This window comes from Paenibacillus rhizophilus (assembly GCF_003854965.1).
Lineage (GTDB): Bacteria > Bacillota > Bacilli > Paenibacillales > Paenibacillaceae > Paenibacillus_AQ > Paenibacillus_AQ rhizophilus.
This window is the reverse complement of record NZ_RQPI01000013.1, coordinates 1-115,343: the sequence shown is the minus strand read 5'-3', so window position 1 is coordinate 115,343 and position 115,343 is coordinate 1. Positions and strand designations below refer to the sequence as shown.

The following is a 115,343-nucleotide window of genomic DNA, read 5'->3' as shown; positions in this document are numbered from 1 at the left end:
GGTCAGTTCGTTCATGTCGTTCCAAAAACCGTCCACGCCTTTGTCAAACAGCGCTTTATGGCTTAAAGCCCACCAATCGCGAACATCTTTCTTGACGAAGTTCGGGAAGGCGGATTCGCCAGGCCACACTTCGCCGATCAAGGTGCTGCCGTCAGCTTTTTTTACAAAAAGGTCGCCCTTGATTCCTTGCTGATAGAGCGGGAAATTCTCATCTTTTTTGACACCAGGGTCGGTGATCGCAACCTGATGGACATTCAGATTATTCAGATCTTCATTCAGTTTGTCAGGGTTTGGATACTTATAACCGCTTTTGTCCCATGAGAATACACGATATTCGTCCATCCAATCGATGTCCATATGCATCGTATCTAGCGGAATATTCTTTTCCCGGTAAGTTTTGGCCACTCTCACGATATCGTTTTGTAAATAGCCCCATTTGCTTTGATGGAATCCGAGCGACCATTCCGGCGGCAAATCCATCTTGCCGGTCAATTCTGTATAACGGTCAATGACGTCTTTGATTTCCGGACCATTGATGAAATAATACGTCAATTTTCCGCCATTGGCGTAGAAGTAATAGTAATCGTCGCTTTCATTCGCCATATTGTAGTATGAACGGTACGAATTATCGAAGAAAAGACCGTATGCATTTTGGTGTTTTAAACCGATAAAAAACGGAATGGAGGTATACAAATATCGATCGTTTTTATCATACGTGTACGCATCCGTGTTCCATAATCCGATATTGTAGCCACGTTTATTCAAGCCGCCGGTTTGCTCGCCAAATCCATAGAAAGCTTCGCTTTTGTCGGTTTTCTTGAACACATAAGGCTTGCCGTTCTCGTAGCCTACGCCTTGCTCCGCGTCTTCGTTGATGACATCCCCGTTTTTATCCAAATGTTTGATCCCGAACGGACTCTTGTTGATAGATACCGTTACGTCGTTAGTCTTTAAGACGATCTTCTTGTCATCTTCGGTCACTTTAAATTCAGGAGCAGCCCAATCCTTTTTTGCGATTGCCCCGGAGAAGAATTCTTCCTCGCCTTTATTTAAGATCGAAATCTTGGAAATTTGTGAAGAGAGTAAACGGATATAAGCTTCATGGTCTCCTAGATTAAGCTTAACACCGTTTTCCAGCTTCTCCATGCTTTGTACCGCCATGGGCTTCTGCAGATTGTTTTTTTCCAGAGGCGTATCAGGCTCAGGCTGCACGTTTGCTGCAGCAAATACCGGTTGGGCAAGATAGAATTGTGAAACCGCACTACCTGAGAATAAAACTGCAGTTGCAAAAAGCAATGGCGAGAATTTCTTCAATTTCTTCGTTAGCTTCATTTAAGTTTCTCTCCGTTTCTGAATGGAATGTGTTTACATGACCTGCTCGACTTAAGATAGACTAATGTTGTTCATATCTCATCTCTTTCCGTCTATGAATTCCCCCTAAATGCGGGGCTAATAAAAGGGTAGATGTTAAACTTAACCAAAACAATGGAGAGTTCGTACCAAAAAGCTTTGAAGAACATTGGAAGCGCTTACTTAAAATTTGTTTTGAATTGTGGGAGGTGGCGCAAATACATGCCTGGAGCCGATTTGTGTATTTTAGTGAAATATGGATATGCGACGAAAACATATATTTTCATTCTCATTTTTATGGAAATACATGGGATTTATAGTTCTTTGGAATGTAGGAAAATGGGGAATGGATGCTTCAAAAATTGGTTGCCACTTAACTATTTCAATATGATTTGAGTAATATTTTACATTGTGCCGGCAAAATCACTTTACTATACAATATAAACAGTAAAGTGCAAAAACCTCGCATGCCAAACCCAATATTGCAGTAGCTAAGGGGGAAGTGTAGTGTACCGAGTTCTAATCGTGGATGATGAGCCGATCACCCGCAACGGAATTGAAGCCTTCATCGATTGGGAAAAAGAGGGGTTGTCGGTCGAAGCCAGTTGTGCCAACGGGGCAGCGGCTCTAACTGTTCTAGAGAACCGTCCCATCGATATTCTTATAACGGATATCCAAATGCCTTTAATGAACGGCATTGAACTAATGAAGCAAGCGTTCCAGCTTTACCCTTGGCTTAAAGTGATCATGATCAGCAGTTACAGTGATTTCGAATATGTAAAAGAGGGTCTCAAACTGGGCGCCGTCGATTACTTGCTGAAGTCGGCATTGGAACCGGCAGAGCTTCTTGCTGTCGTTCATCGGTGTATCTCCATGCTGAAGGATGAACGCCGGAAGGAAGTGGAATTCCAAGAGGGGGCCATCTACCGAGAACGGAAATCTACCGAGCAGGACATCAAAAGGCTGATCGTTCAAGAACAGGAATTTCTTCCTTTAATTGATTGGGCACCCGCATGGTTCCAACAACGCTACGCTTGTGTCTATCTTATACTGGATGGAGCGGGGGAATTAAAGGGGAATTACGGACACCTATATGTACAATTACTATTAGAGGATTTGCAGGAGTTGTTTTATAGGCAGATAGATGAGGGAGCTGCAATGCTGATGGGGGAAAGCGGCATGTTTCTTGTATTTCCGGACAACGTCGGGGACGCGGAGCTTCGTATCCGCTATTGGAAGCAAACCGTGGAGATGGAATTGGAACTTTCCATTTCTGCCGGCTTCACTATTGAGCAAGGAATCTGCCGGCTTCTGAATGGATTAGCCGGCAGCCGCATGGCCTGCCAAAGAAGATTTTTGGAAGGCCTGGGCGGCATATATGTCTGGGAAGGATCAACAGAGAACAAGGGAACAGCACAAGTGTCGACGATTGAATCGGAACTGCCTGATTGGAAGTCTTTTTTTGAAATCATCCGCAACGGGGATCCGATTTCCTCTGCAATGGAAAATGCAATGCAACGTTGGAAAGGCATGTGGTTGAATCCGGAACAAGTAAAGCACGAGGCTAACGAACTTTTCACGGGCATTTATGAGCAGCAGGCAGTAACAGGACTACCCCTTTCCGAACTGCTTGATTTGCTTGAACGGACAGAGACGCTGGATCAAATCTTATCGATTCTGAAACACGGACTGGAGGATATCGGGAAGACTTTTATTCCGAGACTGGCCGATAAAGGAAACGGAGGGGAGCTCATCGCGAAGGCGTTGGAATACATAACTAATCATTATAGCGAGAACTTGACGCTGCAGATTGTAGCGGATACTGTGTATCTCAGTAAAAATTATTTCAGTCTCCTTTTCAAAAAACAAACGGGTCAAAACTTTATCGATTATCTGATTGAGCTGCGGATTCGGGAAGCAAAGCGCCTTTTGGCGGAGGAGGACGTCCGAATATCTGATATCTCCGAAATCGCAGGGTTCAATGATGTAAATTATTTCAGAAAACTTTTTAAAAAAATGACCGGTTTGACACCCTTGGAATACAGGGAAAGGCATCAGGGAGCGGGTTCGCAGTTGGAGCAGGTGACTAAACAATTTGGTGAACAGACCGCTGTGAATGAAGTGTCATTGGAAGTGAAGTAAACCAGATCAAACACGAATTCATGTAAACTCCAAGTCCACTTGTAGCAATCGGCAGCTTGGAGTTTTTTTGTCGTTTAGCGGAACGATGCACCTTGATGCTAAATACTTTCAAAATTCAGTAAAAGGTATTGATGTGAACGAATGGTGGAAATCATTGTCTATCCAGTGGTTTTTTTTATATGATTTTACTGTTGGATTTTTGAGGAAATAATACCATTTATTCTTTTGTATGTTTTCATTCCACCTTAAGGAGGAATGAATTTTGGGTAGTCAGCAACTTCAGGAATGGCAAGGGTGATTATGTGAAACTACTATTGGTAATTAATGGGTTCGGTGCAATCGTAAGCCAGCATCTAGGGAAGCAGGCCGACATCTTGAATGATACCGGGCTTGCGCTCGAAGGATCGCCGGGGCATCGGCCGGATTGTGGCGGTTACCGGCCACCGGGGCTGCGGGATTACGAGCACCGCCGTGAATGTGGCCAGTGAAGCCGGCAAGCGTGGTTTAAGCGCTCTAATCGTCGATATGAATATCGATTACCGGAGCGCGAACATGTACTGTAGACACCAGGAACGGTACCCAAATCGCTGCCTTTAGAGGCAGTGAGCCAATGGTTAAGGAATTGTACCGTAACGACTGGAAAAATAATGGAACAACTGCGTATGCCATAGAATCTGTACAGCAAGCTGAAGTACGGAAGTACATAGAGAATTTAAAACTGGAGGAAGGTCAGAAGCTGTACCTCACCGGACATTCCTCTAGCGGTAATCTCGCCATGTATTCATCTTTTATTTTGCCGGATAGCATGCGAAAACAGCTGGTTTCGGCCTCTACCTTTAATGCCCCCGGATTCAACGGCAGGGTTCTTGATAAGTATAAGCACACTATCGAAGAACTGAACGAGAACGGACAGATAAAAGAATTTAGGAACAAGCATGACCTTGTCCCTGCCCTATTCATGATTCCGTCAGACGGTATCTATATAGACACCACTTCCAAGGAGTATACGGGATTTTCCCATCATTCCATGTTTTCACTGAAAGCAGCAGACAATCAGGAGCAGTTTCAGCCAACCGATGCCGACACGAAGGATCATCAGGATCTTGTGGACGCAGTTATGGATTCCTTCCGGTATGAAACCGATCTGGTCTACATTAACAACAAGAAGATTTCGGTCAATCTTCGGAACGAACCGCTGAACAGACAGGGCAATACCATCGTCTCCAAACCGGCAGTTTTAAGTGTTAATGATGATAAAGGAGTAAATGCAGTGCCGCTGCTGACCGTAGTAGACCGTGGCGCCGACGACTCCAGGTATAAAAAGAAAGTAGAAGAAATTTATCACTCGCAAGACAAAGACAACACCGACAGCACCCATCCTTACTGGAAAAATATACTGGAGGGCTATACTCAGTCCAGCACGCTGGGAAGTTTCGACAATTATAAGTATCGCGAGTTTGTTAAAACCGGCCAGCATATGTACAAGATTACGGAAAAAACAACTGTAAGCATCATCGTCAATAAAGACAATGTGCCGCTCTACACCGATGCGCGTATGTCGGACGGCAAGTATTATGTCAAAGCTTGGATCGCGGATGTAGAACTTGAAGACAGCAGTAACGCTTACAACAAACTGGGTAAGCTGGTCGGCGTCAAGCCGCTGGATGAGATTGAAGTGACCGTGAAAGGTTCCATGTACGACGATTTGAATAACTGAGATTAGGCGTACATATTCAAAAGCAACAAGTAGATGAAGGAAGGGCCGCAATCACGAGTTGACAACAGGAGAGGTGACTTGTACAAAAAAAGAGGGGAACAAGCATGATACAAAAAGTGGATCTTGAGCGCCTGCTGGCGCTATCCGCTGGCATCCAGCGCATTCGCCGCAGCCTGGAGGGCAAGTTGTCTGAAATGAACCGGAGCACCGGCAGGCTGCTTGCGCAAACCGGAAGCGGGTACACGGAGCCGTATGTCCGCCGGAGTGTGCAGGAAGCGGAAGACCACCTACGTGAGGTAATGGCCGCCGGGGAGCGGGTGGACCGGATTTTGGGCCGGCATGCCCAGAGTCTGGAGTGGACAGTTGACCGTTACCGGGAGTCGGAACGCCGGGCTAAGGCGCTTGCGGATGCGTCGCTATTGCCGAGGTCGCCGGAATGGAAGACGTTTAGCGGTCTCGGAGGGCCGGTTGCCCGCTTTCCGGTGTTTCTTTTCCCGGGGGAGCGGCTGAAAGAGGGGCTGTCCGCCGGCGCTGATGCCGAGCTAGTCTATGGATTGGAGCCGATATGGACCGACGAAATCATCGCCGCGCTGATCCGCAAACTGCAGGAGGGTACGGAAATGGAACGTGTTTCCGCCCGGAAGCAGCTGCGGGAGATTCGGGAGCAGTTGAAGGAGCTGGCGCGCAGCCGGACGGCAGCGGAGGTCTACCGGGCCTTCGGCAACGCGGCTTACGAGAAGGAAGCGCTGCGGTATGCGAATACGCTGCGGACTTCGCTCGAGATGAAGGGGATTTCGGCAGCGGTGCTTGAAGCGACGGCGGTGATCCCCGGCGATGTCCCGTCTCCTCCGCTGACGGCCTGCCGGTACAATCCGCTGGCCGCGGATAGGTCGCCGCTGCCGGAGGAGAAGGAACTGCAGTTGGTGCTCACGGCCGCGATGGCCAATGCCACGTACCGCCAGTGGGTGCAATCCCATTATGAGGCGATTGCGTTATCGGTACGGCAGGCAGTGGCGGAGCAGCAGGAGCTGGAAGCTATCGCCGCGCTGTACGGGAAGCTGCCGGAAACGGAAGTAATGCTGCTGCGGAAAGCGCTAAAGGCACAGGGCTATGCGCTAGAGATGGACGAAGATACGTTCACGCCGGACCTGGTGTCTGCGCTGCTGCAATACGGAGCCGCGCGCGAGCCGGAGGCGGCCGTGGATCGCCGCACGGCGGTGTCTCGGGCGCTGGTGCTGCTGAGCGGGGATCTGCCGGCGGAGCGGATCAACAGTGATCTGCTGCAAATGCTGGTGATGCGGTATGCCCGGGAACAGAGAAGCCTTACGCTGAATGCCGACGGCCAATCGGAGAGTGATTTCCTGCGTTATGTGTGGAGTCAGGGCTACGATCCGGAAACATTCGACCTGGTGCCGCCATCTCTGCGGGAAGGGTTAGGTCTGAAATACAGTGAAGCCTACTTTGCGGTGCAGAAGGAGAAGGACTGGAGCCAGGCGGGGAAGGTGCCGCAGTGGATGAACGTGACGGCCTCGTTTCTGACGGGCTCGGTGAACGGAGCAGTGGACGGGGTCGTTGGTCTGGCAGAGGGAGCGTATCAGGTGCTCCGGCACCCGATCCAAACGGGCGAGGCGATTGGAAGCCTGATGGAGCAGGGAGCTAAGAAACTTCGTCACCCGGTGGAAAGTATGAAGGAACTGCAGGGGTGGGGTGAAGGAAAGATCGAAGCGTTCCGGGAGATGACGCCGGAGCAGCGGGCGTATGCGCTGGGACACGCAGCGGGGAATACCGCGACAAATGCAATCCCGGTGGGCAAAGCGCTGCAGGGTGTCAAATGGATGGTTAAGAGTGATGCCAAGGCGCTGAGGTTGCTGCTGCAGGAGAGGAAAACATCAGGCTCCCGCTCCAGGTGGGGGCTTCCGCCCAGGCTGGCGACACCGGAGGGCCTAACTGTACCGGGCTCGTCCCATCCCGACTTTACGGTGCATGAGGTACGGAAATCGGAGGGGTGGGGGATTGAGGGGACGGGTAAAGTTCCTGATAAGACTTTTGTTGATAATCCTATTGATGATACGGGGAAACTAATACCGAATGCGCAGTATAAAGCGGGTGAGCACCAATATGATTATGAAACAGACCATCTCGGTAGGATTGAAAAGTTTACCGCTGATGATCTAAAATTGACTACTAGAGAAGAGCGATTGCCACATGATTCAAATACACCAGGCAAAGAGCCCGGCGACCATGCAGGCCATCTGGCTGGGGATAGATTTGGTGGTTCACCAGAGATTGATAACCTTGTCTCCCAGTCAAGTAAAATTAATCTAAGCGAGTACAAAAAAATAGAAAATGAATGGGCAAAAGCGTTACAATCAAATCCGCCTAAGCATGTATCAGTTGAAGTAAAAGTAAATTACGAAGGGGATTCACTTAGACCGTCTAGTTTTAATGTGATCTATGAGATTGATGGCAAGATTAAGGTTGTTGATCTGGTCAATTAGGAGGTAATAATATGACAAAGGTATTTGAAGATTACTTCTCGGAACTACAGGCGGATATGGTTTCGATTTGTATGGAATACGTAAGTAATAAAGCAGAGATGATCTATATTTACGCTACAAATGAATTTGATCAATTTAGTTCTGATGTATTTTATAAAATAAACGGTCAGATTGTTGAAAAGCACAAATTAAATACTGCTGTCGAAACAGATGATCGTCATTCGCAGCCTATTTACAATGTGTCAAAAGAACGGCAGATCGCAGTGCTTAATATTTGCAATCAAAATTTACGTAAAATTAAGGACTTGTGTCAGAAATTCAACAGAGATATGCCTACGGAAATGAAACTGATTTATGATGTTTCAAGAAATAAATTGGAGGCTCAATATAGCTACGAAATTAAATACTCAAATGATCCAGTAAAAACAGCTGGGCATATTTTCGATGAGTGGTTTGAGGAAATGGGCGGGAAATTGTAGCCGCTGCAAGTTGGTTGCGCAAGCTGATCTACCAAAACGTAAAACGGCGTATTTTTCAATCCAATGTCATACAAACGCACCACGCAACACGTATTAAGCGGGCGGGAGATAACGAAGCCAAGTAAATTTGATTATTCTTCCCTGCGAAGATTAAACCGAATCGGAAATAGGATCCAAATAGTGCGGCAGGATGCGGCAATTTTATCGAATCCATTCGGGAGTTACCGTTAATATCTAGGCTGTCTTGTTATCCATGGATTATTCCGATGTGACAAATTCAAGATTCAAAAAGTACGGCTACACTGATTCCATCCCCCGTACCATCTTGAATGTCATGCTACAGTATGGCTATGATGAACAGGAAGCACAGCGGCAATATCTCTTATGGAGAATTGTCATTCCAGGCTTCGAGTCATTGCTAGTTAATGAACTTCCTCCAGACACAAACTCTGCAATCCTTATATATAACTATGAATATAATTGTGATTATAAAGAAGTTAAAAGAGACGGTTATAACTACGTTTTTATTGGTAGTGTGCAGTACGAGTAAATTATTGAGTGTAATAGTTGGTAGTATGGGTTATGGGCTGCCCAGTGCCGAATGAACCCAACATTCAACCAATAACACATATAACCCATATAATATCCGTATAAGGATTTTTCCAATTCGTTTGTACGCACATCAATGCTTGAATTTTATATCCTAAATAACGCTTTTCCGTTACATTAAACAGGTCGATTATGGTCAGATACCACCATGATTGACCTGTTTTTTATGTCTGCCCCCACCATTACGCATCACGCAACGTTGGTTGGGCTGGTGGGGAAGAACAGAGCTAGGCATACTCAGTTTTTCATGGATATTGCTTCAATTAGAGGATTGTCTCCATTATTAGACCTGTCAAACAGACCGCACGGACTTTAAAACTCCGCTTGGTTTGTTCGTCTCGTACCCTGAATGGGTAGATACATTAAGATTACGTTATCGGGGAGAGGATGACGGAAGTCAGTTTAAAAGCGTTTCGCGGATTAGCAAAAACGTGGTCGGAGGTGAATTATCAGGTACAGACCGAAGACTGGAAGCGTGGTAATGTGCTTCAAAAATGAAACGGATTGCCTAAAATCAACAAAAATAATTATTGACTAAACGATCCGGAAAGGTTAATATGAAATCACAAGGAGGTGGACTACAGGAACTGCAGGCACGGAAATTATAATACTTAATGCAAGGTTTTATTTTTTTACAGATTCCAGACCGAATGATCTAAATTAAAAGGAGGAAAACAAAATGAATACCAACGGACTTACAGCAGGAGCCATTCGCGAGCGGGCACAGGAGACATTTCGGAATCACTTGAAATATTTATCGGGCGGAGATATTGAAGCGTGGATTAGTCTTTGGCACGAAGATGGCGTTCTGGAATTCCCTTACGGCCCCGCAGGTTTTCCTGAATTCAAACAAGGGAAAGCTGATATATACGAATATATGCTGAACTTCCCGAAACACTTCGAGGTGCATTTTACAAATCTGGAGTTCCATCCGGCTGTCGATCCCGAGCTTGTAATCGCGGAGTTCAAATCCACCGGGAAGCACAGAGAAACGGGGAACCCATACAATCAGACGTATATCAGTGTCGTTGAAACGAAAGACGGCCTCATTACGCGCTATCGGGATTTCTGGAATCCGCTGGTCGCGATCGAATCGATTGGCAGCATGAACGAAGTTGTTCAATTTTCCGGGAACCAAAAATAATATTGACTGAATGATCTGGAAAGGATAAGATGAAGGTTGTTACAAGGGAGGAGTGCTCTTCAACCATGGCAAGAAGTAAGGAATTTGATACAACGCTAGCTCTGCACAAGGCTATGGAGGTATTCGGGCACTACGGCTACGAAGGAACTTCCCTGCAAAACTTGCTCTATGGGTTGGGCATAGCCCGCCAAAGCCTGTACGATACTTACGGGACCAAGCGTGATCTTTTCGTCAAGGCCGTAAAACATTATGTGAATGAGAAATCGGATGCGGTCATTTCATATTTGGAACGTCCAGGTTCGGTCAAGAAGGCGATCGCTGATATTTTCCATGAAATTGTGGCTGTTCTGCAAGATGGGGAGCGCCGGAAGGAATGCTTCATTATGCACAGCGCCATTGATCAGGTTCCTCATGATTCGGAAATCGCGGCGTTTTTTGAACGGGATATGACCCGTTTGGTCCAGGCCTTTTATGAAGCGCTGGTTCGCGCCCGCAATCAGGGTGAACTGAATGGAAATCGTGATTTGTTGGCTCTTGCGCGGTATTTATACCATGAGAGATATGCGCTGACCCAAGTGGCTAAATTAACCACCGATCCCAAAGTTTTGGACGATATTGCTGCGGTTACGCTTTCCAAGCTAGACAATTAATGGAGCGCAATGAGACGCTTCATTATATTTTTGGATGTTATAGATCGATTGGTCTGGAAATAATACGCTCTTACTGTGCTATGGAACTCGGGGATAGAGTCGGCTATGTTGGCCCTATTCCCGCTATAATACGCATCTATTTTTTAGACTGAACGGTCTGATAAAAAAAGGAGTAGATTTCATGAATTCAAATAGACACAAAGGATTGGCATTGACGATTTTGGCTTTATCCCAACTCATTTTGGCTCTCGATTACACGATTATTTTTGTAGCTCTGCCTTCCCTTGCAGCAGACTTGGGCTTTAGTGCGAACCAGCTGCAGTGGGTCATCAGCGCCTTTTCCCTTGCCTTTGGAGGATTCCTGCTTATCGGTGGAAGATTGTCCGATTTGCTGGGCAGACGGCGGATGTTCATCATAGCCATGGGGATCTTCGGTCTAGGCTCTCTGCTTGGCGGTATCGCAGACTCTCAGCTGTTCCTCATTATTGCAAGGGGACTCCAGGGTATTGGCGGAGCGCTGCTGTCACCGGCTACACTGTCACTGATCATGTCCAACTTTGAAGAAGGCCCGGAACGCAACCGTGCATTAGGCACTTGGGCGGCAATGGGTGGAGTGGGCATGTCCATTGGGTTATTGCTTGGCGGCGTGTTAACAAGCTTTATCGGCTGGGAAGCCACCTTTTTTGTAAATGTTCCCATAGCTATTTTTGTTATTATCCTCGCTCCGATCACGCTTGTGGAGAGCAAGGCAGCATCTTCAAAACGCCATTTTGACGCATTAGGCGCGATTTCCGTAACGGCCGGCATGATCTTGATTGTAAATTATCTTATTCAAGCCCCGGTCGTAGGCTGGCTTCATCCATCAGCTATTATTCCTGGAATTATCGGCGCTATTCTGCTTCTGTTATTCGTAGTCATTGAACGTCGCACGAAAGATCCTTTGATCCCCTTTAGACTGTTTCGGATACGGAGTTTGACTGGGGCCGCGATTACCGCAGCGTTGTTCTCCGCATCATTCGGTACGTTATACTATTTCCTCACGCTATATACGCAAGAGGTTCTGCATTACTCTGCCATTCAATCCGGATTAAGCTTTCTGCCGCTGACCATTAGCGCTTTTGCAGGCGCGAAGTTGATTAACAAAATGCTGGCAACTGTAGGCGCAGCCGGAACAATTGCAAGCGGCATGGGGCTTGGGGTGATTGGTTTTATGCTGCTTACCCAGCTCTCTGAGCACGGATCGGCATGGGGGATCATTCCGGGGACCGTTATCATCGGTATTGGTCAGGCCTTTATTTTTACAACGATGTTTATCGCGGCAAGTTCGGGAATTGATATGAAAGAACAGGGTGTTGCATCCGCTATCGTCTCTACCGGACAACAAATTGGCGGAGCGATCGGATTGGCTGTCATCATGGCCATTATCTCTGCAAGTCTCGGCACTAACGCTACTTTGGAAACGATGGAGCCCTCGGATTTAACCGGAGCGATTCACATGGCATTCATCATTGACGCTGTTATCGCGCTTCTGGGCATTCTCGTATCGTTCATAGCGCTTAAGCAAAAAAATGCCGCGGTTATGGAAGCAAAGTCGCTGCATGAATAAAAGGAGTGCTTAATGTCCTTATTATTTTAATGATCATAAAAGGCTATGAATGTCTGCGCGAGTAGAGTTCAAGGCCTTTTTCGGCGGAAGCCGGCAAGCGAAGGGAGCGATGGGCTTTCAGGTCAGCCCGCCACGCTCGTGCGAACACTTGACTTAGATCTTACTCTAGGACCTATAATTAAGATAACGTACCTGAATCAGAGATAAGATATTATGAAAAAGAAGGCATCCTGCCGTTCATCAAACGAAACGAGAGCGGCATACGCATGTATGAGGAAGAACATATCGACTGGCTTAAATTCATATGCTGCCTCCGCGATACGGGCATGTCCATTTCACAGCTGAAGGATTTTGTTGAACTTACCGTACAGGGTGACGGAACGACTGAACAGCGTATACAAATGCTTGAGCTGCAGAAGAAAACCGTTCAAGAGCAGGTCAACACCCTGATGTCACATATCGGGATGATTGACTTCAACGATCTTCCAAATAAACGGCAGGATTCCATAATGGATACTCCGGCTGCAGACGGCTGACTTGATCCAGACGGGACAGCTCTTCTTCGTTCAACACGATACCCGATGCTCCAAGATTGTCCCGAAGCTGGTCAGGCCGTTTGGCTCCGACAATAACGCTTGTGACGGCCGGTTGATTCAGCAGCCAGGCCAGCGCGATTCGGGCGACCGAGGTTTCCCGCGCTTTTGCGATCTCCTGCAAGACATCAATCAGGACATAGCCCTTCTCCCGGTCAACCGGTGGGAAATCGAATTTGTTGCGCCGGTCATCCGCTCCGCCTTGATTGTCCCGAGTATACTTGCCCGACAGAAATCCGCCGGCCAAAGGACTCCACACGAGCAAGCCCATTTTCTGATCCTGAAGGACGGGGATGATATCCCGCTCAATGTCGCGTCCGGCGAGCGAATAATAAGACTGGGCCGTCTGGAAGGCATGCAAGCCCAATTGCCGGGAAATGCCGCTTACCTTCATCATCTGCCAGCCTTGCAGGTTGGAGCAGCCGATATATCGAACCTTGCCGCTGCGGACGAGATCATCAAGCGCGCGCAAACTTTGTCAAAGTTAATCATGAAAGGAATGCATATGACACCATCAAAAAACGTTCTGGTCGTTAGCGTATCGATCCTGCGGGTATGAATAATATCACTTGGGGGACGGCTTATGAAGCAGGATAAGGACTGGTATTGGAAATCGGATGAGGAGGTTGGGCTGACTAGGTCCCGTGAGCGGTTTCGTGTCGGTATGCTTATTTTCATTATGACTGTGACTGCTGCCATTCTCGGTGGCTGGTTGCTCATCCAGGGTGTTAAATTAATAATAGTAAAAATAATCTGGCCGCTGCTGTATCATTTCCTGGATTATATTTCTGACCATCTTGTTTAGGCGTTCCCCGCACATGCGCAAAATCACATCATGATTTTCAGAAATACGATAAAATTTTCATAAAAATTGCTGGTTTTTGGTGGATTCCAAAATGGCGAATGATGAGGTTAACAGAGGAGGCATCTTGATGATTAATGCAGAGACGCTTGAAAGCTATTATGAGAAGAAGGGCAGATTGCAGCAAAATTTTCTGTCCAAACAGTTCCAGGCCGATCTTCCCAAATTTTCTACGCATGAAGAGGCAGCGAGCTGGTTCAAGGAGCTTTTCGGGGACGACTTCATCTTTGTAGAGAAGATGAAAGCGGCTAACGAAGCGGAATTCTACTACCTGTACGACATTATTCATGACCGCGAGAGATGGGAACGCAGAGAAAGAGATATTAGGGAGAAGGGCTTTGCGAACGGATTGGGTATGCTGCTGTGCGCACAGCGGGTCGATATTTATGAAGATGGCGCTGTAGAATTGGCATTTTAATAAATACTTGAAATAAGTTTTGGACAAGCGACCGGTCGATGCAGTCTAGTGCATGGCTGGTTTTTGTTTGTTTGCTAGTGATAAGATAGGATAAAAAAAGTAGGGGTCATTATCTATGAAATTACTTACAACCATGGCTGTTGTTGCGATCTTGCTCGCCTCCGCCGGATGCGGGAACGGGACAGCTTCAACCCCGGGACAAGGGGCAAAAGAGACCCCGGCTCTGGCGGCGGCAACGGCGGCTCCGTCAAGCGAGGCCTCCCTGCCGACAGCGGGTCCAAGCGGAGCGCCGGACGACGCCAGCCCGGCTGCAACTGGCGCGGCACCATCACCGGAGGCAAGCGTGTCGGCGGCTCCTGACAAATCGGCGTCAGGCGGGGCAAGCGGCTCTGCGGCTCATGAAGACAAAGAAGTTTGGGCTGCGGTCGACAAGGCGCTGGAGAGTGAGAACTACAGTTCCGTTGTAGAGATCTTTGAGAAAGTGCCTGATCCAAGCGAAGATCTTAAGGCGATGTATAACCTTGCCCTGTACAATATTTACGGACAGGACGGAGACGACGAGAAGTCGCTGGAATACTTATATAAGATTCCGGCGGGCTACAAGGGAAGACATGCGGACCTGGTATCGTATTGGAAATTTATTTATGAATCCTTCGCCCAGGGCCGAACGGATAACATTACTTTTGACGAGTACAAGCAGAAATATTATCAATCCGGCAAAAGCACGCACTAGCGCGCTCAGGAAGAGGGGATATTGGCTTTCTCATCCCCCTTTTTTAATACCTTTATCCCCACAGTTTTCTCTCCCATCCATTTATCAGGTTTAGCAAACATCCTTAAGTTTCAACTATTGACTTTTATTATGAAAGCCATTACAATCTCCTCGAACGAAACCCATTTCGATAAGGGGGTGAACAGCCTTGATTACCATTTATGACATCGCCAAACGGACGGGTTATTCTCCGACCACCGTGTCGAAGGTGTTCAATAATTACAACGACGTCAGCGTCAAGACCCGGGGTAAAATTTTGGATGCCGCAAAGGAAATGGGGTACTTGCCCAATTCGCATGCCCGGACATTGATGACCAAGAAGTCGTGGACGATCGGGATATTGTTCAACGAACCTTCCGGTGTGGGTATACGCCATCCGTTCTTCAACGGCGTCATTGACAGCTTCAAGAAGACAGCGGAGGCGGAAGGGTACGATCTGATGTTCATTTCCGACAATATTGGCGGCAAGAGCAGCAGCTATGTGGAGCATTGCAGATTCAGAAGCGTAGACGGCGTTATCGTTATTATGGCCGATCGCAAGGACCCGGGCCTGCAAGAGCTGCTGGAGAGCGGAATTCCCTGCTTCCTGCTCGATTTCGAGTCGTCGCAGGCGGGAACCATCTGCTCCGACAATATTAACGGCAGCTTCCTAGCGGTGCAGTACCTGTATGAGCTGGGGCACCGCCAAATCGCCCATATTTCAGGCGGCACGGATACGTTTGCGGGACAGCAGCGGCAGCTTGGCTACGAGATGGCAATCGACAGGCTGAAGCTAAAGAGGAGAGAAGAGTATATTACCGGGGGCGGAGGCTTTTTTTCGGTGGAAAGCGGGTATGAGGCGATGAACCGATTGCTCGATTTGGAGCAGCCACCAACGGCTGTGCTGGCTGCCGGAGATAATCTGGCCCTCGGAGCCGTCAAAGCGATTCGGAACCGAGGTTTGCAGGTTCCGGAGCATATTTCCGTGATCGGGTTCGACGATATTGAGGCAGCCGGACTGGTATACCCCGGGTTGACTACGATTCGCCAGAATGTGCAGGAGATGGGCAGCCGTGCGGCGCAGATGCTGATCCATTCGATTGAAACGGTCCGCGCTCCGGAATCGGTCGTTTTGCCTGTGGAACTGGTAATACGGGATTCGTGCCGGGCCATATAGCGTTGACCGTCATAGCGATTTAGGCTGTTAGGACATCCGAAGGATGTCTGCGCGGCTTTTTTCGAAACCTATTTCGCTGCTGATTTATCGATCTGGATAGGGCTCCAATGCAATTGTGACTGTGATTGCCGGGTACCGGGCCCGAGAGATGTAATGTAACGGTTCTTTCTTTTATCAGACGGTATAACGGATATCAGACGGTATAACGGAAAGAGAGGTTAAATTATGCCAGCTTATTATTATGAGGATCGGAATTTTGTCATTGAGGAGTTCGATAAGGCCAAGACGTTCGCAAGCTTTCTTCCCGGCTTGGCCGGACGGAAAGGGATTCCTTTATGGGCTTTCTATGTCAACCGCGGACAGGGAATTTCCAGCTTCGGCATCAGGGACAAAAACTCTCCGATCATGGAGTTCTCCCCGGCAAGCATCAGCTACAAGAACGTGGCGGTGAACGGATTCCGTACCTTCATTAAGCTCAAAGGAGCGTCTTCCGTATATGAGCCGTTTCAGGACATGACGGAGAGTGCTTCCCTCAAACGGACGATGAGAATCGGGCGCAACGAACTGACCGTTGAAGAAATCAACCGTACGTTAAATCTGCAGGTCAAAGTTGTGTATTACAACGTGCCGAACGACGGGTTTGCCGCGCTGGCCAGACATGTGGAGATTGTGAATTTGGCCGATTCGCCCCTTTCGCTGGAGATGCTGGACGGCCTTCCCGAAATTTTGCCTTACGGGGTGGATAATGCCGGGTACAAGGCGATGGGCAATCTGCTCCGTAGCTGGATGGAGGTCTACAATCTGGAGCATGCCATTCCTTTCTTCAAAATCCGTTCAAGCACCAAAGATGAAGCCGAGATCAGCGAGATTGCGGGCGGGCATTTCTATCTCTCGTTCAGCGATGAGGAACGGCTTATCTCCCCATTGGTCGATTATGAAACGATATTTGGCTATAATACTTCGCTTTCTTATCCTTCCGAATTCGCCAAAACTTCCTTGGCGGAGCTCATGAGCCGGCCGCAGATTACAGCGAACAAGGTTCCCTGCGGCTTTACCGGCAAGTCGGCGGAGCTGGCTCCGAGCCAAAGCTTGAACCTGTATACGCTGATCGGACATACGAGCGATATCGAGATGATGAACTCCCGGGCCGGGCGGCTCTGCTCGTCTGACTATTTCCGCAAGAAACGCGAAGAGGCCGCCGAGCTGGCGGAACGACTCACGGATGATATGCATACTTCCACTTCGTCGCCGCTGTTCGACGCTTACTGCAGACAGAGCTATCTGGACAATGTGCTGAGAGGCGGATACCCGATTCTGTTCGGCAAAGGCAAAGAGGCCAAGGTGTATCATTTGTTCTCCCGCAAGCACGGGGATTTGGAACGGGATTACAATTTCTTCTCCCTCGCTCCGGAATATTATTCCCAGGGCAACGGCAACTTCCGGGATATGAATCAGAACCGCAGAAACGATGTGTTTTTCAACCCGGATTCGGGGGCATTTAACGTCTATATGTTCTTCAGCCTGATTCAAGCAGACGGATACAATCCGCTGCAGGTAAAAGGAAGCACCTTCCAGGTGCCGGAAAAACGGCAGAAGGATCTGGCTGCGTGGCTGGAAAGCGCGGCGGGCAGTCACCGAAACGAGCTTGCAAAGCTTGTCGCGAGCCCCTACACTCCCGGGCGGGTCATCCATTTTATAGAAGACAACGGGGTTCGGCTGCAAGCCGGGGAAGAAGATTTTCTGGAGAAGCTGATCAGCCTGTCGGAACAGAACATCGAAGCGAATTTCGGCGAAGGTTATTGGATCGACCATTGGACCTACAATATGGATTTGGTGGAGAGCTACCGGGCTGTTTTTCCGGACAAAATGGAAGAGCTGCTGTTCTCGCCGGGCACCTGCCTTTTCTTTGACAGTCCTGTTAGGGTGCTGCCGCGCAGCGAAAAAACCGTGCTGAAGCACGGGAAGGTCCGTCAGTATGGAGCGGCCGTTCACGATGAGGAGAAGCTGGACCGCTTCGGAACCGGACTGGAAGAAACCCGCTGGCTGAAGGCCGGGAACGGGGGAGGAGAAGTATACCGGACGAATTTGTTCGTCAAAATGCTGTCGCTGGCCCTGATCAAAATGTCTACGTTGGATCCTTTCGGAATGGGGATTGAAATGGAGGGAAACAAGCCGGGGTGGAACGACGCCATGAACGGGCTTCCCGGGTTGTTCGGTTCGGGGATGGGAGAGACCTTTGAGCTGAAGCGGCTGGTCGATTTCATTTTGAAAGCGCTATCCGAAATGCGGAAGCATGAGGATTTTGCCGACCGCAGCGCCGCGCTCCCGGAGGAGATCTACAACTTGCTAATAAGGGTGTATGAAATCGTGTCCTTACGGATAAAAAACAGACTGACCGAATTCGAATGCTGGGATCAGGCCGCTTCGGCACGCGAACGGTACCGGGAGGCGATCCGCTTCGGAATTACCGGCCGGGAGAGACCAGTATCCTATTCAACACTTCTGACGATTTTCAAGGTGTTTCTTCAGAGACTGGATCAAGGCATCGCCAAGGCCGTGGAGCTGGGGGGCGGGCTTGTCCCCACCTATTTCCGGTATGAGGCGGAGGAATACGTCCCATTGGCGGATAATAACGGCAACCCCGTCATCGCCGGATGCGGTTTGCCCGTTGTAACCGTAAGCCGTTTCCGCGCCGAAGCGCTGCCAGCTTTTCTTGAAGGTCCGGTTCACATGCTGAAGACGGTGGGAAATCCCGAGCAGGCGGGAGCAATTTATCAGGTGGTGAAGACAAGCGGCCTCTACGATGAAAAGCTCAAGATGTACAAAACATCCGTCAGCCTTGACGGACAACCGCAGGAAATTGGCAGAATCCGGGCGTTCACGCCAGGATGGCTGGAGCGCGAATCGATCTTTTTGCATATGTCCTACAAATATTTGCTGGAGCTTCTGAAGACCGGCCTGACTGGACCGTTCTTTGAAGAATTCAGAAATACACTTATCCCGTTTCAGGACCCGGCCGTATACGGGCGCAGCACATTGGAGAATTCATCCTTCCTCGCAAGCGGAGCCAATCCCGACCCGAGCGTTCACGGCAGAGGGTACGTGGCCCGGTTAAGCGGGTCGACCGCCGAGTTTATAAGTCTTTGGCTGCTTATGATGGCGGGGAAACAGCCTTTCCGGCTGGGCAATAATGAAGAACTCATCCTTAGGCTTGAACCGGTTCTGCCCGGCTGGCTGTTTAATGAAGAGGGCAAATTGTCGTTCAGATTTCTCGGCTCGGCGGCTGTCACCTATCATAATGAACGGCGTGCCGATACGTTTGGGGACACAGGAGTGTTCGTCCGCAGCATAACGCTGAGGGATAAGGCGGGCAACAAGACCCGGGTGGAGGGCAGCGAGCTGGCGGGTGCCCTTGCGGAAGATGTGCGAAGCGGCTTATACCCGGAGCTGGAAGTTGTGCTGGGATAGCCGCGGGAGGCGAGGGACAACCGAATGGTCCCTCGCCGTCATGGCGCTAGCAGGTATTGCGGCGCGAGTGCCAACTTTCGAAACCGATTTCGAAATCAATCGGAAAGAAGGATGTTTATGTCGACCAACGTTCAAAAGTGGAAATTCTCCGGCACGGACGGCAATTTTATTTTACAAGATCCCCATCAAACGAGTTATTTGTATTTTCCGCTTGTCAACGAGGCGGGGATGATGTCTTCCATCACTCCCCTATTTCATGGAGATATAAAGGCGAACCATAACACCTTCCTGTCGGAGCCGGTGTCCGCCGAAAGTCTACACAACTCCCGGGCCTCCCGGAATTTCTGGGTATACGCGGAAGGGGCCGGACCCTGGTCCTGCGCGGGAAACTCGGCCATCCAGCACACCCGCCATTTTGCGGCGGCGGAACCGGCTGAACGGGAACAAGTCAAGCTGGAGGCGGGATTTCTCTGGCATAAGCTGACCCGCGAGAGCCCGCTTCTGTCCTTGAAGTCCGAGGTGGTCAGCTTCATTCCCGCGGGTCCGGACAAGGTGGAATTGATGAAGGTTACTCTGACCAACACCGGTGATCGGGCTATCACCGTGACGCCTACGGCGGCGATTCCGCTGTATGGCCGATCCGCCGACGATCTCAGGGATCACCGGCATGTGACCTCGCTGCTGCACCGGATCTATACTTCGGCCGGCGGGATTGAGGTGCAGCCCGCCTTGTCTTTCGATGAGCGGGGGCACCGGGTCAATACGGTAACCTATACCGTATTGGGGCGCGAAGGCGATGGCGGTAATCCGGCCGGATTCTTCCCGGCGGCGGAAGGCTTCATCGGAGAGGGCGGTTCCTATGAATGGCCGGAGGCGGTTGTCCTTAACTCCCCGCCGCAGGCCGGCCCCGGAGCGGTACTCGAAGGCTTGGAAGCAGCGGGCGCCATCCGGTTCAATGATGCCACGATACAACCGGGAGACTCGAAAGTTTATATCGTGGCGATGGCGATTACGGAAGACCGGATCGATGAGGAGTATTTTAAGCGGGAGTATATGTCGGAAGCGCAATTCGACCGCCTTTTGGAGAAGACGAAGGCTTATTGGCACGGGAAGGTAGACGCCGTTCAGTTTCATTCCGCGGACCAGGAGTTTGATCTGTGGATGAAATGGGTGACGCTTCAGCCGATTCTGCGCAGGCTGTACGGCAATTCCTTCATGCCCCATCATGACTATGGACGCGGCGGAAGAGGGTGGCGGGATTTATGGCAGGATTGTCTGGCTCTGATGATTATGGAACCGGAGGAAGTCCGGGGGCTGCTGTTCAACAACTTCGCCGGCGTGCGGATCGACGGAAGCAATGCGACCATTATCGGCAGGCTTCCCGGAGAATTTGTGGCCGACCGGAACAACATTCCCCGCGTCTGGATGGACCACGGCGCCTGGCCTTTCCTGACGACGCTGTTCTATCTGAATCAGAGCGGGGATTTGGATTTTCTGCTGCAGGAGCAAACCTATTTCAAGGACGCCTTTGTGAACCGCTGCAAGGGACGGGATGAATCCTGGACGCCGGAGAGCGGCAATCTGCTGAGAACGGCGGGAGGGGGAATCTACCGGGGGACCATACTGGAGCATATTCTGCTTCAGCATTTGACGCCTTTTTATTTGGCGGGAGAGCATAACCATATGAGGCTGGAAGGGGCGGACTGGAACGACGGGCTGGACATGGCCGCGGATCGCGGGGAAAGCGTGGCGTTTACGGCCTTTTATGCCGGCAATTTAAGGGAGCTCGGGGCCGTTCTGCGTGAACTGCGTCAGCGTACCGGCAGCGGCAAGGTGGATTTGGCCGAAGAAATGCTGGTGCTGTTCGACTCTTTGGATCATCCGGTCGATTACGACTCCGTCTCCGGGAAGCATGAGGTATTGAACCGGTATTACGGGCAGGTGGCAGGAACCGTCAGCGGCCGCAGGAAGGCCGTGGATATTTCCCTGATCGCGGGCGATCTGGAGCGCAAAGCGAGCTGGACCGAGAACCATCTTCGAAGCAAGGAATGGATTGCTTCCAAGGACGGAAGCGAGTGGTTCAACGGCTACTATAACAACGACGGTGACCGTGTGGAAGGAGATCACCCGGATGGCGTGCGGATGACCTTGACGGGACAGGTATTTCCGATTATGAGCGGCGTGGCGACGGAGGAACAGGTCGGTGCCGTCATTCAAGCTGTGAACCGCCATCTACTGGATTCTCGGATCGGCTACCGGCTTAATTCCCGGTTTGGCAGCATTCAGCAAAATTTGGGTCGGGCGTTCGGGTTCGCTTTCGGGCATAAAGAGAACGGAGCCATGTTCAGCCATATGACCGTTATGTATGCGAACGCTTTATACAAGCGCGGATTTGTCAAAGAAGGGAAGGCAGTGCTGGATTCCATCTACTCTCTATGCGCCGATTTTGGGCAGAGCCGGATTTATCCGGGAATTCCGGAATACATCAACGAGCAGGGCAGGGGGATGTATCACTATCTCACAGGCTCTGCGAGCTGGCTGCTGCTAACCCTGCTGATAGAAGTATACGGGGTCAAAGGAAGGATGGGCGACCTGCTGCTTGAACCGAAGCTTTCGTCCGAGCAATTCGACGCTGATGGAAAGGCCTCGGTGAAGGCTAGGTTTGCCGGCCGGCACTTTCACATCGTTTACCATAATCCCGCGCGGAAGGATTACGGCTCCTATCATATTGACTTATGCGTATTGAACGGCGAAGCCGCAAGCTATGAGGCGGTTTCCGGCGGCTGCGTGCTTTCCCGCAGTCTGCTGTCCGGTTTGCCGGATGACCGTTTGCATGTGCTGGAATTGCGATTAGAGTGAGTCCAAGGCAAGTGGAGACATGCAACGGTCCTTTATGCCCTGCCAGTAACGAGAAGGAGAGCGAAGGAATGGGATATACTCTGAGAAACGGAATTTTAGAGGCGGATATCAGAGGTCCGGACACGGGGACCGGGAGCCGTTTTGACCGCACAGGCTGGATTACCCAGGTCAGACTGACATCCGGGCCGGAAATTCATGAGTTCTGCATGCCCGAAAGCATGGAGGCCGGCCGAGGAACGGGAGGGACGGGGCTATGCGGCGAATTCGGCATAAGCAGCCCCGCCGGATACGACGAAGCCGCGGCGGGAGGGCAATTTTCCAAAATAGGCGTGGGGCTGCTGACGAAACGGGAGAATGAGGATTACCATTTTTCCGGGCAGTATCCCGTTCTTCCCTATTCAGTGCTTACGGAGGTAAAAGAAGGCAGCATCCGTTTTGTCGTCATGCCCGCGGAGTGCGGCGGCTACGCCTTCCGGCTGGAGAAGCGGGTTGCGCTTCGGAAAGCGTCCATTGAAATTGATTATGTGCTGGAGAACCTGGGGAGCAGACCTCTGAAGACCGATGAGTATGTCCATAATTTCCTTGCCATAGACCGGCATCCGATCGGACCGGATTACCGGCTGCGCTTTCCTGTACCGGTTGATTTTGACGAGGTTGAATCGGATTATACTAGCGGCTTGCTTGCTGCGGAAGGGCGCGAGATCGGGTGGCGTTCCATGCCGGACAGGGAATTTTATGCCCGTCTCCCGGGTTGGGCCGATTCCGTACCCTATTATTGGGAGCTGACGCATATGCCAAGCGGAGCGGGCGTCAGGGAGTCCGGCGATTTTGCAGCGGACCGGTGCGCTCTGTGGGGCAAGAGCCATGTGGTATCCCCCGAAATCTTTATTTCACTTGAGCTTTCCCCGGGAAGTTCAAGAGGCTGGAGGCGAACATACGAGTTCTTCCATTATTCGGAATAACCCTTTTTAAGGACCGCCGCTGCGTGAGCAGGGCGGTTCTTACATGACTAAGAGTTCTCCGGACTCCAGAAATACGAAGGGATGCCACCTAAAGGAAGGCGTTGCAGCCGCAGCAACCGTTAATCAACGCTGATCTGTCGCCGCCTGTTTCATGCGGGAGAAGATGGCCGAAGGCAAGTTGACTTTCGTTGTCTTCATGAGATATTATATGCATGAACATGCATTTTGCATAATAAGGAGAGATTCCATTGACCGATTTATTTACTCCGTACAAACTTAAAGGACTGGAACTCAAGAACCGGATTGTTCTGCCTCCGATGTGCCAGTATTCGGTAACGAATAAAGATGGGATTGCCAATGAGTGGCATCATACCCATTATGTCAGCCGGGCCGTTGGCGGGACGGGATTGATTATTATTGAAATGACCGATGTGGAGCCGGACGGCCGGATTACGGATTATGATCTCGGACTGTGGTCCGATGAACAAATTCCGGCTCTTGCCCGAATTGTAGAAGACTGCCACCGGTATGGCGCGAAGGTCGGCATTCAGATCGCGCACGCCGGCCGCAAGGCTGAAGACGCGCCGGTTCCCGTCTCATCGTCGCCGGTTCCGTTCAACACGGAGTCGAAGACGCCGCGCGAGCTGACGACCGGTGAAGTGAAAGAAATGGTGGAGAAGTTCCGGCTGGCGGCGCGCCGCGCGGTGCAGGCGGGATTTGACACCATTGAGCTGCATGGCGCTCACGGGTATTTGATCCACCAGTTCACCTCACCGCTTACCAACCGGAGAAGTGACGAGTACGGGAAGGATCTGACGAAGTTCGGCTGTGAAGTGATCGCTGCGGTCAAGGGCGAAATGCCGGAAGACATGCCGCTCATTCTGCGTATTTCCGCCCAGGAGTACGTTGAAGGTGGTTATGGCATCGAGGATAGCCTGGAATTCAGCAAGGCGTTTAAAGAAGCCGGCGTAGACATGTTCCATATCAGCGCCGGAGGCGAAGGCCCGATCACTGCGGCCGGCCGCCCGGGTACGCATGCCGCTTACCAGGTGCCGCTTGCAAGGGCAATCAAAGAGGGACTGAACGTTCCGGTCATCGCGGTTGGCCGTCTGGACGATTCTGTGCTTGCCAATGCTGTCATCGGCAACGATTCAGCCGATCTTGTTGCTGTGGGACGCGGCATGCTGAAGAACCCTTACTGGCCGCTGACGGCGGCTGTCGAGCTGCGTAAAGAGACGGCGATCCCAAGACAGTATGAGCGCGGATTCGTTATCTGATGCGTTCGGCCCCGCAAGCCGTTCGTGGCAAGCAGTCCGCATAGCTAAAACCCCGTTTCAAGATTATCTCTTGAAACGGGGTTTTTGTGTAAATCGAACAGCCTAATTTGAAAAATAGTCGGCGATGCCGTTCGCGATGGCCTTCGCCGCTTTTTTCTGGTACGACGTCTTGCGGACGATGGATTCATCCGTCGGGCTGGTCAGAAAGCCCAGTTCGACCAGGGCAGCCGGCGTTTCGTTTTCCCTCAGGATGTGGTAATCGCCGAAGGATAAACCGTTGCTTTTCAGGCCGACGCCTCGGCCCAGCCGCTGCTCGATGGCGCGGGCCAGCTTCAGGTCATCGGACTCCGAATAAAAGAACGTCAGCGTGCCCGATATTTTTTTCGGGGACGAATTGTAATGCACGCTGATAAAAGCGTCCGCCGAGACCTCCGGGGCAAGCCGTGCCCGGCTGGACAGCGTAGGCCGCTGAGCGTCGCGGGTCCGCGTCATAGTCACCCGCGCGCCCGCCGCTGTCAGGTAATCCCGTAAGTACAGCGCCGTCTGCAGATTCAGGTCCTTTTCCATCGTGCCGTAGGTTGTGCCAATCATTCCCGGATCGGTTCCGCCATGGCCTGGATCGACGACAATCCGCTTCCCGCGCAGACCGGCTGACGCAGGTCTGCTGCCGGTACTGCCGCCGCTCGTCTGACTTACGCCGACAGCAAAGGATGCCGATGATCCGGCGGTAACATACGGCTCCGCGACCCAGCCGGCGGCTCCGCTTGCGGTCCGTATGTTCAGCCAGCCGGACCGGCGGGAGAGAACCGTAACGATATCGCGGGCCTTAAGCGATCCGACGGCATCATAGCCGGTTCCGGGGCCGCTGCGGATGCGCAGCGAGTCTGCCGTAACCGTCGCCGTAGAACGGCCGCCGGCCGTATGCACGTTCGCCGCGGTGCGGGATATTGGGTCCGAAGCCGCTGCGCCGCCGGCCTTCTTAAGGTAATATCCCGCGACCCAGCCGGTCATATTTCCGGCTGAAATCTTGGCCCAGCCATGCTGCTCCTCGGTCACGGTTACGATCGATCCGCCTTTGACCGATCCCTTGACCGCCGCTGCGCTCGCCGGCTCGCTGCGCACCTTAAGAGAGGTGGCGTATACCTTAGCGGTGTAGCCGTCCGCCCGGACCGTGAACGAGGTCAGTGCAAGGCTGAGGACGGTTATGGACACGCCGGCGGCCAGCCAGGCCAGCCGCTTGAGCGCCGCGAACCCGCTGCGCCTTTCCGAGTGCCTGCCCTTATCCCGCTTGACCGGGTCAGGCCCGGGAATTCTATGTATGTGCTTATTCATATTTAGGCCTCGCTTTATGATGAAATTCCTGTTGATCCTTCACCCTTTACCCGTTCCGGGGCAAAAGAAAACCCGTAGTGTGCCAAATTGATGCCTGCGTCTTAAAGAAGCGGGCCTTAAGGATCAGCGAAATCCTGCAGCCGAAACTCTTTCTTTTTTCATTTAGCTCGGCTAACGGGATGATCTTCCGCATGAACGAACGAAGATCAAGAAGTGCCGTTCTTGCGGGCGATCTCCCGGCGGACGATGGGGGCTACTTCCGCCGCAAGCAGCTCGATGGCCGAGGCGACTTTAGAGAAAGGCATGCCGCCAACATCCATTTGGGCCATGAAGCGGGTATGACCGAACAGCTCATGCTGGTACAGAATCTTCTCGATGATCTGCTGCGGACTTCCTACGGCCAGTGCTTCGCCCGGTCGGGTGTACGCCTCGAAATCTTCGCGTGTGAACCGGAACTCATTTCCCGCCTGGGCCATGAAGCCGTTCAGATAGTTCAGATAATAAGGGTAAAAATCGTCAAGCGCCTGCTTGGAGGTCTTGGCGATATATCCGTGGCTGGTTACGGCTACCTTGAGGGACTTTGGCGAATGGCCGGCTTCGGCTCCCGCCTGACGGTAAAGGTCGGCCAAGTGGCGGAACCGCTCCGGACTGCCGGAAAGGATGGCGATCGCCATGCCGGCTCCAAGTCTTCCGGCTCTTTCCGCGCTAGCAGGAGTGCCGCCGACGCCGACCCAGAGGGGAAGCTTCTGCTGCAGGGGACGGGGCGAAATTTCGGCGTCCTTCAGCGGCGGGCGGAAGGCGCCCTGCCAGTTCACGATCTCCTGGTCGCCGAGCTGCTCCAGGAGAGCGAGGTTCTCGGCGAACAGCTGCTGGTAGTCGTTCAGGTCATAACCGAATAGAGGGAAGGATTCCGTAAACGCGCCGCGTCCGGCCATAATTTCCGCGCGACCATCCGACAGAAGGTCCAAAGTGGCGAAATCCTCGAACAGCCGCACGGGATCGAGAGTGCCGAGCACCATGGTTGTGCTGGACAGCTTGATCCGGCTCGTTACCTGGGAAATCGCGGCAAGCACGACGGGGACCGAGGAGACGGCAAAATCCAGCCGGTGATGCTCTCCTACGCCGAATACGTCGAGTCCGGCCTCGTCCGCCAGCTTAGCTGCGGCAACAATATCCTGAAGCCGGCGGTACTGGCTTACGGCTTGTCCCGATATGGGATCGGCAACAATATCTCCGAGCGTATATACCCCGAATTCAAAGCTGCCGCCGGGCAGCGTCGGTTCATGGTTTGGATTGGTCATGAAAAAGGCTCCTTTTAACGGTCTGTGGACATGAATAGTTTTGATTATTATACCAGTTTCCGTGCGAAACGCCTCAAGTTTCTTGCCCGCTGCAAATAAATCGTGATAAGTTTAGGAGGTTAAATAAGCGGAAAAAAACGCCGGGAATACAATACGGCGAAATGATAGGAGCAGGAACAGATGGCTTATAAAATTGTGTTTTTCGATATCGACGGAACGCTGGTCAACGAGGAGAAGGAAATTCCGGCGGATACGCTGGAGGCCGTTTCCATGTTAAAGGAAAATGGCGTGGAGCCGGTAATTGCCACGGGTCGCGCGCCTTATTTTATCAAGCCTTTGGCGGAAGCGCTGGGCATCGAATCCTATGTATGCTTGAACGGGGCCTATGCCGTGTACAAAGGCAAGACGCTGCACAAGCAGCCCCTGGACAAGGGAACGATTGAAGCGCTGATCGCACTGGCGGCCCGGCACAAGCATTCCTTGGTGTTCCAGGGCGAACATACCTATTTCGCGGACAGCGAGGACCATCCTTATGTAACCGAATCCGTGAATACGCTTAAGGTGGACCATCCGGGCTTTGACCCGGGCTTTTGGAAAAGCAACGATATTTACCAGATGTTCCTCCATTGTGAGAGCCATGAGGAAGCCTTGTATGAAGAACTGCTGTCCCGGCTTCGGCTGATCCGCTGGCATCCGCTCGCAATGGATGTGCTCCCGCCGGGAAGCTCCAAAGCCAAGGGCATGGAAGCCATGCTGAACAGGCTGGGTATAAGCCGCGAGGAGTCGGTAGCATTCGGCGACGGCTTGAACGATAAGGAGATGCTGGAGTCGGCCGGTTTGGGCATCGCCATGGGGAACGCGCATGAAGAACTCATTCCCTATGCGGATTTCGTAACTGATCATGTGGACGAAGGCGGCATATATAACGGATTGGTCAAAGCGGGTTTGATTTAGCCGGCCGATACATAAACGAGGGAGGGTTTGCAATGAAGCTGCTTCAGTTCATGAAGGACGGACAGGCAAGACTTGGCGTGAAGACTGCAAATGGAGTCATGGACGTGGAATTAACGGCCCGCAGCAGCGGGCTGGAGGTTCCTTTTTTTATGGAGGAAGTCATTAAGGACAGCACTGTGGCAATCCCACTGCTTCAAGAACTTGTTCGCGGTAATTCGCAGTGGCTGAAGGAAGAGGATATCGTGTATGCGCCTTGTGTTACGCGTCCTCAAAAAATCATTTGTGTCGGATTGAACTACAGAAGCCATGCGGAGGAGTCTGGGCTTGAAACGCCCTCTGTTCCGGTGCTGTTCAGTAAATTTAACAATAGTCTGGCTGCTCACCGGGAGACGGTTGCCCTGCCGGGCGGCACGTCGCAGTTTGATTACGAAGCGGAGCTTGTGCTGATCATCGGAAAGCGGACATCCCGGGTGACGAAGGAGGAGGCTCTTTCCAGCGTGTTCGGCTATACGGTCGGCAATGATCTGTCTGCGAGAGATTTGCAGTTCCGCACAAGCCAGTGGCTGCTCGGCAAATCGCTGGATGGTTTTGCTCCGGTTGGCCCCTACGTGGTTACCTCTGATGAAGTAGATCCCGGCAGCCTGAACATCGAGTGCCGGGTGAACGGGGAACTGCGCCAGTCGGCGAACACGCGGGACATGATCTTCGGCTGCGCGGAGCTGGTCAGCTATATTTCGAGATACATGACGCTTGAACCCGGAGATTTGATCTTTACCGGCACGCCGGAGGGCGTGATTCTCGGCAAGCCGGAGGGAGAGCGGACGTGGCTGCGGTCTGGTGACGAACTGGCGGTTACAATCGAAGGACTGGGCACGTTGGAGAACCGGCTTGAGTAATTTTGAGTAACGGTAATCGGAGGAATGGTAGCGTTGCGGCATTATCGGTGCCCCGGACGCGGATATTCATGCTCCATTTGCGGAGGCGACGGATTCGCAGCCGGGAGTGGTTCTCTTATGTGCTACTAACGGAGTGAAGCTTTAATGGCGTTAAAATTTTACGGTCTGAATGCGGGCGGCTTGAGACTCGGGCCTGCCGCATGAAGAAAGGATGGAGACAATGGAGAATGGACACTCGGGCAGCCTGCCGGAGCGTGTGCTGAAATGGATTGCCGGTTTGGGGAGCCAGCCCGTTCACGTCCGGGAAATCCGGCGTCTTCCTGGCAGCACGTCTTCCGCCTTATATCAGGTCAGACTAGAAGAAGGCGCGAATTCGCAGGATGCGGTAATTCGTCTGTACGACAATGAGCAATGGCTAAAACAAGAACCTGATTTGGCTGCCCATGAGTCGGAAGCGCTTATCCGGTCCGGCTTGGGGCGGGTGTCTTCACCGAAGCTTCTGGGTGTCGATAATGACGGCAGAGCTTGCGGGCTGCCGGCCGTGCTCATGACGATGCTGCCCGGAGATGTGATTCTGAAGCCGCGGGATATGCACAGCTGGCTGAAGGGACTTGCGGAAGCGTTGGCGGAGGTGCATGCCGTTCCGGCCGGGGATTTTCCCTGGACTCATTTCTCGTATACCGATATCGACGCTCTGGAGCCGCCCGCCTGGACGTCGCGGAGGGACAGTTGGGGAGAAGCGGTGGGCTTCGTCAAAAATAGCCGGCCGCAGTACGAGCCGCGGTTTATTCACCGCGATTACCATCCGGCCAACGTGCTGTGGCTGGGAGACGCCGTCAGCGGGATCGTCGACTGGCCGAACGCATGCCGGGGGCCGGCGGGAGCCGATGTGGGCCATTGCCGGCTGAATTTGGCTCAGCTGTACGGCGTGGAGGCGGCAGAAGCTTTTTTGCAGGCTTATATTGATCATGCGGGCGCCTCATTCACTTATCATCCTTACTGGGATTTGCTGTCCCTGTTCGACGGATTGTGCGATGGCCCTCCGCAGGTGTATGGGGGTTGGGCGGCTTTCGGGATGACCGGTTTGACCGACCGGATCGTGACGGAGCGGATTGAACGTTATCAAGCTAGCCTGATGAAGCGATTGGGTGGACAACAGGAATGAGAAGGAAGTATGGAGGATATGCGAATCCGGGGTGTAAATAATCTTATTGACAAACTTTACCGGACGCACTTAATATATGTATTAATCCTATAAGCTTAGTTGGAAAAGTTGACCGGATCACCGGAGGCTCTGTAGACACGGCGCTGTACTCTTGGGTACTGCTGCTGTAATCTTCAGAGCCTTTATTTGTTTGATCCATGTCCGAAGTGAGACTGCTGCCCTTGAGTGTGAATTATATCACAATGAAATGAGGTTGAGGCAATGACAAAATATCTGTTTACATCGGAGTCCGTAACGGAAGGGCATCCGGATAAAATTTGCGACCAAATCTCGGACGCCATATTGGACTCGATCCTGGAGCAGGACCCCGACGGAAGAGTGGCCTGCGAGGTTGCGGTAACTACGGGTCTCGTCCTGATTGCCGGAGAAATCTCGACCTCGGCGAACGTTAATATTCCCGCGATCGCCAGAGAGACGATCGTGCAGATCGGCTATGACAATTCCGCTCTCGGCTTCGACGGCAACACCTGCGGCATTCTCAGTTCGCTTGACGAACAATCGGCCGATATCGCCCAAGGCGTGGACAACGCGCTGGAAACCAGGCAGATCGAGAACGCCGAAGAGAACGGCGGCGAAATCGGAGCGGGCGACCAGGGATTGATGTTCGGCTATGCGACGGATGAAACGCCGGACCTGTTCCCGCTTCCCATTTCCCTTGCCCATCGCCTGGCGAGAAGACTGACAGAAGCCAGAAAGAGCGGATTGCTGCCTTATCTGCGGCCGGACGGCAAGACGCAGGTAACGGTGGAATATGACGGGGACCGAGCCGTCCGGGTGGATACCATCGTCGTTTCGACGCAGCATGCCCCGGAAATCGGACTGGATCAAATCTGGAAGGATATTGTTCAGCATGTGGTGGAGCCGACGGTTCCGGAAAATCTGCTGGACGAGAATACCAAATATTATATTAACCCGACGGGACGGTTCGTCGTGGGCGGGCCGAACGGCGACGCCGGACTGACCGGCAGAAAGATCATCGTTGATACTTACGGTGGTTACGCCCGCCATGGCGGTGGCGCGTTCAGCGGAAAGGACCCGACGAAGGTGGACAGAAGCGCCGCTTACGCCGCCCGCTATGTAGCCAAGAACATCGTCGCGGCCGGGTTGGCTCGCAGAGCCGAAATCCAGCTGGCCTACGCGATCGGAGTGGCTAGCCCGGTTTCCGTAACAGTGAACAGCTTCGGCACCGGAATCATACCCGACGACCGGATCTCGGAAATTGTGAAGGCGAACTTTGACCTGAGACCGGGGGCCATTATCAAGGCGCTTGATCTCAAACGGCCGATCTACAGACAGACGGCGGCGTACGGACATTTTGGAAGAAGCGATCTGAATTTGCCGTGGGAGCGCACGGATAAAGCGGAGGCTTTGAAAGCCGCAGCCGCAGAATTGGCGGTTGGAGCGGCCGAATCGTCTTCCGCTAAATAATTACTGAGCTAAAGCCGGAGTAACAACCGGCAGACCAAGAGGATATGCAGATAGGAGGAAATAAAGAATGGCAAAAACAGCTAAGCATATTGCAATCTACGGCAAGGGCGGCATTGGAAAATCGACAACCACATCCAATATCAGCGCTGCTCTCGCGGAAGCGGGCTACCGGGTGATCCAGATCGGATGTGATCCCAAGAGCGATTCCACCAACACACTTAGGGGCGGCGACTATTTGCCGACGGTAATTGACAGCCTGAGAGACAGCGCCAATGTGAAACTGCAGGATGTGTCTGCGGTTGGCTTTAAGGGCGTGCTCTGCATCGAAGCGGGCGGCCCTGTGCCGGGCGTCGGCTGCGCGGGACGCGGCATCAACGCAGCCGTCGGCCTGCTGCAGGAGCTGAATGTCTTCGAAGAATACGAAGCCGATTACGTGCTGTATGATGTCTTGGGAGACGTGGTGTGCGGCGGCTTCGCCGTACCGATCCGCGACGGAATTACCGACAGAGCTTATGTGGTCAGCTCCTCGGACTTCATGGCGATCTACGCGGCCAACAATCTGTTCAAGGCGATCGGCAAATACGCGCCATCCGGAGGAGCGAAGCTTGGCGGCGTCATCGGAAACAGTATTTTGCCCGGGTATCCCGAGTCGCTGATTGCGGATTTCGCGAGCCGAACGGGTACGGCCGTAGCCGGTTTCGTCCCCCGTTCGCCGGTAGTCGCCCAGAGCGAACTGTACGGCAAAACAGTGATTGAAGCCAGCCCCGGCTCGGAACAGGCCGATGTGTACCGGAAGTTGGCCGCGCATGTTGCAAACAATGAGAACTTAACCATTCCGAATCCGCTGAATGTTACTGATCTTCGCGATTGGGCCAGAAGTTGGGGAGATGCCATCAACCAGGAGGCGGCTTCCTTCTCCGCCGCTGCGCGCTAAGGAGACGAACCATGAACGAAATCAGACAAAGGCTTCCCCGGACGAGGGAAAAGCGAAAGGGAGCGCTGACCGCTTTCTACGGCGACAGCGCTTCTTTAGCGGATGAACTGGAGAAGGAAGAGCCGAGACAAAGAATCCGCACCTATTCGGAAACAGGCGACGACGAAGTGATTGGTGCGATTCGGCTTCTGGGCCGTATTCACGGCAGTGTCACCATTATTCACGGTCCGCCGGGCTGCGGAGCAATCAAGCTTGAAGATGAGCTCAGGGCGGGAGGCAGTCCCTGGCTGATCACGAATATTGAAGAGAACGACTCGATCCTGGGCGCCGACGACAAGCTTAGGGAAGCGGTGGATCGGGCGTACCGGACATGGCGTCCCGAGATTATTTTTATCCTCGCAACGTCTGTCGTCGCCATTAACAATGACGATATCCAGTCCGCTGCGACGGAGAAAGAAGATCAGTTCGACATTCCGGTAATACCGGTATTTGCCGCAGGCTTCCGCTCCAAAACGGCTGTGTACGGTTATGATCTGGTATTTCATGCGTTGGCCAAATACGTATTGAAAGAAGATCCCGATGCGCTCCCCCTCCCGGCCGTTAACGTGATCGGCACAGCCGGAACGAGAACGAACCACATTGTCAAAGATTTGAATGGAGCCGGGATTTCGTATAACAACGTAGTCGGGGGCTTAACGATTGCTGCGTTACAGCAATCGCTGAACGCCTTGGCCTCCATTGCCATTGATAAGGATGATTCCCGTTACCTGCTGGATTGGCTGGAAGAGGCGCACGGCGTCGTTCACTTACAGGAGACGGCGCCGATCGGCCTTGCCGGAACGGAGCGGTGGCTGCTTGCCGCCGCTGGAGCCGGCGGCTCCACCGAACAGGCGCAGGCTTATATCGAAGAGAAACAGGCTGCGGCGGCGATAGGCCTTAAGCAGCAGCGTCTGGATGGCGTCTCCGTCTTTATCGACCTTCCTCCGGAGCAAGCGTTCGGAATAGCGGAATTCGTGGAAGAGCTGGGGGGAGAAGTGGCGGCTTTAAGTTTGACCCACGCCGACAGTTCGCATGTCTCCAGACTCAGGGAATGGGCCGGCCGGAGTAATCCGCAGGTACTCATCCAGCCGGGGCAGCCTTTCGAGAAGATCAACGCGCTGGGGAAATTAAAACCCGGACTGTATATCGGGCTTGGAGAAGCGGCCGTGTGGGCGGCCAGAGCGGGGATCGCGGCTGCGGCTGTCGATTCCGTGGATGTGTACGGTTTCGGTGGCGTTCAAGAACTTGCCCCGCTTTTTGCCAAAGCGCTGCGCAACCCGTCGCTTAGCCGCTATTTAAGCCCCGGAAGCACCTCTTACCGGGCGGGCTGGCTGAGCAAAAGCGTCAACTGGCATATCAAGCAGGAGGTGAAATAGGATGGGAACGACGACGGCGGGAAACCGGAACAGCTGTATGCTGCATGGAGCGGTCCAGACGATCAAGTCGATTGAAGGCGCTGTGCCGATCATCCATTCCACCTTGGGCTGCGGCGTACAGCAGTATGCCGGAGTCAGCAGCCTTAGCGGAGGCGGAGGTTCCGGCTACACGGGCGGCCTCGGCCTCCCGTCAACCAATTTTCTGGAAAGACAGGTTGTGTTCGGGGGAAGCTCAAGGCTCAGGGAGCAGCTTAAAAATACAGTGAAAATTAAGGAAGGCGACTTCTATGTGGTGCTGACCGGGTGTACGCCCGAGCTTGTCGGGGACGATGTGCCGGCGATGACCAAGGAACTGCAGGAGCAGCAGTTTAAAGCGATACACATCAGTACCCCCGGCTTTAAAGGAAGCGTCCACAACGGCTATACGGCCGCGGTGACCGGGATACTGCGTCAATTCGATAAGCTGGCCGTGCCCGCCGGCGGGAAGAACAGCCGTCTTGTGAATCTGTTCGGCATCATTCCGGAGCAGGATGTGTACTGGCGCGGAAATCTGAAGGGTCTCAAGGACAGCCTGGAGGGTATCGGAGCGGACGTGAATGTGCTGTTTGGGCCGGATGCGGATAAGGGAGAATGGACAACCCTTTTTAATGCGGCTTTGAATGTCTCTTTCTCCTCGCACAGCCTTCCGATCTGTGAGTGGCTGGAAAGAAACGCCGGTATCCCCTATGTTCACTTCGAAGGGTATCCGGTGGGCGCCCGGCAGACAGGAGAATGGCTGCGCTGCATCGGGAAACAGCTGGATCTGGAGCAGGAAAAGGTTGAGGCATGGATCGGTCTCAAAGAACAAAAAGAGCGGTATTATATTGTGCAGTTTCTGGACGCTTACTACAAGTACGGCTTTCAGAAAAAATTCGCCCTGGTCGGCGACAGCGCAGCCGTGCTCGGTACGGCCCGCTTCCTGACCGATCCGCTCGGCCTGCTGCCTTCCCTGATTGTCCTCACCGACGACATTCCGCAGCCGGCCCGCAGCGCTATTGTCCGTCAATGGAATGAACGGCAGCCGGGATCGGAAGCCAGAATTGTATTTGAGAGTGACGCCAAGGCCATTGAGGAACTGGTGATATCGGAGGATATTGAGCTGCTGCTCGGAAGCTCGATTGAGCGACGCGCGGCTGAGCGCAAAGGGATTCCGTTCATTCCCGTATCTTTTCCGGTTGCGGACCGAATCGTGCTGACGAAAGGGTACGCCGGCTTTGACGGCGCGTTCACGCTGCTGGAGGATTTGGGGAGCGGCATTTTGAGTGTGGATTCAGCGCATTTACTATATCAAACGGGTGCGGGGAGTGAGAAGAATGAGCAGGGAGCAAATCAAAAGCCGGCTTTATCAGGAATTGAAAATTAAAAATGAAGTGAATATCGAGGGAGTAGCGGCCGATCCGGCCATATTCCGGCATCTTGATTTGGGAGGAGAGGTTCAGGAGCAGGTTCATTTATGCTTTGAAATGGACCACGAGACCCACGAGGGCTTCGACCTGCCCACCGGCTACACCACGCCCGGAGGTCTGCGGGTCGCCTTCCACTGGGACAGCAGATCGGACTTCCGGATTGTATATGACGGCGGCGAGTACGTGCTGACGCACAAAGGCAAAGAGCTCTTTCCCGTATCGTTCGACAAGCGGCCCAAATATTATGCGCTAAGCGCTTCCGACGGCACGCCATTCTCGCGGATTGCCGGGTACGCTTCCGGGTATACGGGGGGAGGAACGGTTTCCATCGCCTACAGCAATGAATGCTCGCTGAAAGAAAAGGGGCAGGATTGCCTGTTCTGCAATATTAACGCGACCAAGGATACGTACTCGGAAATTCAGGGCATCAAATGGAAAAATCCAAAGCAGATCGGGGAGGCGGTAGCCGCCGCTTACCGGCTCGACGGGGTGACGCATACGAACCTAACCGGAGGATTTGTGCCTGAGCGGCGGGAGGTCGACTATTACATCGACGTCGCCGAGGCGATTCAGGAGAGCACCGGACTCCGGGATTTCAACGGCACCGCGGTTATTGGAGCGCCGCTGGATCTGGACATTATCGACCGCTACAAGGAAGCGGGCTTCCGGACTCTGGCGATGAACCTGGAGATGTGGGACCCGAACTTTTACGCTGCGATTCTTCCGGGCAAGGTGGCGGAATGCGGCGGCCGGGAGCACTGGATCAAAGCGATCGAGTACGCGGCCAAGGTGTTCGGCAAAGGCAAGGTGAGATCGGGCTTTGTCGCGGGTATCGAACCGAAGAAGGCGACGCTTGAGGGTGTGGAGTACTTCGCTTCCATCGGCGTGCTGTCCCTGACCGGGGCCTGGACGCCGAATCCGGGATCGGCGCTGGAAGGCCACCGGACGCCGCATGCGGAATGGCATTTGGACATGGCTTATAAATGCCATGAGATCTTTAAGAAGTACGGGTTCTCTTACAAGGACTACTTCGATATTGCGCCAAGCCCGAATTTCCTGATTCACGATTTGTTTGCGATCGATGAGGAGATTGTTCCCGCATTCGGCGAGGTTGCCGGAGAGAATGCGAAAGAGAGCGATCGGATAGCATAGCGGTTAACTGCTGAACGAAAAGGACTGCCTGATCGAAATCGGGCGGTCTTTTTCCAAATATCAGAAAGTATAAGCTTCGCGTTTATCCTTAATCTGATATTTCTACGAGAAACATCACCGTCCCTAAAAGGACGGTGAAGCTGTTTCTTCTTGCAACAGAGGAAGCCGCCGCTGCGAATTTTATTTTTTCGTTGACAGCCTTGCAAATCGGTGATATTTTAATAATCACAATTCACATAAAAATACTATGAATTAAATCACAGTATACCGACTGTTCAGACAGAGGTGTTGCGTTGCAAGACGCGATACCTCTGTTTTTTTGTGCAAGATGGATAAGTTGCGGCTTGAATGTAAAGGAGGAACGGGTATGGGCGAAACGCTGCTGGACATTTCCAATCTGAACAAGTCTTTCGAAACCGCGGGCGGTCCGGTGCAGGCGCTGCACAATGTCGAGCTCCATGTGGAGGAAGGGGAATTCATAACGGTGATCGGCCCGAGCGGCTGCGGCAAAAGCACGCTGCTGCGCATCGTCGCCGGTCTGGACGGCGGATACAGCGGGACGGTCACGCTGGAAGGGGCGAAGATCAACGGCCCGGGCATTGACAAGGGGTTTATTTTTCAGGAGCATCGCCTTTTTCCCTGGCTGACCGTGGAGAAGAATATCGCTTCCGATCTGTCGCTGCGCGATCCCGGAGTCCGGAAGAAAGTGGATGAACTGATCGAGCTGGTGAAGCTGAAGGGATTCGAGAAGTCCTATCCCCGCGAACTGTCCGGCGGCATGGCCCAGCGGGTGGCAATTGCCCGGGCTCTCTTGCGAAATCCGAAAATTCTGCTGCTCGACGAGCCGTTCGGCGCTCTGGATGCTTTTACCCGGGCGCATATGCAGACGGTGCTGCTGGATATATGGCGGACCAACCGGACAACGATGATCTTTGTAACCCATGATATCGACGAGGCGGTCTTTCTGGGCAACCGGGTGGTCATTCTTGAGCCGCGGCCGGGGAAAATCCGGAAAATCGTCGGCATTGATCTTCCGTATCCCCGCAAAAAAGCGACCGCTTCTTTTCAGGAACTGCGGCTGAAGGTGCTCAGCGAGTTCGAAAAGGTGGAAGAGCTGGAGTTGACCGACGGAGCGGGCATTTAGCTTGTCTTATATCCGATTTAATTGATTGGAATTATATATTTTATTCGAAAGAAGGAGGGGATGATTCATGAGCAACCGTGCCGCCGCTATCCGAACCGCAGGCAAGCCCGGAAAAGGGGCTCAAGTCCTGCTTGGTCTGCTGCTGCCGGTAACCGTTCTGGCGCTTTGGCAAGCGCTGGGGCATTACGGATTGATTTCGGATCTGCTGTTTCCGACGCCGTATACGATAGCGGCCTCTTTTGCTTCGCTTGCGGTTTCGGGGGATTTATGGAGCAATCTTCGAATCAGCGCCGTTCGGGTTCTGCTCGGTTTTGCGCTCGGCGGGGGTCTCGGGCTGGTCTTCGGGATTCTGGTCGGACTGTTCAAACGCTCAGAGAAGCTGCTTGATCCTTCACTGCAGATGATCCGGATGATTCCAAGCCTCGCGGTAGTCCCGCTGTTCATCCTCTGGTTCGGCATCGGGGAGGAGTCGAAGGTGCTGCTGATTGCCAAAGCCGCATTCTTCCCCCTCTATATTAATACTTTCATGGGGATTCGCAGTGTGGACAATAAGCTGTTCGAGGTGTCCAGGGTGCTCGGCTTCAGCAGACCGAAGCAGATACTTAAACTCGTGCTTCCGGGGGCGGTGCCGAATATTATGCTCGGCGCCCGCCTGTCGCTCGGACTGTCCTGGCTCGGTCTGGTCGTTGCGGAGCTGATCGCTTCCACCTCGGGCATTGGCTATATGATGTCCGATGCCCGCCAGTTTGCCGATACGCCGGTTGTGTTCGTCGGCATTCTCATCTTCGCGGTCTGCGGTCTGCTGAGCGACACGGCGATGCGTCTGATAGAGCACCGGCTGCTCCGCTGGAAAGAAAGCTGCAAAGGATAGAAAGGAGAGAACACAATGAGTGAAGGAGCCAAAGTTATTGTCCAGCCGGGAACGGCCGTACGGGAAGGAAGCGGCAAGCTCAAAGCGGTGCCCGGAAAAGCGTCGGCCTCCCGGCGGCCGATTTCATGGAAGCCGTATCTGTCCGACCTTGGCGCGGGCGCGATTATTCCGGTATTAACGGTTGCGTTGTGGCAGACCGCCGGAAGCGCCGGCTGGGCATCGCCCGAATTTCTGCCTACGCCGCTGGCCATCGCCCGCTCTTTTGTCGACCTGGCGGTATCGGGAGGACTTGCGCATCATCTCGGGGTCAGTCTTGGGCGGGCATTCCTCGGCTTTCTGATCGGAGGAGCGGTCGGCCTGCTGCTGGGCATCCTGACGGGGCTGTTCCGCAGGGCGGAATATTTGCTTGACCCGAGCGTTCAGGTGCTGCGTCTCGTTCCACATCTGGCGATTGCTCCGCTGATCATCCTTTGGTTCGGCTTCGGGGAAGTGTCCAAAGTGGCCATTATTATCAGCGGCTCTTTTTTTCCACTCTACATCAATACCTTTGTAGGTATCCGGCATGTCGACGACAAGCTGCTGGAGGTTGGAAGAGTGCTTAGCTTCAGCCCGTACCAGCGGTTGCGACGGCTTGTCCTGCCGGCGGCGCTGCCGAATATTCTGCTGGGCCTGCGCTTGTCGCTCGCGGTGGCCTGGATCAGTCTGGTCGTTGCGGAACTGATCGGTTCGCAGTCGGGCGTCGGCTTCCTTATTAATGAAGCAAAGCAAAATTCCAATACGGAAATTATCTTTGTCGGGATTCTCATTTTCGCCTTCGTCGGCAAGCTGATCGATTCGATTTTCCGGGTGCTGGAGCACCGATTATTGTTCTGGCGGGACAGCTACCGGGGGTAAATTTCAATCCACAACCAAGATTTCGGAGGAGGCTAAAGCAATGAATGAAACGGTAAAAAGGGGTTCACTGGAGTTGAAAGCGGATGTGCTCGTGATTGGGGGAGGTCCGGCGGGTACATGGGCTGCTCTGACCGCCTCGGCCAAGGGGGCCAAGGTCGTTCTGGCCGACAAAGGCTACTGCGGCTCCAGCGGCGCAACCGCCCCGTCCGGAACGGGCGTCTGGTATGTAGAGCCCGATAAGGAGCTTCGCGAGAAAGCGAAGGCAAGCCGTTTCATTCTGGGCGGCAGTCTGGCGGAGCACAGCTGGATGGACCGGGTGCTTAACCGGACGTATGAGAATATGAACCGGATCGGCATGTCAGGGTACCCGTTCCCGGTGGACGAAGTCGGCAATCCTCACCGCCGCAGTCTGCAGGGGCCGGAGTATATGAGGCTGATGCGCAAGCTGGTGAAAAAGGCGGGCGTCACAATCCTGGACCACAGCCCGGCGCTGGAACTGCTGGCCGACGAACACGGCGTAGCCGGCGCAACCGGCGTGCAGACGCAGAGCGGTGAAGCCTGGAGTGTCATAGCCGGAGCGGTTGTGATCGCAACCGGCGGCTGCGCGTTCTTGAGCAAGGCGCTGGGCTGCAATGTGCTGACCGGCGACGGGCTTCTGCTTGCCGCCGAGGCGGGCGCGGCGATGTCGGGGATGGAGTTCTCCAATGCCTATGCCATATGCCCGACTTTCTCCTCCGTGACCAAGACGGCGTATTACAGCTATGCAAGCTTCTATTACGAGGACGGAAGCGTTGTGGAAGGCGCGGGTTCCAAGAAAGGACGTTCCTTCATTGCCCGGAATCTCCTAGAGGGGCGGAAGGTATTTGCCCGGCTGGATCAGGCGCCCGAGGATTTGCAGCCTCTCCTGCGGGTGGCGCAGACGAATTTCTTCCTGCCCTTCGACCGGCTCGGCATCAATCCGTTCAAGGACGCCTTTCCTGTAACGCTTCGGCTGGAAGGCACGGTCCGCGGCACCGGGGGCATCCGGATTACAGACGAGGCTTGCGGAACGGGCGTGCCTGGGCTGTATGCGGCCGGGGATGCCGCGACCCGCGAGCTGATCTGCGGCGGCTTCACCGGCGGCGGCAGCCACAATGCCGCCTGGGCCATGTCCTCCGGCTCCTTCGCCGGAGAGGGAGCCGCCAGCTATGCGCTGAGCCTTGGACGGCATGCCGCGGGACGCGCGCCGGCCGGACTTTCATCCTCGACCCTTACGCACCGGAAAGCACAGCCGGGAGCAGCCTCCCGAGCGTTGGAATATACCGCTGCCGTGCAGGCGGAGGTAACGCCTTACGACATCAACTTGTTCCGTACCGGGGAACGCCTTGAGGCTTCCCTCGGACGGCTGGACCGGTTGTGGAAAGAGCAGCGCGGTCAGGAAGTACAGCTTTCTGCCGAAGGCGTAAAGCTCCGGGAAACGGCTGCCATGACGGCGACGGCGCGCTGGATGTACTCCTCGGCGCTCGCCCGGACGGAAACTAGGGGCATGCATAAACGAGAGGACCACAAGGCGATCGATGAGAACCAGCACTACCGGCTCATCAGCGGCGGATTGGATGAGGTCTGGGTGAAGCCGGAAGAATCGGCAAAGGAGAGTGTACAGTAATGATTGAAGTCATCAGCGCGGACCGTTGCATCGGCTGCAATCAATGCGTGTCCGTCTGCCCGACCAATGTGTTTGACCGGTCGGGCGGCAAGGTTCCTGTGATTGCAAGGCAAAGCGATTGCCAGACCTGCTTCATGTGCGAGCTGTACTGCCCCGTGGACGCTCTGTATGTGGCGCCGGATTCAGAAGCTGCGACAGGCATTACGGAAACGGAGCTCAAGGAACGGGGGCTGCTCGGCGGGTACCGGGAGAAGGTTGGCTGGGGAAAGGGGCGGAAGCCTGTGGCCAGCCACGGTTTTATGGTTCAGTTATCACGCCGGGCGGGATTCTAGCAGCCTGACGTCATTATAGCAAATACCTATTTTGAGGGGAGAAACAAAGATGGCAAAGGGTTATAGAGAGATTCAAGGGGGCGCGGCACGGGGCTTGCGCTTTGTGCTTATCGCAAGTGTGGTCATGGTTATGCTGGTCATTTCCGCTTGCGGAAGCAGCGGGAATTCCGGCAGCAAGGCCGCGGAAGGAACGGATACGGCGGAGGCGGCTAGCAGTGGAAATGCCGCAAAGAGCAGCGTTCCGGCGGTGCTGAATTACGGCTTCATCGGGGCCAACAAGCTGAATCTGCCGAGCGGGGCGGAAGGCTGGGGCTTCTATAAGGGCATTATTCAGGAGGAACTCAAGAAACACGGAATTACGGAAGTGAAGCTGACCAGCTTCCCGAACGGACCGGACCAGACGGAATCGCTGATCAGCGGCCGGCTCGATTTCGGTACGCTTGGCGATACGCCTGCAATTATCGCTTATGCTGGCGGGGCCAAGACCCGCCTTATCGGCCAAGGATCGGCCCATACAGTCGGTTACATCATTGCCAAAAAGGACGGCCCGAAGACGGTTAAGGATCTGCAGGGCAAGACCATTGCGACGCAGAAGGGATCTTTTATGCACCGTTACCTTGTGGGACTGCTCAAGAAAGAAGGGGTCACGGACTACAAGCTTGTGCATATGCTCATTCCGGACGCTACCGCCGCCCTGGCACGCGGAGATATCGATGCTACGACCAACACCGGCGTTCAGGCGATCAAGCAAATCGGCGCCGGTTATCCGCTTCTGGACGATTCCTCCAAGCACCCCGAGCTTCTCGGCTCCAGTGTGACTGTTGTTTCGGAAGATTATCTGGCGAAATTCCCGGACTTCCCGAAGGTCTGGAACGAGGCGCGCGAGAAAGCGCTGGCTGACCTGAAGCAGCATGAGGACGAATATTACAAGTTCCTTGCCGAGATCGGGGAGACTACGCCGGATATCGTCAAGCAGGTAAGCCCGCTCGAAGACTTGAAGGATAGCGCTTTTTCGGATGACGGACTTGCGCTGCTTGAAGGCACGAAGGACTTTCTTGTGGAAGAAAAGCTGGCCAAAAAAGATTTCCAAATCAGCGATTGGCAGCTAAAATAGCGGCTTAAAGATGTGGAATGTTATGTGCAGCCGAAAGCGCGGAATATTCCATTCGGAACAGGATAGAATAGAAAGACAGGCCGGGAAAGTCCGGCCTGTCTTTCTGTATAAGCTGAACTATCTTCGTATTTTAGTCGAACGGGAGAGACATTAAGAAGCATTAACGAAGCCCTGAAAACCAGGTGTATTTTTCTATATACGAAGCGGCCAGAAGATATTATACTTAGTTAGCATACCGTTTTTTCAGCAGACGGACTGCCTCCCCCAGGGCTTGCCAAGAAACTTGAGAAATTGATGCTGGAGGAAAATGAATGAGTACTATAGACCTGGCAGGACAGCTTTCCAGTTACACGGGGAGATTGCTTAGGGAACGGTTCGGTAGAGGCCCCGAGTCCGTATACGCTTCGATTTCGAAGCAATGTATTGCGCTGCATATACGTAATTTCATGGGACCGGTAGAGCGTTTCTTGCTCAGTAAAGAGGAGGAGCAGGCCTTTCGCTACACGCGCGAGCTGCTGATGAAGTCTCTTCTTCCCGAATTGTCCTCTTATATAAAGGATGAGCTGGAGATCGAGGTTACTGAGATTTTCTATGATTGGGGTATACATAACGCATCAGGAATGATTGTGGCTCTGATCAAGGGCGGTGAAGCCTTCACTGATGACTACGTGGGACAGGATGAGGTTCATAACCAGATTAACGAAGTAAGCCGTAAGGTTCAGAGGTTCCCGGATCTCACAACTTCGTGGTGGATAAATCCTCGCACACTGATCGTCAAGCGAGAAGGCATACTGATTCCACTGGAGAAAGAACTGATCGATCTGGGCTACGAGAATACACTTAAGACGACCAAGCGAAAGATGGAGAAGCGTTATTTGGAGACGACCACCATTGCGCAGCTGTTCGGCAAGGAACTGGCCGATATTTATGTGGACTGGGATTTCGATAAAGATAACAGCGTTATCGCATTTACGTTCAATTCATAGAAGGTTTAGGTGGAAATGAGTCGGACATGCAAATGAGCCGAACATAAGCCGAAGAAAGGGGAGTATTCCCTTTCTTCGGCTTTTTCATTTTTAGGGCAATTATTGAATGGCGGGACCGCTATAAGGGGGATAGCATATGGAAGATAATTGGCAAAAAGTCCTATATGTGGAAGATAATCCGCTGAATATGGCGCTGATGCACCATCTCTTCAAAAAAAATCTGCCTTCCGTTCTGCTCCTGAAAGCCGAAACGGGTGAGATTGGACTTGAAATTGCAGAAAGGCAGCAGCCGGACCTTATTATCCTGGATATCGGTCTTCCGGGTCTAAACGGGTATGAGACGCTGGAATGCCTGCAGCAGGGGGAGAATACACGCCATGTTCCGGTCCTGGCCATCAGCGCATTTGCCCAATTGTCGGATATCGCCAAAGCGCGGCAGGCAGGGTTTGCGGGATATATTACCAAGCCGATTCAAGTTAGAACCTTCACGGAAACCGTACAGAGTCTGCTTGCCGGAGGGGCGGGCAGCTTTGCCGGCTACTGAATATCATCTAGGAAAAAGAATGCTCTGGGGAGAGCGCACCATGAAAAACCATAGGTAGAAGGTGCTCGGAATTGCTGAAAGGAACAGGATTTGCATTTGACTTTCGCCCGAATATGCAAGATATTAATAATACAGTTTTAAACTATTAATCTTTCATGTTTATTTTCCATTCCACAGATGGGCAGGTGGAGCATTTGCTAAGAAAGTATACGGATGGATATTCCCCTTTTGAACAGGCCTTTATGACGGCGGCTGTCGGAGAAGGCTTTCTTTCCGTCGATACGAAGTGGACAGACATCAATCCTGCCGTTACCGGCATTCTTGGCTATAGCGAGAGCGAACTGCTTGAGCATGACTTCACCAGCGTGGTACACCTGGATGATTTATCTGTGGCGGAACAGATGATCCGTCTCCTGCGGGACGAAAATACAACTTGCCAGGAGCATGAGATTCGGATGGTTTCCCGGGAAGGGATGCCAATCTGGGTGCGCCTGCGGCTTACGTTAATTGATGAATCCGCTGCCCAGGCGTCCCGGTATTACATTGTCAATCTGCTCCCTATTTCGGAGCCGGATACCCGGTACGGAAATGTTCTGCACGGCGATGAGGATCTGTACCGCTCTATTGCCGCCAATATGAGAGATATTATCTATTTCACTTCGCTTGACGGCAGATGCCTGTACTGCTCTCCTTCAATTTATGAAATACTGGGTTATCAGCCCGAGGAATTGCTAGGGAAGCGCAACTATGGTCTGTTGCATCCGGATGATCTATCACTTGTGTCCGGACCAGAGAAGATGGAACGCCAAAGCGTCCAATTGCGCGCACAACATAAGGAAGGCCATTACATATGGCTCGATTTCATGCTTCGTATTGTGGAGGACGGACATGGCCGGAATCTGCTGGCTGTTGGACGCGATATGACGGAGCGCAAAATCGTGGAGCGGCAGCTGCAGGAAATGCTGGAGAGATACACCTCGCTGAAAAAGTACAATCATGATGCGATAATCTCGGTCGATTTGCTGGGGAACATGATCAATGGGAATGAGAGAGTCTGTCAGTTGACAGGTTACAACATCTCCGAGCTGACCGGAATGAATGTGTCCATCCTTGTCGGGGAAGAGCATTTGGACGATATTCTCGCGTTTTCCACGGAGCATACGTTCAAAGAGCCCGATATCGACCGTATTCGCCATAAGGACGGCCATTTTGTGGAAGTCATTGCGACGGTTGCGCCCATTATTATCAACAACACCAAAACGGGTTTTTATATTATCGTCAAAGATATAACCGAGCAGAAAAAGCTGCTGATTGAAAAAGAACTTGCCGAGAGCATGAATCAGGCCAAAAGCGAGTTTCTTGCGGTCATGAGCCATGAAATCCGCACTCCGATGAACGGGGTGATCGGGATGACGGACTTGCTGCTGGATATGAGCCCGCCGGATTCTTACATGCGGGAGTATCTGGAGATTATACGAAAAAGCGGAGATACGCTGCTCTCGATTATCAACGATATTCTCGATCTCGCCAAAATCGAAGCGGGGCGCACCGATTTGCATGAAGAACGTTTTGAACTAAGACCGTGCATTGAATCGGCGGTCATGGTGCTGGCCCATAAAGCGGAGAGCAAGGGACTGACGCTTCGGGTTTCGGTCGATCCGGAGACTCCGGAATTTGTAAGAGGAGACAGCGATCGCTTCAAACAGATTCTGATGAACCTTGTGGGCAACGCCGTCAAATTCACTTATAGCGGCGGAGTGACCGTCGAGGTTCGAACGGCAGGAATCCACCGGAATGAGGTAACGCTGGAAGTCAAGGTGTCCGATACCGGTGTCGGTATACCCGAGAACCAGCGGGAAAGGCTGTTCGAGCCGTTCTACCAGCCGGATCGCTTTATGCAGCGCCAGCATGAAGGGACGGGGCTGGGACTTGCAATCGCGAAAAGGCTGGTCGGCTTGATGGGCGGCAGTATCGGGCTGGAGGATTCGGACCAGGGAGCGACCTTTGTGTTTACAGTCGTCTTCCGGCAGGAAGAATACAGTGGAAACCGGGTGGAACCGGATGCAGTCCGCGAAGGAAGAACGGATTCCCGCCCTCTGCGAATTCTTGTGGCTGAAGATAATGAAGTCAACCAGATTGTCCTGAGGAAGATGCTGGAGAAACGTGGACATACCGTATCCATAGTTTCCGATGGGCTTCAGGCGGTTCATGCGCTGAACGACAACATGTATGATCTTGCTTTTATGGATGTCCAGATGCCGCGTATGAATGGGCTGGAAGCAGTAAAGGTGGTCAAGGACACACTCCCCCCGGAGAAAATTCCGGTTATTATTGCGATAACGGCCAACGCCTTGAAGGATGACCGCGAGAGATGTCTGGCGGCGGGGATGGATGAATATATCAGCAAGCCTGTGAGAACCGAGACGATTCGTAAAATGATCGGGAAGTTTTTCTGAGAACGCGGGAGAGTTGGACCGGCGGACATAAGCTTTGGTATTAAGCAAAGAGACGAGTTAACGAATTATCGTTATCGTCTCTTTTTTTGCGGATATTGCGGAATGCCTATGCCTTTTTCTCGTTGTACATATTGGAGTCGGCAAGAGTAATCAGTACGGAAAGGGTGGAGTTGTCGTCGGGATATAGGGCTGAGCCGATGGAGATATTGACGGGCAGATTCATGCTGGCCGACAACCCGGCAATCGCCGTATTGAGCCGGTGTTTGATCGATTCCACCTCTTCATAGCCGGAGCAGAGCCCGCAGAGCAAGAACTCATCTCCTCCCCAGCGGACGGCAAACGTCTGCCTGCTGCTTTCCAGCTGCAAAAGCTTGCCAATTTCAATAAGCATGGCATCGCCGGTTTGATGATTCCGTGTATCGTTATGTGGCATGAAAAAAGCTTAAGAAAGGCATGATAATTAAGCATGCAATTTACTTCAAGCGAGGATTGGATAATGGACAAACAATCGTCTTCGAAAGGCAGCGGGAAGCTCAAGTGGTGGCAGTTGTCTTTGCTCGGAGTGGCGGGAACGATCGGAACGGGCTATTTTCTGGGTTCGGGCCTTGCGATTATGATTGGCGGACCGTCCGTACTGATCGCTTATTTTCTGGCTGCGGCCGGAACCTATGTCGTATTCGACGCGCTGTCCCGCATGACGGCTGATCATCCCGAACAAGGCTCCTTCCGTTCATACGCGCAGAAGGCATTCGGGGGATGGGCGGGATTCGGAAGCGGATATGTTTATTGGTGCTCCGAGCTGCTTATTATGGGGAGTCAGCTTACGGCGTTGTCCATATTCTCCAGATTTTGGTTTCCGGCTGTTCCGATGTGGATTTTCGCCGCCGGTTTCGGTTTGCTCGGTCTGATTATCGTCTTTTTCGGCAACAAGGGCTTTGACAGGGTAGAGAATGTGCTTGCCGTTGTCAAAATCGCCGCGATTGTCATGTTTCTGATTATTGCGGCGGGACTTCTTGCGGGCTGGATCGACGGAGGGCGGTTTAAACCGAATGTGCCGCTGACGATGAAAGAATTTTTCCCGAACGGCGGAATGGGACTGTGGTCATCGTTTATTTTTGCCTTTTACGCTTATGGCGGCATTGAGGTGCTCGGCATTATGTCATACCGGCTCCAGAAGCCGGAGGAGGCCCCCAAAGCGGGGAAAATCATGCTGCTGCTTTTGGCGGGCGTGTATGCCCTGTCGATCGCCTTAGCCGTAACCATGGTGCCCCAATCCAAATTCAATCCGAAGGAGAGCCCGTTCGTGCTGGCTTTAAGCAGCGACCATTTGGCTTTTGTTCCCCATGTTTTTAACGGGGTGCTGATCGTTGCCGGCTTCTCCACGATGACTGCTTCGCTGTATGCCGTTACTTCTATGATGATTACGCTTGCGCAGGAGGGTGACGCACCCGGATTGTTCTCGCGGAAGCTGAAGGACAAATATCCGGTGCCTGCGCTGAGCCTGATTGCGGCAGGTCTTACGGCGACCATCGTAATGGCTCTGCTGATGCCGGGAAAGGTGTATGAGTACATTACCACGGCGGCAGGTCTTATGCTGCTTTACAACTGGTCGTTTATTTTATTGTCTTCTGCAAAACTGCTGAAGCCCGCCAAACTCAGCGGCTTCAAACGCTGGTGCGGGCTTATGCTGATCGCTGCGGCGGTTATAGGAACGGTCTTTCATCATGAGAGCCGGCCGGGCTTCTTTATCAGCCTGCTGCTTGTGGCGCTCATTGCCGGCTGCGACGCGATCGTCCAGCGTGTGCGCAAAGGGCGCAGCGGCAAGGAAAGGGAGCAAGACAAGCCGGAGAATCCGGCGGCTGCTCCCCTCCACGGACGCTTAAGCGGCGGGCCGGGTTTTCGCATCAAGGGGATTTGGCTGCGCAAATCACGGCGTTAGTGGAAAAAGAGCAGACGCGCCGCTTCCTTTCCGAAGTATAAACCGAATCCGATCAGCGCCAGTCCGGAAATGACGGACAAGCTTTTTAATACCCGGCTGGTCAAGAATTTACGAAAAAAGCTGGCTGCCCCAGCCATGCTGATATCCCAGAGGAGAATACCGAGAACGATGCCGCCGCTGTACAGAATAAGCTGCTGCATCGGAAACTCTGCAGCGGCTTTGGCCAGTACGGAACCGTAAATTCCGAGCCAGAACAGGATCGACAGCGGATTGAACAGAGACATCAGAAATCCGGAAAGCAGGGATTTGCTGAGCCTGGCATCGTCTCTTGCTGATCCCGGGACGGAGACGCGGCCGGCATCCTTAATGCTCTCAATCCCGGTGTAGACCAGCACAAGAAAGCCGAACAGCCACAGAAAAGCTTTGATATAAGGGGATTCCAGCAGTTGAATGACGCCGAAATAGACAAGCAGCATATATAAAATGTCCGCACAGATCGCGCCGAGCCCGACGAACCAGGCATGCCAGAAGCCGCTGCGGAACCCTTTGTCCAACTGTGCGGCGTTAATGGGCCCTATAGGTGCTGAAAGCGATATTCCAAGAAAAATGTAGCCGATAAAAATGTCCACGGTCACGTCTCCTCCTCAGCCGGATAGGTCGTACATCTTATCCTATTCGGCGTGATGGGCATGTACTACATTTTTTGGGGATTAAGGGTTAGATTAAAGTATTGCAGTTTTAATGCTTTAATGCGTTGGTTAGAGCCATTGCATCAGGCGACAATATCCATTAAGATACCAGAAGAAAAGACTTCGCTGTCCTCCCGGACGGCGACCGTTATGATAAAGAAAAGACGTTGACGAAGAGAGTAAGCGCAAACTCGCGGATCTGAACAGGGAAGGCATGCCGAAGACTGAGAGCTGCCCCGGATACGATTGCCGCCGAAATTCACTTCCTAGTCGGTTCCTGAAGTGCCTTTACGGGCATGGGTAGGGAATCCCGCACCCCGCGTTACAGGGTTTAAGGCAGAGCTGAGTTCCTTCGAACTGAAGAACGGCTCTAAATAAGGGTGGTACCACGGCTCCTCGTCCCTTGACGGAGAGCCTTTTTGCGTTGTTATAAAAGAGAAGAGGGAGTGTAACACATTATGAGTAATGCGGAACTGGAACAATTAAGAAGCCGGCTGGATGAGATCAACAGCGAACTGCTCGCGCTTATTTCGGAGCGGGCTGCGATTGTCCGTGATATCGGGGCTGTCAAGGAGAAGCAGGGAGTGCCGAAATTCGATCCCGAACGGGAAAAGAAGATGCTGGACAAGCTCGTAGCCGAGAACAAAGGACCGTTCACCGAAAGCACGATCCGCACGCTGTTCAAGCAGATCTTCAAGGCATCGCTTGACCTGCAAAGCACCGAGCATAAGAAGAGCCTGCTTGTCAGCCGCAAGACCCGCAAGGAAGACACGGTTATCCTCCTTCCAGGAGACGTTGTCGTTGGCGGCAGCGCTTCGGTGATGGTTGCGGGTCCTTGCTCGATTGAAAGCGAGCAGCAGACCCGGGCGGTAGCCGCGGCGCTGCAAAAGGCGGGCGTGCGCGTAATGCGCGGCGGTGCGTTCAAGCCTCGCACCTCGCCGTACGATTTCCAGGGTCTTGGCATGGACGGCCTGCGTATTCTGCGCGAAGCCGCGGATGAGTACGGTCTTCTGACCATCAGTGAAATCGTCGACCCGGCGCATATCGAGCCGTCGCTTGACTATGTCGACATCATTCAAATCGGCGCGCGCAACATGCAGAACTTCGAGCTGCTTAAGGCGGCCGGCGAAGTGAACAAGCCGGTGCTGCTGAAGCGCGGACTTGCGGCGACGATGGAGGAGTTCCTGCATGCGGCGGAGTACATTATGTCCCGCGGCAATACGCAGGTCATGCTGATCGAGCGCGGCATCCGCACCTACGAGAAATGGACGCGCAACACGCTTGATATCTCCGCCGTGCCGATCCTGAAGCAGGAGAGCCATCTGCCGGTGCTGGTCGACGTAACCCATTCCACCGGCCGCAAGGACATCCTCATTCCATGCGCGAAGGCTGCCCTTGCAGCGGGAGCCGACGGCATTATGGTCGAGGTTCATCCCGATCCGGCGACGGCGCTGTCCGACGCGGCGCAGCAGCTTAATTTCGACGAATTCAACACGTTCTTCGACGAAGTGAAGGCGTCCGGACTGTACCGCCAATAATCCCTGCGAAAGCGTGCGGTCCGTCCTGCCGAAGCTTAGCGGATGAAGGTTTCCCGATTTTGTCATGAATGCTGGGCTGGACTCCCTTCCAAGCTGACGCTCCCGATGTTAAAATTTGAGGTAACAACCTTGGGAGGGACCTATTTATGCGCGTTCACGATATTACTTTGACCCGCGACTTTTCCTCCGATGACCTCAAGAGCATATCGATTAATGCGGGACGCTACCTTTCCGAGATTATACTGCTGAAGCCGGATGCGGTCATCGATGTGAAAAGCTTGCTGGGAATGATGCTGTCTCCACTCAAAAAAGGCTTTGTCATTACCATTCGCACCAGAGGCAAGGACGAAGAAGAAGCGCTGGACTTTATGTGCGAGATTATGGATTCCGGTATGGATTCCGGTATGGATTCCAGTTGGCTGAACAACGCCGTCCCGAATGGTGGGGAAATGGCTGAGAAACAGTTCTGATTAAAGACAGGAAGTTGAGCTGCCGTGCTCAATGAACTGGAAAAGGGATGTTCCAAAAGCCATGAAATGGCTGCTGGGACACCCCTTTTTTAAATATTTCGAATAATGCAGAATACAGACGAAAATGAAAGAAAAAACTTGAAACAAACGCTTACAAATGGATGGTCCCTAATTGTGGCCGCAATGGCGGGTCAGGTAAAATTAACGGCATTAGCGTTGAACCGGACCTGTTACACTCAAATTCAAACCGCAGGAGGGATTCTTTCCATTGAAGCAAAGCAAATTGAATAACGGTTGGCTATCGAATACCCGGAGCGACGTTCTGTCGGGAATGACGGTGGCCGTTGCGCTCATACCGGAGGCGATCGCTTTTTCGATTTTGGCGGGAGTCAGTCCAATGGTGGGCTTATACGCGTCTTTTTGTATTGCAATCGTAACGGCAATCGCCGGAGGGCGGCCGGGTATGATTTCGGCGGCCACGGGAGCGATGGCGCTGCTGGTCGGCACCCTTGTCTTGAACCACGGCATCGAATATTTGTTCGCGGCCACGATTCTCTGCGGCATTTTTCAGATTCTGATGGGTGTGCTGAAACTGGGGCGCTTTATTACGTTTTTGCCGCAGCCGGTAATGACCGGTTTCGTGAATGCCCTAGCCATTCTTATCTTTATGTCGCAGCTGACGCATTTCAGCGGACAAGGCCCGCTCATGTATATACTCGTTGCCCTGACACTTGTTATCATATACACCGTGCCAAGGCTGACCAAGGCTGTGCCTTCGGCTCTGATCGCGATTATTATCGTTTCGGCGCTGACCATCTTTCTGCATCTTAATGTCAAAACGGTAGGAGATATGGGGCATATAACGGCCTCTTTGCCGCTGTTCCATCTTCCGCAGGCGCCGCTTACGCTGGATACGCTGCTCATTATTTTGCCGTATTCCTTGTCACTTGCGGTCGTAGGGCTGCTTGAATCACTAATGACGGCTACACTCATTGACGATATTACCGGCACCGGCAGCGACAAGAACCGAGAGGCCAAGGGCCAGGGGCTGGCGAATATCGTGACCGGCTTCTTTGGAGGAATGGCGGGCTGCGCCATGATCGGACAGTCTATGGTCAATATGAAATCCGGCGGCCGTACGCGGCTGTCCACCTTCGTGTCGGGCATCTTTCTGCTGTTCCTGATTCTGGTGCTCGGCGACGTGGTCAAGCAGATCCCGATGGCCGCGCTGGTCGGCGTCATGATCATGGTGTCGGTAAGCACATTTGAATGGGGCTCGCTGAAATCGCTTGTCCGCGTTCCGCTCAGCGATGCGCTCGTCATGCTCGTTACAGTGATTTCGGTTGTAGCCACGCATAATTTATCAATCGGCGTGCTTCTGGGCGTGCTGCTGAGCGCGCTGACTTTTGCCTGGAAGATGGCTTCGATCCGCATGACGGTAACAACAGAGGGCGGCTCCAAGACATATATCGTTTCGGGACAGCTGTTCTTTGGCACGATGAGCCATTTTATCAATGAGTTCAGTTATGAGACCGATCCGGATACAATTGTCATCGATTTCTCGCATTCGCATATTTGGGATCAATCGGCGGTGAACGCCATCTCAAAGACGATGGACAAGTATGAACAGTATGGAAAAACAGTAACGATCATCGGCATGAATGAAGAAAGCTCCAGGCTCGTAAGCCGGGTGGGACTAAGAGTGACGGACGGTCACTAGCATATATCATACGGACAGAAAGACGGCGTTCCTCTTCGCAGGACGTCGTCTTTCTTGCTTGCCCGGACGAATGATTTTTCAGGCCAATTAGCTGCGACCTTTTTTGCGGAGCCGCCGTATACAAAGTATAGTGGAAGGCCGGCTGAATCCGGGCAGAATGACTTTGGACTCCGAAACAACATCCCGGCCAGGGCTTCCCGAATTAATTAGGGGGAATGTTTGTGAATATGGAGACCAATCCAAAGCTGAGGTCGTTTCGTTCGGGGAGAATAATCGGCGTCGTAGCAGCCGTGCTCATCGTGCTGTTGATCGGGGGGAATGCCTTTTCCACGGTGGAATACGGGCATGTGGGACTGTACAAGACGTTCGGAAAGCTGAACGACAATATTTTATCGCCGGGTATCCATTTTAAGCTTCCGTTTATTCAAACCATTATCCAGGTCAACACGCAGGTTACCAAGGCGGAAACCGATACGTCGGCTTCGTCGAAGGATCTTCAGCCCGTATCCACACATGTGGCGGTGAACTATTCCGTGAACAAGGAGTCGGCGTACAATCTGATGAACAATATCGGCGGCAGCTTCGATTCGGTTATCATCAATCCCGCCATCCAGGAAATCGTCAAGGAAGTTACGGCCCGGTATCCCGCCGAGGATCTGATTACCCGCCGCGACATCGTCGCCGGCGAGATCAGCGGACATTTGACGACCCGGCTTGCCAAATACGATCTGATTGTGAACGACATCAATATCGTCAATTTCAAATTCTCCGAAGCGTTTAACGATTCGATTGAAGCAAAACAGGTGGCCCAGCAGCAGGCGCTGAAAGCGGAGAATGATCTGAAGCGGATCGAAATCGAGGCGAAGCAAAAGATCGCCCAGGCGCAGGCGGAAGCCCAGTCGCTTAAGCTGAAGAAGCAGGAAGTCACCCCCGAGCTCGTACAATTGAAGCAGATTGAGGTTCAGGAGAAAGCGCTGGAGAAATGGGATGGGAAGCTTCCGACCGTTACCGGCGGGGCTGCTCCGTTTATCGATATTGGCTCTCTAACCGCAAAATGAGCCGATCAAGCTCGCTGCGTTTTAATCATGCTTGAGCGATAACAAATAACCTCCAACGACGCCTTGGCGGAATTGGAGGTTATTTTTATCAGCCGATGAAGTGCAATTAATACTGAAACAAAACGGTCGGAAGCTGCCAGCCGGCTCCCACCGACCAGAAGAAAATGTAATCGCCCCGTTTGATGCTCCCCTGTTCAATGCCGCGCTGCAGCGCGATAAAAGGGCTGCTTGTCCCCGTATAGCCGAACTCATCGCCCACATAGATGAATTTATCCATATCGGCGCCCAGCTTTTCGCAGATCAGTTCGATATTTTTCAGCGAGAACTGCGACAGGCAGAAGGCCGAAATATCGTCCAGGGTTAATCCGTTGCGCCGCATCACTTCCTGTATATCGGCTGCTGCGGGTTCGACCACGCAGGTGCCGTCAAACGGCTTCCAGGCAATCCGTATTTGCTCGGGGGTCATTTCGGGATTATAAATATTGGACAGGCCGCACGCGGGAAACATGATATTCTCACAATCGCCGGAATCGGTGTAGTACAAGGAATCAATGAAGCCGGGCCCTTCGGAACTGCGCTCTAGAATAACGGCCGCGGCGGCATCCCCGAAATTGGGCGACGTGATCTCATCTTCGGGGTTGCAGTTCACCGAGCTGAGGTCGCTTCCCACGACCAGAGCATTGCGAATATGGGGGTTGGACAGCATATAACGGCTTGCCTGCTCTACCGCAGCCACCATGCCGGCGCAGTTCGCGTTGGAGTCGAGTGTAATCGTTCGGGATTTGCCGTGAAGCAGATTATGCAGCAGCAGCGCATTCGTAGGATAAGTATATTCCGGTGTTTGAGACGAGAAGACAATCATATCAAGGTCCTCGCCGACCAGTCCAGCATCCGAAAGGGCCTTCCGGGCAGCCTGATGACCCATGGTCAACGCGTTCTCCCCTTCGGCCGCAATATATCTCTGTTCCCTGCCCATCACTTGCAAAAAGCGGGTAATATCCTTGCCCATACTTTTAAAATGATTCGTATAATAATCATTGTGAACGGCTTTTTCCGGATGATAATACGCAACTTGGCGAATCGAAATATGCTCCAGAGCGGACACCTCCCTAGACTTCTCTGATCTCGTAATGTTCCAGCTTAGTATTTCGCGCTACACGACTAAGCTGCATTTTGAGAACGGGATTTTTGGCAATGATAAAGACGACGTTCTTAAAGCCCGATTCTTTATACATCACATAGCATTGTTCCAGCATGGGGACGACCCCCGGCGCGGTGACATTCATCGTAGTGCAATCCAACACAATTTCATACTGTTGAGGGTTGAACTTGCTTACAGAATCGTTGTAGGCGGCGACGAAACGGGCGGCGTCTTCCTGTGAGAAAGAACCCTCCACGGTAACATTCAGTGTGTGCGAAGCCGGGCTGGTTTCGAATTTGAAGCTTCCCATTTGTGTGAAATTCTCCTCTCTCTATTAAAAATAGTTCTAAAAAATTGAAATATGTCGAAAATATGAGTATTCATGCTACATTATACCTATATTTTCTAGTTCGGAAAAGACATCTTTTTACAAATTATTCATTGTAGTCGAAATTTTGTTAATTCATTTTGAGGCTGGTCTGTTCATTGTTTTTTAAAGCGATCCGCTTTGCAAAAGGGAGCCCTATTGGTATGATTACAGGGAGTGAGAGAATCACTATTTATCTTATGGAGGAAATTGCATATGAGCGAAAACAAGCTGACTCAAATGATCGATCATACGCTGCTTAGAGCGGATGCCCGAAAAGAAGATATTGTAAAACTGGCCGAGGAAGCCAAAAGCTACAAGTTCGCCTCCGTATGCGTCAACCCTGCATGGGTTGCCGTCGCCTATGAAGTGTTGAAGGATACGCCTGAGGTTAAGGTATGCACCGTAATCGGCTTTCCGCTGGGAGCTTCGACGCCGGAAACCAAGGCTTTTGAAACGGCGAACGCGATCGCCAATGGGGCGGAAGAAGTCGATATGGTTATCAATATCGGCGCTCTTAAGGATGGCGATGAAGAACTGGTGAAGCGCGATATCACCGCCGTGGTGGAAGCTGCTCGCGGAAAGGCGCTGACCAAAGTCATCATTGAGACCAGTCTGCTTACAGAAGAAGAGAAGATCCGGGCCTGCAAGCTGTCCGTGGAAGCCGGAGCCGATTACGTGAAGACATCGACCGGATTTTCCACCGGCGGCGCAACCAAGGAGGATATCGCACTCATGCGCAGAACAGTTGGGCCGGACATCGGAGTCAAAGCCTCCGGCGGCGTGCGCAGCGCGGAAGACGCTCTGGTCATGATCGGCGCGGGCGCGACCCGGATCGGGACGAGCGGCGGCGTCGCAATCGCCAAAGGCGAGCAAAACATTTCCGGATATTGAAGTTTTTCAGACCAGTCAAGCTGCGGTTAAAGAGGAAAAAGCCTCTTTGACCGCAGCTTTTTTTAAAATATAAGAATTTATAAGCGGAGCGCTTAACATTTGACTTATATTTCTACGAGAAACGGTACCGTCCCTAAAAGGACGGTGGAGCCGCTTCTTCTTGATATTTTTTATTTTTCTCATAATTCTCAGTGGAATAATAAGATTAAGTCTTTTCAAATGATATTCTTTGTGAGAGAATAGGGAAAAAAAGGGAGGAAACAAATATGCCAGAACAAACCAGCCTGTCATTTGAAACCCTCGCCGTCCATGCCGGACAGCAAATCGATCCGACTACCTTTGCCCGTGCCGTTCCGCTGTATCAGACCACCTCTTACGGATTCCGGGATGCGGAGCATGCGGCCAATCTGTTCGGACTGCAAGAATTCGGCAACGTTTATACGCGTCTGATGAATCCGACGACCGATGTGTTCGAGCAGCGGATTGCGGCGCTGGAAGGCGGCGCGGCGGCGCTTGCGACCGCTTCGGGTGCGGCAGCTATTTCCTTCTCCATTCTGAACATCGCCGGAGCCGGAGACGAAATTGTATCCTCGGCCAGCTTGTACGGGGGGACATACAACCTGTTCTCCACGACGCTGCCGAAACTTGGCATTAAGGTCCATTTCGTGGATTCGGCCAACCCGGACAATTTCCGCAGCGCCATCACCGAGAAGACCAAAGCGCTGTATGCGGAAACGATCGGCAACCCGCGGGGCGATGTGCTGGATATCGAAGCGGTGGCGGCAATCGCGCATGAGCACGGCATTCCGCTCATCGTTGACAATACGTTTCCGAGCCCGTATCTGCTTCGTCCGATCGAACACGGAGCGGATATTGTTGTCCATTCGGCAACAAAGTTCATCGGCGGCCACGGCACCTCAATCGGCGGCGTGATCGTGGACGGAGGCAAATTCGACTGGAAAGCCAGCGGCAAGTTTCCAGGTCTGACAGAGCCCGATCCCAGCTACCATGGGCTGGTCTATACCGAAGCCTTGGGGCCGGTCGCCTATATTATCAAGGCGCGTGTTCAGCTCCTCCGGGATATTGGCGCGACGATCTCGCCATTTAATTCCTGGCTGCTGCTGCAGGGACTCGAAACGCTGCATCTGCGGCTGGAGCGCCACAGCCAGAACGCCCTGCAGGTGGCGGAGTTCCTGGACGCTCACGAAGATGTGGAATGGGTAAGCTATCCGGGGCTGCCGAACCATCCTTCCTATAAGCTCGCGCAGAAGTATTTGCCTAAAGGCCAAGGGGCGATCTTAACCTTCGGCATCAAGGGAGGAAGCGAAGCGGGCCGCAAGGTGATCGAGAATGTGAAGCTGTTCTCGCATCTGGCGAATGTCGGCGATTCCAAGTCGCTGATCATTCACCCGGCCAGCACAACCCATCAGCAGCTTTCGGACGAAGAACAGCTGTCTGCGGGCGTCACGCCCGAACTGATCCGTCTGTCGATCGGCACGGAAGCGATCGAGGACATTATAGGCGATTTGCGGCAGGCGATTGCGGCCAGCCGGGGAGTAATCGCCGGATAAGGGACTTCTGACAACCCGGCTGTCAGATTGCCCATCAAAGGGAAGCCCGTACTTGCATATTTCATGCTCCGTCTCCGTATGAATTTAGAGAGGGCGCAAGAAGAATAACAGCCGGCGGAATGCTTGCTCATACTTCGTCCGGCGACAATCCATAACCGATAAGGTAGGTGCGAAGATGGGGGATAAACAATGGCAGGATAGTGTTCGAAACGGCGTGGAATATCCGTATTCATCCGGAACGGCTGCGGAAATCCCGGCCGGCGCGGAAGAATCGTATCTGCCGGCTTCTTTGCGCGGAGCCCGTCCGGCTTTCCTTGTGCTCCCGGAAGGCCGGGAGGATCGTCCGCATAACCGTGAACCGGGATCGGCTCCGGCAGGGCCCTGCCTGGTTAGAAGCGAGGACTGGCTGACGCCTTCGTCTTCGCTCTTTGGCGACTGGCTCGCCGGCGGGAGCGGACCGGAAGCGGAGCTGGCGCTGCGCCGGGTCTATTACCGGCTGCGCGACGAAGCGGCCGCATTGCTGGGATCGGCGGACGGGGAGTGGGCCGCGGTGAGCCTGCCCGTCACCCCGGAGCTTGACTCCCGTCCGGACCGGCTCGCCGAGCTCCAGGACACATTGTTGGAAGCGCTCTTCAACGCGCTGGCGGAACGGCAGCGCGAGGGCGGCGACTGCCGCCTGGATCTGCTGGCGCCTTATCCCGCCAGCCCGGCTGAATTCGCCGCTGCGCGCGAATTCATGGAGTCGGTGGCCGAGCAGACTCTCGGCCACCGTTTCGCGGCGGCGTGCCGCATCGGGGCGCTGATCGCCCCGGATGTCCATCCCGCCGCCGCCGCGGAAATCGGGCGCATCGCCGATTTCCTCGTGCTGGACGGCGCGGCGGACCGGTCCGCGCCGGAGGAGAGCGCCGCGGGCTTTGCCTCCGCGGCGGAGCGCATTATCGCCGCCGTGCGGAGCGTCAAGCCGGCGGCGGTTGTGCTCGCCGCGGGCGCTCCGGCGGCGTCCGAGCTGGCCGATCTGTACCGGATCGGGCTGAACGGGATTTTTTGCGGGGCCGCCCATCGGACCGAAGCGCTGCTCCGGGCGGCCTGCCTGGTCTGGATGGACCGGCACGAGAGCACGGATGCGGCCGCCGGCCGGCTGTAATAAGCAGCGGGAGCCCGCAGTCATTCCTCCTCCCGTATCCTGAATGCCGGTTATCTTCCAGACACCGGCGGGGACGAACTGAACGGCCGGGCAACCTGGCGGGGCGGTTTGCCTTTACACCCGGTAGTATGCGTACATGTATACCAATTTCAAAGGGAGCGCCCACCAGGGCGCTCCCTTTGGCGCATTTATAAGCCGTTAATCGCTGCCAAAGTTAAGCGATTTCAATCAAGACGGCAGCGGATTCCGTCTATTCTGAAGAGATCCATTTGTGCAAGCTCCGCTAAAATTGGGCTTGTATACTGGTTTACATTTTCCAGGGAGGGGTATATTATAACTATTAAGTTGCACTATGGAAAACATTTTGTACTAAAGAAACAATGATTATCATTCTCATTTACCATGCTGTCCCGGCGGAGCCGGGGCAGCATGTGTCATTTTAAGGGCTGTAAGAATGGCTCTCATTATCATTAGGACCTGAGCTCAATATCAAAACGTAAGGAAGGTGTCTGCAATGCAACAAGTTACGAAATCTATGCCGCGTGTCTCGTCATACGATGAACAATCCCAGAAACCGGGAGCGCCCAAGGGCAGAAAATTCGATCCGAAAGCGATGCTTCAAAATACGGAAATGCAGGCCGCGCTTGGAAGCGGGCTGCTTATGCTTCTGGCCTGGGGCCTCAGCAGCTGGTCATCGGTGCTGTCAATCTGCCTTTATGTCGTCTCCTACACGGTCGGCGGCTGGATCAAAGCCAAAGAGGGAGTCGAAACACTCGTCAAGGAGCATGATCTCGACGTTAACCTGCTGATGATCGCGGCGGCGCTTGGCGCGGCGTCGATCGGGTACTGGAACGAAGGGGCGATGCTGATCTTTATTTTTGCGCTCAGCGGAGCGCTGGAGAGCTATACAATGGACCGCAGCCGGAAGGACATCTCTTCGCTGATGGCGCTCAAGCCGGCGACGGCGCTGCGCATCGAGCAGGGGGCCATGAACGAGGTGGCTATCGACGAGCTGGCCGTCGGCGATCTGCTGCTGGTGCGTCCGGGCGAGCTGATTCCCGCCGACGGAACCGTGTACCGGGGCGAGTCATCGGTCGATCAGGCGTCGATTACCGGGGAATCGGTCCCGGTTGAGAAGTATTACGGGGATGAAGTGTTCGCGGGTACGCTGAACGGCGAAGGCGCGCTGTATATCGAAGTGACGAAATCGGCGGAGAATTCGCTGTTTGCCAAAATCGTCAAAATGGTGGAGGATGCCGAAGCCGAGGTTCCGGAGTCCCAGCGGTTTATCAAACGATTTGAGGCGATTTACGCCCGGATCGTGGTCGCCCTGACGCTTGTTCTCGTTTTCCTGCCTCCTTTTGTTCTAGGCTGGTCTTGGGGCGCCACGTTCTATAAAGCGATGGTCTTCCTCGTTGTCGCCTCGCCGTGCGCCCTGGTGTCGTCCATTATGCCGGCGATGCTGTCCGCGATTTCCAAGAGCGCGCGCAAAGGCATTCTGTTCAAGGGCGGAGCGCATCTGGAAAATATGGCGCGTACCGCCGTCGTCGCTTTTGACAAAACCGGAACTTTGACGGAAGGCAAACCGGAAGTAACCGATTTTATCGTCGGTGAAGGATACCACCGGCTTGAGCTGCTCAGAGTGAGCGCCTCAATTGAGAGCATGTCGCGCCATCCGCTGGCCGAAGCGATTGTACGCAAAGCCGAGGATGAATGTCTGGAGCTGTGGAGCGTTCAGGATTCCCGCTCTCTGACCGGTTGGGGAATGGAAGGTATAGTGAGCGGTAAGCTGTGGAAGATCGGCAAGTCGAACATTTTGGATGAAGGTACGGTTGCGGAAACAGACGCGACGACGGTGGGCAATGCCGAAACCGGAGGGGCGGCTGAAAGGGGCGCCGAGGGCGAGCCGGCGGCGCTGCGGGATGAAGATTTGGCGTTCTGGAGAGAGCAGCGTTCGGACCTGGAGAAGGACGGCAAAACCGTATCCATTATTCTGGACGGAGACAAAATAGCGGGCATGATCGCGCTTCAAGATACGATGCGCCCGCAGGCGGAGGAAGCGGTGCGGAAGCTGCAGGAGCTGGGCATCAAGGTGGCGATGCTGACCGGCGACCGGGCAGCCACGGCGCAGGCCATCGGCGCGAAGACGGGCGTCGACCTCGTCTTTGCCGACCTTCTGCCGGAGGACAAGGTGAAGCATATCGGCGCGCTGCGGGAGCAGTACGGCCATACGGTAATGGTCGGCGACGGCGTCAACGACGCGCCCGCGCTCGCGCAGGCGACGGTAGGCTTGGGCATGGGCATGAAAGGCAGCGGCGCGGCGCTTGAAGTCGCGGATGTGGTGCTGATGAACGATAATATTGAAGAGATCGCGTCAACCATTTCTCTCGCCCGCCGTTCGCAGCGGATCGTTAAGCAGAACATGATTTTTGCTATAAGCGTGATTGCGCTGCTGATTATCAGCAACTTTACCGAGGGAATCGCGCTTCCCTTCGGCGTCGTCGGTCATGAAGGCAGCACCATTCTCGTGATTTTGAACGGACTGCGGCTCCTGCGGTAACGAATGGATTTGACAAAAGTTTTTAAAAATTAAATTGTTCACAAAATATTCCTCGGGTTGACGAGTCTGGCATATTGACATTTTCGCCAGTGTCTATCATAATAAGTACTACTTTATAATAATTCTAAACAAGAAGGAACACCTTGCCGCCCTTTGTGCTCTTGCTTCCGAAGCCGGCGATCAAGCATCGCCTTCAGGCGTTCTTTTCCCGTAGAAATATAAGGTCAAGGATGAGCGCGCAGCTTATAGATGTTGTACTTTAAGAGCTCGCAATTCTACGTTCCATATTTAAGGAGGATGTTGTCATGTATAAATCCATTATTGTCGGTACCGGACCCGCCGGTCTGACTGCCGCTATTTACTTGGCCCGGGCCAATCTGAATCCGCTGGTTATCGAAGGTCCGCAGCCGGGAGGCCAGCTTACCACAACGACGGAAATCGAGAACTTTCCGGGATTTCCGGAAGGCATCTTGGGAACGGAACTGATGGACAACATGCGGGCTCAGGCTGAGCGTTTCGGCGCGAAATTTGTTACCGGCTGGGTCAACAGCGTGGAGCTGGGCGAGCGTCCCTTCAAGCTGAATGTTGAAGATATGGGTACGCTTGAGACCGATACGCTGATTATTTCCACCGGAGCTACGGCAAAGTATCTGGGCATTCCCGGAGAGCAGGACAATGTGGGCCGGGGCGTAAGCACCTGCGCAACCTGCGACGGCTTTTTCTTCCGGGGCAAGGAGATTATCGTGGTGGGCGGCGGGGATTCCGCGCTTGAGGAAGCCGGCTTCCTGACCCGCTTCGCTTCGAAGGTAACGCTGGTTCACCGCCGGGAAGAACTCCGCGCCTCCAAGATTATGCAGGACCGCGTGCGCGACAACGCGAAAGTGGAATGGGCGCTGAGCCGGACACCGCTTGAAGTTGTGGCGGGCGACAACGGCGTGACCGGGCTGAAGGTGCTGAACAACGAGACCGGCGAAGAACAGATCATCGAAGCAAGCGGCGTGTTCGTGGCGATCGGACATCATCCGAATACGGCCTTCCTCGGAGGCCAGATTACCACTGATGCGAACGGTTATATTGTGACGAATCCGGGCACTTCCGAAACAAACATTCCGGGCGTGTTCGCCTGCGGCGATGTTCAGGATACCCGGTACAGACAGGCAATTACGGCAGCGGGCAGCGGCTGCAAGGCGGCTATGGACGCCGAGAAATACATTGAGAGCCTGGAGCACAGCGCGGTAATGCTGTAATTTTCATCGGAGCGCATCAGGTGTTATAATAACAACAAAAAAATTATACTTGGGAGGTAACCTACTATGGAAAACGTTGTGGTGTACACATCCACCAATTGTCCTCACTGCCGTCAGGTCAAGAGCTTTTTGAGCGAGAAGGGAATCTCTTACGAGGAGCGCAATATCGAGCAGAACGACGATTACGCGCAGCAGGTATGGGATATGGGCATGCGCGCCGTGCCTGTCACCGTGATCGGTGAACACAAAATCGTAGGCATGAACAAAACGCAGTTCGATAAAGTATTGGCGGCTGCGCAATAATACAGCTATTCTTGGCAAGGGGCGTCTCCGGCAGCGGAGGCGCCTTTTTGTATGGGAATTTCGGCTAGGCCGGAATAAGGGACATAGCGATCTGAAAGACCGCATACACGGCGATGCCGCCGCCGATCAGCATGAGGCCCGCCTTTCTTCTGGACTGGAACAGGCGCAGCACCCCGAGACTGATCAAGGGCGCGATAACGAGCAGAAACAGCAGTACGGTGATGAACATCCGGGCCGAAATATCGGACGTATCCACATAGGTCATGAACGTTCACTCCAATTCGTATGTAAGTTGCGCTATCGGCTTGTACGATTTTTCAACTGTTCTACCAAGGCTTGCACTGTTAGCCGATGAGTGGAGATGAGAGTGTCATCGCACACAGCTCCAAATACGCCGTAAGGGGTGGGGGACAAGGGGAACAGAGCATCACGGCTGTGCGGATCATCAATCCCATCGCTCATATGATGGAGTGCAACGGCGGCTTTGTCAAAATTTACGGCTACGCTTTGAACGTAGGGACACTGAAAAGCGCGGAGGAGAGTCAGTCTCTTATAGCGGTTCAGCTGTTCTTCCCAGTCATAGGGAAAAAACGGGTCATAAGCGTCCGAATGAAGTTTGAGAGCGAGAAGCTCATAACCCCCAGGCGCCTTGTCTACCGTTTTAAAGCCACTTTTAAGGAAGATTTCCTTGTATGATTTCCATGTATTTCCTGAATTAACAATAACGGCAATTCCTTGCTTGCCCAATCTTTCCGACTCCTCCAAACAATGATGGATCAGCCTGCTGTCATACTCATATCCGGGGGAGACCCATAGACAATGAATAACCATATATAAATCTGCATAGACCATTCTCGAAAAATAGAAGGCCTCCGCGAATTCGATAAACCCTCGCAGCCTCCCGTCATCCGTTATTTTCACATAGCTAATATACTTTTCCAGTTCGGCGCTTAACCAGTTATTCTTCCTCTGGCAGCTTTCTGAATTTGGGCTGTTTTGATAGCAGTAGCTTCCTTCTTTCTCAAGATTCTCCCTCGATAAGGTTACAAGCTGTATCATGTCCGTCATTTCTCCTTTCCCTTTCCAGGAAGACTTTCCTAATTTTATTATCTACAAAATACTCCAAATTTGGAATGACAAATATGTGCATGTTTTTCAAATATTCTTAAACGAACTCTCGATAGAAGCGCTGCGAGGGACGCGGCGGGGTTTTTCTTTCGTCCGGAACCCTTATTCATGATGCCCGTATTGCCGATAATAGAGCATTGAGACGCAATTATTTTGTGAATTTTGGCGCTTAAGTAGCATTGGAAACGCTACTCCCCGCATGTAATATATGGAAGAGGATTTGGGGAATGATTTGGAGCGACGGAAAATTCCAGGCATCAGGGGGGCTTAAACGAAGATGGGTAAGATGACAAAAGCGGTACTATTGGGCATGTTGGCTGCCGCCGCCGTGCCGCCGGCCGTGTATTGGGGGATGGATTACGCCTACGCCGCAGCAAGCGGAAGCGTCATGCATTCCGTCGGCGATATGACCCAGCGTCTGAGCGGAGCGATGAATAACCGCAAAGAGAGCGTCACGTTTACATATGAAGGAAAGACCTCAAGCCTGAAGTCGCAAATACAAACGGCGCTGGATCGGGCGATGTCGAGCGATCCCTATTTGAACTATATTGTGAACAGCTACAGCTTCTCCTACCGGGGAGGATCACGCTCGGCGACCGTAAGTATCCGACTTTCCTACCGCGAATCGCTTCAGCAGACCACTTACGTCAACGGACGGGTCAAGACGATCTTGAGCGAGATTATCACTCCGGGAATGACGGCCGATGAAAAAGTTAAGGCGATCCACGACTGGGTGGTGCTGAACCTGAGGTATGACACGACCTATACCAAATATACGGCGTATGAAGGGCTGAAAAGCGGCAGCGCTGTATGCCAGGGCTATTCGCTTCTGACCTACAAGCTGCTAAAGGGCGCGGGCATTGCGAATAAAATCGTGGAAGGCACCGCGTGGCAAGGGGGCTCGGGCCAATCGCATGCATGGAATCTGGTTCAGCTGAACGGACGCTGGTATCACCTGGATACGACTTGGGACGATCCCACACCCGACCGGAAGGGGGCCGTCAGCACGGCTTATTATTTGCGCACCGACAATCAGATGCGCCGCGACCATACCTGGACGCGCGCCTATCCGGCTGCTGCTGTGGAGTATTCCCGCACGCTGGGTGAACTGGCAAGCGCCGGAGGAGAGAAGCGGGCGGTCTACCAGAAACTTCAGCGGGAGCTAAGGTACGATCTATTTGAGGAAAGCGGAATCGTCAATACCGCGGCTGAGCTGGCGGGTCTGGCGCAGCAGGCACGGAGCACGGGGGAAGCTTCTCTGCTGTTCCGCTACGACGGAAGCGAGAGCAGGCTGGTGAGCGATTTGCAGCAGTTGTACAAAACAGGCTTCAAAAGCTTGAGCTATAAGACATCCTCGTTTGAGGATACAGGGGATTTGAAGGTGGAGCTCTTTTGGCAGTAATGCCGCGGCTATGAACAAGATCGCCCTTCCACTGTCCGAAAGGACGGCGGGAGGGCGATCTTTTATTAAAATATAAGAATTTATAAGCCGGGCACTTATCATTTTGACTTATATTTCTACGAGAAACGATACCGTCCTTAAAAGGACGGCGAAGCGTTTCTTCTTGTCATCACTGTGGTTATACCGCGGCTCACCCGCGTCCGCGTTCCGCCATCTGCTGCCAGACGGTTCCAGCGGCTTCTTCGCCGGATTCAATACGTTCCAGCGCCATGCGCGCCTGGAGCCCGACTTCAAACTCGGGATCGTTAACCGCTGCTTCCAGCGCGCCGCGCGCTTCGGACGTTCCGACTTCGTACAGAAAGCGGGCGGCTCGCCAGCGGACGATTTTGCTGGCATCCTTCAGCGCGTCGATCATGACCGGCGTGGCTGCGGGATCGCCGATGTCGGAGAGGGTATCGCCTGCGGTGCGCCGCACGGCAGGAGCTTTATCCTGCATGGCCTCGTACAACAGCTCCATCGCTTCGGGCGTGCGCAGATCGCCGAGGTAGACGACGGCCAGCCGGCGGATCTGCAGCTTCGGATCGCGCAGGGACGCGGCGATATGCGGGAGCAGCTCCGGCGAAGGCGTCAAATCTTCCAGCGCCGCGTAACGCGCGCGCCAGTCTTCGCTCGCAAGGTCGCGAAGCAGTTCGTCCTGCCCGCGCTTGCTGCGCTGCTCAATGAATTCGCCGCCCGTAACCCCGTGCGCGATGGCCTGCTCCACCAGCGAATCGAGACGCTCCTGCGGATAGGCCGCCTCCAGCTCCTGCTCGACCTCGCGCGCGATTTCCTTCGGCTCGCCGTAGCGGACGCCGTAATCGCTCAGCTTGCGCTCCTTGATCAGGACGGCGCTCGCCACATCCGTCACCGCCTTGGTGAATCGCGGCGACAGCGCGATGCGTTCCTCGCTTGATCCAGTTTTGACCCGGATCTGGATCGGGATGGCGCGGAACATTTGGACGAATACCTGCGCCTCCCCGAAGTGTGCTCCCGCGTTCTCATCCGTCAGGCTCCAGTCTGCTTCCCCTGACGCTTCGCCGCCGAAGCGGGACTGCACTTCTCGAAGAATCGCCGCCCAGTCCGCCGACGGCTTGCGCTCCACCGCCGCGAAGCCGGCTGTATGAAAGACGCTTGTCACGCCTGGAATGGACAGCATCTCCCGCGCCCAGGAAGGCGCCGAGCGCAGGCTTTCCGGCGTATAGGTTCTGCGTACCCCCGGCTCGAGACTTTCATCCAGATGAAGCTTCATCGTATGCGGACTCGGTGTCGGTTCAATAAATGTGATCTTCATTCGGGTAAAACCTCCTTAGGATATCAGCGCCCCATTTTCTGGCTATAAAGATTTACGTAAATGATATACGGAAGTATGTATCTGCATTTTACATCAAATTTGATTGAAAGCACAAAACAGGGCGGACAGGAACGGAAATGGAACATCTGGTAAAATGGAAGCATTCCGTGCTTTTAGGACTTTCAAGGAGAGATCAGTCATGCCTAAAATCCGATACAACAATATCGATAATGTCAGCGTGGACAAGACGTTCAAGGAATTCCGCCAATGGCGCGAAGAGCGGCGTCGGAAAGTCAAAGACCTCTCGTTCGTCGTTCCCAGCGTGCCGCCGATGCTGTCCTATTTAGGGGAGAACCGGCTGGATACGACGATAACCTGGATCGGCCACTCGACGTTTTTTATCCAATATGAAGGAATGAACATCATCACCGACCCGATTTGGGCTGGAAGACTGGGCCTGGAAAAGCGGCTGGTGCCGCCGGGTATGGTGATTGGCGATGTTCCGCCCGTCGACCTGATCCTCATCTCCCACTCCCATTACGATCATATGCATGTGTCTTCGATCCGGAAATTGTACCGCGCGGAGACAACCGTGGTTGTGCCCGCAGGACTTAAACGTAAAATGCTGCGCAAAGGCTTCCGGAACTGCGTGGAAATGCAGTGGTGGGAAAGCCTGGATGTCGGCGGCATCAAGCTGTCCTTCGTGCCGACCCAGCACTGGACGCGGCGGACGCCCTTTGATACGAATACCTCGCACTGGGGAGGATTCATTATGGAGCCTGCCAAGCCGGAGCGGCATCCGAACGCTGGTGGGAAAGGAGGAGAGGGAGGGCATAAGCTGCCGCCCAATCTGTATTTTGCCGGGGACAGCGGTTATTTCCCGGGCTTCAAGGAGATTGGAAGGCGCTTCAAGGTGCATGTGACCATGATGCCGATCGGCGCTTATGAGCCGGAGTGGTTCATGACCTCGCAGCATGTGAACCCGGAAGAGGCGGTGCAGGCGTTTCTCGACGTGGGCGCGGAGACAATGATTCCGATGCATTACGGCACGTTCCGGCTCGCCGACGATACGGCGCGCGAGGCGCTCGACCGGATGGAAGCGGCGCGCAAGGAGCAGGGCCTCACCGAGGAGCGGATTCGAACGCTTGGGAATGGAGAGACGCTTATTATTCATCCCGAGGCGCGTTAAGCCGGAGAAGGAGCAGCCGCCAAGACCCGGAATCCCGCTGCGTAACCGCCCAATTTTGCCCTTTTCGCGGCAAATCAAGGAGTTTACGGGCTTTTCGGTTCATTTTTGTGCTATAATATGCCGGAAACCTATGTGTAAAGGATGGTATGCAAAAATGATTAGCACAAGCGGCGTGACACTCCGTTACGGAAAGCGCGCACTTTTTGAAGATGTAAATATAAAGTTCACTCCCGGCAACTGCTACGGCCTGATCGGGGCCAACGGCGCCGGCAAATCGACGTTTCTGAAAATTCTGTCCGGCGAGATCGAAGCCAACTCCGGCGAAGTTCATATCACGCCCGGCGAACGCATGGCTATATTGAAGCAGAACCACTTCGAATATGACGAAAACCCGGTGCTGGAAACGGTCATTATGGGCCACGCGCGCCTGTATGACATTATGAAGGAGAAGGACGCGCTGTACGCAAAATCCGACTTCTCCGAAGCCGACGGTCTGCGAGCCGGCGAGCTGGAAGGCGAATTCGCCGAGCTGAACGGTTGGGACGCCGAGCCGGACGCCGCCGCGCTTCTGATCGGCCTCGGCATTTCGCGCGATCTGCACGACAAGAAAATGGCGGAGCTCAGCGGCAATGAGAAGGTCCGTGTGCTGCTCGCCCAGGCGCTGTTTGGCCGACCGAACAACCTGCTCCTTGACGAACCAACCAACCACTTGGACCTCGAATCGATCGGCTGGCTGGAGAACTTCCTCATGGACTATGAAGGCACCGTCATCGTCGTATCCCATGACCGTCACTTCCTGAACAAAGTATGTACGCATATCGCGGACATCGACTTCGGCAAAATCCAGATGTATGTCGGCAACTATGATTTCTGGTACGAGTCCAGCCAACTGGCGCTTCAGCTTCAGCGGGACTCGAACAAGAAGAAAGAGGAGAAGATCAAGGAACTTCAGGCGTTCATTCAGCGCTTCTCGGCCAACGCTTCCAAGTCGAAGCAGGCAACGTCGCGGAAGAAGCAGCTTGACAAGATCACGCTTGACGATCTCCGCCCGTCCAACCGGAAATATCCGTTCCTGAACTTCAAGCCGGAGCGCGAAGCCGGCAAGCAATTGCTGACGGTCAGCAATTTGACGAAGGGCATTGAGGGCGAGAAGGTGCTGGACGAAGTCGGCTTTGTCGTCAACAAAGGCGACAAGATCGCTCTGGTCGGTCCGAACGGGCTGCCGAAATCAACGCTGTTCGATATCATCATGGGCGAAGCGGAAGCCGATTCGGGCGAATACACCTGGGGCGTTACGACATCCCAGGCTTACTTCCCGAAAGACAACTCCCGGTATTTTGACGGTGTGGAGCTGAATCTGGTGGAATGGCTGCGCCAATATTCGAAGGATCAGGACGAGACGTTCCTGCGCGGCTTCCTGGGACGCATGCTGTTCGCCGGCGAGGAAGCGCTGAAGAAGGCAAGCGTATTGTCCGGGGGCGAGAAGGTGCGCTGCATGTTGGCTAAGATGATGCTGAACGGCGCGAATGTCCTCGTGTTCGACGAGCCGACCAACCACTTGGACCTCGAGTCCATCACGGCGCTGAACAACGGGCTGATCGACTTCGACGGCACGATTCTGTTCACATCGCATGACCATCAGTTCATTCAGACGATCGCGAACCGGATTATCGAGATTACGCCAAATGGCATTATCGACCGCGTGATGAGTTATGACGAGTACCTCGAAAGCGGCGAGATCAAGGAACTCCGCCAGCGGATGTATCCGGTGGAAGTGTAAAATCGCGGTGCCCGGTGCAATGCTGTATTAACAAGGAAGCTCCCAAAGCCTTCGGCTGCGGGAGCTTCCTTGTTTGATATATAAGAAAATGGCTTCATTGATATACTCTGTGCAGTCCGTCATATGCATATGCCCGTCGATATGAGTCCCCGAATGCATGCCTATGGTCGGACGAAACGTCCGGCCCCAAAATAAAAACGAGGCGGTTCTGACAGCAGCGAAAGAAAAAAGCTGCGTTTAGGACGACCCCGTTTGTCTTTCTAATCCATCTAAAGGCTGTTTTCTGCAGATTGCAGTCAGACTGCCAAATCAGGACCCGCCGGTGCGGCGGCGCTGGTTATTCGGTTTTTTGTTGTTCTGGGTTTTAAACGTTTTGGTGGCGCCGGCTTGAAAGCCTCCCGTTTTGTTGGCATTTTGCTGTTTTTTCTGCTCGAGCTTTTGCCGGATGGCGTCGGCTAGGTTGATTTTGGGCTTGTCGCTACTTTCGGTCATGTTCGTTTCCTCCTTGAAGCTAGTCATGAGATTATTCTAATTGTTTTTAAAAACGCCGACAAGGGCAAGAATAGTTGTGGTTAAAGCGATTCTTATTGAAACGATCTTTCGGCAGGCCAACACTGTTGCTCTAGACCCACAGGGATGCGCTTTGCTAGGATAGAGTGGCACTGGAAGATCTATACTTTGTTGTATTTTAAAAAGGAGTGGCGGCATTGGTTGATATTTATGAGGATATTCGCAAAGGCGAGCGGGGAGCGATGATCAGCATAGCGGCTTATCTGATCTTGTCGACCTTTAAGCTGATCTGCGGATATCTGTTCGCATCCAGCGCGCTGCTCGCGGACGGCTTCAATAACCTTACCGATATTGTTGCTTCCGTGGCTGTGCTGGTCGGCCTGCGTATCTCGCGCAAGCCACCCGATTCGGATCATGCGTACGGACATTTTCGGGCGGAGACGGTTGCCGCGCTGGTGGCATCTTTTATTATGGCGATGGTCGGCATACAGGTCATCATTGAGGCGGTGCGCAACCTGTTCGAGAGACGGGAGTCCGTTCCGGGATTATGGTCGGCCGGGGTGGCGATTGTGTGCGCTTTGGCGATGCTCGGGGTGTATTATTACAACCGGCGGCTTGCAGTCAAGATTAACAACAGTGCCCTTATGGCAGCCGCCAAGGACAACTTTTCGGATGCCATGGTCAGTATAGGAGCGGCCGTCGGCATCGTCGGCGCCCAGTTCGGGCTTCCTTGGATGGACCCGGTTGCGGCGTTTGCGGTCGGCCTGCTGATCTGCAGAACGGCATGGGAAATTTTCCGCGACTCCACCTACCGCCTTACGGACGGATTTGACGAGAACCGGCTGCTGGATTTGCGCAGCACCATTGAACGGACGCCGGGCGTGGAAGGCATCAAGGATATGAAAGCGCGGATTCACGGGAATCAGGTGCTGGTGGATGTCGTCGTTGAAGTGGATGCTGAATTAACCGTAATGGAGGGCCATGAAATCAGCGACTCCATTGAGGAGCGCATGCATAACAAGCACAACATCATGAGTGTGCATGTCCATGTCGAACCCAAAAGTTAACATTCCGATTTTTCCTAATTAGCTGTAATTTCCACCAAATATAAGTAGGAATCAAGACTATAGACCCGGTGTTTACCATGAATTGGCATGGTGATTTGTGAAATTTGGTGCATGTTCCCATATCCTTGTGAGCCTATAATGAGTTCAGAAAACAATAACGGCGGCGCCACCCTTGTTGATTTCTCATCATAGCCATTCGGGGGAACGGTATGAACAAATTAACCAAGCAGCTTTTTGCCGCGTTATTTTTATCGACCGCATTTTACGCTTCTTCTGGAGAGCTTGGCGCCCAGACCGTCCATGCGTCTGAGGTTCTGTCAGCTTCAGCGGTGCAGACGGCTGTCATCCAGTCCTCGGTGCGGCTTCGCAGCGCGCCATCCGTTAACAGCAGGGTGCTCTCCTATTTGAAAGAAGGGGAGAAGGTAACCGTTCTTGAGAAGACGAATGCTTATTTCTATAGGGTCCGCACAGCGGACGGTGAAACCGGTTATTGCAGTTCTCAGGACAAGTACATCACGTTAACCGCAGCGGGCGCGGCGCCCCAGCCTTCACCGGCTGCTCCTGCGGCAAGCCCGGCGGCGTCCGGGGCCGTTGAAGCGGTCATTGCAAGAGGGATGGCCTACCTCGGCACACCTTACGAATTCGGGTCAAGCCGCAGCGACACATCCACCTTTGACTGCTCGGATTTTTTGCGGCAGATTTATCTTGAAGCGGGGAATATCAAGCTCCCGGCCGATTCCAGACAGCAGGGAACCTGGGTCAAGCAGAACAGCTCTGCCGCAACGGATATATCGGGCCTCAGGCGCGGCGATCTGATGTTCTTTATGAGCTACAGAGGAAGCTCGGCGGCGGCTTATGCCGGAATCGACAAGTCGGCGCAGACGATTACGCATGTCGCTCTATATTTGGGGGACGGGCAGATCCTGCATACGTATTCCAAGTCTTCCGGGGGCGTCAGAGTGGATAAATTAAGCGCTTCTTGGACCAACCGTTTTCTCTTCGGAGGCTCGGTTGTCCACTGATTATACAGCCTACCCAAGGCGAAGCGAAAGCAGTATGTTTGTGACGGGTGCATTTTGAAAAAGGGTATCTCTATCTGCCGGTGATGGCTGGGCTGATAGGGATACCCTTTTGCGTGGCGGGCCGGGCATCCGGACTGCTTATCCAATGGCGCGATATCATCCCGCGCTGCCCGGAAGGGCAACCATACGAGGACTTCGGCGGGTGACTGAAAGGTTATGTAACCCCGGCCGGGATGATATCGCTGCGATTTGCGTTTATACTTTAATTTAAGGCATGATTACAAAAGCGGAATTGGGAACCTTGATCCATGCAAGACCCAGCCAGGTATAGACCTCTCTCCATTCATTGCCGCTCATATCGGTTACGACTTGTCCGGTCGTATCAATGGTTTGCGGACTGAGCATGCCGGCTGCCTTCATGACGGAACCATTAGTGAAATAGAACGGAGTAATACGGGTCAGGATGATCATCGGCGTAGCCGGTTTGATATCTTCCGGAGTAATTACAGGTTCCATCATCGTATTGCCGTAAGTGCTTGAGGTAGCGGTGGCCGGCGTTGCCGTTCCCGTTACTTCGTCGGCCGATGCGGTGGCGGCGATGGAAGCAGTAAGACCGATAGCTGCTGCAATAGTGGCGATTTTTTTCATTTACAATTCCTCCTTAAGTGGTAATCATTACCGGTATGTTTCAGTGGTCGGTATGTCAATATCCTAATAAACAAAATTTTAACCTTATGAACCAACAAAAGATCTGTGCATGACAAGAAAGGGAAGAAGCGATATGCCCCGTACGAGTAAAAAGAGAGCACCGCGCAGAATTCTGCTCCGGCTGTTCGCCGGCTTCGCGCTGGTCCTGCTCCTTGCGGGAACGGCGGCCGTCTGGTACGTCAAGCCGGAGTATAAACTGGATATGTCTTACGACCGCTTGGACCTTGAGCCGCAGCTGCTTCAGATGGCAAAAGAGAGAAGGCCCGTTCTGACGCTGACCGAAGACGAACTGAACAACCTGTTCAAAAAAGGGCTGAACGACTATCTCGCCGAGCATCCGTTAACCCTTGTCCGCCTCACCGGAGCGAGGTTCCGGCAGAGCGGGGACCGCCTGACCGCGGATATTAACGGGCTGGCCGGTCCGGTGCCGTTCGGCGCGGAAATCGGGATGACCATGAAGGTTTCGACGGGGGCGGGGGGGATGATTATGCTGCGCCACGACTATACTTCGATCCGGAACCGGAAGCTGCCGGAAGGCGTGCTGTCCATTCCGCCGATTGCGGTTCCCCTCAGGGAGCATATGCCGTTTATGGTGGAGGTGGATAAGATCGAACTGCTGGACAGCGGCATGCGCATCTCGTTTGACGTGAATTGGAATGATCTGCTTCAATTGCTGCTGAAATTGAAATAAGTCCGGGACTCCTCCTGCATGAGGGAGACGTCCCGGACTTATTTTTGTTTGGTGCGGTCTTTATGCCCTTTTTTCAATATGGGCGCATACACTTACATTGACCGGCCTCTTCGCCCGGTGAAGAGAGAAATGATGAACAGCACAAGGAAAATAAAGAACAAAATCTTGGCGATTCCCGCTGCCGCAGCAACAAGATTAAAGAAGCCGAAAATTCCGGCGATTAAGGCGATCACCAGTAAAATAACGGACCATTTCAGCATGTTTTTTCACCCTTTCTTGGCGTTGGTAGTCAATGTTTAAACGCAAGCGGGGAGCATTGAAACACCGCATTAAACCGGGGATCCGGGAGTCCGGAGGCCAGCGGCCGAACAATTGTTTCGCCCTTGAAACCAAGGGGTAACTATGCAATATTAAGGCAGGCCTGGGGCCGCTACTATTTCGAATCGGAAGGAGCTTTTATCCATGATTATTAGCCTAAGCGTAGCGCTTGTTGCTGTCGCATTCGCAGTTCTCGTTTTCTTTTTAATCAAGACTTTGAATTCCGCCAAGGACTCTCTGGACAAAGTGAGCCAGACGCTTCAGGAAGTCCAGAAGACGGTCGACGAGCTTACTTATGAAGTAAAGACTACCGTAAGGCATGCCAACGATATTACGGCGGATGTGCAGGGCAAAATCGGGAAGATTGATCCCATCTTGGATTCGGTCCAAAACTTAGGCGAGGTGCTGAGCGAGCTGACGCTGAGCGTCAAGCAGGTCTCGGTAACGGTGATCGAGAAGTTCCGCAAAAACAGGGAATTGAGAGAGAAATCGGATCTCGTGTCGATCGATAACGCGCCGATGAGCCCCGCTGAAGAACGCACGGTCAATTCCTACAAAGCGGCATACGGCAAGAAAGGGAAAATGCAGGCCGTCCTGAAGGGTGTCGACGTAGCCGCGGGCCTCTGGCAAAGATACCGTAAATGATTTCGGCCGAATGATGCGGGCAGCCGAGGTGCAGATTGGAAAGGTGGGGCAATCTTATGAATGTATGGATTCTTTTGTTCGGTCTTCTTTCCCCTCTTTTTGCTGCGGATTCGCCTGCCCAGAATGCGTCCTTGAACGCTGACGGTTTCGGATTCGGGCCACAGACGGTGCTGGCGGCCCAAAACGCAGCGGGAGAAACGGAGAATAAAACGGAGAATAAGTTTATCCGAAGCTTTGAGTCGCTGGCCGGAGTATCGCTGTATTCCTCTGAGGAGGAACTGGCGGAGCTTAAAGGGGAGCCGCTCGAAGTCGTTCCCGATCCTTGGCAGAACAGCCTGGAGTACCGCTATGCGGATATGTCGGCCGGCATCTCGGACGGAGTTGTGGTCTATGTGCATGTCAGTCCCCAGCAGGCTAGGAATTACGGGCTGCGGCTGAACGCGGTTAAGATCGATCCTGTTCACGATACGCTGCAGGAGACGCTGGGCTCTCCGGATTTCGTGGCCGAGGATGGCGATGTGTACATGAGGGGAAGCACGGCCCTTAAAATTTACCGGAGCGAGGAAACCGGAGAGTGGGACGGAATTGATTTGTTTGACGATTATTCTTCCTGATCCGTTTCAACCGGAAGCGGCAAGTTTATTAAGATATAGTTGTCTTTGCCGTTACTGCCTTGTAAGAAATGAATAATTTCATGCTAAGGAGAGTGAGATCATGGATTCTGTCGGTGCACAAGCCTATGCCAAGGTGTTGGAGAATGGTGTACAAGCGATTGAGGAAGTGAACAGGTTGCGGGACAGCGGGTATATGAAGGAAGATTTGTACGTTATTAGTCATGACCGGGACCGGGAAGACCGTATTGCAGAGGCTGCGGACAGCAATGAAGTCGGGATGAGTGAAGAGGGACTGTTCGGCACGTTGGCCAATATGTTCCGCTCGCGCGGCGACGAGCTTCGCTCCAAGATTACTTCATTGGGATTTAGCGAAGCAGAGGCTGATTTTTTCGAACAAGAGCTTGATTTGGGCAAAGTGCTCGTTATCGCAAAAAAAACATCCGTATGAGCGCTGCTATCTGATCGGGAAGGATCCATAGTCCAATAACGTAACCTCCAGAACCACTGTGTCAGTGGGGCTGGAGGTTACTTTGTTGGAGAAATGTCCTAAATCTTCCTGACGGAGGAAAGAAAAGGCCGCCGCAACAAATCTTGCGGATGGAAAATACCCGTCTGGATGTCGTAAGATAGAATTATGCGCTTTTTGGAGTTTTTGGTCGAAGTATGAAACTGGGTGAGGTGAACTGATGAAAATATTAATCGTAGACGATAATCCGACAAATATTATCATTATCCGTGAAATCCTGAAAAAAGAGGGATATCGCAATTTGGTTACAGCGGCTTCCGCCATCGAAATGCTGGAGATGATCGGAATCAGCCGTGAGAATAATAATGAACTTAGACCTAAGTATTCCGATGTCGATTTAATTCTGCTGGACATGATGATGCCGGAAATGGACGGTATCGAGGCCTGCCGGATCGTGCAACGGTACGAGCACTTGAAGGATATTCCTATTATTATGGTAACTGCCGTCGGCGATTCCAAAAAGCTGGCGGAAGCCTTGGACGCGGGCGCGGTCGATTATGTGACCAAGCCGATCAACAAGGTTGAGCTGATGGCGAGAATCCGGCTGGCCCTGAGACTTAAAGCCGAGAAGGATTGGCACAAGGAGCGGGACCAACGAATACAGGACGAACTGAAGCTGGCGGCGCTTGTGCAAAATGCGGTACTCAGCCTGCCGCTGGAAAAAGAAGAGTTCGAGGTTCATGCCATTTACCAGCCTTCCTTCGAGCTGGCCGGAGATTTATACGCCTGGTACGATCTGGGCGAAGGGAGGTACGCCGTTATCCTGCTGGATATGATGGGACACGGCATTTCATCTTCGCTGTTCTGCATGTTCATCGCCTCCGTGCTAAAGGATACGGTCACGACTTATGTCGAGCCGGAGAAGGTCATACAGGAGCTAAACCGCCGTTTCAACCAGCTTTATATTGAAAAGCAGCTTGTACAATACTATTTTACGGCCATTTATATGGTAATCGATACCAGGCTTCAGCGCATTGACTATATCAATGCCGGCCATCCGCCGGCCCTGCTCTTTGAAGGCGACGCCCGAGAACCGATTATGCTCGAGAGCAACTGCCACCCGGTCGGCTTGTTCGACCGGATCGAAGCCACGCCTCAAAGCTTTAGCTATGAGCGGGAAGGCCACTTGGCGTTATATACCGACGGGCTGCTGGAAATGGTAAGCGGAGACCAGCAGGAACAGCTCGAATTTTTGATCCGTCAACTGGATGGGGAACATGAGTGGCGGGAAGAGCCGATGCGGGCCGCTTTCTTCGATGGCGCGGCTCCGGGTGAGCGCGATGACGACAAATGCCTGGTGTGGATTTCACTGAAGAAGGGAAAATGATAACAAATGAAGATCAAAGCCAAGCTGCTGATCGGCTTCAGCGCGCTTCTGCTCATCCTGATGGCGCTGGCGTTGGTCGGATACGACCGCCTTCATTATATGAACAAACAGCTTGACAGCATCTATCAGGACCGTTATCAGAAGATCCGGGCCTCTTCCGGAATGCGCGGTGAAGTGAATGACATGGCCCGTATTCTGACAAACATTATGCTGAATCCTGATGTGAATATGAATGTGCAGCGCAATGAGATCGAGCAGAGCATAGCCAAGTCCAAGGAATATATAGCGCAGATGGGTTCCACGAAGAAGAGCGCGGAAGAGCAGCAGATGTTCGCGCGTATCGATGAGGCGACCGAGGCCTATTTTTCATATCAAGAACGCGTGTTGACCCTTCTGAATAACGGAGAAAGGGCGGCTGCGGGAGCCTACCGCAATTCGGTCGGCACGAATATTCAGAACGAAGTGCTGGCTAGCCTGAACAGTCTGGCCGAGTATGAGAATTTCAAGATCAGTGAAGAAATCGACAATGCCAAGAACAGCTACCAGAGTTCCATTCAAGTCGTTACTATGGTGATATTCGCAGGTCTGCTGCTTGGACTTGGCGTCATCTTGTGGGTGCTGCCTAGCATCACAAGGGGGCTGGCAGCCGTGTCCATGATGATCCGAAGCGTCGGCGCCGGGAATTTGAAAGAAATCCGCAATATTAAAGTTACCTCAAAGGATGAGTTCGGAGAGGTCTCCCGTATTTTTCAGGTCATGGCGGAAGAGATCGAGGAGAAGCAGGAAAGGGAAGCTCTCTATATCAAGGAACAGCAGGATCACTCCTGGCTTAACGCCAATGTGGCGCGGACTACGGAGCTTCTGCGCGGTGTGAACTCGCTCGAAGAGATTTCCCAGACCTTCGTGAATGAGTTCGCGCCGGTTGTCGGTGCGCAATTCAGCGCGATATATTTGAAAGAGAAGAATAAATCGAACAGGCTGGAGATCTACGGGGCGTATGCTTTTGACGAGAGCAAGCCAAAGAACGGCTTTGACCTTGGCAGCGGCCTTGTCGGCCAATGCGCGCTGGACAAAAAGCCGATTCTGCTGGAGAGCGCGCCGGATGATTATCTCTCGGTCGCTTCCGGCTTCGGAAGCTCATCTCCGGGCAATATTGCCATTTACCCGCTTCTATTCAATGACGAGTTGCTGGGCGTTATGGAATTTGCTTCGTTCAAGCCGTTTTCGGAGCTGCATTACGAGCTGCTGGAGCAGCTTGCCGCTAACCTGGCGGCCATCGTTAATACTACGACGCATCGTCTGGCGGTCGAGGAACTGCTGCGGGAATCGCAGGCCCTCACGGAAGAGCTGCAGTGCCAGTCCGAAGAACTGCAGACCCAGCAGGAGGAGCTTCGCCGCTCCAATGAAAATCTGGAAGAGCAGACGGAAGCACTTAAGCGTTCCGAGGAGCTGCTGCAGCGCCAGCAGGAAGAGCTGGAGCATTACAACAGCGAATTGGTGTCCAAGACGCGCTCGCTTGAGGAGCAGGTGGGACTCGTCGAAGAGCAAAAGGATGAGATTGAGAGTGCCCGGGCCCAACTGGAGAAGCAGGCCATGCAGTTGACCGTCACAAGCAGGTACAAATCCGAATTCATGGCGAATATGTCCCACGAGCTGCGTACTCCGCTGAACAGTCTGCTTATCCTGTCCCAGCTTTTGATGGAGAACAAAGAGGGCAATTTGACCGACAAGCAGGTGGAATTCTCCCAGACCATCCACACGTCCGGAGCGGATCTGCTTAAGATGATTGATGAAATTCTCGATTTGTCGAAAGTGGACGCGGGCAAGATGGAACTGAACCGCGAGAAAGTCGCCCTCACGGATCTGAAAACGTTCGTGAAGCAGAACTTTGCCCCGATGGCCCAGAAGAAAGGCCTTTCTCTGCGCCTGTCCTTCAACGAACCGCTTCCGGATCATATTATTACTGACGGCTACCGTCTGAAGCAGGTGCTCCGCAATCTCCTCTCCAATGCCTTCAAGTTTACGAATAAAGGCTTTGTGGAGTTTTCGGTAAGCCGGGCGGAAGAGAGGTCCCTGCCGGTGTATCTGCCGATGGACAGGGAGTATATGGCTCTGAGCGTCAAGGACAGCGGCATCGGCATACCGGCGGATAAGAAGGATTTGGTGTTTGAAGCGTTCCAGCAGGTGGACGGCACGACCAGCCGCAAATACGGCGGTACCGGCCTTGGCCTGTCCATCAGCCGCGAGTTGTCACGCTTATTGGGCGGAGGCATTATGCTGGAATCCCGCGAGGGCGCGGGCAGCGAATTCACGCTGTACCTGCCGGTCGCTCTCAATTACAGCCTGCTGCCGGGAGCGCAGGAATCGGCGGCAACCGGAGAAGCCGGCCTGCCGAGCCCTGCGATCGGCTATTTGCCCCCGGCCGCCACAGCCAAACCCGAGCCGGTCCGGGAGCACGAAGTATCGTTTGCGGATGACCGAGAGGATCTGTCTTCCAGCGACAAGGTGCTGCTGATTATAGAGGACGATGACAAGTTCGCCAAAGTGCTGGTGGATATGGCCCGAGCCCGTGGCTTCAAGACGATTGTCGCTCTTCGGGGAGACGCCGGGCTGCAAATGGCCCAGTCTTATTTGCCCGATGCGATCATCCTCGATATTCAGCTTCCCGTAATGGACGGCTGGTCGATTCTCAGGGAATTGAAAGGTGCCGCCAAGACCCGGCATATTCCGGTGCATGTCATTTCGGTGGGCGATGAAATCAAGCAGGGTCTGATGATGGGTGCAATCGCCTACTTAAGAAAACCTTCCAGCAGGGAAGCGCTGGAACGGGCATTCACGCAGATCGTGTCCTACACGGAGAGCAGTCTCAAGCATCTGCTGATCGTCGAAGACGACGAAATCCAGCGCCGCTCCATCATGGAGCTGATCGGCCACGACGATGTGGCCATTACCGCCGTCTCGACCGGAGGGGAAGCGCTGGGCGAGCTGCGCAAGCGGAAATACGACTGCATGGTGCTCGACCTCGTGCTGGGCGATATGGACGGCTTCGAACTGCTGGATCATATCCGCGACGACGAGGAGCTGAACGATCTGCCGATCATCATTTATACCGGCAAGGATCTGGACAGCAAGGAAGAGACAAGGCTGCGCAAATATGCGGAGTCCATCATCATCAAGGACGTGCGCTCGCCGGAACGGCTGCTTGACGAAACGACGCTGTTCCTGCACCGTGTCGAAGCGAACCTGCCGGAGGACAAACGGAAAATTTTGCAGAAGCTTCACAATAAAGAGGAGCTGTTCGAAGGCAAAAAGATACTGCTCGTCGACGACGATATCCGAAACGTCTTTGCCCTCTCCAGCGTGCTTGAAGCGTACCATATGGAAGTGAAGTTCGCGGAGAACGGCAGGGAAGCGCTGGAAATACTCGTGAACAATCCGGAGTTCGATCTCGTGCTGATGGATATGATGATGCCTGAAATGGATGGATACGAAGCTATGCGGCGGATTCGAGAAATGCCGCAGTTCTCCAAGCTGCCGATCATCGCGCTGACCGCCAAAGCGATGAAAGAAGACCGGGCCAAATGCATTGAGGCCGGGGCGTCCGATTACATGAAGAAACCGATCGATACGGAGCAGCTTCTTTCGCTAATGCGGGTGTGGTTGTATTCGTAATTCCCGATTTGGGGTAATACTCTTACAGACAGAACAATCAGCCGCCTACCAGAAGACGGCGAGCGCAAGGGAGCCGGGATAAGCATGGTAGCAACAGAACGAGGAAGCGATGAACTGCCCCTTGCAGGGACCGACAAGAACGAATTGGAAAATATTGAAATCGAACTGTTGCTCAGCGGCGTTCATCGCCTGTATGGATATGATTTCAGGAATTATGCGCTGCCTTCCCTGAAGAGGCGTATCTGGCATCATGTTCATGCGGAGAACCTGTCCAGCATCTCCGCGCTGCAGGAGAAGGTGCTTCATGACCGGACCTGTTTTGAGCGGTTCATCTACAGCCTTTCCATACCGGTTACGGAGATGTTTCGGGACCCCGGCTTGTTCATGGCTTTCCGCCAGAAGGTCGTTCCTCTGCTGAGGACCTACCCGTACATCCGCATCTGGCATGCCGGCTGCTCCACGGGCGAAGAGGTCTACTCCATGGCGATACTGCTCCAGGAGGAAGGCTTGTACGACAAGGCGCGTATTTACGCCACCGATATGAATAACCGTTCGCTTCAGCAGGCCAAGGAAGGCGTGTACGAAATCAGCAAGATGAAGCAGTATACCAAAAACTACTTGGAAGCCGGCGGAAAACACGCCTTCTCCAAGTATTATACGGCGAAATACAATTCGGTCATCTTTCAGCCTGACTTGCGCAAAAATATTATTTTTGCCGAGCATAATTTGGCGACCGATACCTCATTCAACGAATTTAATGTCATATTTTGTCGAAATGTGATGATTTACTTTAACGATGAGCTTCGGGACCACGTCCACGGCTTGTTCTGCGAGAGCCTCAGCCGGTTTGGAGTGCTTGTTCTCGGAGCGAAAGAGTCCATTCATTTTACCAGGTACAGCGACAGCTACGAGCCCCTGGACAGAGTGGAAAAAATCTATCGTAAAGTCAAATGATGTCTTAGGAGGGGCTTATGGGGGTTCAAGAACCGATTCATATCCTGCTGGTAGACGACCGTCCGGAAAACTTGCTGGCGCTTGAGGCGGTCCTTGAAAGCCAGCAATACAAATTAATAAAGGCAAACTCCGGAGAAGAGGCGCTGAGATGTCTGCTGAGGCATGAATTCGCCGTTATCGTTCTTGATGTTCAGATGCCGGGAATGGACGGGATTGAGACCGCCAAACTGATCAAGTCAAGGGACAAGACCAAGGATATTCCGATTATTTTTATTTCGGCCAACAGCAAGGAAGCGGAGCATCTGTTTGCCGGATATTCCGCAGGGGCCATCGACTATATGGTTAAGCCGTTTATCCCGCAAATTCTGAAATCGAAAATCGAAGGCTTTGTCGACATGTTCCTGACGACCAAGAAGCACCAGACCCAGTCGATGCTGCTCCAGCAGAAGACGCAAGAATTGGAGCGGATCAACCAGGAGCTGATCAAGGCGAAGGAAGATGCGGAAATCGCCGCAAGGGCAAAGACTGAATTTTTGGCCATGATGAGCCATGAAATACGCACACCGATGAACGGGGTCGTGGGGATGATCGACCTGCTGATGGAAACGGCGCTGACAACGGAGCAGCAGGAATACGCAGAAATCATCCGCAGGAGCGCAGACACTCTCGTCACCGTCATTAACGATATTCTTGATTTTACGAAGATGGAATCCGGCAAAATGGAAATGGAAGTCCAGCTGTTCGAACTTCGGAACTGCATTCAGGAGGTCTTCAGCCTGTTCTCCGCGGAAGCGGGTAAAAAGAACCTGGAGCTGGCCTTCTTTATCGACCACAGGCTGCCGGAGGTGCTGTACGGGGATATGGCGCGGCTTCGCCAGGTGCTGATGAACCTGGTGTCGAATGCCGTCAAGTTCACCAATCAAGGCGGGGTTTATTTGGTCGTATCCGGCGCGAAGAGAGGAGATAACGAGATTGTTGTCGAATTTACGGTCAAGGATACCGGCATCGGCATCTCTCCGGAAAAGCGCGACCGTCTGTTCCAGCCCTTCTCCCAGCTTGATTCTTCGATGACCCGGAAGTACGGAGGCACAGGCCTGGGTCTTGCCATCTGCAAATCGCTGGTGGGCATGATGGGAGGCGATATTCGGGTGGAATATATGGAAGAAAAAGGGGCCGCCTTCGTGTTCACCATTGTGGCGGGAGTCCCGGAGGATGATCCGCGCGGAGGCGGTCGGCCTGAGAAGAAAGAGGCTGAAGTTCCGCTCCGCCAGGAAGGCCAATACAAAGTGCTTGTTGTAGAAGATCATCCTATCAACCAAAAGCTGATGGTCAGCATGCTGGAGAAGCTGGGAGTGAAGGCGGATGTGGCCGAGGATGGGCGTCAGGCCACCGGCTTGGCGCTATCCCGTCCATACAATCTGATATTTATGGACCTCCACATGCCCCGAATGGACGGACTCGAGGCGACGCGAGAGATTCGGCGGGGAAAAAAGCAGGAGTTCGGGTCCCCTGTTATTATCGCCATGACGGCCAATGTCATGGACGGCATTCAGAGCCGCTGCCTGGCCGCCGGCATGGACGATTATATCAGCAAGCCGCTCAAACTGAGCAGCCTCAAACAAATTTTGTCCCGATATTCCGGCGAGGAAAGCCTGGATCACGACCGGGATACCACGTCGAATCCCGCCTGATCCAGCAGTTACCAGGGAACGAAGTCCGATTTTTTTGTTTCAAGAGTATGTCTTAAGGGTTATTGGTAAAGAAAACATTAATCAGGAGAGATTGTCTATGAATACACATAAGAGTGAAAAGTTTCATGCAACGACCAAGACCGAAGGCAGTGTCTGCACAGTCTACTTAAGCGGAGAGCTCGATTTGTCGGTTGCTCCCGATTTCCGGCTGGTAATGGAGCCGCTAGTGGGGGATACAGCGCTTGATCTTGTCATTAACATGAAAGAATTGAAGTATATCGACAGCACGGGAATAGGAATTCTCTTGTCGATCCTCAAGGCAAGACACGGGATGGATGTCAAATTCACCGTGGAGGAAGTTCCGCCGCAAATTCAGAAGCTGTTTGATATGACAGGGATCGCCAAATTTTTCGCCTCCCAAGAGAATTCCCACTAGGAAAGGACCGAACATAGAATGAGTGATGATATACAAAAAGTGATACTTCAGTTGCCGGCCAGCGCGGAATATGTCGATATTGTTAGACTCAATTTGTACGGAATCGCTTCTAAGATGGGCTTTTCGTACGAGGATATAGAAGATATGAAGGTAGCCGTTTCCGAGGCTTGCAACAATTCCGTTCTTTACGCTTACGATCAGGTGGATGGATTTGTCGATGTCATCTTTGAAGTAAGTGCGGACGCTCTGTCTATCACTGTCAAAGACGAGGGGGAGAGCTTTGACAATGTGGCATCCGAAGAACGCATCACCCTGCATGACAAGGAACTGAGCGATGTTCAAGTCGGGGGGCTGGGCTTCTATCTGATGCAGGCGCTTATGGATGAGGTTAACGTAATAAGCGAGTCGGGAAAGGGGACAGTCGTAACTTTGACCAAAAGACTACTTCTCAGCGAGGAGAGAGTATGAGTGAAAGAGTGACTCCCCCAGAGTCCATGGACGAATCCGTTTCTCTCATTTGGGAATATCAGCAGACCAAGGATAATGATATTGCCACGACTTTGATTCAAAAATATGAACCTATGGTCAAAATGGCTGCCGGGAAGATTGCCCGCAACCGCCCCGACTTGTATGAAGACCTGTACCAGGTTGGCCAGATGGCTCTCATCCGCCTTCTGCAGCAGTACGATATCAGCTTGGGTATTCCTTTCGAACCGTATGCCATGAAGAGCATGATTGGGCATATGAAAAATTTTCTCCGCGATAAATCCTGGTACATACAGGTTCCGAGACGCATCAAAGAAAAAGGCGCATTGGTTCAGCAGGCGATTGACGAGCTAACCGTCAAGCTGGAGCGTTCTCCGGATGTGGGCGAAATCGCACACTACCTGGATCTGTCGGTGGAGGAAACGGTCGAAGTGCTTGCAGGCAGGGAATGCTATCATTACGTTTCTCTGGATTCTCCGCTGTCTCAAGAAGAGACCGGCGCAACGCTGGGCGAACTGATCAGCTCGGACGCGAATGACTACGATACCGTAGAGCGGCGTATGGACCTTCAGCAGGCGCTTGGACAGCTGAAGGAGCAGGAGCAGAAGGTGCTGCTGCTGGCCTTCCAGGAAGGACAGTCCCAGCGGGCAATCGCCCAGAAGCTGGGTGTATCGCAGATGAGCGTATCGCGAATCCAGAAGCGGGCGACCGAGAAGCTGAAGCAGATCATGTCCAATTCCTCTTACTGATGGAATGGACAAGCGGCTTTCCCGACTAATAAAGGGTATGTGTTCTCCTGAAAGGAGGCTCATGCCCTTTATTAGTGTTCGGGAGAGTATGGCATGCCGAAGCGCATCTTCCTTTCGAAGACTGAGCGTAAAACCAAGGCCCGCCGAAGTTCCCGGTCAGATCCGGAACTTCGGCGGGCTGGATTGCGGTACGGCATGCTTCAGCTGTTGGCATCAGCTGTTGGCATCAATGTACTTTTTGATTTCGGCCAAGTACTCGCCGATGACCGGCACATTGACGAACAGGCTGATAATGTAGCCCAGTAAACCGAGAATGATAAATGTGCCTAGCGATAGCCCCAAGCCGCGGGAAATGCCGGCCATCAGGTTCGTAATGATCCGCTTTTTGGGATCTGTATAATTCTCCAGTATATCTTTGAACTCCGATTTCTCCAGCGAATCTGCGATTTTGTCCAGCCTGGCATTTAGCCGCTTCACTTCATGGCGGAGTTCAAACGGGTGATCGTCCACTTCGTAGGTTTTCGTTTTTTCAGTCGGATTTCCCATAAAGTTCCCTGCTTTCTTATAGCCGAACCGGCCTTATATTTTTACGATAGTTCTACGAGAAATAGGGCTGTCCTATAAAGGACGGCGAGCCGTTTCTTCTGGTCCATGGAGTGAGGCGCCATACATGCCAACAGCCAGCTGATCGCAGCTGGCTGTTGGCTGAGCAAGGATAAAGCTTGAAGCTTAAAGCAACCGCTTAATAAGTTGATTTATAGGAAGCTTTGACCCCGTCCGAGGCGTCCTTCGCTTCTTCGGAGACATCCTCGGAAGCGTCTTTGGCCTGATCGGCGACCTTCTTTGAAGCATCCTTGACGTCTTCGCTTACCTCTGCGGAAGCGGAACTGACGGTATCGGAAACATCTTTTCCGGTTTCCTGCAAGGTGGCGGCTATTTGCTGCTTGCTGTCGCTGACGGTTGTCAGGATATCTGAAGCTTTAGACGAGACGGTGCTGGCCAAGTCGGATGCTTTGGCGGTTACGGTGCTGGCAAGATCCGACGCCTTTCCGCCGACTGTCGAAGCGAGCGTTTTCGTCTTGTCGCTGACCTTGCCGGAAATTTCTTTCGTTTTGTCGGTCGCCAGAGTCAGCTTGTCGGACAGGTCGCTGCGCATTTCGCGTCCCGGTTTGGGCGCAAAGAGGAGCGCCGCCGCTGCACCGAGCAGGCCACCGATTAAGACTCCTTTTGCAAAAGTCCCGCCGCTTTGTACTGGATATTCTGTTTCTGCTTTATTCATCACAAATCACTCCTCATTAGAATAATGTGAATCCAAAATCAGGTGGCGCGTCGCAGTAGTCTGGAAATCAAACCCAGCAGAAATATGAACAGCATGGTACCGATAATTGCCGGAATGACGGCGAAATTACCGATCACAGGGCCAAAGCTGCCGAATAAGTATGCTCCCAGCCAAGCGCCGATAAAGCCTGCAACCATCGAGCCGATGATCCCGCCGGGCATATCGCCTCCGGCTATAGCATCACCTATAATGCCGATGACGATTGCCATCACGATGCTGATGATGATTCCCCACATACGATCGCCTCCTTTGTTTGGAAATCGTAGTACGATGAGTTCATCTTACTTCGTATATAAACTTGGGCGAATGTGCTGAAACAGCGGAAGCGTACGGGAAAGATTGGAGAAGGATAACTGAGGAAACGGAATGAACGGGCGCTAATATATAGGGTAAACCGTCCTTTTTGAACCTTTACAAACGGCGTCATTTGACTGCTAGATTATATAGTTCTTTCAAAATGATGCATTAATAACTTACAATACTATTCACTAATAATAGGAAACCACATAGAGAAAGAGGAGAGACCAGCATGGAGACGGTTTTGGTAAAAGAGTATCGGGCCAATCTGATGGAATGCGCCCACAGCGGGCACATCGCAATGGTGGGGGAGAACGGCGTGTTGAAAGGCTATGCAGGGGACCCCGGCTTTGTGTCCTTCACCCGTTCTTCGGCAAAGCCGCTGCAAGCGATCCCGGGCATACGCGGCGGAATTGCCGGCAAGTATGGTCTGAGCGCGGCCGAAATCGCCCTCATGACCGCCTCGCACCGCGGAGAGGACTATCATCTTCAAGCGCTGGAGAGTATTTCCGCCAAGACAGGCATCACGGAAAATTGCATGATCTGCGCTTCCAGCTATCCGCTTGACGAAGGCAGCCGCGAGGAGGCAGTCCGCGGCAAGGGCAAGCGGAAGCTGTACCATAACTGCTCCGGCAAGCATCTGGGGCTGCTGTCTTACAGCAAATCAAAGGCGTTGCCGCTGGAAGGATACGCGAAGCCGGACCATCCGGTTCAGCGGGAGGTTCTTCAAACGGTCGCTTACATGGCCGGCCTGTCCCCAAAAGACATCAGCTTGGGAACGGACGGATGCGGGTTGCCGGTGTTCGCGCTGCCTTTGACGGGACTGGCTCATGCCTATTTAAAGCTCTCCTGCCCCGAACTGATCGAAGATATCGCGACGAGAGAGGCGGTAAAGCTGATTACATCGTCTATGCATGCCCATCCGGAGATGGTGGCCGGACACGGACGGCTGGATTCTCTGCTGCTTGAGGACGACAATATTATAGCCAAAGGCGGTTTCAAGGGAGTATACTGCTTCGGGCTGCGAAACGAGCGTCTTGGATTTGCCTTTAAAATACTGGACGGCTCCGAGGAAGAATGGGGGCTGATTGTGCGCAGCATTTTGGAGCAGATCGGTTATGGCAACCGGGCGACGCTAAGAAAGCTGGAGGCTGCCTTCCCAAGCGATATCGAGAATGACGAGGGCATGCATGTCGGCCGTGCGGAAACGGTGTTCAAACTTGAACTCATATGAAGGGAAGCGTGATTGAGCCAGACGCGGATCGGGTAAAAAATACATAATTAAAGCGCCTATTTACTAGATTCAAAGGTTTGCCCTTGCCGAAGGCCAAGGGGAGCTTCTTACATCTTTGGAGGTGCGTAAATTATGATTAAAGTGGTGACATCCGCGGAAAGGCACACTTCGAATAGAGAGTGGATACACAGTGAATTCAGTTTTTCTTTTGCCGATTATGACGATCCCAGCAACGCCCATTTCGGCTGTCTGCTGGCGCATAACGAAAATGAGCTTAAGCCGAAGCAGGGCATGCACAGGCATCCCCATCACGATTTGGAAATTATAACCTATGTTGTATCGGGGATACTGCGGCACGAGGATGACCTTGGCAACAAGGCCGATCTTCAGGCGGGCTCGGTTCAGGTGATGAGTGCGGGAACGGGGATCAGCCATTCGGAGACGAACCCGTCCGAGACGGAAAATGTACGGTTCCTGCAAATTTGGCTGCTGCCGAATCGGGCGGGACTTCCGCCCAAGTGGAATGCCAAGTATTTTCCGCCGGACTCTAGGCGGAACACACTTCTTCCCGTAGCTGCCGGGAACGGAGCCGACGGCGCCCTGGCCGTCCATGAGAATGCCGCCGTCTATCTGGCGACGCTTGCGACCGGCAGGGAACTCATCTACCCGCAGACGGAGGAACGGCGCACCCATGTGTTTCTGATGGACGGCCACGCGGAAATTCATTGCTCGGACGGCCATTTCCACTTGAGACCCGGCGATGCCGCCCGCATCCGCAAATGCTGCGATCTGAAGATTAAGGGAATGAGCAGCGAAGGCAATGCGGAGCTTATCTTAATCGATCTTCCTTGACATAGGACCGGAAAAATAAGATCGAAACGAAAAATACAGGCCCCTTGTGATCGACCCCGATTTTCACGGATCGATAACAAGGGGCCTTGTTCACTGCAGAAAGTTTCTACTTCCGCAAGCGTCCCAGCTCGGAGACAAGAGCCTCCACCTGAGCGATGCTGAGCCGTTCGCTATCCATAACGACTTCGTAAATGTCCCGGATATCCTCATATTTGTCCAGCGAGAAGGCGGAAGACTGCATCGCGGCGGCGCTGGCCATTTTCAGCTTGGTCTTGATGCACTCGATCATATATTCGACATTGCTCTGGGTCGGGTTCGATAAATCCATGATGTTCGCGTTCATCCTTTCTACGCATTAATCTATGTATTTTACCATGGTTAACGCCGCAGACACCATATTTGTTCCCGAAATTAATTTATCGTAAAATGGATGGAACAAAAATTTCATTATCAAAGGGGGAAACGCAGGGCATGGCAATCAGGGAACAAGGGCCGGGAGGCCAGAAGCGAAAGATGGATGCCGGCGGCCTGACCGCTTTCTTTCGCGAAATCCGGGAACTGCATACACCGGATGAGGTTACCTTCCTGTGCGTCGGTACGGACCGGTCTACCGGTGATTCGCTTGGACCGTTGACGGGAAGCCGGCTGCTGGAATATGGATTTCCCCATGTGATCGGCACGCTGCCATCCCCTTGCGATGCAAATAACCTGACGAACAGAATTGATGAAATCCCCTTGGAGCATGTCGTCATTGCCATAGATGCCTGCCTCGGTCCGTATGCGGCCGTTGGTTGTTATTTCGTCTCCATGGAACCGCTGCACCCGGCCAAATCCGTAGGCCTGGTTCTGCCCGCAGTAGGTCATTACAGCCTGGCCGCCGTCGTCGACGCGAACGGACCGAAGCCGTACCGGACACTTCAGACAACGCCACTGCACCGGGTGATGGGTATGGCCGGAACAATTGCCGCCGCAGCGGCGGCGGGATTCGGGATCTCCCGTTGAAGGCGTTTCAATCTTGTCCAATTGGCTTAAATAATGATTACCGATCAGGTACATATAAGAAGAAAGAAGGAAGCTGTCATGGAAACGGTGCGTTGTGAAGGAAGCCCCATTTGTTACAACGATCAAGGGCAGGGTGAAGTTCTTGTTCTGCTCCACGGTTTCTGCGGCAGCGCGGAATACTGGGAGAAGGTCATTCCGATTCTAAGAGGAAGCTACCGCGTCATTGCCCCCGACCTGCGTGGGCACGGTTCTTCCGATGCGCCGCTTGGCGCCTACACTATCGAACAAATGGCCGATGACGTTCTGTATCTGCTGGATGCGCTGGACATTCCCAAGGTTACGCTGCTGGGCCACTCGCTGGGCGGTTATGTCACCCTTTCGTTCGCGCAGCGGCATGCCTCGCGTCTGAACGCCTTCGGTCTGATCCACTCCACGGCATACCCGGACAGCGATGAGGCGAAGGAGAAGCGGCTCATCGCTGTCGCTACCATCCAGTCGCAAGGCATTACGGACTTTGTGGACGGATTCGTGCCCGGAATATTCGCACCGGAGACGGCCAAGTCCTCGCCGGAGCTGCTGCAGCGGGCCCGGGAAATCGGCTATAAGACGCCGCCTCAGGGCGCGGCGGGAGCCGCTTTGGCGATGCGGGAACGTCCCGACCGGCGCGATGTGATCTCCGCCAGCGGGCTGCCGGTGCTGCTTGTGGCTGGGGAGAAGGACGGCCTTGTGCCGCTGGAGAAGACCTTTACCGCGGACAAACCGAACGTTACGAAGACGGTCATTGCCCGGGCAGGCCATATGAGCCTGTTTGAAGAACCCGAGCAGCTAGCCGATGTGATCAAGGATTTTGCCGCCGTGCTGGTAAAATAACGATGGATGCATAAAAAGAGGGCGCATGCCCTATATTCTCACGAAAAACGGTACCGTCCCCTAGAGGATGGTACCGTTTCTAATTTTGGCATGCATTACAATCTAATTTGGCATGCGCATGAGATTTCCGGGGCATTCGATTGCAGCGGCAAGCACAGCGGCTTCGCCCCAGGCCCAGGGAGCATGGTGGAATTGCGCAGGGGAATGGTTTAAGATAAGGCGTGAAGCTATGCTGCGGAGGAGGCGAAACGGATGTTCCGTAGAGATTACATCGTCCGGATGATCGAGGATATGACGGGGATGATCGCCAAAGTATTCGTTCTAAAACAGGAGCGCAAGACAACTGAAGCGTTATGGGAAGTAGACGAACTGCTGAACAAGCATTTCAGATTAAACTCCCGCCTGCTGAATTCGCTGTCCGTGGAGGATATTATCGAAATGTTCCGCCTCGGCGGAGGAATAGAAGTCGACAAGCTCCAGGGGATGGCCCGTCTGCTGTATGAGGAAGGGACCATATATGCAGCAGCGGGCAATCTTCCCGAATTGCTGCCCCGGCTGATGAAGGCGCTGCACCTGTACCTGTATGCCGCGCTTCACGGTGCCGACCGCGAATTGCTGGGCTTGCCGAAGGAGATTGACGATTGTTTGAAAGATATCGAAGCCTACCGTCTTCCGGTGAAGACCGAGCGGCTTCTCATGTCCTATATGGAATCCGTCGGACGCTATGGCAAGGCGGAGGATTCGCTGTACCGATTGATGGAACAGGGTAAGGCGACCGAAAAGGAAGGCGAGGAGCTGTATGACCGTCTGCTTGAAAAAGATCCCGGCGAGCTGGAACGGGGTAATCTCCCTCTGGAAGAAGTAAGACAGGGCCGGCAAGAATGGTTGAAATTGAACCGACAGACAAAGGAGACGGGTGTCTAATGAGCGTTCCCATTTATATCGTCGATGCTTTTACCGAGCATGCCTTTGCGGGCAATCCGGCTGCGGTATGCCTGCTGGAGCAGCCTGTCTCGGAAGAGTTCATGTCGCTGACGGCGGCGGAAATGAATCTGTCGGAAACGGCGTTTCTGTGGCCGGAGAACGGTGGAGGCTACCGGCTGCGCTGGTTTACACCTGCAGCCGAGGTGAAGCTGTGCGGGCATGCCACGCTCGCCAGCGCCCATATCCTCTGGGAGACCGGACGTCTTCCGCGTGAGAAGCGGGCGGAATTTCACACACTGAGCGGCCTGCTTACGGCAGAGCGGAGCGAAGGAGGAATTACGCTTTGCTTTCCCGCTTACGATCTGATCCCGGCGGAGCCGATGCCGGGGCTGGCCGCCGCGCTGGGAGCGGAAACGGAGGACATTAAGGAAGTATTTTTCTATGCCGATAACGCGCTGGTCCGCCTCCGGGATGAGTCTATGCTAAGGAGCCTAAGTCCGGATTTTTCCGCACTGAAGAGCCTGCTGCCCCGCGCCGTTGCGGTAACCGCCGAAGGAGGCGGAGAGGGCATCGACTTTGTCTCCCGTTTCTTTGCGCCCGGCATCGGCGTGAACGAAGACCCCGTAACCGGCTCCGCGCATACGGCTCTCGCCCCTTACTGGGCGGACAAGCTGAAGCGCCGGGAGCTGACCGCTTATCAGGCATCCCGGCGCGGCGGCGTACTCAAGCTGAAATTAAGCGAAGACAAGGTCTTCCTGACCGGACATGCGGTGACAGTTGTCAGCGGATTGTTTCATGCCCGGCCCTAGCGGGCGGGGAATCCAAGGGGATCAAGCCGTCAGCCGCGAAGATGCCGTAGGCTCCATTTTAATAACATGAAAGCGGGTTGTGATTGTGGAATCCCTGAATACTCTGATTGAACGCTTAATCGAAGGACGTTCCCTGATTGCTGGAACCCTGAGCCAGCTGCGCAAAAAGGAAGGGGCCTCTTTTTCGAAAGTGGGCATCAAGCCTGTGCAGCTAAAAAACGGATTGCATTACCAGTTTGCCTATTATACCGGCTCCCAGGTGGAGCATAGGAATATCCCCGCCGAATCCGCGGCGGATGAGCTGAAATTGCTGCTGGGCGATGTCTTCCGGCAGGGACTGCTCTGTACGGAGGAAGCGGATTACCAGGTGCTGATCAGCAAAAAGCAAAAAGCGACAATCCTCACCAAACCGCCAACGAAAAAAGCCGCCGCCGACCTCTCCCATAACCGGCGCAAACAGTATGTGCTGGAGGAGGGCGAACCGGTGCCGTTTCTGATCGAGCTTGGCATTATGAACGACAGCGGAAAGGTGCATGCCAAGAAATATGACAAGTTCCGCCAGATCAACCGGTTCCTTGAGATGGTGGAGGACGTGCTGCCTTCTCTCCCGGCGGGCAGGCCGCTGACGATCGTTGATTTCGGCTGCGGCAAATCGTATTTGACGTTTGCGCTGTATCACTATTTGGCTGTTCGGGAAAAGCGGGAGCTGAACATTGTCGGACTTGATCTCAAAACCGATGTGATTGCGCATTGCAGCGCTCTTGCGGACAAGCTGGGATATGACAAGCTCCGCTTTCTTGTTGGCGACATCGCCGAATACAACGAACTGGACCGGGTCGATATGGTTGTCACGCTGCATGCCTGCGATACCGCAACTGATGCCGCGCTGGAAAAAGCGGTCCGCTGGGGCGCCTCGGTCATCCTGTCGGTTCCCTGCTGCCAGCATGAGCTATTCGCCCAGATCGAGAACGAAATCATGGAGCCGCTGCTGTCGCACGGCATCCTCAAGGAGCGCTTCTCCGCCCTGGCGACCGACGCGATCCGGGCGAAGCTGCTGGACCTGATGGGCTACCGTACCCAATTGCTCGAATTTATCGACATGGAGCACACGCCCAAAAATATTTTGATCCGCGCGGTCAAAAGCGGCAGCGGCGACAGCGATGCAAAATGGCGTGAATATACGGCATTCCGCGATTTTTTGGGAGCGAAGCCTTATCTGGAGCGCGTGTGCGCCGATCTGCTTCCCACAGCCCAAACCGTACCGAAGAGCCATTAAAAACCTGCCGAACATCATATACGCCATATACGCCATATACGCCATATACGCCGATATCGGTAACGAAACGGGCAGCCTTCTGAATAGGAGGCTACCCGTTTCTGTTATAGCAGCCGCAAAGCAAGCGCGGGAATGAAGTGATTTACAATAGTATTTAACAGCCAACGGGGATAAGCCCTCCTTCCTAAAAATTTGTACTTATCTTTGCTGAAAACCGCTTGTCGATGTCGGTGCTCCTCTACTTTACGCACTCCTTGTAAGAGCTTCAATGTCTTTTTCGGGCCAAAAACCGAAACGGAGCGCTTAGGAATTAAAGGGAAAAACGCTATCTAAATTCAGTGTTTTTCTTCATTTCTTTGGTTTAAATGGAATTCTTCCATCTAATTCCGGGGGAGAAGGGTATGGGAGAGTTTTTAAGCCGAATTAACGGGATAAAATCCCTCTAAACTCCAGTTTATTTGATTTTACCCTGAATAAGCTGGAGTTTTTCCTTATAATTTTGCAATGACGCAGACAACGAGTCTTATACTTGCCGGGCTATCGCCAGCGTTCGACAGCAAGGCGATGAGCCGCAGGATTGGCAACGCTTTCCGCGATCTTAATGGGCATCGGCGTTCTGTCCTGCACGTTGCCGACCACCTCCTTTTCCGATTTTAACGAGGATGTCCGGGAGATTATGAATGGTAATTCATTTTTACCTGAACTCTATCGGTTGTTTGTCTACTGGTTAAGCCTGTTGGTCTGGTGGCTTGGTTGTGGCAGTGGGAGTACCGGAGGCAGCCTGTTGCGGTTGTGCACCTGCGCTTGAGAGAAGGTTGTTTCCCTGAGGAAAAAAACGGCAACAATGAAGCTAACCAACAATATGGGAGACAGGGCGATGCGAAAGAGCGGTGGGCACAGCCGATGGGCTGCGAAGTTACAGTTGAGGGATATATGCGCGGCAATGGCCGCGGGGCTTGCGGCTGTCGCCTGTATGAAGCGGGGGCTGTTTTTCCCGGAGGACGGGTATCCCATTTGGACGATCTGGTTCCTGCTGTGCGGAGCCGCTGCGGCCAGCCTTCTCCAAGGAGGAGGGGAGCGGCGGCTGGGAGGACTCCGGCATACCGGCGAGATGCAGACATTGGGGAGGAGAATGGCGGTCAGCCTGGCCAAGGAAGGGAAGAGCGGACAGGCGTGGAAAGAGATTTGGGCTCAGGCCATGATGCTTAGCGGCCCTGTTGTGATGATTATTCTGTATGCCGCCGGGTGGATAAGAGGTCCCTTATCCTCACAGGGGACGATGAACGAACTGCTGCGCTGGAGCGGATTCGCCAGCTTCGCCATCCTGGTCTGGACGGCCGCGTCGGGTTACAGCGCAGGCCGGCTGCTCTGGGCAGCCTGGCATGCGGTGGGCATGCTTCTATGTTTGAGCGGACTGCTTGCCTTTTGCGGGGCGCTCCCAATCCCGTATGCGGTATTGCATAGCGCCTCGCCCGAAGTCAGCGCTGCGGGCGCAAGGCTAGGAGGGCTGCTTCAATATCCGAACGCCTTCGGCGCGGCGATGGCCGTTTTTCTGCTGGAGCGGCTGTTCGCGGCCGCTCAAAGCTGCGCCGATCATAGTGGTAAGCGGCTCGAACGGAAGGGCGAGGGCGGAGGCGTTGCGTTTTTTTACCGGCGGGATGCCGGTCTCAGCCGGAAGGGTGAGGACGGAGGAGGCATACTTTCGGGCTGGACAGGGAGCGGCGGGAACGCCTCCGGTTGGAAGGGGAAGGGCGAAGAGCCGGTGGCAAAGCAAACGGAGCCCTTTGCCTTTGGCCGCCGCAGAACGGCCAAAGGACCCCTGCGCCGCGAGCTGCTGCGCTTGGCGCCGCTGTTCCCGTACGCCGCCGCGCTGCTGCTCAGCGAGTCGCGCGGCGCGTGGCTGGCGGCGGCCTGCGCCGCTGCCGCCGCCCTGCCCCTGCAGCGGCGGCTCGCCCTGCCGCTGCTTGCCGCCGGCGCCGCCCCCCTAGCGGCGGCGGCGCTGCTCTACCGCGGGCTGGCCGCCTTGCCCGCGCCTCCCCTGCCCGGCCTGCCGCTGCTGGCCGGGCTCTGGGCCGGCGCGCTGGCCGCCGGCCTGTGGCTGGGCCGCCGCGCGCAGCACGCGGCCGGCCGGGGGCGCGCCGCCGCGATGACGCTGGCGGCGCTGGCCTGGACGGCGGGCGGAGCCGCCGTCCTGACGCTCGTGCGCGCGCGGGGGACGGGACCGTCCTCGACGGTCGCCGCGCGCGGGCTGATGTACCGCGACGCTCTGCGGTTCGCGGCGGAGGCGCCCTGGCTGGGCCGGGGCGGGGAGACTTGGCGCAGCGCCTATCTCGCCGTCCAGTCCCGCCCCTATGTGGGCAGCCAGGTGCACAGCGGATACCTCGATCTCCTCCTGAACGTCGGAGTCATTGGAGCGGCGGCCGCCGCCATAAGCCTTTCGGCGGCGGGCTGGCTGATCAGCGCCCATTCCCGGCGGCTGCTGCCTCCTTTTCTGGTCATCATCCTGCACGGCGCCGTCGATTTCGACTGGAGCTACGGCCTGTTCTGGCTGCTGCTGTTCTGGCTGCCCGCGCTGGCCAGGGCCGAAGCCGCCGGGGCCGGAAGTCTTTCGGGCCGGCATCCATCCGCATGGAGACTGCCTGCAAAGATTCTCCCTGCGGAGCGCTCGCCCTTAAAGTATTTGACACCGGAGCATATGCCTACAGATCACCTATCCAGGTTTTCACCCCCGAAGCGTATGCGCCTAATTCCTGCATCCGCCGGGCACTCGTCCGCCGGGGGGCGGCGAAGAAACCATAACCTAAATCTGCTTGCCCGAAGGTTGACGGCGGCCGGAGTCTGCTGCCTGCTGTTTGCGCTCTGTCTCCTATCTTTCCGTGCTTACCGGGGAGAAGCACTGTACCGCGCGGCGGCATCGGCACGCCAGACGCAGGAGACGCTTGAGCTGCTGGACCGGTCGCTGGCCTGGAACCCGCTGTCTCCGAAGAGCGCCTTGGCCCTGTCTACTTTTGTTGAGCCGGAGTTGAGGGTGGAAATAATAACGGCAGGTCTTCGCTATTCGCCGATAGACCCTGCATTAACCTGGGCGATGGCCGAAGCCGTCTCGGAGACAGGGCCTCCGGGCGAAGCTTTGTACTGGCTGCGCCGGGGGCAGCGGCTTGACGTTTTTAATTACGTTAAACGAACCGAAGCCGTAAGGCGAATGCTGACGATGGGTGAGCGCTACCTGGCGGAGGGAGACGGAAGAGAAGCGCTGCGCTGCGCGAAAATGGGGCGGGAACTGCTGAGGCAGTATTTTTTGCTTGCGGCTGAAACAGCGGGAACGGCCCGGCACAACGACCGGGATTTTCGGTTTACAGCCGCAGCCCGCGCCCTTCATGAACGAATGGAAGCCCTGAAGCGGGAGGCTTCAGGGCTGAAGGGGCAGAGCAGGGAGGCCGAATCCTACGCTTTTAAGCGGCGGTAATCCGCCCACGAATATACACACGGGAATACGACGGCAAGCAGAAGCGCAGCGATCATGGTAAAGGAAAACCATTTTCCCGGAAGAAATGCGCTAATGATAATAACGAAGCCCGCCGCTAACCAGAGCGCTCCGGCGAGACGATGGGTTCTGCGCCACACTTCGGGACTGGCCAGCGTCCAGGGTGTCTTCACGCCGAGAAAGTAGTTGTCCTTAACCTGCGGCATGTAATTGCCGATGACTATAAATGCCGCTCCGAGCACGGCGATTCCAATTTTGGAGCCCGGCAGGGAGATGCCAAGTCCGTATAATACGGAAACGGCAAGTACAGAGTCGAAGATCAGGGATACGGCCAGGCGGATCATCGCATAGGCATTCTCGAATTTGGTATAGCGCTCTTTTTTCGGATCGAGGGAACGCGTAATCTGCATCAATACCGGCAGCAGAATCCCAAGCCCGCCAAACATCAAAATTACCGAGCTCTTTTTCCAAAATTCGTCGAATTCTCCAGAGATGCCGATATGAGCCGGGAGCTGCGCGGGCAGCCGGTGGTAATTGACCAGAGCGAATCCGACCGTAAGCAGACCTGCCGCAACGGCAACAGTGTCCTGCCACTTCCATTTGAAATTTTCCATCGCGTTATCCTCCGATTTTCTTATTTCCCTTTTTTGTCCCGATTGCCGTCCGTCAGTTCCAGCAGCCAGCTTAGCACCTCATCCAGAACGGTGGTATTAAGCGTGTAGCGGATGAACTGCCCCTGCCGCTCGTCCTGCACGAGTCCCGCAGTTTTAAGCGCGTTCAGGTGATGGGAAATGCTCGGTTTGGACATGTTGAAAAATTCGGCGATTTCCCCTGCGGTCCGGTCCTTGTCGCGCAGCAGACGGATGATTTGCCGGCGGGTAGGGTCGGCCAGCGCTTTAAAGGATTCGTTCATCTTTTTCAATAACCTTTCGATATTTAGATAATTGTTTAAATGTATAATAGCCAAGGACAACCCGCTATGTCAATGACCGAAGTTCCATTCTCTCGCCCGAACTAGAAGTCGTAAGCATCCCTATGCTAGAATAGGCTAATAGAAACCTACTGCATAGACAAGAATGCGAGCAAGGGTCCGGGGTTGTACATAGGGCAAACTGACAGCATTCAGTAAAAACGGGAGGAGGAACGAAAGTTGCATGTCATTTCTGATCTGGTCTCGCAGCTGTTCGAATGGATTCAGAGTTTGGGATACATTGGTATTATGATTGGACTTATGATTGAAGTCATACCGAGCGAAATCGTCCTGGCCTACGGCGGTTATTTGGTTCATTTGGGAGAGATTAATTTCTTCGGGGCCGTTTTATTCGGTACGATTGGCGGGGTGGTGGCTCAGATTTTCGTGTACTGGATCGGACGCTACGGCGGCAGGCCGGTGCTGGAGCGGTACGGCAAATACATTTTAATCAAAAAGCATCATATCGACCATGCGGAAGCCTGGTTTGAGAAGTACGGCACCGGCGTTATTTTTACGGCGCGGTTTATTCCGGTGGTACGGCATGCTATTTCGGTCCCGGCGGGGATTTCGCGTATGCCGATCTGGCGGTTTATTGTGCTGACGACGCTGGCTGTCATTCCATGGAGCGCTTTGTTTGTTTATCTCGGCATGAGTCTGGGTGAAAAATGGAAGGATATTGATGAAACGGCCTCCGCGTATACGCATGAAATCATCATCGGGGCCATCGCGCTCATTGTGGTTTATTTTCTGTTCAAGTGGCTCCAATCCAAAAAGAAAAGAGGTAATGCGGCATGAAGCAAAATCTCGCCTCCAAATTCGGACAGGGCCTGACGCCCCGTCAATTCGTCGAGGGCATGACGAAGAACCAGCAGGCGTTTGAATCATGGTATGAAGCTTTTTCCTGGCAGGACGAGAGCGACCGGGAGTTTTTTGAAAGCCTCAACCACCGTGATGATCTGCGCTCGCTTATTTTGGCCGCCGACTGGTGCGGCGACGTCGTCCGCAATGTGCCTGCCGTATTCCGGGTTATGGAGACTGCGGGCTTCAAGACGGAAGTGCTTATTCTGGAGGATAATCAGGATGTGATGGACGATTATCTGACCATGGGCGGACGTGCGGTGCCGATCGTCATTATCGCGGATACGGGCGGTCATGTGCTGGGACATTGGGGTCCGCGCCCCCAGCATGTGCAGACGCTGATGAATGATTTTAAAAGAGAGAATCCGGACCGCGAGGCTCCGGACTATGAAGCCAAAATCGCGGAGGTCCGCAAGGCGATGGGCCAAGCTTATGGGGAGGGAACGGAATATCAGGCAGTGATCGTCAAGGAACTGCGCGAACTGATTTCCGGTTTTTAACGCTATGCTGAACATTCGAAGCTTTAATCTAGGTCCTTTGCAGACCAACGCCTATCTATTGACGGGAACGGACCCCGCCAAAGGAATCATTATCGACCCCGGCATGAACCCGGCTCCGCTTGTGCGGGCCATTCAGGACATGGAGATCGAGGCCATTCTGCTGACGCATGCGCATTTTGATCATATCGGCGGCGTCGACGAGATCCGCAAGCTGAAGAAATGCCCGGTATATCTTCATGCCTTGGAGAGCGATTGGCTGACAAGCACCAAGTTGAACGGCTCGCTTATGTGGCCGAACGTATCGCCGCCGATTACGACGGACCCCGCCGAGTTCGATCTGGACGAGGGCCAGACCCTTGAACTCATCGGCCATACGTTCCGCGTCTTTCATACCCCGGGGCATTCTCCGGGAAGCGTAAGCTTTTTGTGCGGAAGCGACTTGTTCTCCGGCGATGTGCTGTTCCGGCTGAGCGTCGGACGGACGGATTTGCCGGGCGGAAGAGAACGCGATCTGCTGGACTCCATCCAGGGCAAGCTGTTCAAGATGGACGACGATGTGACTGTGTATCCGGGGCATGGCCCCCGCACGAGGATCGGCTTTGAGCGCGCCAACAATCCTTATGTCTCTTGAGCGAAGGCTGCAGCAATGCTGTAGCAATCGACAAAAAGCGAGAAATAGGCTGGACAACAGACTACAAACTTGCTACAATGACGTTAATTAAATGTAACATTTACCTAGCGAAGCACGCAGACTGTGGAATCATCCCGGTTTGCGTTCTTTTTTTTGTCTTATGTCTTGATCAGACGCAGTCTAGGCGTTTCTTTTTAGGTAAAAGGCGAACGGAGGAGCTTTTGTTGAAGAGCAGGATACACTATCTTCTCGATTGCGGGGATCATTATAATAGAATCGAAGCTGCCGGAGAGAAAGAAAGAACCGACAGCGAATGGATTGGCACCCAAGATGAAGAGGCAAGGGGAATGGAGCGATGCAGGATCCGGGAGGAGGAGGCTGCCTACCACTGCACTGCAGAACGCTTATCCGGAATGCGCAAGGACGAATCGGGTCAGCCAGCGCGGGCCGTTCCTTTGTTCTGGAGTTTCCCGGAGGGAAGAGGAGCAAGGCAGCCCTGGAGGCGCAGGCTGTGGGAACACCGGAGAGATGAGTTATAAAATTTTTTTGGTAGCCTTTGAACGATTTCTTCGGGCCAATCGTATTACATATGAAAAAAATAAACGGCGGGAGAACCGATGAGCGACGAGGAACTTGGAATGATCCGCCAGGCGCAGCATGGTGACCGTCTTGCGCTGGCGCAGCTGTTTCAGAATCATTATTCCTTTCTGTACAAGTATTTGTTAAAAGCAACAATGGACCCTCAGCTGGCGGAAGACGTCACCCAGGATACGATAGTCAGATGCATGGAGAAGATGACTTCATACAACGGTTCGTCCTCGTTCTCATCCTGGATGATTACGATAGCGACCCGGTTGTATATCGACAGGCTGAGGCGGCGCAGCCGTGAAGAAGAGTGGATTCGGCGGGAGCAGGGCATGCGGTCGATCCGCTGGCAATTCGAGACTAAAGGCGAAGAGTGGAGCGATGTGCTGGACGCTCTTTCCCGCGTTTCTTCTCCCCAGCGGATTGCACTGCTGCTCAAGCATTACTACGGCTACAGCTATGGGGAGATCGGCAAAATTCTGGGAATCCCTGAAGGGACGGCCAAGTCGCGCGCGGCGTATGGACTGAAGCAGCTGCGAGAGGAGATGAAAATGGATGACTAACGACATGACCGGTCCGGATAACGGCCGCAAGCCGGGGGATGCGCCGGATAAGGAAGGCCGGCTGAAGGCTGAGGAAGGGCCGGTGTCGGCGGAAATTGCGCTGCCGGAGCTTTTAGCGGGCTTGGAACGGCTGGACCGCGCTTACGACGATGAAGCCGGACCGCCTCCGCTAGGCATGCTGCAGGCCAGGCTTATTGCCGCATCCGAAAGACATCGCCGCCGGGCGCTGCGGGAATGGCTGCTGTTTTGGCTTGTCTCCCTGTTTATTCTCGGGTTCTCCCTGCTCGCGATCACTTCGGCGCCGCCGGTGTATTGGACGGTTCAGGGGCTTGTTCCTATCGCAGGAATTATAGCGGCGGCAATGCGTCCCGGGCGGAAAGGGCGCGGTGAACGGAGATGAAAGAGCAATCCAGTATGCCTCTATGGGCTTGGGCCGTACTCGCGGCGGTGCTGATGACCCAGGGCGCGCTGTTGTTTCGTGACGCCCGCGCCCGGGGGAGGTGGCACTGGTTCTGGGGGTTGTGGGGAATGACAACGTTCCCATTACCGACGGTTCTCTACCTGCTGCTTGTTGTATTTCCCGAACACCGCCGGAAACGGAAAGAAATCGCGGAAAAGGATGAGAAGATTAGAAAATAAATGCCAAGGGTGGAATACCATATGAAGACAATCGATTTGTCATTGTTGTGGCCTCTCTTTGCGCTGCAGGGATTGCTGGCCGTCATCGGACTGGTCTCCCTGGTCAGAGCGCGCAGTGTGCGCGGGCCGAAGTGGATGTGGGCAATCATTATTCTGCTCGGCAATCTGCTCGGCAGCCTTGCCTATTTTACGATTGGGAGGAAAGAATAATGCCGTCGCTGCTTCAAGTTTCGGGACTTCACAAGGTTTTTAACGGGCAACCTTCCGTGGACGGAATCAGCTTTAACATGGAGCAGGGGCGCTGCGTCGCCCTGCTTGGCCCCAATGGCGCCGGCAAGACGACCACGCTGCGCATGCTTGCGGGCCTGTTAAACCCAAGCCGTGGCAGAATTTTATTCGAGGGTAAGTTAATTGGGAAGGATTACCGCAAGCAGATTGGTTATCTTCCCCAATCCCCCTCTTTCTATAACTGGATGACCGGGGAAGAGTATCTCCTCTTCGCTTCAAGACTTAGCGGTATGGGCAGGAAGGAGGCAGCGGGCCGGGCAGAGGCCATGCTTGAGCGGATGGGGCTTAAAGACGCCGCAAAGCGGCGGATCGGCGGTTACTCCGGAGGCATGAAGCAGCGTCTGGGGCTTGCGCAGGCGCTTGTACACGCCCCGCGCCTCCTGCTGCTGGATGAACCGGTATCGGCGCTTGATCCGATCGGCCGCCGCGAGATTATGGAACTGCTGCGTGAAATCGGCAGGGAGACCAGCGTTATTTTTTCAACGCATGTGCTGCATGATGCCGAAGAGGTCTGTGACGACATTATTATGATGAATCATGGAGTCATTGCCGAGCAGGGGTCGCTGTCTTCCCTTCGAGCAAAATATAATCGGCCGGTCATTACCCTGCGCGTGGAACAGCGGAAGGAAGCTCTGCTGTGGCTTGAAACACTGAATACCCGTTCTTATATTCACGAGAGCCGCATGGAAGGAGACGGCTCCGTATTTCTTAAGGTTGAAGACATGGAGGCGGCAAGGTCCGCGATTCTCCGGGAAGCGGCCGATCGCGGAATTCCGCTGATGCGCTTCGAAGCGGGTTCCCTGTCTCTGGAAGACGTATTTATGGAAGCGGTGGGAGTATGAGAAACGCTTTGATTTTTTACAGGAAAGAAATGCTGGAGGCGGTCCGCAGCTACAAGCTGCTGTGGATACCGGTCGTGTTTATCATCCTTGGCATGATGCAGCCGATATCGGCCTATTATATGCCTGAGATTTTGAGAATGTCGGGCGATGTGCCCCCGGGGATGCTGGAATTGTACGAGATGCCGGGAGCGGGGGAAGTCATGGCCAAGTCGATCGGGCAGTACGGCACGGTAGGCCTGCTGGTGCTCGCGCTTTCGGCGATGAACAGCTTTGCCGGCGAGCGGGAGGGAGGAGCCGCGGAGCTGGTGCTGGCCAGGCCGCTGACTCCATTTGCGGCCGCTTCCGCCAAATGGCTGGCGCAGCTGACTTTACTCGCTCTGTCTTTGGGGCTTGGAGCCGCATTCGCAGGCTATTATACCATTCGGTTAATCGGCAGCCTTTCCTGGAGCGCGGTGCTGGCCGCGTCGGCCCTGTACGGATTATGGCTGATGTGCGCTGTCTCGCTTACGCTCCTGTTCAGCGCCTGCCTCCGCGCTCCGGCCGCGGCCTTTTTGTCGCTCGCGGCCGCGGCAGGTTTGGCGCTGCTGCACTCTTTGCTGCCCCGGCCGCTGAACTGGTCGCCTGCCGCTCTGCCGCAGCTGTCCGCGCAGGCGCTCACGCAGCAGACCGCCGCTCCGGCCGTTTGGATTTTCCCGGTACTGTCGGGTATTGCGCTCATTGTTCTTTGCTTTTTGGGCGCCTCGCTATCGTTTGGACGCAATAAACTGCCGCGATTTTAGTCCTTCGCCGAAAATGTAACAACTTTTTTTCAATTTCATATTTTTGAGTATATTTTCAATTTTGCGCCGTTTCTTCCTGTAGACAGGTCTATCATTTTTTAGTAGACTGTGAAAAAGCACAACACGAAAGATATTGGCTCAGGAGGTAGGGCGATGCTGCGTTTAGGAGAAAAGGTTGTCATTGTCGCGGACGCTTTCGAGCAGAATCTTCCTATCGGGGATTACGGATACGTGATCGCTTACGACCGCAATCCTGATAATGCGTTTGATTATGTCATTCGCATCCCTCAGGCCAACCGGAACTTCTACGTCACGGCGGAAGACGTCGAGACGGAAGCGGATCTGCTGGTTGAGGAAGCGGAGAGAACTACGCGAGAGGCATTGATCGATTATGCCTTGTCCACGCACAACGAGAAGTTGTTTTATCAATTGATGAACGGTGAGGCCGAGCAGGCGGAAGATATAGAGACTAGTCTCAAGGAAAACATGTCCCAGGCGGAATTCATCAAACAGGTGAATCTTCGGGCCTGGATTTAAGGAAAGCCGGCGCAAGCCGGTTTTTTCAAAATATAAGAAAGTATAAGCCTCGCGCTTATCCTTTTCCTTATATTTCGACGGGAAACGGGGCCTCTCCTTAAAGGAAGGCGCAGCGTTTCTTCTTGGATATCGGAAAGCTTAAGCTTCCCGATATTATAATAACTGCTGCCAAGGGAGAACTCGGCTTAAGAGGGACTCCGGCAGCTTTTTACAAAAGCACCCGATCGGTGCTTTTCTTGTTTTCGTCCGTTCCCATAGGTTTTAACAGGTGTATATTCCCTGCATCCTGCGGAGCACAACCGCATTGAATTGTCCACGTTTCTACAATATAATTAGTAACGTTATCCGGGCGCTTTAGCCCTTTAAACAGGAGGGATACTCAATATGAGCATTACCATCAAGGATGTGCAGCATGTGGCCCGGCTGGCCCGCCTGCATTTAAGCCCGGAAGAAGAGGCTATGTTTACGGAGCAGATGAACGCCATTTTACAATATGCGGAGAAATTGGGCGGACTGGATACGGAAGGCGTCCAGCCGACGACACATGTGCTGCATGTCAGCAATGTCATGCGCGAGGATGTCGTGAAGGAGAGTCTTTCCGTTGAGGACGCGATGCTGAACGCGCCGGAGGAAGAGGATGGACAATTTAAAGTGCCGGCGGTTTTGGAATAATCTGAATAGGTAGGGAGATGACATTTTGAGCCTGTTTCAATATCGGTTGTCTGAATTACATAATATGCTGCATGCCTCGCAAATCTCGGCCAGCGAGCTGACCGAGGAGTCCCTGTCGGCAATTGCACGGGTGGATGGCGATGTGCACGCTTTCCTGACGCTTAATGAAGAAGGCGCCCGCGCGGCGGCCCGTCAACTGGATGACAAGCTGGCCTCCGGAGCGGCAAGAGGCCTGCTGTTCGGGCTGCCTGCGGGCATTAAGGACAACATTGTGACCAAAGGGCTGCGCACGACCTGCGCGAGCCGTTTTCTGGATAATTATCAGCCGATTTACGACGCTACCGTTGCCGCCAAGCTGCGCCAGGCGGATGCCGTGACGATCGGCAAGCTGAATATGGACGAGTTCGCCATGGGCGGCTCGAACGAGAACTCCGCTTACGGAGCGGTCCGCAATCCCTGGGATTTGGAACGCGTGCCCGGCGGTTCCAGCGGCGGCTCCGCTGCGGCGGTGGCTGCGGGCGAGGTATTCTTTGCCCTCGGCTCCGACACCGGCGGCTCGATCCGCCAGCCCGCTTCTTACTGCGGCGTTGTCGGCCTGAAGCCGACCTACGGGCTCGTCTCCCGCTACGGCCTCGTGGCGTTCGCGTCCTCGCTTGACCAGATCGGACCGCTGACGCGGACCGTTGAGGACTCCGCCTATGTACTGCAGGCTATTGCCGGCTATGACGCCCAGGATTCCACGTCCGCCAAGGTCGACATTCCTGACTATTTGAGCGCCCTTACCGGCGATATCAAAGGCCTGCGCATTGCCGTGCCGAAGGAATACATCGGCGAAGGCGTCGACGCTTCCGTCCGCGAGACGGTGCTGTCTGCGCTTAAAGTGCTGGAAGATCTCGGGGCGGTTTGGGAAGAGGTTTCCCTCCCGCATACCGAGTATGCGGTAGCGACCTATTATCTGCTCGCTTCCTCGGAGGCTTCCTCCAATCTGGCCCGCTTCGACGGGGTGCGCTACGGCGTTCGTGTCGACGAGGGCGGCGGTTTGCTCGATCTGTATCACAACTCGCGCAGCCATGGTTTTGGCCCGGAAGTGAAGCGCCGGATTATGCTCGGAACCTATGCGCTCAGCTCGGGCTACTACGATGCCTATTATTTGAAGGCACAGAAAGTGCGAACGCTGATCAAGCAGGATTTTGATGAAGTATTTAAGAAGTACGATGTGGTTATCGGTCCGACCGCGCCTACGACGGCATTCAAGCTCGGCTCCCAGACCGAGGACCCGCTTACAATGTACTTGAACGATATTTTGACAATCCCGGTCAATCTTGCCGGCATCCCAGCAGTCAGCATTCCTTGCGGTTTTGCCGAAGGACTGCCTGTCGGGCTGCAGATTATCGGCAAAGAATTCGATGAAAGCACGGTGCTGCGCGTCGCGCACGCCTATGAACAGCATACCGATCATCACAAGCAGCGTCCGCAGCTGTAAACGGTCCATAAGGAGGGAAAGAGAATATCATGCCATCATCCAAGTATGAAACAGTCATTGGCCTCGAGGTTCACGTCGAGCTTCATACCAAGTCCAAAATTTTCTGCGGCTGCTCCACGGAATTCGGAGCGCCGCCCAATACGCACACCTGCCCCGTATGCCTGGGCCATCCCGGCGTACTGCCCGTGCTGAACCGCCAGGCTGTAGATTATGCAATGAAAGCCGCCATGGCGCTGAACTGCACGGTTGGCGATGTCAGCAAGTTTGACCGCAAGAACTACTTTTATCCCGATTCGCCGAAGGCTTATCAGATTTCGCAGTTTGATCAGCCGATCGGCCTGAACGGATGGATTGATATCGAAGTGAACGGCGAAACGAAGCGAATCGGCATTACCCGGCTGCATCTGGAAGAGGATGCCGGGAAGCTGACGCATGTGGACGGCGGCTTTGCCTCGCTCGTCGACTTTAACCGGGTGGGAACTCCGCTGATCGAAATCGTCTCCGAACCCGATCTGCGCTCGCCGGAAGAGGCGCGGGCTTATCTGGAGAAGATTCGCGCCATTATGCAGTACTGCGACGTTTCCGACGTCAAGATGGAAGAAGGCTCCATGCGCTGCGATGCGAACATCAGCCTGCGGCCCATCGGCCAAGAGGAATTCGGCATCCGCGCAGAACTGAAGAACATGAACTCTTTCCGCGGCGTGCTGCGCGGTCTGGAGTATGAAGAGTACCGCCAGGCGGAAATTCTTGACGGCGGCGGCGAGGTCGAGCAGGAGACCCGGCGCTGGGATGACGCCCAGGGCAAGACACTTACCATGCGGGGCAAGGAAGAAGCGCATGACTACCGGTATTTTCCCGATCCGGATCTTATCGTTCTGCATATCGACGACGCTTGGAGAGAAGCCGTTCGTTCTTCCATTCCCGAGCTTCCGGATGCGCGGCGTGCCCGTTACAGCGAGGAATATGGCCTGCCCGCTTACGATGCCGGAGTAATTACGGCCTCCAAGCCGCTCGCCGACTTTTTTGAAGGAAGCCTGAACTACACCGGAGATGCCAAAGCCGTCGCCAACTGGATTATGGGCGATCTGCTTGCTTTTCTGAACGGAAACAATCTTGAGCTGTCTGAGGCGAAGATTACACCGCAGGGGCTTGGCGAAATGATCGGATTGATCGAGAAGGGCACCATCAGCAGCAAAATTGCCAAAACGGTGTTCAAAGAGATGCTTGAAACCGGCAAGCTTCCGGCGCAGATTGTGGAAGAGAAGGGTCTTGTGCAGATCAGCGACGAGGGTGCGATCAAGGGGATCGTGGAAGCGGTCGTGGCGGCCAACCCGCAATCGGTGGATGACTATAAAGCCGGCAAACAAAAAGCAATCGGCTTCCTTGTCGGACAAGTTATGAAGGAAAGCAAGGGCAAGGCCAATCCGGGACTTGTCAACAAGCTCCTGGCAGAAGTATTGAATAGTTAACATAAGATACAATAAATGGGTAATTAATACTGGAGGCTTGTCGGCAGCGGCAGGCCTTCGGCAATATATAAGGAGATACCCGATATGATCAAAATAGTGAAGCTGGACCTGCAGGACGAAGATACCTTGAGAAGCCTGTGGAGCCTTCAGCATAAAGCCTATCGCCTGGAGGCGGAGTTGATCGGGTTTGATTCTATACCTCCACTGCTGGAGACACGGGATACGTTAAGAAGCTGCGGCGAGGATTTTTACGGCTGCCTAAGTGAAGAGGGGGAATTGTCCGGTGCCGTAGCCGTGGAAGAAGAGCATCCGGAGAGCCTGACGGTTACGCGCATGATGGTCAGTCCAGATCATTTTCGCCAAGGAATTGCCGGGCGGCTGCTGGAGCATGTATTCGCACTTTATCCGGACAAGGAGCGTTTTATCGTGTCCACGGGTAAAAAGAATACGCCGGCGGTCTCTTTATACCGCAAACATGGCTTTGTTCCCGTTTCTTCCGCGGAAGTAGCTCCCGGTATCCAACTGATCGAATTTAACCGGAGCGGCAAACGTTGATCCGGCAATTACACGAGAAAGGAGAGAAGGTCCAAATGAAAGATGATCCGCGTACGGCGTTGTCGATGGAGAAGCGGGAGTCTTTACTCATAACGGAACGCGGCGACAATCGGGCAGAGCTTGAGGAAGAGAGAGACAGCGCAGAAGTGATTCCTCCCCGGACCAAGCGGCAGCCCGCCAAGCGCAAGTTCATTGCCGGTCTGCTGTCGGCCGTTATACCTGGGGCTGGTCATTTATATTTGGGCCTTCTTCGGAAAGGGGTATCCTTTCTGTTTGTGATTGTCCTGGACATTGCGGCGCTGCTGTACTTCTCCTCCATCGGCATGCAGATCAATGTTCCTCTTCTCATTTTGCTGGCCCTGCTTATTCCCGCTGTCTATTTCTACAATGTATATGATGCCCTTCAATCGGCGGACCGGATTGTTCGTCTCCGGAAAATGCCCGTGTCTGCGGAACACTATACGGATTCCGTTCAGCCTCGTCGCCGGCGTTTTATCAGCGAACCGGGTATTTCATTCGGACTGCTCCTGCTGCTGGGAGGTATCACGTTGTTTCTCTTCCGGCAAAGACCAGCCTGGCTTCGGTACTTTATTGAGCATTATGCTGGCGCGGCCGTGGGAACGCTCTTGATTGCCGGCGGAGTGATTTTTGCAGCAAGGGAATTCGGCATTAAGCTCATGCCCCGGCAAGGACGGAGAGAACGCCGGATCGGACGCTTCACCGCGTCTCTCCTGCTGGTTGGAGTCGGCATCCTGCTGTTCCGGGACTGGCTGAGGGAAACCGACGATATGCTGCTGCTGCTGAAATGGTGGCCAGCTGTGCCGGTCATATGGGGCGTGGAATATCTGTTGATTTACGGTTTGGCGCGGCGTCCCCGGCGAGCCGGAGCCGGTCCGGGATTCCGTCTTGATTTTCGGGGCCTTTTGCCCGCCATCCTGCTTGGCGCCAGTGTATTTATCGTCTCTGAGCAGGAGCATTATCTGCATCTATGGAATAAGGTCAGTCTCAATTTAACGGCGGCAGCCGTCGATTACGGAGAAGCAAAGGGCAGCAAACTTCAGAAGCCCGTACTGAAGGTGCCGGTGGAGCTGCGGTCCGCCAAGCTGACTGTTGATGCGATTAACGGAGACATAGTCGTACACCGCAGTCCGATTGACGATATTGAAGTTACCGCCACCGTATGGGTCGACCAGTTGAATGGAGCAAGAGCGGAAGCCGTATCGGACCAGTCGTTTATCGAAGTTTCCGAAGGAGCCACCATAAAGCTTGCGACCAAGGGCAAGGCCTACGGTGAATCGGGCAAGCGCCAGCCGCGTATGGATTTGGACATCGCCGTTCCGGACAGCCGGCGTTTCAATCTGGATATCACGACAATGAATGGCGGCATCACCCTGCAAAATACGGAGGCGATTCAAGACATCAATCTTGAAACCGGCAATGGACCGATTATTTTGCACAAGGTTTTCGGCAATATCAAAGGAAAGACCCACAACGGTGACGTCAGAGTCAGAGAAATACAGGGAGATGTGGATTTTGTCACGAGCGGAGGCGATATTCGGGCCTGGGATGTTTCAGGAAGACTGAAGCTCTCAACGGCTGTCGGCAATATCAGCGCCGAACGAAGCGGGGCCGATATCGAGGTCTCCACCAAGAACGGCAACGTTGAAGTTAACGGAGCCAGATCGGTATTGAATGCGCAGTCTCTCAATGGAATCATCGATATCCGTTCACCTTATGTACAGGCGGACTGGAATATTTACAGCGCGGTTGGCGATATCAATCTGTTTTTGCCGGCGGAGGGGAATTATTCTATAAATGGTTCCAGCGGCTACGGAGACATCGTTACGGACTTCACCGAACTGGTCATCGACAAAAAAACGGTCTCCGGCAAAATAGGCACCGGCGAATTCAAGGTGGATGTTGAGGGAAACAGCAACTTAAATGTGAGGAAAAATTGAATAAACTAATTTTTATCAGATAATAATCAATATAATTAACTGATCACGTTGACAATAATAAAGAACCGGTCTTACAATAAATACAATAACGTTTATTTACTCATGACTCAGATGTGAAGGCGGTGACAGGAATGGGAAGCGGCGTACAGCACGCATTGGAACAACTGAAGACGACGGGTGTCCGTATTACGCCACAGCGTCATGCGATTTTGACCTACTTGATAGAATCGATGAATCATCCTACCGCAGATGAGATTTACCGTGCGCTGGAGCCGAAATTTCCAAGCATGAGCGTTGCCACCGTGTACAATAATCTCAAGATGTTTATGGAAGCGGGAATGGTCCGCGAGCTGACGTACGGCGACAATTCCAGCCGCTTCGATGCCAATGTAACCGACCATTACCACATCATATGCCAGAAGTGCGGCAAAATCGAGGATTTTAGTTATCCTTCACTGCATGAGGTTGAGCGTGAGGCGGAGAAGGCTACCGGTTTCAAGGTGAATGGATTGCGCATGGAACTGTACGGCATTTGCGGATGCTGCTCGAACAAACAGCATTAATCATAAATCGAAACTGAATATAGTATGGTGTAAGACTCCGCCGCCCCTTGAAAGGACAGTGGACGCCTTTGCCTGAAAGCATTGACAACGTGCGGAGTCCGAAAATATAGCGGATGCCCCACGTTTTCTTTTTATGGCAGCATTTCCCTCAGTTTAAATTCAGCAAGGTATGGAGGATTTATTTTGAACAAAAGACAGAAATATGGACGCGGACGCGCCGGCAGGCGAAGAGGGCTTCTTCGCAGGCTGGCAGGTCTGCTTATTATTGCGGCTGCAGCTTATGCGGTAATCTTTTACGTACTGCCAAATCCCCTTCAGGTAGACCCGGAATGGAAAGGGACGGACAAGCCGATTTTCATCAAGGGCAAATATACCGGCTATTCCGCCTCGGGCTCCGGAGAGAGCCTGCTGCTTCCGCTTCCGCTTTTGCAGAAAGCTGTAGACTCCTCTATTCGGTATGAATCAGGGACGAAGTCGGTTATTCTTACGACGGACAGCAAGCTTTTATATATGCAGGCGGACAAGAAGGCAGCCAGCCTCAACAATAAGCCGATTCAGCTTCGGCTGGCTCCCGAAGAGAGAGGCGGGATAACTTATTTGCCGGCCGAGACGCTTAAAAACTTGTACAGTCTTGATGTACAGGAGAATGCGGAAACGGGAGCGGTTCTGATCATGACTGCCGGCGAAACGGTACCGCTGGGACAAGTGCAGAAGAATAAAGCCGCGCTGCGCACCGAGGCGACGATTCATGCACCCTCTCTGACCAAAATGAAGGCTGGGACCAAAGTGAGAATCTGGAGCAGTCAGGAAGATTGGCTGTACGTTCAAATGGACTCCGGATACGCGGGTTATATAAAATCGGCGGAGCTGGCGGTGACCGGGAGAAAGACGGTGAAAAAGAAAACATCCGCTCCAACCCGGGCCGAACGTAGCTGGGATGGTAAAGCCGTGAATCTCACCTGGGAAGCCGTGTATAACCGTAACCCAAATCCTGCTTCCATCGGCAAGCTCACAGGCGTAAATGTCGTGAGTCCTACCTGGTTCAAAATTGTAGACGGCGAAGGTAATGTGCGCAGCCAAGCCGACCAGGCTTATGTGACATGGGCACACGGTCAGGGAATGGAAGTGTGGGGATTGCTAAGCAACAGCTTCGATCCCGACTTGACCGCCCAAGCGTTATCCACCTATGAAAAGCGGATGAGGACGATCGTACAGATGCTGGAATACTGCGACCTTTACAATCTCGACGGCATTAATATCGATTTTGAAAATGTATACACGAAGGATGGCGGCAGTGTAACGCAATTTATGCGAGAGCTAAAGCCGATGGCCCAAGCGAAAAATCTCATTCTTTCTATCGACGTCACTCCCAAGTCGAACAGCGAAATGTGGTCGCTCTTTCTCGACCGGCGCGCGCTGGGAGCCTTGGCCGATTTTATAATCGTTATGGCATATGATGAGCATTGGGCATCCAGTCCTGAAGCCGGGTCGGTGGCATCGCTTTCCTGGTCGCAGAACTCTATGGAGCGCATTCTGGAAGAGGATGCTGTGCCAGCCCGCAAGCTTGTTTTAGGCGTTCCTCTGTATACTCGCATTTGGACGGAACAGAAGGTTGAAGGAAAAACGAAAGTAAGCTCCAAGGCGGTTGGAATGGAAGCCGTCGCCGATATCATCCGTTCCAAGAAGCTGAAACCCGTCCTTTCCAAAGATACAGGACAAAACTATGTGGAATATAAGGAAGACGGAGTTCTCCGCAAAATATGGATCGAGGACAAAGTTTCGTTGCAGTCTAGAGTGAAGCTTGCCAAGTCTTTGAAGTTGGGGGGGATTGCCTCTTGGAACCGCAGCTTTGCGGATAAGGCGGCTTGGGAAACACTTGGCGGAATCCATCAATAATGTTGCTGAACAGCATTTATACAATCATGCATAGTAAAAAAGAGGCCTCTCCGATGGAGAGCCTCTTTTTTGCTGCCGTTTTTTTCTGTGTCCGACAATAGGTCATCGCTTAACCTGCTTATTTTTAACCTGTTCGGAGGTAATGGTCGCCAGCTCAGGGTCAAGGGTAAGAATCGTATGGCAGAACATGCAGCGGTCCGTTTTTCCGAGCATTTTGGTCAGCTTGCGGCACTCGGGACATTCCACTTGAACAGCGCTTGTAGAGAGCATACCGGCCCAAAAATAAATCGCAAGACTTACCATCATGGAAACCAAGCCGATCACAAGACCGATTCCGGCGACGATTTTACCTGTCTGGCCCCAGAACACAATGCCCGCTGTCCCTAGTATCATAAGCCCCATTCCGAGCATTGTCAGCAGCAGGCCCCAGGTACGAAAAGCGTTAATCTTGGCGGATTTAAAGATCATGAGTATTTTCTCCCAGCTTAAATATAGTTCGGTCGTCCAGAAGGAACTGAAATGGATATGTAGAATTAATAGATTAAGATTATAAGATAAAAGAATTATAACTGAATTGACGCAAAATCGCCAAATTTGATGGAGGACGATATGGAATTATCCAATCTGACATTATTAAATGGAGATATTTTTGACGTGAATGCCCTGGGAGTGATTGCTTTGGGATCCCAAGGGAATGCTCCTTTTCAGAGCGCTCTTCTTCACGATTTCGATAGAGTTGTAATGATTCTCCATGAGAACGGGGAAGAGAACCGGCTTATTGATCACATGATTGCAGGCGAATTTCGGACCCAGACTCTCCGCGTCGGGCTTTCAATGCTGGAGCGTTCCATTATAACAGGAGACAATAACGAGCGAGTTACCTGCCTGCTGGAAGGCGAAATCCTTTGGGATCCCCAAGGGATTCTGGAGCGTTTCCGCCATGAAGTGATTCGCTTTGAACAGCCTCTCAGAGAACGGGTGCTATTCGTGGAATTTGCCCGGTTTCTGCATATGCATGTGAAGTCAAAGCGTTACTTGCAGGCCGGCTGTTATATGGATTCGTACAATTGTATTCTGGTTGCTCTGTATCATTGGGCTCGGATGGAAGTCAGCGAGGCTGGACACTATCCGATGCCCGCAGTATGGGAGCAGGTGAAGAATCTAAACAACTCTGTTTATAAGCTGTACGAGGAATTGACAATCAGCGGCGAAACGATGGAACAAAGAATTCAGCTCGTTCAGCTTGCTTGCGAGTTCTCCCTCATGTCCAAAATGGGCGACTGCTGCAAATGGCTTCTTGACTTGCTAAGAGACCGCAACGAGCCAAGCAGCATAGAGGAGCTTCTCTGCTTTCCTGGACTCAAAGATGTGGAAGCGGAACTGCCGTTTGTCCTTCGCAAGCTGGCATCCCGCGCACTGATTAAAGAAATGGCGTCATGGGCCGATGCGGGCGGCAGGTATCCGATACGATACACTTTATAATATATTGCCATGATCTTAAATATGAAGTTTTTTATGAACTGGAGAGGCGAAGCGCTCTCTTTTTTTTATTGTATCCATGGAGAAGGCGAGGATATTAATAACAATATTTTATGGTTGACTGTCGGCTCGTTCATGTGATAAATTATAACTCGTCCCTCTGGAGGCGAAAACCTTTTGCAAAGCAATTGAAAAATTGATTCCAAAAAAAAGGTTGACTAAAACGGAGTCGGCGTGATATATTATAAAGGTCGCTGCAAGAGACGCGGCGATGCACTGAGAGAGAAATTGATCTTTGAAAACTGAACAACGAGTGAGTGGGAATTCGCTTCTAGCGAGTTCTAAAATGAAGAGAATGCAAATTCTCGTCAGATGTTTCAAAATGAGCGAATCGCTCTTTCAATACTTTATTGGAGAGTTTGATCCTGGCTCAGGACGAACGCTGGCGGCGTGCCTAATACATGCAAGTC

110 protein-coding genes, 1 rRNA gene and 1 pseudogene (1 of these 112 running past the window's edge) are annotated in these 115,343 nt (G+C 53.4%); 91 read left to right on the top strand and 21 right to left on the bottom strand.

From position 1 onward, the window contains the following. Nucleotides 1-1,161: the beginning of a glycoside hydrolase family 31 protein gene (locus tag EH198_RS19015; RefSeq protein WP_246014435.1), read on the bottom strand. The gene continues 1,302 nt to the left of window position 1, outside the view; only the first 1,161 of its 2,463 coding nucleotides appear in the window; its start codon is at nucleotides 1,159-1,161; the stop codon falls past the left edge of the window. Between the two features lie 696 nt (nucleotides 1,162-1,857). On the opposite strand from EH198_RS19015, the gene EH198_RS19010 reads away from it, so the two are divergent. From EH198_RS19010 to EH198_RS18970, 9 genes and pseudogenes are all read left to right on the top strand, one after another. Next, complete coding sequence (locus EH198_RS19010; protein WP_124697105.1) at nucleotides 1,858-3,492, top strand: response regulator; 1,635 nt, start codon at nucleotides 1,858-1,860, stop codon at nucleotides 3,490-3,492. Between the two features lie 378 nt (nucleotides 3,493-3,870). Continuing rightward, the gene (locus EH198_RS19005) at nucleotides 3,871-4,089 is read left to right on the top strand and encodes a hypothetical protein (protein ID WP_124697104.1); all 219 of its coding nucleotides are present in this window, start codon (nucleotides 3,871-3,873) and stop codon (nucleotides 4,087-4,089) included. Nucleotides 4,090-4,102: 13 nt separating this feature from the next. Further along, nucleotides 4,103-5,209 carry an Mbeg1-like protein gene (locus EH198_RS19000; protein ID WP_246014433.1) on the top strand — a complete coding sequence of 369 codons (1,107 nt, stop codon included), beginning with the start codon at nucleotides 4,103-4,105 and terminating at the stop codon, nucleotides 5,207-5,209. A 104-nt stretch (nucleotides 5,210-5,313) separates the two neighbouring features. Then, nucleotides 5,314-7,707, top strand: coding sequence for a DNA/RNA non-specific endonuclease (locus tag EH198_RS25205; RefSeq protein WP_246014432.1), 2,394 nt, complete (start codon nucleotides 5,314-5,316; stop codon nucleotides 7,705-7,707). Nucleotides 7,708-7,718: 11 nt separating this feature from the next. After that, nucleotides 7,719-8,186 (top strand): DUF600 domain-containing protein, encoded by a 468-nt coding sequence (locus EH198_RS18990; RefSeq protein WP_124697102.1) that lies wholly within the window; start codon nucleotides 7,719-7,721, stop codon nucleotides 8,184-8,186. Nucleotides 8,187-9,474: 1,288 nt separating this feature from the next. Continuing rightward, entirely contained in the window at nucleotides 9,475-9,939 is a 465-nt protein-coding gene (locus tag EH198_RS18985) for a nuclear transport factor 2 family protein (RefSeq protein WP_124697101.1), read from the top strand. A gap of 65 nt (nucleotides 9,940-10,004) precedes the next feature. Then, the gene (locus tag EH198_RS18980; protein ID WP_124697100.1) at nucleotides 10,005-10,589 is read left to right on the top strand and encodes a TetR/AcrR family transcriptional regulator; all 585 of its coding nucleotides are present in this window, start codon (nucleotides 10,005-10,007) and stop codon (nucleotides 10,587-10,589) included. A 181-nt stretch (nucleotides 10,590-10,770) separates the two neighbouring features. Next, the gene (locus tag EH198_RS18975; protein WP_124697099.1) at nucleotides 10,771-12,195 is read left to right on the top strand and encodes an MFS transporter; all 1,425 of its coding nucleotides are present in this window, start codon (nucleotides 10,771-10,773) and stop codon (nucleotides 12,193-12,195) included. Nucleotides 12,196-12,392: 197 nt separating this feature from the next. Continuing rightward, nucleotides 12,393-12,731, top strand: a pseudogene (locus EH198_RS18970) (MerR family transcriptional regulator); the annotation flags it as partial. Here the strand turns inward: EH198_RS18970 and EH198_RS18965 are convergent. Further along, entirely contained in the window at nucleotides 12,670-13,260 is a 591-nt protein-coding gene (locus EH198_RS18965) for an aldo/keto reductase (protein ID WP_124697097.1), read from the bottom strand. The pseudogene EH198_RS18970 and the gene EH198_RS18965 sit on opposite strands and share 62 nt — an antisense overlap. Before the next feature lie 111 nt (nucleotides 13,261-13,371). Here EH198_RS18965 and EH198_RS18960 point away from each other — a divergent pair, with 111 nt between their 5' ends. The 8 genes from EH198_RS18960 to EH198_RS18925 all read left to right on the top strand — a co-directional run bounded on the left by EH198_RS18960 (nucleotide 13,372) and on the right by EH198_RS18925 (nucleotide 24,562). Further along, nucleotides 13,372-13,593 carry a hypothetical protein gene (locus tag EH198_RS18960; protein ID WP_124697096.1) on the top strand — a complete coding sequence of 74 codons (222 nt, stop codon included), beginning with the start codon at nucleotides 13,372-13,374 and terminating at the stop codon, nucleotides 13,591-13,593. Nucleotides 13,594-13,720: 127 nt separating this feature from the next. After that, a complete protein-coding gene (locus EH198_RS18955) occupies nucleotides 13,721-14,068 on the top strand; it encodes a hypothetical protein (protein ID WP_124697095.1) in 348 nt (115 codons plus the stop codon). A 115-nt stretch (nucleotides 14,069-14,183) separates the two neighbouring features. Next, a complete protein-coding gene (locus EH198_RS18950; RefSeq protein WP_124697094.1) occupies nucleotides 14,184-14,801 on the top strand; it encodes a hypothetical protein in 618 nt (205 codons plus the stop codon). Between the two features lie 187 nt (nucleotides 14,802-14,988). Continuing rightward, complete coding sequence (locus tag EH198_RS18945; RefSeq protein WP_124697093.1) at nucleotides 14,989-15,996, top strand: LacI family DNA-binding transcriptional regulator; 1,008 nt, start codon at nucleotides 14,989-14,991, stop codon at nucleotides 15,994-15,996. A 225-nt stretch (nucleotides 15,997-16,221) separates the two neighbouring features. Then, on the top strand, nucleotides 16,222-19,464 hold the full coding sequence (locus EH198_RS18940; RefSeq protein ID WP_124697092.1) for a cellobiose phosphorylase: 3,243 nt from the start codon (nucleotides 16,222-16,224) through the stop codon (nucleotides 19,462-19,464). 117 nt (nucleotides 19,465-19,581) lie between these two features. Further along, entirely contained in the window at nucleotides 19,582-22,323 is a 2,742-nt protein-coding gene (locus EH198_RS18935; RefSeq protein WP_124697091.1) for a GH36-type glycosyl hydrolase domain-containing protein, read from the top strand. Between the two features lie 68 nt (nucleotides 22,324-22,391). Beyond that, on the top strand, nucleotides 22,392-23,285 hold the full coding sequence (locus tag EH198_RS18930) for a hypothetical protein (RefSeq protein WP_124697090.1): 894 nt from the start codon (nucleotides 22,392-22,394) through the stop codon (nucleotides 23,283-23,285). A 248-nt stretch (nucleotides 23,286-23,533) separates the two neighbouring features. Next, entirely contained in the window at nucleotides 23,534-24,562 is a 1,029-nt protein-coding gene (locus tag EH198_RS18925) for an NADH:flavin oxidoreductase/NADH oxidase (RefSeq protein WP_124697089.1), read from the top strand. 102 nt (nucleotides 24,563-24,664) lie between these two features. On the opposite strand, the gene EH198_RS18920 is transcribed toward EH198_RS18925, so the two are convergent. Then, nucleotides 24,665-25,894, bottom strand: a complete 1,230-nt coding sequence (locus EH198_RS18920; protein WP_124697088.1) for an N-acetylmuramoyl-L-alanine amidase family protein — start codon at nucleotides 25,892-25,894, stop codon at nucleotides 24,665-24,667. Between the two features lie 206 nt (nucleotides 25,895-26,100). Continuing rightward, a complete protein-coding gene (locus EH198_RS18915) occupies nucleotides 26,101-27,195 on the bottom strand; it encodes an LLM class flavin-dependent oxidoreductase (RefSeq protein ID WP_124697087.1) in 1,095 nt (364 codons plus the stop codon). 180 nt (nucleotides 27,196-27,375) lie between these two features. Between EH198_RS18915 and EH198_RS18910 the strand changes: the two genes are divergently transcribed. From EH198_RS18910 to EH198_RS18830, 17 genes are all read left to right on the top strand, one after another. Continuing rightward, nucleotides 27,376-28,149: a Cof-type HAD-IIB family hydrolase gene (locus tag EH198_RS18910; RefSeq protein ID WP_124697086.1), complete on the top strand. Its 774-nt coding sequence runs from the start codon at nucleotides 27,376-27,378 to the stop codon at nucleotides 28,147-28,149. 32 nt (nucleotides 28,150-28,181) lie between these two features. Continuing rightward, nucleotides 28,182-29,045, top strand: coding sequence for a fumarylacetoacetate hydrolase family protein (locus EH198_RS18905; RefSeq protein WP_124697085.1), 864 nt, complete (start codon nucleotides 28,182-28,184; stop codon nucleotides 29,043-29,045). 220 nt (nucleotides 29,046-29,265) lie between these two features. Continuing rightward, nucleotides 29,266-30,210: a phosphotransferase family protein gene (locus EH198_RS18900; protein WP_124697084.1), complete on the top strand. Its 945-nt coding sequence runs from the start codon at nucleotides 29,266-29,268 to the stop codon at nucleotides 30,208-30,210. Between the two features lie 261 nt (nucleotides 30,211-30,471). Continuing rightward, nucleotides 30,472-31,698: a methionine adenosyltransferase gene (metK, locus tag EH198_RS18895; protein WP_124697083.1), complete on the top strand. Its 1,227-nt coding sequence runs from the start codon at nucleotides 30,472-30,474 to the stop codon at nucleotides 31,696-31,698. Nucleotides 31,699-31,765: 67 nt separating this feature from the next. Continuing rightward, entirely contained in the window at nucleotides 31,766-32,632 is an 867-nt protein-coding gene (locus EH198_RS18890; protein WP_124697082.1) for a nucleotide-binding protein, read from the top strand. Nucleotides 32,633-32,643: 11 nt separating this feature from the next. Then, nucleotides 32,644-34,047: a nitrogenase component 1 gene (locus EH198_RS18885; RefSeq protein WP_124697081.1), complete on the top strand. Its 1,404-nt coding sequence runs from the start codon at nucleotides 32,644-32,646 to the stop codon at nucleotides 34,045-34,047. Nucleotide 34,048: 1 nt separating this feature from the next. Beyond that, a complete protein-coding gene (locus tag EH198_RS18880) occupies nucleotides 34,049-35,449 on the top strand; it encodes a nitrogenase component 1 (RefSeq protein ID WP_124697080.1) in 1,401 nt (466 codons plus the stop codon). Further along, a complete protein-coding gene (locus EH198_RS18875) occupies nucleotides 35,439-36,644 on the top strand; it encodes a radical SAM protein (protein ID WP_221621541.1) in 1,206 nt (401 codons plus the stop codon). The genes EH198_RS18880 and EH198_RS18875 overlap by 11 nt, the downstream gene beginning before the upstream one ends. Nucleotides 36,645-37,011: 367 nt before the next feature. Continuing rightward, nucleotides 37,012-37,788, top strand: a complete 777-nt coding sequence (locus tag EH198_RS18870; protein WP_124697078.1) for an ABC transporter ATP-binding protein — start codon at nucleotides 37,012-37,014, stop codon at nucleotides 37,786-37,788. A gap of 67 nt (nucleotides 37,789-37,855) precedes the next feature. Then, the gene (locus tag EH198_RS18865) at nucleotides 37,856-38,659 is read left to right on the top strand and encodes an ABC transporter permease (protein WP_124697077.1); all 804 of its coding nucleotides are present in this window, start codon (nucleotides 37,856-37,858) and stop codon (nucleotides 38,657-38,659) included. A 15-nt stretch (nucleotides 38,660-38,674) separates the two neighbouring features. Next, nucleotides 38,675-39,553, top strand: coding sequence for an ABC transporter permease (locus tag EH198_RS18860; protein ID WP_124697076.1), 879 nt, complete (start codon nucleotides 38,675-38,677; stop codon nucleotides 39,551-39,553). Between the two features lie 40 nt (nucleotides 39,554-39,593). Then, entirely contained in the window at nucleotides 39,594-41,198 is a 1,605-nt protein-coding gene (locus tag EH198_RS18855; protein ID WP_124697075.1) for an FAD-dependent oxidoreductase, read from the top strand. Continuing rightward, the gene (locus EH198_RS18850) at nucleotides 41,198-41,530 is read left to right on the top strand and encodes a 4Fe-4S dicluster domain-containing protein (protein ID WP_124697074.1); all 333 of its coding nucleotides are present in this window, start codon (nucleotides 41,198-41,200) and stop codon (nucleotides 41,528-41,530) included. Before EH198_RS18855 ends, EH198_RS18850 begins: the two co-directional genes overlap by 1 nt. 49 nt (nucleotides 41,531-41,579) lie before the next feature. After that, complete coding sequence (locus EH198_RS18845) at nucleotides 41,580-42,644, top strand: ABC transporter substrate-binding protein (protein ID WP_124697073.1); 1,065 nt, start codon at nucleotides 41,580-41,582, stop codon at nucleotides 42,642-42,644. A 311-nt stretch (nucleotides 42,645-42,955) separates the two neighbouring features. Further along, nucleotides 42,956-43,630, top strand: coding sequence for a Na-translocating system protein MpsC family protein (locus tag EH198_RS18840; RefSeq protein ID WP_124697072.1), 675 nt, complete (start codon nucleotides 42,956-42,958; stop codon nucleotides 43,628-43,630). Nucleotides 43,631-43,766: 136 nt separating this feature from the next. After that, the gene (locus EH198_RS18835; protein WP_124697071.1) at nucleotides 43,767-44,174 is read left to right on the top strand and encodes a response regulator; all 408 of its coding nucleotides are present in this window, start codon (nucleotides 43,767-43,769) and stop codon (nucleotides 44,172-44,174) included. Nucleotides 44,175-44,329: 155 nt separating this feature from the next. Further along, complete coding sequence (locus EH198_RS18830) at nucleotides 44,330-46,630, top strand: PAS domain-containing hybrid sensor histidine kinase/response regulator (protein WP_124697070.1); 2,301 nt, start codon at nucleotides 44,330-44,332, stop codon at nucleotides 46,628-46,630. Between the two features lie 106 nt (nucleotides 46,631-46,736). On the opposite strand, the gene EH198_RS18825 is transcribed toward EH198_RS18830, so the two are convergent. Continuing rightward, on the bottom strand, nucleotides 46,737-47,063 hold the full coding sequence (locus EH198_RS18825) for a GGDEF domain-containing protein (RefSeq protein WP_124697069.1): 327 nt from the start codon (nucleotides 47,061-47,063) through the stop codon (nucleotides 46,737-46,739). 63 nt (nucleotides 47,064-47,126) lie between these two features. On the opposite strand from EH198_RS18825, the gene EH198_RS18820 reads away from it, so the two are divergent. After that, nucleotides 47,127-48,569 carry an amino acid permease gene (locus tag EH198_RS18820; protein ID WP_124697068.1) on the top strand — a complete coding sequence of 481 codons (1,443 nt, stop codon included), beginning with the start codon at nucleotides 47,127-47,129 and terminating at the stop codon, nucleotides 48,567-48,569. On the opposite strand, the gene EH198_RS18815 is transcribed toward EH198_RS18820, so the two are convergent. Beyond that, entirely contained in the window at nucleotides 48,566-49,198 is a 633-nt protein-coding gene (locus tag EH198_RS18815; RefSeq protein ID WP_124697067.1) for a LysE family transporter, read from the bottom strand. The genes EH198_RS18820 and EH198_RS18815 overlap by 4 nt on opposite strands. Nucleotides 49,199-49,716: 518 nt before the next feature. Between EH198_RS18815 and EH198_RS18810 the strand changes: the two genes are divergently transcribed. The 5 genes from EH198_RS18810 to EH198_RS18795 all read left to right on the top strand — a co-directional run bounded on the left by EH198_RS18810 (nucleotide 49,717) and on the right by EH198_RS18795 (nucleotide 54,044). Beyond that, complete coding sequence (locus EH198_RS18810) at nucleotides 49,717-50,796, top strand: bifunctional 3-deoxy-7-phosphoheptulonate synthase/chorismate mutase (protein ID WP_124697066.1); 1,080 nt, start codon at nucleotides 49,717-49,719, stop codon at nucleotides 50,794-50,796. A gap of 146 nt (nucleotides 50,797-50,942) precedes the next feature. Beyond that, nucleotides 50,943-51,266: an HPr family phosphocarrier protein gene (locus tag EH198_RS18805; protein ID WP_124697065.1), complete on the top strand. Its 324-nt coding sequence runs from the start codon at nucleotides 50,943-50,945 to the stop codon at nucleotides 51,264-51,266. Between the two features lie 138 nt (nucleotides 51,267-51,404). Next, entirely contained in the window at nucleotides 51,405-51,557 is a 153-nt protein-coding gene (locus EH198_RS24800) for a hypothetical protein (protein ID WP_185702971.1), read from the top strand. Continuing rightward, nucleotides 51,535-52,986, top strand: coding sequence for a SulP family inorganic anion transporter (locus EH198_RS18800; protein ID WP_124697064.1), 1,452 nt, complete (start codon nucleotides 51,535-51,537; stop codon nucleotides 52,984-52,986). Before EH198_RS24800 ends, EH198_RS18800 begins: the two co-directional genes overlap by 23 nt. 227 nt (nucleotides 52,987-53,213) lie before the next feature. Beyond that, entirely contained in the window at nucleotides 53,214-54,044 is an 831-nt protein-coding gene (locus tag EH198_RS18795; protein ID WP_124697119.1) for a prohibitin family protein, read from the top strand. A gap of 106 nt (nucleotides 54,045-54,150) precedes the next feature. Here the strand turns inward: EH198_RS18795 and EH198_RS18790 are convergent, their stop codons facing one another. Next, nucleotides 54,151-55,140, bottom strand: a complete 990-nt coding sequence (locus EH198_RS18790) for a ketoacyl-ACP synthase III (RefSeq protein ID WP_124697118.1) — start codon at nucleotides 55,138-55,140, stop codon at nucleotides 54,151-54,153. 13 nt (nucleotides 55,141-55,153) lie between these two features. Further along, nucleotides 55,154-55,495, bottom strand: coding sequence for a hypothetical protein (locus EH198_RS18785; protein ID WP_124697063.1), 342 nt, complete (start codon nucleotides 55,493-55,495; stop codon nucleotides 55,154-55,156). A 273-nt stretch (nucleotides 55,496-55,768) separates the two neighbouring features. Here EH198_RS18785 and deoC point away from each other — a divergent pair, with 273 nt between their 5' ends. The 6 genes from deoC to EH198_RS18755 all read left to right on the top strand — a co-directional run bounded on the left by deoC (nucleotide 55,769) and on the right by EH198_RS18755 (nucleotide 63,271). Continuing rightward, a complete protein-coding gene (gene deoC, locus EH198_RS18780) occupies nucleotides 55,769-56,446 on the top strand; it encodes a deoxyribose-phosphate aldolase (RefSeq protein ID WP_124697062.1) in 678 nt (225 codons plus the stop codon). Nucleotides 56,447-56,712: 266 nt separating this feature from the next. Beyond that, on the top strand, nucleotides 56,713-58,017 hold the full coding sequence (locus tag EH198_RS18775; RefSeq protein WP_124697061.1) for a homocysteine synthase: 1,305 nt from the start codon (nucleotides 56,713-56,715) through the stop codon (nucleotides 58,015-58,017). A 175-nt stretch (nucleotides 58,018-58,192) separates the two neighbouring features. After that, nucleotides 58,193-59,161: a hypothetical protein gene (locus tag EH198_RS18770; protein WP_124697060.1), complete on the top strand. Its 969-nt coding sequence runs from the start codon at nucleotides 58,193-58,195 to the stop codon at nucleotides 59,159-59,161. A 514-nt stretch (nucleotides 59,162-59,675) separates the two neighbouring features. Then, nucleotides 59,676-61,721, top strand: coding sequence for a heavy metal translocating P-type ATPase (locus EH198_RS18765; RefSeq protein ID WP_124697059.1), 2,046 nt, complete (start codon nucleotides 59,676-59,678; stop codon nucleotides 61,719-61,721). Nucleotides 61,722-62,026: 305 nt separating this feature from the next. After that, on the top strand, nucleotides 62,027-62,968 hold the full coding sequence (trxB, locus tag EH198_RS18760) for a thioredoxin-disulfide reductase (RefSeq protein ID WP_124697058.1): 942 nt from the start codon (nucleotides 62,027-62,029) through the stop codon (nucleotides 62,966-62,968). Between the two features lie 66 nt (nucleotides 62,969-63,034). After that, nucleotides 63,035-63,271 carry a glutaredoxin family protein gene (locus tag EH198_RS18755; protein ID WP_124697057.1) on the top strand — a complete coding sequence of 79 codons (237 nt, stop codon included), beginning with the start codon at nucleotides 63,035-63,037 and terminating at the stop codon, nucleotides 63,269-63,271. A gap of 64 nt (nucleotides 63,272-63,335) precedes the next feature. On the opposite strand, the gene EH198_RS18750 is transcribed toward EH198_RS18755, so the two are convergent. Together EH198_RS18750 and EH198_RS18745 are read right to left on the bottom strand one after the other, a co-directional pair. Continuing rightward, nucleotides 63,336-63,536: a hypothetical protein gene (locus EH198_RS18750; RefSeq protein ID WP_124697056.1), complete on the bottom strand. Its 201-nt coding sequence runs from the start codon at nucleotides 63,534-63,536 to the stop codon at nucleotides 63,336-63,338. 32 nt (nucleotides 63,537-63,568) lie between these two features. Beyond that, the gene (locus EH198_RS18745; protein WP_124697055.1) at nucleotides 63,569-64,330 is read right to left on the bottom strand and encodes a GNAT family N-acetyltransferase; all 762 of its coding nucleotides are present in this window, start codon (nucleotides 64,328-64,330) and stop codon (nucleotides 63,569-63,571) included. A gap of 346 nt (nucleotides 64,331-64,676) precedes the next feature. Between EH198_RS18745 and EH198_RS18740 the strand changes: the two genes are divergently transcribed. Beyond that, nucleotides 64,677-65,801, top strand: coding sequence for a transglutaminase domain-containing protein (locus EH198_RS18740; RefSeq protein WP_124697054.1), 1,125 nt, complete (start codon nucleotides 64,677-64,679; stop codon nucleotides 65,799-65,801). Nucleotides 65,802-65,991: 190 nt separating this feature from the next. Here EH198_RS18740 and EH198_RS18735 read toward each other — a convergent pair whose 3' ends face one another. Further along, nucleotides 65,992-67,131 carry a conserved virulence factor C family protein gene (locus tag EH198_RS18735; RefSeq protein WP_124697053.1) on the bottom strand — a complete coding sequence of 380 codons (1,140 nt, stop codon included), beginning with the start codon at nucleotides 67,129-67,131 and terminating at the stop codon, nucleotides 65,992-65,994. 199 nt (nucleotides 67,132-67,330) lie between these two features. Between EH198_RS18735 and EH198_RS18730 the strand changes: the two genes are divergently transcribed. Both EH198_RS18730 and EH198_RS18725 read left to right on the top strand, forming a co-directional pair. Then, nucleotides 67,331-68,320, top strand: a complete 990-nt coding sequence (locus tag EH198_RS18730; protein WP_124697052.1) for an MBL fold metallo-hydrolase — start codon at nucleotides 67,331-67,333, stop codon at nucleotides 68,318-68,320. A 154-nt stretch (nucleotides 68,321-68,474) separates the two neighbouring features. Beyond that, the gene (locus tag EH198_RS18725; protein ID WP_124697051.1) at nucleotides 68,475-70,100 is read left to right on the top strand and encodes an ABC-F family ATP-binding cassette domain-containing protein; all 1,626 of its coding nucleotides are present in this window, start codon (nucleotides 68,475-68,477) and stop codon (nucleotides 70,098-70,100) included. 309 nt (nucleotides 70,101-70,409) lie between these two features. Here EH198_RS18725 and EH198_RS18720 read toward each other — a convergent pair whose 3' ends face one another. After that, nucleotides 70,410-70,592, bottom strand: a complete 183-nt coding sequence (locus EH198_RS18720; protein WP_124697050.1) for a hypothetical protein — start codon at nucleotides 70,590-70,592, stop codon at nucleotides 70,410-70,412. A 260-nt stretch (nucleotides 70,593-70,852) separates the two neighbouring features. Here EH198_RS18720 and EH198_RS18715 point away from each other — a divergent pair, with 260 nt between their 5' ends. Together EH198_RS18715 and EH198_RS18710 are read left to right on the top strand one after the other, a co-directional pair. Continuing rightward, nucleotides 70,853-71,677 (top strand): cation diffusion facilitator family transporter, encoded by an 825-nt coding sequence (locus EH198_RS18715; RefSeq protein ID WP_185702974.1) that lies wholly within the window; start codon nucleotides 70,853-70,855, stop codon nucleotides 71,675-71,677. A gap of 209 nt (nucleotides 71,678-71,886) precedes the next feature. Next, nucleotides 71,887-72,699 (top strand): C40 family peptidase, encoded by an 813-nt coding sequence (locus EH198_RS18710; protein ID WP_124697048.1) that lies wholly within the window; start codon nucleotides 71,887-71,889, stop codon nucleotides 72,697-72,699. 267 nt (nucleotides 72,700-72,966) lie between these two features. Here EH198_RS18710 and EH198_RS18705 read toward each other — a convergent pair whose 3' ends face one another. Further along, the gene (locus EH198_RS18705) at nucleotides 72,967-73,347 is read right to left on the bottom strand and encodes a hypothetical protein (RefSeq protein ID WP_124697047.1); all 381 of its coding nucleotides are present in this window, start codon (nucleotides 73,345-73,347) and stop codon (nucleotides 72,967-72,969) included. Between the two features lie 133 nt (nucleotides 73,348-73,480). On the opposite strand from EH198_RS18705, the gene EH198_RS18700 reads away from it, so the two are divergent. After that, nucleotides 73,481-74,098, top strand: coding sequence for a hypothetical protein (locus EH198_RS18700; RefSeq protein ID WP_124697046.1), 618 nt, complete (start codon nucleotides 73,481-73,483; stop codon nucleotides 74,096-74,098). 92 nt (nucleotides 74,099-74,190) lie between these two features. On the opposite strand, the gene EH198_RS18695 is transcribed toward EH198_RS18700, so the two are convergent. Then, a complete protein-coding gene (locus tag EH198_RS18695; RefSeq protein WP_025336525.1) occupies nucleotides 74,191-74,358 on the bottom strand; it encodes a DUF1328 domain-containing protein in 168 nt (55 codons plus the stop codon). A gap of 202 nt (nucleotides 74,359-74,560) precedes the next feature. On the opposite strand from EH198_RS18695, the gene EH198_RS18690 reads away from it, so the two are divergent. The 10 genes from EH198_RS18690 (at nucleotide 74,561) to EH198_RS18645 (ending at nucleotide 85,516) form a co-directional block, all read left to right on the top strand. After that, complete coding sequence (locus EH198_RS18690; protein ID WP_124697045.1) at nucleotides 74,561-75,061, top strand: DUF948 domain-containing protein; 501 nt, start codon at nucleotides 74,561-74,563, stop codon at nucleotides 75,059-75,061. Nucleotides 75,062-75,117: 56 nt separating this feature from the next. Further along, entirely contained in the window at nucleotides 75,118-75,675 is a 558-nt protein-coding gene (locus EH198_RS18685) for a hypothetical protein (RefSeq protein WP_124697044.1), read from the top strand. A gap of 100 nt (nucleotides 75,676-75,775) precedes the next feature. Next, nucleotides 75,776-76,123, top strand: coding sequence for a YflT domain-containing protein (locus EH198_RS18680; protein ID WP_124697043.1), 348 nt, complete (start codon nucleotides 75,776-75,778; stop codon nucleotides 76,121-76,123). A gap of 238 nt (nucleotides 76,124-76,361) precedes the next feature. Then, the gene (locus tag EH198_RS18675) at nucleotides 76,362-77,528 is read left to right on the top strand and encodes a PP2C family protein-serine/threonine phosphatase (protein WP_124697042.1); all 1,167 of its coding nucleotides are present in this window, start codon (nucleotides 76,362-76,364) and stop codon (nucleotides 77,526-77,528) included. A gap of 6 nt (nucleotides 77,529-77,534) precedes the next feature. Beyond that, entirely contained in the window at nucleotides 77,535-81,200 is a 3,666-nt protein-coding gene (locus EH198_RS18670; protein ID WP_124697041.1) for a response regulator, read from the top strand. An 84-nt stretch (nucleotides 81,201-81,284) separates the two neighbouring features. Next, complete coding sequence (locus EH198_RS18665) at nucleotides 81,285-82,154, top strand: CheR family methyltransferase (RefSeq protein ID WP_124697040.1); 870 nt, start codon at nucleotides 81,285-81,287, stop codon at nucleotides 82,152-82,154. 17 nt (nucleotides 82,155-82,171) lie between these two features. Beyond that, entirely contained in the window at nucleotides 82,172-83,845 is a 1,674-nt protein-coding gene (locus tag EH198_RS18660; protein WP_124697039.1) for a response regulator, read from the top strand. A 97-nt stretch (nucleotides 83,846-83,942) separates the two neighbouring features. Continuing rightward, the gene (locus tag EH198_RS18655) at nucleotides 83,943-84,281 is read left to right on the top strand and encodes an STAS domain-containing protein (RefSeq protein WP_124697038.1); all 339 of its coding nucleotides are present in this window, start codon (nucleotides 83,943-83,945) and stop codon (nucleotides 84,279-84,281) included. An 18-nt stretch (nucleotides 84,282-84,299) separates the two neighbouring features. Next, nucleotides 84,300-84,749: an anti-sigma B factor RsbW gene (gene rsbW, locus EH198_RS18650; protein WP_124697037.1), complete on the top strand. Its 450-nt coding sequence runs from the start codon at nucleotides 84,300-84,302 to the stop codon at nucleotides 84,747-84,749. After that, nucleotides 84,746-85,516 carry a sigma-70 family RNA polymerase sigma factor gene (locus EH198_RS18645; RefSeq protein WP_124697036.1) on the top strand — a complete coding sequence of 257 codons (771 nt, stop codon included), beginning with the start codon at nucleotides 84,746-84,748 and terminating at the stop codon, nucleotides 85,514-85,516. The genes rsbW and EH198_RS18645 overlap by 4 nt, the downstream gene beginning before the upstream one ends. Nucleotides 85,517-85,729: 213 nt before the next feature. Here the strand turns inward: EH198_RS18645 and EH198_RS18640 are convergent, their stop codons facing one another. From EH198_RS18640 to EH198_RS18630, 3 genes are all read right to left on the bottom strand, one after another. Then, on the bottom strand, nucleotides 85,730-86,062 hold the full coding sequence (locus tag EH198_RS18640) for a DUF5665 domain-containing protein (protein ID WP_124697035.1): 333 nt from the start codon (nucleotides 86,060-86,062) through the stop codon (nucleotides 85,730-85,732). Nucleotides 86,063-86,258: 196 nt separating this feature from the next. Next, nucleotides 86,259-86,795 (bottom strand): YtxH domain-containing protein, encoded by a 537-nt coding sequence (locus tag EH198_RS18635; RefSeq protein ID WP_124697034.1) that lies wholly within the window; start codon nucleotides 86,793-86,795, stop codon nucleotides 86,259-86,261. Nucleotides 86,796-86,833: 38 nt separating this feature from the next. Further along, nucleotides 86,834-87,091, bottom strand: a complete 258-nt coding sequence (locus EH198_RS18630; protein WP_124697033.1) for a GlsB/YeaQ/YmgE family stress response membrane protein — start codon at nucleotides 87,089-87,091, stop codon at nucleotides 86,834-86,836. Between the two features lie 293 nt (nucleotides 87,092-87,384). Between EH198_RS18630 and EH198_RS18625 the strand changes: the two genes are divergently transcribed. Then, on the top strand, nucleotides 87,385-88,386 hold the full coding sequence (locus EH198_RS18625; RefSeq protein WP_124697032.1) for an asparaginase: 1,002 nt from the start codon (nucleotides 87,385-87,387) through the stop codon (nucleotides 88,384-88,386). A 132-nt stretch (nucleotides 88,387-88,518) separates the two neighbouring features. Then, nucleotides 88,519-89,238 (top strand): pirin family protein, encoded by a 720-nt coding sequence (locus EH198_RS18620; RefSeq protein WP_124697031.1) that lies wholly within the window; start codon nucleotides 88,519-88,521, stop codon nucleotides 89,236-89,238. Nucleotides 89,239-89,344: 106 nt separating this feature from the next. On the opposite strand, the gene EH198_RS18615 is transcribed toward EH198_RS18620, so the two are convergent. Continuing rightward, complete coding sequence (locus tag EH198_RS18615) at nucleotides 89,345-89,566, bottom strand: DUF1128 family protein (RefSeq protein ID WP_124697030.1); 222 nt, start codon at nucleotides 89,564-89,566, stop codon at nucleotides 89,345-89,347. 143 nt (nucleotides 89,567-89,709) lie between these two features. Between EH198_RS18615 and yyaC the strand changes: the two genes are divergently transcribed. From yyaC to EH198_RS18585, 7 genes are all read left to right on the top strand, one after another. Further along, a complete protein-coding gene (gene yyaC / locus EH198_RS18610) occupies nucleotides 89,710-90,240 on the top strand; it encodes a spore protease YyaC (RefSeq protein ID WP_124697029.1) in 531 nt (176 codons plus the stop codon). Between the two features lie 78 nt (nucleotides 90,241-90,318). Then, nucleotides 90,319-91,110 (top strand): alpha/beta fold hydrolase, encoded by a 792-nt coding sequence (locus EH198_RS18605; protein WP_124697028.1) that lies wholly within the window; start codon nucleotides 90,319-90,321, stop codon nucleotides 91,108-91,110. Nucleotides 91,111-91,362: 252 nt separating this feature from the next. Then, on the top strand, nucleotides 91,363-92,034 hold the full coding sequence (locus EH198_RS18600) for a DUF6483 family protein (protein WP_124697027.1): 672 nt from the start codon (nucleotides 91,363-91,365) through the stop codon (nucleotides 92,032-92,034). Then, a complete protein-coding gene (locus EH198_RS18595; RefSeq protein ID WP_124697026.1) occupies nucleotides 92,034-92,843 on the top strand; it encodes a PhzF family phenazine biosynthesis protein in 810 nt (269 codons plus the stop codon). Before EH198_RS18600 ends, EH198_RS18595 begins: the two co-directional genes overlap by 1 nt. An 85-nt stretch (nucleotides 92,844-92,928) precedes the next feature. Beyond that, the gene (locus tag EH198_RS18590) at nucleotides 92,929-94,119 is read left to right on the top strand and encodes a class I SAM-dependent methyltransferase (protein ID WP_124697025.1); all 1,191 of its coding nucleotides are present in this window, start codon (nucleotides 92,929-92,931) and stop codon (nucleotides 94,117-94,119) included. Between the two features lie 601 nt (nucleotides 94,120-94,720). After that, the gene (locus EH198_RS24385; protein ID WP_148091515.1) at nucleotides 94,721-94,927 is read left to right on the top strand and encodes a hypothetical protein; all 207 of its coding nucleotides are present in this window, start codon (nucleotides 94,721-94,723) and stop codon (nucleotides 94,925-94,927) included. Nucleotides 94,928-94,963: 36 nt separating this feature from the next. Beyond that, nucleotides 94,964-97,585: an O-antigen ligase family protein gene (locus tag EH198_RS18585; protein ID WP_124697024.1), complete on the top strand. Its 2,622-nt coding sequence runs from the start codon at nucleotides 94,964-94,966 to the stop codon at nucleotides 97,583-97,585. On the opposite strand, the gene EH198_RS18580 is transcribed toward EH198_RS18585, so the two are convergent. Both EH198_RS18580 and EH198_RS18575 read right to left on the bottom strand, forming a co-directional pair. Then, nucleotides 97,564-98,217, bottom strand: a complete 654-nt coding sequence (locus tag EH198_RS18580; RefSeq protein ID WP_124697023.1) for an SdpI family protein — start codon at nucleotides 98,215-98,217, stop codon at nucleotides 97,564-97,566. The genes EH198_RS18585 and EH198_RS18580 overlap by 22 nt on opposite strands. A gap of 20 nt (nucleotides 98,218-98,237) precedes the next feature. Continuing rightward, entirely contained in the window at nucleotides 98,238-98,516 is a 279-nt protein-coding gene (locus EH198_RS18575; protein WP_124697022.1) for an autorepressor SdpR family transcription factor, read from the bottom strand. A gap of 237 nt (nucleotides 98,517-98,753) precedes the next feature. Here EH198_RS18575 and uptA point away from each other — a divergent pair, with 237 nt between their 5' ends. The 18 genes from uptA (at nucleotide 98,754) to EH198_RS18485 (ending at nucleotide 113,394) form a co-directional block, all read left to right on the top strand. Next, nucleotides 98,754-99,371 (top strand): undecaprenyl phosphate transporter UptA, encoded by a 618-nt coding sequence (gene uptA / locus EH198_RS18570; RefSeq protein ID WP_124697021.1) that lies wholly within the window; start codon nucleotides 98,754-98,756, stop codon nucleotides 99,369-99,371. Further along, on the top strand, nucleotides 99,368-99,934 hold the full coding sequence (locus EH198_RS18565; protein WP_124697020.1) for a thioredoxin family protein: 567 nt from the start codon (nucleotides 99,368-99,370) through the stop codon (nucleotides 99,932-99,934). Before uptA ends, EH198_RS18565 begins: the two co-directional genes overlap by 4 nt. A gap of 4 nt (nucleotides 99,935-99,938) precedes the next feature. Further along, on the top strand, nucleotides 99,939-100,565 hold the full coding sequence (locus EH198_RS18560; protein ID WP_124697019.1) for an MBL fold metallo-hydrolase: 627 nt from the start codon (nucleotides 99,939-99,941) through the stop codon (nucleotides 100,563-100,565). A gap of 224 nt (nucleotides 100,566-100,789) precedes the next feature. Beyond that, nucleotides 100,790-101,104 carry a hypothetical protein gene (locus EH198_RS18555; protein WP_124697018.1) on the top strand — a complete coding sequence of 105 codons (315 nt, stop codon included), beginning with the start codon at nucleotides 100,790-100,792 and terminating at the stop codon, nucleotides 101,102-101,104. A 78-nt stretch (nucleotides 101,105-101,182) separates the two neighbouring features. Continuing rightward, nucleotides 101,183-101,713: an RNA polymerase sigma factor SigY gene (gene sigY / locus EH198_RS18550; RefSeq protein WP_124697017.1), complete on the top strand. Its 531-nt coding sequence runs from the start codon at nucleotides 101,183-101,185 to the stop codon at nucleotides 101,711-101,713. Beyond that, the gene (locus tag EH198_RS18545) at nucleotides 101,706-102,113 is read left to right on the top strand and encodes a YxlC family protein (protein WP_124697016.1); all 408 of its coding nucleotides are present in this window, start codon (nucleotides 101,706-101,708) and stop codon (nucleotides 102,111-102,113) included. Before sigY ends, EH198_RS18545 begins: the two co-directional genes overlap by 8 nt. Next, entirely contained in the window at nucleotides 102,110-102,352 is a 243-nt protein-coding gene (locus EH198_RS18540; RefSeq protein ID WP_124697015.1) for a hypothetical protein, read from the top strand. The genes EH198_RS18545 and EH198_RS18540 overlap by 4 nt, the downstream gene beginning before the upstream one ends. A gap of 21 nt (nucleotides 102,353-102,373) precedes the next feature. Further along, nucleotides 102,374-102,562: a PLD nuclease N-terminal domain-containing protein gene (locus tag EH198_RS18535; protein ID WP_124697014.1), complete on the top strand. Its 189-nt coding sequence runs from the start codon at nucleotides 102,374-102,376 to the stop codon at nucleotides 102,560-102,562. Beyond that, complete coding sequence (locus tag EH198_RS18530) at nucleotides 102,562-103,482, top strand: ABC transporter ATP-binding protein (protein WP_124697013.1); 921 nt, start codon at nucleotides 102,562-102,564, stop codon at nucleotides 103,480-103,482. Before EH198_RS18535 ends, EH198_RS18530 begins: the two co-directional genes overlap by 1 nt. Then, on the top strand, nucleotides 103,479-104,261 hold the full coding sequence (locus EH198_RS18525; protein ID WP_124697012.1) for an ABC transporter permease subunit: 783 nt from the start codon (nucleotides 103,479-103,481) through the stop codon (nucleotides 104,259-104,261). Before EH198_RS18530 ends, EH198_RS18525 begins: the two co-directional genes overlap by 4 nt. A gap of 153 nt (nucleotides 104,262-104,414) precedes the next feature. Beyond that, nucleotides 104,415-104,798, top strand: coding sequence for an ATPase (locus tag EH198_RS18520; RefSeq protein WP_124697011.1), 384 nt, complete (start codon nucleotides 104,415-104,417; stop codon nucleotides 104,796-104,798). A 384-nt stretch (nucleotides 104,799-105,182) separates the two neighbouring features. Continuing rightward, nucleotides 105,183-105,470 carry an Asp-tRNA(Asn)/Glu-tRNA(Gln) amidotransferase subunit GatC gene (gatC, locus tag EH198_RS18515; protein ID WP_124697010.1) on the top strand — a complete coding sequence of 96 codons (288 nt, stop codon included), beginning with the start codon at nucleotides 105,183-105,185 and terminating at the stop codon, nucleotides 105,468-105,470. A gap of 25 nt (nucleotides 105,471-105,495) precedes the next feature. Further along, on the top strand, nucleotides 105,496-106,953 hold the full coding sequence (gatA, locus tag EH198_RS18510) for an Asp-tRNA(Asn)/Glu-tRNA(Gln) amidotransferase subunit GatA (RefSeq protein WP_124697009.1): 1,458 nt from the start codon (nucleotides 105,496-105,498) through the stop codon (nucleotides 106,951-106,953). A 29-nt stretch (nucleotides 106,954-106,982) separates the two neighbouring features. After that, nucleotides 106,983-108,422: an Asp-tRNA(Asn)/Glu-tRNA(Gln) amidotransferase subunit GatB gene (gatB, locus tag EH198_RS18505; protein ID WP_124697008.1), complete on the top strand. Its 1,440-nt coding sequence runs from the start codon at nucleotides 106,983-106,985 to the stop codon at nucleotides 108,420-108,422. A gap of 84 nt (nucleotides 108,423-108,506) precedes the next feature. After that, the gene (locus tag EH198_RS18500; protein WP_124697007.1) at nucleotides 108,507-108,977 is read left to right on the top strand and encodes a GNAT family N-acetyltransferase; all 471 of its coding nucleotides are present in this window, start codon (nucleotides 108,507-108,509) and stop codon (nucleotides 108,975-108,977) included. A 35-nt stretch (nucleotides 108,978-109,012) separates the two neighbouring features. Next, on the top strand, nucleotides 109,013-110,935 hold the full coding sequence (locus EH198_RS18495; protein WP_246014426.1) for a DUF4097 family beta strand repeat-containing protein: 1,923 nt from the start codon (nucleotides 109,013-109,015) through the stop codon (nucleotides 110,933-110,935). 131 nt (nucleotides 110,936-111,066) lie between these two features. After that, entirely contained in the window at nucleotides 111,067-111,498 is a 432-nt protein-coding gene (gene perR / locus EH198_RS18490) for a peroxide-responsive transcriptional repressor PerR (RefSeq protein ID WP_124697006.1), read from the top strand. A gap of 183 nt (nucleotides 111,499-111,681) precedes the next feature. Further along, on the top strand, nucleotides 111,682-113,394 hold the full coding sequence (locus tag EH198_RS18485; RefSeq protein WP_124697005.1) for a glycosyl hydrolase family 18 protein: 1,713 nt from the start codon (nucleotides 111,682-111,684) through the stop codon (nucleotides 113,392-113,394). A gap of 102 nt (nucleotides 113,395-113,496) precedes the next feature. Here the strand turns inward: EH198_RS18485 and EH198_RS18480 are convergent, their stop codons facing one another. Continuing rightward, nucleotides 113,497-113,862, bottom strand: coding sequence for a DUF2614 family zinc ribbon-containing protein (locus EH198_RS18480; RefSeq protein ID WP_124697004.1), 366 nt, complete (start codon nucleotides 113,860-113,862; stop codon nucleotides 113,497-113,499). A gap of 141 nt (nucleotides 113,863-114,003) precedes the next feature. Here EH198_RS18480 and EH198_RS18475 point away from each other — a divergent pair, with 141 nt between their 5' ends. Together EH198_RS18475 and EH198_RS18470 are read left to right on the top strand one after the other, a co-directional pair. Then, entirely contained in the window at nucleotides 114,004-114,876 is an 873-nt protein-coding gene (locus tag EH198_RS18475; protein ID WP_185702970.1) for a nucleotidyltransferase-like protein, read from the top strand. Between the two features lie 404 nt (nucleotides 114,877-115,280). Continuing rightward, nucleotides 115,281-115,343 (top strand): 16S ribosomal RNA (locus EH198_RS18470); the annotation flags it as partial.

Bases quoted from the DNA above. Each gene is read 5' to 3' on its own strand.
- EH198_RS19005 (WP_124697104.1), top strand. From the start codon at position 3,871: ATGATACCGGGCTTGCGCTCGAAGGATCGCCGGGGCATCGGCCGGATT.
- EH198_RS19000 (WP_246014433.1), top strand. From the start codon at position 4,103: ATGGTTAAGGAATTGTACCGTAACGACTGGAAAAATAATGGAACAACT.
- EH198_RS25205 (WP_246014432.1), top strand. From the start codon at position 5,314: ATGATACAAAAAGTGGATCTTGAGCGCCTGCTGGCGCTATCCGCTGGC.
- EH198_RS18990 (WP_124697102.1), top strand. From the start codon at position 7,719: ATGACAAAGGTATTTGAAGATTACTTCTCGGAACTACAGGCGGATATG.
- EH198_RS18985 (WP_124697101.1), top strand. From the start codon at position 9,475: ATGAATACCAACGGACTTACAGCAGGAGCCATTCGCGAGCGGGCACAG.
- EH198_RS18980 (WP_124697100.1), top strand. From the start codon at position 10,005: ATGGCAAGAAGTAAGGAATTTGATACAACGCTAGCTCTGCACAAGGCT.
- EH198_RS18975 (WP_124697099.1), top strand. From the start codon at position 10,771: ATGAATTCAAATAGACACAAAGGATTGGCATTGACGATTTTGGCTTTA.
- EH198_RS18960 (WP_124697096.1), top strand. From the start codon at position 13,372: ATGAAGCAGGATAAGGACTGGTATTGGAAATCGGATGAGGAGGTTGGG.
- EH198_RS18955 (WP_124697095.1), top strand. From the start codon at position 13,721: ATGATTAATGCAGAGACGCTTGAAAGCTATTATGAGAAGAAGGGCAGA.
- EH198_RS18950 (WP_124697094.1), top strand. From the start codon at position 14,184: ATGAAATTACTTACAACCATGGCTGTTGTTGCGATCTTGCTCGCCTCC.
- EH198_RS18940 (WP_124697092.1), top strand. From the start codon at position 16,222: ATGCCAGCTTATTATTATGAGGATCGGAATTTTGTCATTGAGGAGTTC.
- EH198_RS18935 (WP_124697091.1), top strand. From the start codon at position 19,582: ATGTCGACCAACGTTCAAAAGTGGAAATTCTCCGGCACGGACGGCAAT.
- EH198_RS18930 (WP_124697090.1), top strand. From the start codon at position 22,392: ATGGGATATACTCTGAGAAACGGAATTTTAGAGGCGGATATCAGAGGT.
- EH198_RS18920 (WP_124697088.1), bottom strand. From the start codon at position 25,894: ATGAATAAGCACATACATAGAATTCCCGGGCCTGACCCGGTCAAGCGG.
- EH198_RS18915 (WP_124697087.1), bottom strand. From the start codon at position 27,195: ATGACCAATCCAAACCATGAACCGACGCTGCCCGGCGGCAGCTTTGAA.
- EH198_RS18910 (WP_124697086.1), top strand. From the start codon at position 27,376: ATGGCTTATAAAATTGTGTTTTTCGATATCGACGGAACGCTGGTCAAC.
- EH198_RS18905 (WP_124697085.1), top strand. From the start codon at position 28,182: ATGAAGCTGCTTCAGTTCATGAAGGACGGACAGGCAAGACTTGGCGTG.
- EH198_RS18900 (WP_124697084.1), top strand. From the start codon at position 29,266: ATGGAGAATGGACACTCGGGCAGCCTGCCGGAGCGTGTGCTGAAATGG.
- metK (WP_124697083.1), top strand. From the start codon at position 30,472: ATGACAAAATATCTGTTTACATCGGAGTCCGTAACGGAAGGGCATCCG.
- EH198_RS18890 (WP_124697082.1), top strand. From the start codon at position 31,766: ATGGCAAAAACAGCTAAGCATATTGCAATCTACGGCAAGGGCGGCATT.
- EH198_RS18885 (WP_124697081.1), top strand. From the start codon at position 32,644: ATGAACGAAATCAGACAAAGGCTTCCCCGGACGAGGGAAAAGCGAAAG.
- EH198_RS18880 (WP_124697080.1), top strand. From the start codon at position 34,049: ATGGGAACGACGACGGCGGGAAACCGGAACAGCTGTATGCTGCATGGA.
- EH198_RS18870 (WP_124697078.1), top strand. From the start codon at position 37,012: ATGGGCGAAACGCTGCTGGACATTTCCAATCTGAACAAGTCTTTCGAA.
- EH198_RS18865 (WP_124697077.1), top strand. From the start codon at position 37,856: ATGAGCAACCGTGCCGCCGCTATCCGAACCGCAGGCAAGCCCGGAAAA.
- EH198_RS18860 (WP_124697076.1), top strand. From the start codon at position 38,675: ATGAGTGAAGGAGCCAAAGTTATTGTCCAGCCGGGAACGGCCGTACGG.
- EH198_RS18855 (WP_124697075.1), top strand. From the start codon at position 39,594: ATGAATGAAACGGTAAAAAGGGGTTCACTGGAGTTGAAAGCGGATGTG.
- EH198_RS18850 (WP_124697074.1), top strand. From the start codon at position 41,198: ATGATTGAAGTCATCAGCGCGGACCGTTGCATCGGCTGCAATCAATGC.
- EH198_RS18845 (WP_124697073.1), top strand. From the start codon at position 41,580: ATGGCAAAGGGTTATAGAGAGATTCAAGGGGGCGCGGCACGGGGCTTG.
- EH198_RS18840 (WP_124697072.1), top strand. From the start codon at position 42,956: ATGAGTACTATAGACCTGGCAGGACAGCTTTCCAGTTACACGGGGAGA.
- EH198_RS18835 (WP_124697071.1), top strand. From the start codon at position 43,767: ATGGAAGATAATTGGCAAAAAGTCCTATATGTGGAAGATAATCCGCTG.
- EH198_RS18830 (WP_124697070.1), top strand. From the start codon at position 44,330: ATGTTTATTTTCCATTCCACAGATGGGCAGGTGGAGCATTTGCTAAGA.
- EH198_RS18825 (WP_124697069.1), bottom strand. From the start codon at position 47,063: ATGCCACATAACGATACACGGAATCATCAAACCGGCGATGCCATGCTT.
- EH198_RS18820 (WP_124697068.1), top strand. From the start codon at position 47,127: ATGGACAAACAATCGTCTTCGAAAGGCAGCGGGAAGCTCAAGTGGTGG.
- EH198_RS18810 (WP_124697066.1), top strand. From the start codon at position 49,717: ATGAGTAATGCGGAACTGGAACAATTAAGAAGCCGGCTGGATGAGATC.
- EH198_RS18805 (WP_124697065.1), top strand. From the start codon at position 50,943: ATGCGCGTTCACGATATTACTTTGACCCGCGACTTTTCCTCCGATGAC.
- EH198_RS18795 (WP_124697119.1), top strand. From the start codon at position 53,214: ATGGAGACCAATCCAAAGCTGAGGTCGTTTCGTTCGGGGAGAATAATC.
- EH198_RS18785 (WP_124697063.1), bottom strand. From the start codon at position 55,495: ATGGGAAGCTTCAAATTCGAAACCAGCCCGGCTTCGCACACACTGAAT.
- deoC (WP_124697062.1), top strand. From the start codon at position 55,769: ATGAGCGAAAACAAGCTGACTCAAATGATCGATCATACGCTGCTTAGA.
- EH198_RS18775 (WP_124697061.1), top strand. From the start codon at position 56,713: ATGCCAGAACAAACCAGCCTGTCATTTGAAACCCTCGCCGTCCATGCC.
- EH198_RS18770 (WP_124697060.1), top strand. From the start codon at position 58,193: ATGGGGGATAAACAATGGCAGGATAGTGTTCGAAACGGCGTGGAATAT.
- EH198_RS18765 (WP_124697059.1), top strand. From the start codon at position 59,676: ATGCAACAAGTTACGAAATCTATGCCGCGTGTCTCGTCATACGATGAA.
- trxB (WP_124697058.1), top strand. From the start codon at position 62,027: ATGTATAAATCCATTATTGTCGGTACCGGACCCGCCGGTCTGACTGCC.
- EH198_RS18755 (WP_124697057.1), top strand. From the start codon at position 63,035: ATGGAAAACGTTGTGGTGTACACATCCACCAATTGTCCTCACTGCCGT.
- EH198_RS18750 (WP_124697056.1), bottom strand. From the start codon at position 63,536: ATGACCTATGTGGATACGTCCGATATTTCGGCCCGGATGTTCATCACC.
- EH198_RS18745 (WP_124697055.1), bottom strand. From the start codon at position 64,330: ATGATACAGCTTGTAACCTTATCGAGGGAGAATCTTGAGAAAGAAGGA.
- EH198_RS18740 (WP_124697054.1), top strand. From the start codon at position 64,677: ATGGGTAAGATGACAAAAGCGGTACTATTGGGCATGTTGGCTGCCGCC.
- EH198_RS18735 (WP_124697053.1), bottom strand. From the start codon at position 67,131: ATGAAGATCACATTTATTGAACCGACACCGAGTCCGCATACGATGAAG.
- EH198_RS18730 (WP_124697052.1), top strand. From the start codon at position 67,331: ATGCCTAAAATCCGATACAACAATATCGATAATGTCAGCGTGGACAAG.
- EH198_RS18725 (WP_124697051.1), top strand. From the start codon at position 68,475: ATGATTAGCACAAGCGGCGTGACACTCCGTTACGGAAAGCGCGCACTT.
- EH198_RS18720 (WP_124697050.1), bottom strand. From the start codon at position 70,592: ATGACCGAAAGTAGCGACAAGCCCAAAATCAACCTAGCCGACGCCATC.
- EH198_RS18715 (WP_185702974.1), top strand. From the start codon at position 70,853: ATGATCAGCATAGCGGCTTATCTGATCTTGTCGACCTTTAAGCTGATC.
- EH198_RS18710 (WP_124697048.1), top strand. From the start codon at position 71,887: ATGAACAAATTAACCAAGCAGCTTTTTGCCGCGTTATTTTTATCGACC.
- EH198_RS18705 (WP_124697047.1), bottom strand. From the start codon at position 73,347: ATGAAAAAAATCGCCACTATTGCAGCAGCTATCGGTCTTACTGCTTCC.
- EH198_RS18700 (WP_124697046.1), top strand. From the start codon at position 73,481: ATGCCCCGTACGAGTAAAAAGAGAGCACCGCGCAGAATTCTGCTCCGG.
- EH198_RS18695 (WP_025336525.1), bottom strand. From the start codon at position 74,358: ATGCTGAAATGGTCCGTTATTTTACTGGTGATCGCCTTAATCGCCGGA.
- EH198_RS18690 (WP_124697045.1), top strand. From the start codon at position 74,561: ATGATTATTAGCCTAAGCGTAGCGCTTGTTGCTGTCGCATTCGCAGTT.
- EH198_RS18685 (WP_124697044.1), top strand. From the start codon at position 75,118: ATGAATGTATGGATTCTTTTGTTCGGTCTTCTTTCCCCTCTTTTTGCT.
- EH198_RS18680 (WP_124697043.1), top strand. From the start codon at position 75,776: ATGGATTCTGTCGGTGCACAAGCCTATGCCAAGGTGTTGGAGAATGGT.
- EH198_RS18675 (WP_124697042.1), top strand. From the start codon at position 76,362: ATGAAAATATTAATCGTAGACGATAATCCGACAAATATTATCATTATC.
- EH198_RS18670 (WP_124697041.1), top strand. From the start codon at position 77,535: ATGAAGATCAAAGCCAAGCTGCTGATCGGCTTCAGCGCGCTTCTGCTC.
- EH198_RS18665 (WP_124697040.1), top strand. From the start codon at position 81,285: ATGGTAGCAACAGAACGAGGAAGCGATGAACTGCCCCTTGCAGGGACC.
- EH198_RS18660 (WP_124697039.1), top strand. From the start codon at position 82,172: ATGGGGGTTCAAGAACCGATTCATATCCTGCTGGTAGACGACCGTCCG.
- EH198_RS18655 (WP_124697038.1), top strand. From the start codon at position 83,943: ATGAATACACATAAGAGTGAAAAGTTTCATGCAACGACCAAGACCGAA.
- rsbW (WP_124697037.1), top strand. From the start codon at position 84,300: ATGAGTGATGATATACAAAAAGTGATACTTCAGTTGCCGGCCAGCGCG.
- EH198_RS18645 (WP_124697036.1), top strand. From the start codon at position 84,746: ATGAGTGAAAGAGTGACTCCCCCAGAGTCCATGGACGAATCCGTTTCT.
- EH198_RS18640 (WP_124697035.1), bottom strand. From the start codon at position 86,062: ATGGGAAATCCGACTGAAAAAACGAAAACCTACGAAGTGGACGATCAC.
- EH198_RS18635 (WP_124697034.1), bottom strand. From the start codon at position 86,795: ATGAATAAAGCAGAAACAGAATATCCAGTACAAAGCGGCGGGACTTTT.
- EH198_RS18630 (WP_124697033.1), bottom strand. From the start codon at position 87,091: ATGTGGGGAATCATCATCAGCATCGTGATGGCAATCGTCATCGGCATT.
- EH198_RS18625 (WP_124697032.1), top strand. From the start codon at position 87,385: ATGGAGACGGTTTTGGTAAAAGAGTATCGGGCCAATCTGATGGAATGC.
- EH198_RS18620 (WP_124697031.1), top strand. From the start codon at position 88,519: ATGATTAAAGTGGTGACATCCGCGGAAAGGCACACTTCGAATAGAGAG.
- EH198_RS18615 (WP_124697030.1), bottom strand. From the start codon at position 89,566: ATGGATTTATCGAACCCGACCCAGAGCAATGTCGAATATATGATCGAG.
- yyaC (WP_124697029.1), top strand. From the start codon at position 89,710: ATGGCAATCAGGGAACAAGGGCCGGGAGGCCAGAAGCGAAAGATGGAT.
- EH198_RS18605 (WP_124697028.1), top strand. From the start codon at position 90,319: ATGGAAACGGTGCGTTGTGAAGGAAGCCCCATTTGTTACAACGATCAA.
- EH198_RS18600 (WP_124697027.1), top strand. From the start codon at position 91,363: ATGTTCCGTAGAGATTACATCGTCCGGATGATCGAGGATATGACGGGG.
- EH198_RS18595 (WP_124697026.1), top strand. From the start codon at position 92,034: ATGAGCGTTCCCATTTATATCGTCGATGCTTTTACCGAGCATGCCTTT.
- EH198_RS24385 (WP_148091515.1), top strand. From the start codon at position 94,721: ATGGGCATCGGCGTTCTGTCCTGCACGTTGCCGACCACCTCCTTTTCC.
- EH198_RS18585 (WP_124697024.1), top strand. From the start codon at position 94,964: ATGAAGCTAACCAACAATATGGGAGACAGGGCGATGCGAAAGAGCGGT.
- EH198_RS18580 (WP_124697023.1), bottom strand. From the start codon at position 98,217: ATGGAAAATTTCAAATGGAAGTGGCAGGACACTGTTGCCGTTGCGGCA.
- EH198_RS18575 (WP_124697022.1), bottom strand. From the start codon at position 98,516: ATGAACGAATCCTTTAAAGCGCTGGCCGACCCTACCCGCCGGCAAATC.
- EH198_RS18565 (WP_124697020.1), top strand. From the start codon at position 99,368: ATGAAGCAAAATCTCGCCTCCAAATTCGGACAGGGCCTGACGCCCCGT.
- EH198_RS18560 (WP_124697019.1), top strand. From the start codon at position 99,939: ATGCTGAACATTCGAAGCTTTAATCTAGGTCCTTTGCAGACCAACGCC.
- sigY (WP_124697017.1), top strand. From the start codon at position 101,183: ATGAGCGACGAGGAACTTGGAATGATCCGCCAGGCGCAGCATGGTGAC.
- EH198_RS18545 (WP_124697016.1), top strand. From the start codon at position 101,706: ATGACTAACGACATGACCGGTCCGGATAACGGCCGCAAGCCGGGGGAT.
- EH198_RS18540 (WP_124697015.1), top strand. From the start codon at position 102,110: ATGAAAGAGCAATCCAGTATGCCTCTATGGGCTTGGGCCGTACTCGCG.
- EH198_RS18535 (WP_124697014.1), top strand. From the start codon at position 102,374: ATGAAGACAATCGATTTGTCATTGTTGTGGCCTCTCTTTGCGCTGCAG.
- EH198_RS18530 (WP_124697013.1), top strand. From the start codon at position 102,562: ATGCCGTCGCTGCTTCAAGTTTCGGGACTTCACAAGGTTTTTAACGGG.
- EH198_RS18525 (WP_124697012.1), top strand. From the start codon at position 103,479: ATGAGAAACGCTTTGATTTTTTACAGGAAAGAAATGCTGGAGGCGGTC.
- EH198_RS18520 (WP_124697011.1), top strand. From the start codon at position 104,415: ATGCTGCGTTTAGGAGAAAAGGTTGTCATTGTCGCGGACGCTTTCGAG.
- gatC (WP_124697010.1), top strand. From the start codon at position 105,183: ATGAGCATTACCATCAAGGATGTGCAGCATGTGGCCCGGCTGGCCCGC.
- gatB (WP_124697008.1), top strand. From the start codon at position 106,983: ATGCCATCATCCAAGTATGAAACAGTCATTGGCCTCGAGGTTCACGTC.
- EH198_RS18500 (WP_124697007.1), top strand. From the start codon at position 108,507: ATGATCAAAATAGTGAAGCTGGACCTGCAGGACGAAGATACCTTGAGA.
- EH198_RS18495 (WP_246014426.1), top strand. From the start codon at position 109,013: ATGAAAGATGATCCGCGTACGGCGTTGTCGATGGAGAAGCGGGAGTCT.
- perR (WP_124697006.1), top strand. From the start codon at position 111,067: ATGGGAAGCGGCGTACAGCACGCATTGGAACAACTGAAGACGACGGGT.
- EH198_RS18480 (WP_124697004.1), bottom strand. From the start codon at position 113,862: ATGATCTTTAAATCCGCCAAGATTAACGCTTTTCGTACCTGGGGCCTG.
- EH198_RS18475 (WP_185702970.1), top strand. From the start codon at position 114,004: ATGGAATTATCCAATCTGACATTATTAAATGGAGATATTTTTGACGTG.